General features: G+C 36.9%; 82 protein-coding genes, 1 tRNA gene and 1 pseudogene (1 of these 84 running past the window's edge). 47 read left to right on the top strand and 37 right to left on the bottom strand.

The features are described from left to right. Window positions 1–190 precede the first annotated feature (190 nt). Entirely contained in the window at window positions 191–463 is a 273-nt protein-coding gene (locus ACFINM_RS03055; protein ID WP_375640341.1) for a type II toxin-antitoxin system YafQ family toxin, read from the bottom strand. Between the two features lie 9 nt (window positions 464–472). Continuing rightward, window positions 473–753: pseudogene (locus ACFINM_RS03050) on the bottom strand (type II toxin-antitoxin system RelB/DinJ family antitoxin). Window positions 754–1,030: 277 nt separating this feature from the next. On the opposite strand from ACFINM_RS03050, the gene ACFINM_RS03045 reads away from it, so the two are divergent. The 3 genes from ACFINM_RS03045 to ACFINM_RS03035 all read left to right on the top strand — a co-directional run bounded on the left by ACFINM_RS03045 (window position 1,031) and on the right by ACFINM_RS03035 (window position 4,077). Further along, complete coding sequence (locus ACFINM_RS03045; RefSeq protein WP_375629538.1) at window positions 1,031–1,993, top strand: L-threonylcarbamoyladenylate synthase; 963 nt, start codon at window positions 1,031–1,033, stop codon at window positions 1,991–1,993. 2 nt (window positions 1,994–1,995) lie between these two features. Further along, on the top strand, window positions 1,996–3,405 hold the full coding sequence (locus tag ACFINM_RS03040; RefSeq protein WP_375629535.1) for an FAD-binding oxidoreductase: 1,410 nt from the start codon (window positions 1,996–1,998) through the stop codon (window positions 3,403–3,405). Window positions 3,406–3,549: 144 nt separating this feature from the next. After that, entirely contained in the window at window positions 3,550–4,077 is a 528-nt protein-coding gene (locus tag ACFINM_RS03035; RefSeq protein WP_375628324.1) for a DUF6101 family protein, read from the top strand. Between the two features lie 1,084 nt (window positions 4,078–5,161). Here ACFINM_RS03035 and purD read toward each other — a convergent pair. Then, a complete protein-coding gene (gene purD, locus ACFINM_RS03030; RefSeq protein ID WP_375640326.1) occupies window positions 5,162–6,436 on the bottom strand; it encodes a phosphoribosylamine--glycine ligase in 1,275 nt (424 codons plus the stop codon). A gap of 90 nt (window positions 6,437–6,526) precedes the next feature. On the opposite strand from purD, the gene ubiA reads away from it, so the two are divergent. Next, on the top strand, window positions 6,527–7,531 hold the full coding sequence (ubiA, locus tag ACFINM_RS03025) for a 4-hydroxybenzoate octaprenyltransferase (RefSeq protein ID WP_375620644.1): 1,005 nt from the start codon (window positions 6,527–6,529) through the stop codon (window positions 7,529–7,531). Between the two features lie 238 nt (window positions 7,532–7,769). On the opposite strand, the gene pdxH is transcribed toward ubiA, so the two are convergent. Beyond that, window positions 7,770–8,393: a pyridoxamine 5'-phosphate oxidase gene (gene pdxH / locus ACFINM_RS03020; RefSeq protein ID WP_375640321.1), complete on the bottom strand. Its 624-nt coding sequence runs from the start codon at window positions 8,391–8,393 to the stop codon at window positions 7,770–7,772. Between the two features lie 325 nt (window positions 8,394–8,718). On the opposite strand from pdxH, the gene ACFINM_RS03015 reads away from it, so the two are divergent. The 8 genes from ACFINM_RS03015 to ACFINM_RS02980 all read left to right on the top strand — a co-directional run bounded on the left by ACFINM_RS03015 (window position 8,719) and on the right by ACFINM_RS02980 (window position 17,347). After that, on the top strand, window positions 8,719–9,624 hold the full coding sequence (locus ACFINM_RS03015; RefSeq protein ID WP_375620646.1) for a DnaJ C-terminal domain-containing protein: 906 nt from the start codon (window positions 8,719–8,721) through the stop codon (window positions 9,622–9,624). 127 nt (window positions 9,625–9,751) lie between these two features. Beyond that, complete coding sequence (gene fabI / locus ACFINM_RS03010) at window positions 9,752–10,570, top strand: enoyl-ACP reductase FabI (protein ID WP_375620647.1); 819 nt, start codon at window positions 9,752–9,754, stop codon at window positions 10,568–10,570. Between the two features lie 148 nt (window positions 10,571–10,718). Continuing rightward, the gene (gene aroC / locus ACFINM_RS03005) at window positions 10,719–11,807 is read left to right on the top strand and encodes a chorismate synthase (RefSeq protein ID WP_375620648.1); all 1,089 of its coding nucleotides are present in this window, start codon (window positions 10,719–10,721) and stop codon (window positions 11,805–11,807) included. 15 nt (window positions 11,808–11,822) lie between these two features. Next, the gene (gene ribB / locus ACFINM_RS03000; protein WP_375620649.1) at window positions 11,823–12,926 is read left to right on the top strand and encodes a 3,4-dihydroxy-2-butanone-4-phosphate synthase; all 1,104 of its coding nucleotides are present in this window, start codon (window positions 11,823–11,825) and stop codon (window positions 12,924–12,926) included. 7 nt (window positions 12,927–12,933) lie between these two features. Beyond that, the gene (locus ACFINM_RS02995) at window positions 12,934–13,188 is read left to right on the top strand and encodes an exodeoxyribonuclease VII small subunit (protein ID WP_375611123.1); all 255 of its coding nucleotides are present in this window, start codon (window positions 12,934–12,936) and stop codon (window positions 13,186–13,188) included. 241 nt (window positions 13,189–13,429) lie between these two features. After that, on the top strand, window positions 13,430–15,337 hold the full coding sequence (gene dxs, locus ACFINM_RS02990) for a 1-deoxy-D-xylulose-5-phosphate synthase (protein WP_375620650.1): 1,908 nt from the start codon (window positions 13,430–13,432) through the stop codon (window positions 15,335–15,337). A 16-nt stretch (window positions 15,338–15,353) separates the two neighbouring features. After that, a complete protein-coding gene (locus tag ACFINM_RS02985) occupies window positions 15,354–16,097 on the top strand; it encodes a TlyA family RNA methyltransferase (RefSeq protein ID WP_375620651.1) in 744 nt (247 codons plus the stop codon). Beyond that, the gene (locus ACFINM_RS02980) at window positions 16,094–17,347 is read left to right on the top strand and encodes a class I SAM-dependent RNA methyltransferase (RefSeq protein WP_375620652.1); all 1,254 of its coding nucleotides are present in this window, start codon (window positions 16,094–16,096) and stop codon (window positions 17,345–17,347) included. Before ACFINM_RS02985 ends, ACFINM_RS02980 begins: the two co-directional genes overlap by 4 nt. A gap of 507 nt (window positions 17,348–17,854) precedes the next feature. Here ACFINM_RS02980 and tldD read toward each other — a convergent pair. Both tldD and ACFINM_RS02970 read right to left on the bottom strand, forming a co-directional pair. Next, the gene (tldD, locus tag ACFINM_RS02975; RefSeq protein ID WP_375611127.1) at window positions 17,855–19,279 is read right to left on the bottom strand and encodes a metalloprotease TldD; all 1,425 of its coding nucleotides are present in this window, start codon (window positions 19,277–19,279) and stop codon (window positions 17,855–17,857) included. A 110-nt stretch (window positions 19,280–19,389) separates the two neighbouring features. Further along, window positions 19,390–19,929 (bottom strand): invasion associated locus B family protein, encoded by a 540-nt coding sequence (locus ACFINM_RS02970; protein ID WP_375640316.1) that lies wholly within the window; start codon window positions 19,927–19,929, stop codon window positions 19,390–19,392. 343 nt (window positions 19,930–20,272) lie between these two features. Here ACFINM_RS02970 and cyoE point away from each other — a divergent pair, with 343 nt between their 5' ends. From cyoE to rnhA, 4 genes are all read left to right on the top strand, one after another. Beyond that, the gene (gene cyoE / locus ACFINM_RS02965; protein ID WP_375640311.1) at window positions 20,273–21,208 is read left to right on the top strand and encodes a heme o synthase; all 936 of its coding nucleotides are present in this window, start codon (window positions 20,273–20,275) and stop codon (window positions 21,206–21,208) included. Between the two features lie 182 nt (window positions 21,209–21,390). Next, window positions 21,391–22,446, top strand: a complete 1,056-nt coding sequence (ispH, locus tag ACFINM_RS02960; RefSeq protein WP_375640306.1) for a 4-hydroxy-3-methylbut-2-enyl diphosphate reductase — start codon at window positions 21,391–21,393, stop codon at window positions 22,444–22,446. Then, window positions 22,446–23,405, top strand: a complete 960-nt coding sequence (locus ACFINM_RS02955; RefSeq protein ID WP_375640301.1) for a homoserine kinase — start codon at window positions 22,446–22,448, stop codon at window positions 23,403–23,405. The genes ispH and ACFINM_RS02955 overlap by 1 nt, the downstream gene beginning before the upstream one ends. A gap of 5 nt (window positions 23,406–23,410) precedes the next feature. Beyond that, the gene (rnhA, locus tag ACFINM_RS02950) at window positions 23,411–23,878 is read left to right on the top strand and encodes a ribonuclease HI (RefSeq protein WP_375620656.1); all 468 of its coding nucleotides are present in this window, start codon (window positions 23,411–23,413) and stop codon (window positions 23,876–23,878) included. Window positions 23,879–23,904: 26 nt separating this feature from the next. Here rnhA and ACFINM_RS02945 read toward each other — a convergent pair whose 3' ends face one another. Then, window positions 23,905–24,783 carry a protein-disulfide reductase DsbD domain-containing protein gene (locus ACFINM_RS02945; protein WP_375640296.1) on the bottom strand — a complete coding sequence of 293 codons (879 nt, stop codon included), beginning with the start codon at window positions 24,781–24,783 and terminating at the stop codon, window positions 23,905–23,907. Between the two features lie 71 nt (window positions 24,784–24,854). Between ACFINM_RS02945 and ACFINM_RS02940 the strand changes: the two genes are divergently transcribed. Continuing rightward, window positions 24,855–25,439, top strand: coding sequence for a YqgE/AlgH family protein (locus tag ACFINM_RS02940; protein WP_375620658.1), 585 nt, complete (start codon window positions 24,855–24,857; stop codon window positions 25,437–25,439). Window positions 25,440–25,481: 42 nt separating this feature from the next. Here the strand turns inward: ACFINM_RS02940 and ACFINM_RS02935 are convergent, their stop codons facing one another. The 7 genes from ACFINM_RS02935 to ACFINM_RS02905 form a co-directional block, all read right to left on the bottom strand. Next, window positions 25,482–28,367 carry an EAL domain-containing protein gene (locus tag ACFINM_RS02935; RefSeq protein WP_375620659.1) on the bottom strand — a complete coding sequence of 962 codons (2,886 nt, stop codon included), beginning with the start codon at window positions 28,365–28,367 and terminating at the stop codon, window positions 25,482–25,484. Between the two features lie 398 nt (window positions 28,368–28,765). Next, on the bottom strand, window positions 28,766–30,040 hold the full coding sequence (locus ACFINM_RS02930) for a M16 family metallopeptidase (RefSeq protein ID WP_375640293.1): 1,275 nt from the start codon (window positions 30,038–30,040) through the stop codon (window positions 28,766–28,768). 83 nt (window positions 30,041–30,123) lie between these two features. Then, window positions 30,124–31,521: a threonine synthase gene (gene thrC / locus ACFINM_RS02925; protein ID WP_375611136.1), complete on the bottom strand. Its 1,398-nt coding sequence runs from the start codon at window positions 31,519–31,521 to the stop codon at window positions 30,124–30,126. Between the two features lie 636 nt (window positions 31,522–32,157). Further along, entirely contained in the window at window positions 32,158–32,520 is a 363-nt protein-coding gene (locus ACFINM_RS02920) for a hypothetical protein (RefSeq protein WP_375629499.1), read from the bottom strand. 208 nt (window positions 32,521–32,728) lie between these two features. Then, a complete protein-coding gene (locus ACFINM_RS02915) occupies window positions 32,729–33,091 on the bottom strand; it encodes a hypothetical protein (RefSeq protein WP_375640290.1) in 363 nt (120 codons plus the stop codon). A 195-nt stretch (window positions 33,092–33,286) separates the two neighbouring features. Continuing rightward, a complete protein-coding gene (locus tag ACFINM_RS02910; RefSeq protein ID WP_375620662.1) occupies window positions 33,287–33,643 on the bottom strand; it encodes a hypothetical protein in 357 nt (118 codons plus the stop codon). 1,998 nt (window positions 33,644–35,641) lie between these two features. After that, complete coding sequence (locus tag ACFINM_RS02905; RefSeq protein ID WP_375620663.1) at window positions 35,642–36,337, bottom strand: HAD family hydrolase; 696 nt, start codon at window positions 36,335–36,337, stop codon at window positions 35,642–35,644. 370 nt (window positions 36,338–36,707) lie between these two features. Here ACFINM_RS02905 and ACFINM_RS02900 point away from each other — a divergent pair, with 370 nt between their 5' ends. After that, window positions 36,708–37,796 carry a site-specific DNA-methyltransferase gene (locus ACFINM_RS02900; RefSeq protein ID WP_375613050.1) on the top strand — a complete coding sequence of 363 codons (1,089 nt, stop codon included), beginning with the start codon at window positions 36,708–36,710 and terminating at the stop codon, window positions 37,794–37,796. 757 nt (window positions 37,797–38,553) lie between these two features. Here the strand turns inward: ACFINM_RS02900 and mutY are convergent. After that, window positions 38,554–39,612 (bottom strand): A/G-specific adenine glycosylase, encoded by a 1,059-nt coding sequence (gene mutY / locus ACFINM_RS02895; protein ID WP_375640285.1) that lies wholly within the window; start codon window positions 39,610–39,612, stop codon window positions 38,554–38,556. Between the two features lie 203 nt (window positions 39,613–39,815). Here mutY and ACFINM_RS02890 point away from each other — a divergent pair, with 203 nt between their 5' ends. The 5 genes from ACFINM_RS02890 (at window position 39,816) to ACFINM_RS02870 (ending at window position 45,549) form a co-directional block, all read left to right on the top strand. After that, complete coding sequence (locus ACFINM_RS02890; RefSeq protein WP_375611142.1) at window positions 39,816–40,316, top strand: DUF721 domain-containing protein; 501 nt, start codon at window positions 39,816–39,818, stop codon at window positions 40,314–40,316. Between the two features lie 82 nt (window positions 40,317–40,398). Continuing rightward, window positions 40,399–41,055: a DsbA family protein gene (locus tag ACFINM_RS02885; RefSeq protein ID WP_375620665.1), complete on the top strand. Its 657-nt coding sequence runs from the start codon at window positions 40,399–40,401 to the stop codon at window positions 41,053–41,055. Between the two features lie 174 nt (window positions 41,056–41,229). Next, window positions 41,230–43,896 (top strand): pyruvate, phosphate dikinase, encoded by a 2,667-nt coding sequence (gene ppdK, locus ACFINM_RS02880; RefSeq protein WP_375629487.1) that lies wholly within the window; start codon window positions 41,230–41,232, stop codon window positions 43,894–43,896. 704 nt (window positions 43,897–44,600) lie between these two features. After that, the gene (locus ACFINM_RS02875) at window positions 44,601–44,798 is read left to right on the top strand and encodes a hypothetical protein (RefSeq protein ID WP_375640281.1); all 198 of its coding nucleotides are present in this window, start codon (window positions 44,601–44,603) and stop codon (window positions 44,796–44,798) included. Window positions 44,799–45,378: 580 nt separating this feature from the next. Continuing rightward, window positions 45,379–45,549, top strand: coding sequence for a hypothetical protein (locus tag ACFINM_RS02870; protein ID WP_375640278.1), 171 nt, complete (start codon window positions 45,379–45,381; stop codon window positions 45,547–45,549). A gap of 97 nt (window positions 45,550–45,646) precedes the next feature. Here the strand turns inward: ACFINM_RS02870 and ACFINM_RS02865 are convergent, their stop codons facing one another. Then, window positions 45,647–46,480, bottom strand: coding sequence for a peptidoglycan-binding domain-containing protein (locus tag ACFINM_RS02865; RefSeq protein ID WP_375640276.1), 834 nt, complete (start codon window positions 46,478–46,480; stop codon window positions 45,647–45,649). A 1,049-nt stretch (window positions 46,481–47,529) separates the two neighbouring features. On the opposite strand from ACFINM_RS02865, the gene ACFINM_RS02860 reads away from it, so the two are divergent. Beyond that, window positions 47,530–47,904 carry a DUF5330 domain-containing protein gene (locus ACFINM_RS02860; RefSeq protein WP_375620668.1) on the top strand — a complete coding sequence of 125 codons (375 nt, stop codon included), beginning with the start codon at window positions 47,530–47,532 and terminating at the stop codon, window positions 47,902–47,904. 108 nt (window positions 47,905–48,012) lie between these two features. Next, entirely contained in the window at window positions 48,013–48,423 is a 411-nt protein-coding gene (locus tag ACFINM_RS02855; RefSeq protein WP_375611146.1) for a SufE family protein, read from the top strand. A 98-nt stretch (window positions 48,424–48,521) separates the two neighbouring features. Here the strand turns inward: ACFINM_RS02855 and ACFINM_RS02850 are convergent, their stop codons facing one another. Next, entirely contained in the window at window positions 48,522–48,959 is a 438-nt protein-coding gene (locus ACFINM_RS02850) for a MucR family transcriptional regulator (RefSeq protein WP_012754848.1), read from the bottom strand. Between the two features lie 854 nt (window positions 48,960–49,813). Here ACFINM_RS02850 and ACFINM_RS02845 point away from each other — a divergent pair. Then, a complete protein-coding gene (locus ACFINM_RS02845) occupies window positions 49,814–51,907 on the top strand; it encodes a S9 family peptidase (protein ID WP_375620669.1) in 2,094 nt (697 codons plus the stop codon). A gap of 82 nt (window positions 51,908–51,989) precedes the next feature. Here ACFINM_RS02845 and ACFINM_RS02840 read toward each other — a convergent pair whose 3' ends face one another. Beyond that, on the bottom strand, window positions 51,990–52,592 hold the full coding sequence (locus tag ACFINM_RS02840; RefSeq protein ID WP_375620670.1) for a superoxide dismutase: 603 nt from the start codon (window positions 52,590–52,592) through the stop codon (window positions 51,990–51,992). 881 nt (window positions 52,593–53,473) lie between these two features. On the opposite strand from ACFINM_RS02840, the gene ACFINM_RS02835 reads away from it, so the two are divergent. Further along, window positions 53,474–53,548, top strand: a tRNA-Gln gene (locus tag ACFINM_RS02835). Window positions 53,549–53,779: 231 nt separating this feature from the next. Here the strand turns inward: ACFINM_RS02835 and ACFINM_RS02830 are convergent. The 3 genes from ACFINM_RS02830 to ACFINM_RS02820 are packed head-to-tail and all read right to left on the bottom strand — an operon-like array spanning window position 53,780 to window position 57,226. Further along, entirely contained in the window at window positions 53,780–54,244 is a 465-nt protein-coding gene (locus ACFINM_RS02830; RefSeq protein WP_375620671.1) for a toxin-activating lysine-acyltransferase, read from the bottom strand. After that, the gene (locus tag ACFINM_RS02825; RefSeq protein WP_375620672.1) at window positions 54,244–55,569 is read right to left on the bottom strand and encodes an HlyD family type I secretion periplasmic adaptor subunit; all 1,326 of its coding nucleotides are present in this window, start codon (window positions 55,567–55,569) and stop codon (window positions 54,244–54,246) included. Before ACFINM_RS02825 ends, ACFINM_RS02830 begins: the two co-directional genes overlap by 1 nt. Then, window positions 55,559–57,226 (bottom strand): peptidase domain-containing ABC transporter, encoded by a 1,668-nt coding sequence (locus ACFINM_RS02820; protein ID WP_375640274.1) that lies wholly within the window; start codon window positions 57,224–57,226, stop codon window positions 55,559–55,561. The genes ACFINM_RS02825 and ACFINM_RS02820 overlap by 11 nt, the downstream gene beginning before the upstream one ends. 254 nt (window positions 57,227–57,480) lie before the next feature. Here ACFINM_RS02820 and ACFINM_RS02815 point away from each other — a divergent pair, with 254 nt between their 5' ends. Further along, window positions 57,481–58,290 (top strand): hypothetical protein, encoded by an 810-nt coding sequence (locus ACFINM_RS02815; protein WP_375640269.1) that lies wholly within the window; start codon window positions 57,481–57,483, stop codon window positions 58,288–58,290. A 1,918-nt stretch (window positions 58,291–60,208) separates the two neighbouring features. Here ACFINM_RS02815 and ACFINM_RS02810 read toward each other — a convergent pair. From ACFINM_RS02810 to ACFINM_RS02795, 4 genes are all read right to left on the bottom strand, one after another. Continuing rightward, entirely contained in the window at window positions 60,209–60,994 is a 786-nt protein-coding gene (locus ACFINM_RS02810) for a DUF1499 domain-containing protein (RefSeq protein WP_375620675.1), read from the bottom strand. A gap of 531 nt (window positions 60,995–61,525) precedes the next feature. Continuing rightward, entirely contained in the window at window positions 61,526–62,065 is a 540-nt protein-coding gene (locus ACFINM_RS02805) for a hypothetical protein (protein ID WP_375620676.1), read from the bottom strand. After that, window positions 62,058–62,654, bottom strand: coding sequence for a DUF1214 domain-containing protein (locus tag ACFINM_RS02800; RefSeq protein WP_375620677.1), 597 nt, complete (start codon window positions 62,652–62,654; stop codon window positions 62,058–62,060). The genes ACFINM_RS02805 and ACFINM_RS02800 overlap by 8 nt, the downstream gene beginning before the upstream one ends. Window positions 62,655–62,671: 17 nt before the next feature. Continuing rightward, window positions 62,672–64,822: a transglycosylase domain-containing protein gene (locus ACFINM_RS02795; RefSeq protein WP_375640266.1), complete on the bottom strand. Its 2,151-nt coding sequence runs from the start codon at window positions 64,820–64,822 to the stop codon at window positions 62,672–62,674. A gap of 347 nt (window positions 64,823–65,169) precedes the next feature. Here ACFINM_RS02795 and ACFINM_RS02790 point away from each other — a divergent pair, with 347 nt between their 5' ends. The 12 genes from ACFINM_RS02790 to ACFINM_RS02735 all read left to right on the top strand — a co-directional run bounded on the left by ACFINM_RS02790 (window position 65,170) and on the right by ACFINM_RS02735 (window position 79,631). Further along, window positions 65,170–65,406 carry a hypothetical protein gene (locus ACFINM_RS02790; protein ID WP_375622279.1) on the top strand — a complete coding sequence of 79 codons (237 nt, stop codon included), beginning with the start codon at window positions 65,170–65,172 and terminating at the stop codon, window positions 65,404–65,406. 21 nt (window positions 65,407–65,427) lie between these two features. Continuing rightward, window positions 65,428–66,093, top strand: coding sequence for a response regulator transcription factor (locus ACFINM_RS02785; RefSeq protein ID WP_375612999.1), 666 nt, complete (start codon window positions 65,428–65,430; stop codon window positions 66,091–66,093). Beyond that, window positions 66,093–67,511, top strand: coding sequence for an ATP-binding protein (locus tag ACFINM_RS02780; RefSeq protein WP_375612998.1), 1,419 nt, complete (start codon window positions 66,093–66,095; stop codon window positions 67,509–67,511). The genes ACFINM_RS02785 and ACFINM_RS02780 overlap by 1 nt, the downstream gene beginning before the upstream one ends. Window positions 67,512–67,745: 234 nt before the next feature. Then, window positions 67,746–68,516, top strand: coding sequence for a tetratricopeptide repeat protein (locus tag ACFINM_RS02775; RefSeq protein WP_375640259.1), 771 nt, complete (start codon window positions 67,746–67,748; stop codon window positions 68,514–68,516). Window positions 68,517–68,593: 77 nt separating this feature from the next. After that, a complete protein-coding gene (gene ccmE / locus ACFINM_RS02770; RefSeq protein WP_375611160.1) occupies window positions 68,594–69,073 on the top strand; it encodes a cytochrome c maturation protein CcmE in 480 nt (159 codons plus the stop codon). A 7-nt stretch (window positions 69,074–69,080) separates the two neighbouring features. Continuing rightward, a complete protein-coding gene (locus tag ACFINM_RS02765; RefSeq protein WP_375640254.1) occupies window positions 69,081–71,060 on the top strand; it encodes a heme lyase CcmF/NrfE family subunit in 1,980 nt (659 codons plus the stop codon). Window position 71,061: 1 nt separating this feature from the next. Beyond that, window positions 71,062–71,472 (top strand): cytochrome c-type biogenesis protein CcmH, encoded by a 411-nt coding sequence (locus tag ACFINM_RS02760; protein WP_375628209.1) that lies wholly within the window; start codon window positions 71,062–71,064, stop codon window positions 71,470–71,472. A 218-nt stretch (window positions 71,473–71,690) separates the two neighbouring features. Next, a complete protein-coding gene (locus tag ACFINM_RS02755; RefSeq protein WP_375611163.1) occupies window positions 71,691–73,202 on the top strand; it encodes a Do family serine endopeptidase in 1,512 nt (503 codons plus the stop codon). A gap of 72 nt (window positions 73,203–73,274) precedes the next feature. Next, window positions 73,275–73,961: a response regulator transcription factor gene (locus ACFINM_RS02750; RefSeq protein ID WP_273791552.1), complete on the top strand. Its 687-nt coding sequence runs from the start codon at window positions 73,275–73,277 to the stop codon at window positions 73,959–73,961. Then, window positions 73,958–75,340: an ATP-binding protein gene (locus ACFINM_RS02745; RefSeq protein ID WP_375610111.1), complete on the top strand. Its 1,383-nt coding sequence runs from the start codon at window positions 73,958–73,960 to the stop codon at window positions 75,338–75,340. Before ACFINM_RS02750 ends, ACFINM_RS02745 begins: the two co-directional genes overlap by 4 nt. A 90-nt stretch (window positions 75,341–75,430) precedes the next feature. Then, window positions 75,431–78,355 carry a bifunctional [glutamine synthetase] adenylyltransferase/[glutamine synthetase]-adenylyl-L-tyrosine phosphorylase gene (locus tag ACFINM_RS02740; protein WP_375640251.1) on the top strand — a complete coding sequence of 975 codons (2,925 nt, stop codon included), beginning with the start codon at window positions 75,431–75,433 and terminating at the stop codon, window positions 78,353–78,355. Window positions 78,356–78,806: 451 nt separating this feature from the next. Then, the gene (locus ACFINM_RS02735; RefSeq protein ID WP_375620684.1) at window positions 78,807–79,631 is read left to right on the top strand and encodes an outer membrane protein; all 825 of its coding nucleotides are present in this window, start codon (window positions 78,807–78,809) and stop codon (window positions 79,629–79,631) included. Between the two features lie 1,375 nt (window positions 79,632–81,006). Here the strand turns inward: ACFINM_RS02735 and ACFINM_RS02730 are convergent. The 5 genes from ACFINM_RS02730 to ACFINM_RS02710 all read right to left on the bottom strand — a co-directional run bounded on the left by ACFINM_RS02730 (window position 81,007) and on the right by ACFINM_RS02710 (window position 89,319). Next, a complete protein-coding gene (locus ACFINM_RS02730) occupies window positions 81,007–81,891 on the bottom strand; it encodes a metallophosphoesterase family protein (protein ID WP_375640248.1) in 885 nt (294 codons plus the stop codon). 596 nt (window positions 81,892–82,487) lie between these two features. Next, window positions 82,488–84,584 carry a glutamine amidotransferase gene (locus ACFINM_RS02725; protein ID WP_375640244.1) on the bottom strand — a complete coding sequence of 699 codons (2,097 nt, stop codon included), beginning with the start codon at window positions 84,582–84,584 and terminating at the stop codon, window positions 82,488–82,490. Continuing rightward, on the bottom strand, window positions 84,581–87,379 hold the full coding sequence (locus tag ACFINM_RS02720; protein ID WP_375640240.1) for a DUF4159 domain-containing protein: 2,799 nt from the start codon (window positions 87,377–87,379) through the stop codon (window positions 84,581–84,583). Before ACFINM_RS02720 ends, ACFINM_RS02725 begins: the two co-directional genes overlap by 4 nt. Beyond that, on the bottom strand, window positions 87,376–88,287 hold the full coding sequence (locus ACFINM_RS02715) for a DUF58 domain-containing protein (protein ID WP_375629434.1): 912 nt from the start codon (window positions 88,285–88,287) through the stop codon (window positions 87,376–87,378). The genes ACFINM_RS02720 and ACFINM_RS02715 overlap by 4 nt, the downstream gene beginning before the upstream one ends. Next, window positions 88,288–89,319 (bottom strand): AAA family ATPase, encoded by a 1,032-nt coding sequence (locus ACFINM_RS02710; RefSeq protein ID WP_375612988.1) that lies wholly within the window; start codon window positions 89,317–89,319, stop codon window positions 88,288–88,290. It lies immediately after the preceding gene. Window positions 89,320–89,564: 245 nt separating this feature from the next. On the opposite strand from ACFINM_RS02710, the gene ACFINM_RS02705 reads away from it, so the two are divergent. Further along, on the top strand, window positions 89,565–90,818 hold the full coding sequence (locus tag ACFINM_RS02705; protein ID WP_375629431.1) for a CCA tRNA nucleotidyltransferase: 1,254 nt from the start codon (window positions 89,565–89,567) through the stop codon (window positions 90,816–90,818). A 452-nt stretch (window positions 90,819–91,270) separates the two neighbouring features. Here the strand turns inward: ACFINM_RS02705 and ACFINM_RS02700 are convergent, their stop codons facing one another. Beyond that, window positions 91,271–91,747: a tRNA (cytidine(34)-2'-O)-methyltransferase gene (locus ACFINM_RS02700; RefSeq protein ID WP_375620690.1), complete on the bottom strand. Its 477-nt coding sequence runs from the start codon at window positions 91,745–91,747 to the stop codon at window positions 91,271–91,273. Between the two features lie 726 nt (window positions 91,748–92,473). On the opposite strand from ACFINM_RS02700, the gene petA reads away from it, so the two are divergent. The 4 genes from petA (at window position 92,474) to ACFINM_RS02680 (ending at window position 95,724) form a co-directional block, all read left to right on the top strand. Next, complete coding sequence (petA, locus tag ACFINM_RS02695; protein WP_375620691.1) at window positions 92,474–93,022, top strand: ubiquinol-cytochrome c reductase iron-sulfur subunit; 549 nt, start codon at window positions 92,474–92,476, stop codon at window positions 93,020–93,022. 4 nt (window positions 93,023–93,026) lie between these two features. After that, the gene (locus tag ACFINM_RS02690) at window positions 93,027–94,283 is read left to right on the top strand and encodes a cytochrome bc complex cytochrome b subunit (protein WP_375620692.1); all 1,257 of its coding nucleotides are present in this window, start codon (window positions 93,027–93,029) and stop codon (window positions 94,281–94,283) included. Further along, window positions 94,277–95,173 carry a cytochrome c1 gene (locus tag ACFINM_RS02685; RefSeq protein WP_375640234.1) on the top strand — a complete coding sequence of 299 codons (897 nt, stop codon included), beginning with the start codon at window positions 94,277–94,279 and terminating at the stop codon, window positions 95,171–95,173. Before ACFINM_RS02690 ends, ACFINM_RS02685 begins: the two co-directional genes overlap by 7 nt. A 110-nt stretch (window positions 95,174–95,283) precedes the next feature. Further along, window positions 95,284–95,724 (top strand): PRC-barrel domain-containing protein, encoded by a 441-nt coding sequence (locus tag ACFINM_RS02680; RefSeq protein WP_375611176.1) that lies wholly within the window; start codon window positions 95,284–95,286, stop codon window positions 95,722–95,724. 158 nt (window positions 95,725–95,882) lie between these two features. On the opposite strand, the gene ychF is transcribed toward ACFINM_RS02680, so the two are convergent. Further along, window positions 95,883–96,986, bottom strand: coding sequence for a redox-regulated ATPase YchF (gene ychF / locus ACFINM_RS02675; protein WP_375636229.1), 1,104 nt, complete (start codon window positions 96,984–96,986; stop codon window positions 95,883–95,885). A gap of 265 nt (window positions 96,987–97,251) precedes the next feature. Between ychF and ACFINM_RS02670 the strand changes: the two genes are divergently transcribed. Continuing rightward, a complete protein-coding gene (locus tag ACFINM_RS02670) occupies window positions 97,252–97,995 on the top strand; it encodes a L,D-transpeptidase (RefSeq protein ID WP_375611178.1) in 744 nt (247 codons plus the stop codon). A 221-nt stretch (window positions 97,996–98,216) separates the two neighbouring features. On the opposite strand, the gene pth is transcribed toward ACFINM_RS02670, so the two are convergent. Together pth and ACFINM_RS02660 are read right to left on the bottom strand one after the other, a co-directional pair. Continuing rightward, complete coding sequence (pth, locus tag ACFINM_RS02665; protein ID WP_375640229.1) at window positions 98,217–98,798, bottom strand: aminoacyl-tRNA hydrolase; 582 nt, start codon at window positions 98,796–98,798, stop codon at window positions 98,217–98,219. A 76-nt stretch (window positions 98,799–98,874) separates the two neighbouring features. Next, window positions 98,875–99,504: a 50S ribosomal protein L25/general stress protein Ctc gene (locus tag ACFINM_RS02660; protein ID WP_375640224.1), complete on the bottom strand. Its 630-nt coding sequence runs from the start codon at window positions 99,502–99,504 to the stop codon at window positions 98,875–98,877. A gap of 286 nt (window positions 99,505–99,790) precedes the next feature. Here ACFINM_RS02660 and ACFINM_RS02655 point away from each other — a divergent pair, with 286 nt between their 5' ends. Then, entirely contained in the window at window positions 99,791–101,290 is a 1,500-nt protein-coding gene (locus tag ACFINM_RS02655; protein WP_375640221.1) for a helicase HerA domain-containing protein, read from the top strand. On the opposite strand, the gene ACFINM_RS02650 is transcribed toward ACFINM_RS02655, so the two are convergent. From ACFINM_RS02650 to ACFINM_RS02640, 3 genes are all read right to left on the bottom strand, one after another. After that, complete coding sequence (locus tag ACFINM_RS02650; RefSeq protein WP_375640217.1) at window positions 101,287–102,219, bottom strand: ribose-phosphate pyrophosphokinase; 933 nt, start codon at window positions 102,217–102,219, stop codon at window positions 101,287–101,289. The two genes, ACFINM_RS02655 and ACFINM_RS02650, sit on opposite strands and share 4 nt — an antisense overlap. 473 nt (window positions 102,220–102,692) lie before the next feature. Then, window positions 102,693–103,484: a peptidoglycan editing factor PgeF gene (gene pgeF, locus ACFINM_RS02645; protein WP_375640214.1), complete on the bottom strand. Its 792-nt coding sequence runs from the start codon at window positions 103,482–103,484 to the stop codon at window positions 102,693–102,695. Window positions 103,485–103,586: 102 nt separating this feature from the next. Continuing rightward, window positions 103,587–104,171 carry the 3' portion of a class I SAM-dependent methyltransferase gene (locus tag ACFINM_RS02640; protein ID WP_375640209.1) on the bottom strand. The gene runs 495 nt beyond the window's last position, so only the last 585 of its 1,080 coding nucleotides appear in the window; its start codon lies off the right edge, out of view — the gene reads right to left on this strand; the stop codon is at window positions 103,587–103,589.

The following is a 104,171-nucleotide window of genomic DNA, read 5'->3' as shown; positions in this document are numbered from 1 at the left end:
AAAATGATGTCTCGCTTGATGAAGTGGATAGCATTTTTTCTTTTTTTGCTTATTCTTGATTTTGCACGCCTCATGGATGCGATAGACAACATCTTCGCTCATTTGAAGCAGTGGTTCTCAAAGAATTAGAAAAACTGTCATACAAGCAAAAACTTCGAAAAATTCTTTTTACTATGAATTGGAGATCCAATCATAAGCGTAGTTCAGAATGCAAACCAAGTCGTAAGAGCCCTAGTGTTTTGGTATTCGGCTTTCGATAGATCAAAACTAAATCTGGCTTGATATGACAATCACGACAATTGCGCCATTGACCTGTTAGCGCATGATCTCTCCAATGCGCTTTTAGCGGTTCATTCTCCGCTAACGCTTTGACCACAAGCAGCAAATCCTTCTCTAGTGTATTAGCATACCTACCTTTGCTTTCACGTTTAAGGTCAGACCGGAATGAACGCGTATAGACAATATAGCAAGCTTAGGTTTTCTTTTCAGATTTACGCATTTCGGTTCTATCTTCGCGTATCATGGTCCTTAAGCTGTCTAATGATGTACGTTCGACGCATCCCATTTCGGCATCCTCGATAGCTCGTAATGTTTCCGGATTTGGTTGAAAGATCCAAGCGGTAATGTTCGATCTCTAGCAATGCGGGTCATAAACATGCGTACTGCATCCGATACAGTTAAACCCGTAGACTTAATAACTGCACTTGCAATTTCTTGAACTTGATCAGGTATGCGGGCTTGAATTTTTCCCATTTCTAAATCCCCTATTTAATTGTAGTACAATGTACTGCACGTTAAGTCTATGTCAAGAGTTTCAACAATAGCTTTTCACAAGAGAACTTAGCAAAATTCAAAAAATTATTAGAGAAAGTTAGAAGAATAAGATATGTTCTGTAGAAGAATATTGGAAAATCCTATTCCCTAACCTTTATTTATGAACCACATACTTAAAAAAACATATAAATCAATGTGATATATGAATAAAAAAGAGCATAATATCACTAAAAGAGTGTTATAGAAATGATGTGTCATGACGATTCTACCACTCAATAGTGCTTCGATAAGAGAGGCAATAGCGCTTCTTGAACAAGGGAAGTTAGTAGCGTTACCAACAGAAACTGTTTATGGATTAGCGGGCGATGCAACCAATGGGAGGGCAATTTCTTCTATTTATTCTACAAAGGGTCGTCCACAAATTAATCCTCTTATTGCGCATGTTAGCGGCATCGAAATGGCGGAACGTTATGTTAAAATTGACTTTCTTTCACGCCAATTAATAGAGGAATTTTGGCCAGGGCCTTTGACATTGGTTTTGCCTTTAAAGGAACAGCATAATATCCATCCTTTAACAACCTCTGGTTTGAATACCTTGGCTGTTCGTTTTCCAGACAGTCGTTTTGCGGAAGTGGTACAACATTTTGGCCGTCCACTTGCTGCTCCTAGTGCGAATCAATCGGGGCGTCTTAGCCCTACTTCAGCTGAGGCTGTTTTTGCATCTTTGGGGGAATCTGTTCCTTTGATATTGGACGGAGGACCTGCTAAAATAGGGCTGGAATCAACGATTATTAAAATTTGTGGTGAAAATATTTATCTTTTGCGTCCAGGGGGGCTTGCGGCTGATGAAATTGAAGAGGTTGTGGGGAAGCCTTTAAAACGGATAGATCAAAGGGCGGCGATTGAAGCTCCTGGGATGTTAAAATCACATTATGCTCCCAATGCTACGGTTCGTTTGAATGTAGAAAAGGTGGAAAATGGTGAAGCGCTTTTAGCATTTGGTTCAAAGCGTGTTATGGGGGCTGAAAATGCCGTTTCTATTTTAAACCTTAGCGAAGATGGAAAGTTGGAAGAGGCAGCCTCTCATTTATTTCAATATATGAAGGAATTAGATTCATTTAAAGTGAGATGTATCGCAGTAGAACCTATTCCATCATACGGATTAGGAGAGGCTATCAATGATCGTCTTATACGGGCTGCGGCTCCAAAGGAGAAATGAACATGGAGCAGGAATTAATTGAAGGGTTTAGGGAAATTGTTGGTGCTAAGCATGCTATAACGGATCAAGCTTTGATTGCACCGTATTTGCTTGAAGAGCGTGGGCTTTTTCATGGAAAAACACCTTTACTTTTACGTCCATCTTCTTGCGCAGAGGTCTCATCGATTATGCAGTTAGCGAGCAAAACGCGCACACCGATTGTGCCACAGGGTGGAAATACAGGGCTTGTGGGGGGACAACAACCAGATGAAGGAGGAGGGAGCGTTCTTTTATCCATGGAGCGATTAAATAAGATTAGAGCTATAAATCTTGAGGGAAATTTTGTTGTTGTAGAGGCTGGTGTTATTTTACAGGATTTACAGAAAAAAGTGGATGAATCAGGTCGTTTTTTCCCTCTTTCTTTGGCATCTGAAGGTTCTTGCCAAGTAGGAGGCAATCTTTCGTCGAATGCTGGAGGGACAGCTGTTTTAGCTTATGGCAATATGCGTGATCTTTGTCTTGGTTTAGAAGTTGTTTTACCGGATGGGCGTATTTTAGATGATTTGCGTTTTGTTAAAAAAGACAATAGCGGTTACGATTTAAAAGATCTTTTTATTGGTGCAGAAGGCACATTGGGAGTTATAACCGCAGCCGTTTTGAAGATGTTTCCAAAAATAAAAGGAAAAGCTGTTGCTTTGGTGGGATTATATAGTCCGGCGAAGGCTTTAGAGTTTTTATCTCTGGCTCAAGAATATGGAGGAGGGATGTTGACAGGTTTTGAGCTCATGGGAAATCTCAGTTTGCAAATGGCTTTAGATTATAAGATGTGTGAGAAGCCTCCTCTTCAGCGGAAACATGAATGGTATGTATTAATGAACATTTCATCGTTGCAAGGCAATGATGAGGCGTTATCGGTATTGAGTACTATTTTAGAAGAAGCTTTAAAGAATGCGGTGATAGAAGATGCAGTTGTTGCGCAATCTTTAAAACAGCAAGATTTTTTTTGGCAATTACGAGAAAGTATATCATCAGCACAAAAGTTAGCAGGAGGGTCCATTAAGCATGATATTGCAATCCCACTTGCTTCTATTCCTGATTTTATTGCTGAGGCAGCGCTTATTGTTGAAGATATTGCTCCAGGAGCACGGGTGATTTGTTTTGGACACATGGGCGATGGAAATTTACATTATAATATTACACAACCTGTAGGAGCTGATACGACAGTGTTTTTGCAGTTATGGTCAACAATGAATCATCGCATTCATAGTTTAGTGGTGGACTATAGAGGTGCATTTTCTGCTGAGCATGGAATTGGTCAGCTTAAGCGCGAAGAACTTCGTTCTTTTAAATCGCCTGTCGCATTGGATATTATGCAAGGGATTAAAAAAACACTCGATCCTTTAGGGATAATGAATCCTGGAAAAGTATTATAATTCAAGAATGGTGATCATGCATTTTTGTTTAGATTTTAATAACCAAAAAAGAAACCAGTTGTTTTTTATTCAAACTTTTAATAATCCAATGAGAAAAAGCTGCTAAAGGGTGTATGTTATTTAAGATAAATTGGGATAATGTATATGGCTAATCAATGCTTTAATCAGGCAAAAGCGGTGCTTGAATTTCGGTTAGATCCGTGCCATTTGCCACAAACGACGACATATTTTTCATCCAAAACGGGTAATCAGGTTATTTGTTCGTTAAATGAGCGTGGTGTTTCTTTTAAAACGGATATGCCTTCAAGCTTATCGCATTTAATACCCCCTTATCATTTTCAAGGAATTGCAGCACGTACCGTAAAAACGCGTTCAGGAGAAAGAGCTGTTGCATTAGAATTACTTCATGCCGATGAGGAAGCTTGTATACCGCTTTTGGTTTCCAGAGATTTGAATAATGTTCTTCTGGATTGGCGGTTATGGGCGGATACTTATGGCCTTCCCATGCTTATGATCAATGAAGATAATCGCATTCTGGTTGTAAAAGATCGTTCTGATTTACATCGATTTTTTGGTACAACAGCACATTCTAAACAAAAGCATTTTTTACTTCGTTATAGCAATCCGTTAGGCTTGCGTTTGGTGATTGCGAATCGAATTGCACTCCAGTAAATTAATATGCATTCATTTTTGTACGACCGTCAGCATTTATCTTGTTGTGCTGTAAAACATCGTTGTTTGGGGAGGTAACATAAGGCATGTAAACTTCACACATGAAGTGTTTTTAGAAGATATGGCGAATATTCTAAGTTTGCTTGTAGGTCTTTGTGTAAGTGCAGCATATGAGTGGGAAGCAAGAGGAACCCGCTTAATGAGAATTCAGACCTTTACAGACGGGATTTGGTGTGACTTTTGGTTCTTGAAAACAAAGAGAAAGTCAATGATTGTAAATGAGAGTTTTTTGACACCATACATTGGCAGCAGGAATCGATGATGTAGAACGCTTTTTTCAGAGAGGTAAAAACGGTTTTCATAACAATAGAAACTGTTTTTTTGCGGTATAATTTTGGGTGTTTGCCACATTATTAAAAACACCAGAAGATTACTGGAAGTGTTTTTGAATTTTTTTTATAAATCATTTCTCCATGTTGAATGAAAGCTTTGAATATTTCAGAATATTCTTATTTCATCTCTCTTTTATAATCAAAATCATTTAGATAGAAAGGGTTATCGTAATATTGAGAATTGGAAAATACAATGATGGTATAGGTTTTTATTTTTATTCCAGAAAGCTGGCAGAATGGATTTATACTATTTGCAGGTAGTGTCGTAAAATGGGAATGATAAGCATGAGAGATATTGTTTAAGAATTTGTATGTGAATAACATAACTATCTTTTTTGGGCATTTTATTTTTCGTAAAAGCGGAATTTCACTAAAAACGCGATAAATAAAAGAAATGATAGTATATACGTTTTTCCTCAGGATTTTATAAGAAAGAAAGTGTTTATAAAAATGATGAGAAAATGCGTTTAAAGTAAAGACAACAGTAAAATGATTATTTTATATTACATCTTCAGATTCAGAAAATTTTCCTATTTTATCATGAGTAGATATCCTATTTACAATATTTGATTGTTCAAAGGAAAGCACACTTATTTTTTCAAAATTATGGCCAACGTAAAACAGTGAGAAAATTTGTGTGTCATGCTCTTATATAAAATAAGAAAATCGTAAAAAAAGAATATTCAAAGGATTTAATTTTCTCGCGCAACGGCTCTCCATCCGATATCTCGACGAACAAAACCTTCTGGCCAATCAATACAATCAACAGCTTCATAGGCACGTTTTTGTGCATGCGTAATCGTTTTTCCTGTTGCAGTTATATTGAGAACACGTCCACCATTTGCAATGAGTTCTCCATCACGCAACACTGTACCAGCTTGAAAAACTCTCACATCGGGAAGAGAGTTTACTTGATCAACGTTACGGATAACAGTACCTTTTTGGGGAGAGTCTGGATAACCATTAGCAGCCATAACAACGGTGAGAGCAGCTTTTTCAGACCACTGAAGAGGCTTATTTTCAAGTTTTCCTTGAGCAGCAGCAAGAAAAATTGGCAAAATGTCATCTTTGAGGCGCATCATTAAAACTTGACATTCAGGATCACCGAATCGTACGTTAAATTCAATTAATTCGGGTCCTTTTTGCGTTATCATTAATCCGACGAAGAGAATACCTTTAAAGGGGGCGCCCATTTCTTTCATGCTTATTAAAGCTGGTTCAACAATTTCTTTGAGAGTACGATTCACTATTTCTTGGGTCATGATGGGCGCTGGTGAATAAGCACCCATACCACCGGTGTTTGCTCCAGTATCCCCATCACCTACACGTTTATGATCTTGAGCAGATCCAAAAGGAAGAGCAACTTTACCATCACAAAGGCAGAAGAAGCTTGCTTCTTCACCTTCAAGAAAAGATTCTACAACAATTTTGTTTCCTGCATCTCCAAATGTACTTTTGAAGCAGGCATCAACTGCGTTAAACGCTTCTTCCATAGTTGTTGCAACCACGACACCTTTGCCAGCTGCTAAGCCATCAGCTTTAATAACAATGGGAACACCTTGTTGCTGAATGTAAGCTTTAGCTTTAGAGGCATCATTAAAGCATTGGTAACTTCCTGTAGGAATGTTATTCTTCCGACATAAATCTTTTGTAAAGGCTTTTGAACCTTCTAGTTGAGCAGCTTTTTGAGTAGGACCAAATACACAGATGTTAGCGCTATTAAGAGAGTCTGTTATACCCGCCACCAAGGGTGCTTCTGGTCCTACAATTACAAGATCAATAGAATGTGCTTTACAAAAATCAATAACAAGGGGATGGTCATCAATGTTCAAATTAATATTTTCACCAAATTCTGTTGTTGCAGGATTTCCAGGAGCACAATATAACTTTGTTAGCAGTGGTGATGCTGCTATTTTCCATGCTAAAGCATGTTCTCGTCCACCTGAGCCAATAAGAAGAATATTCATTGCTTGCTCCTCTCATAAAAGATAATTAATCTCATCCCCTTCTCATAAGAATGAAATGTCTCTATCGCAAGACCAAAGGTAAATCATTTGATGAAAAAAAATAAAAATATCGCGCATGTTCAGTCCTATGATAGCCAAGGACGGGTTATGGATGCATCTTCCAAACAATGGGTCTACAGCTTCCTTCCCCGTTCTTTATGGTTTTATGCGCAATTGGCGCGTTGGGATCGGCCTATCGGTTGGCAATTGTTGATGTGGCCTTGTTTTTGGTCAACAACAATGGCTTTTTTCTCTTATAACATGCATTACGATACTCTTTTATCAATGTTTCTTCATTGGGTTTGGTATCTTTTTCTTTTTTTTCTGGGGTCTATTGCTATGCGAGGGGCAGGATGTACTTGGAATGATCTTATTGACCATAAAATTGATGCTCAGGTAGAAAGGACACGTTCTCGCCCATTGCCGACAGGTCATGTGAGTCGGTTGCAAGCAAGAGTTTTTATACTTGTGCAATGTTTAGTTGGTTTAGTTGTTTTATCACAATTTAATAGGTTTAGTTTTTTTCTAGGTATTTCGTCATTGATAGCTGTTGCATTTTATCCTTTTATGAAACGCGTAACATATTGGCCGCAGTTTTTTTTAGGCGTTGCATTTAATTGGGGGGCATTAATGGGGTGGGCTGTTGTCTTTGGAAGTTTAAGCTGGGCACCAATCTTGCTTTATGTGGGATCAATTTTGTGGACCATAGGATACGACACAATCTACGCACATCAAGATAAAGAAGATGACATTACTGTTGGTGTCCGTTCTACGGCTCTTCTTTTTGGTAAAGCAACCAAGCGTGCTTTAGTATTTTTGTATGGTGGTTTTGTGATGTTCGTTAGTCTAGCATTTTATTTAGCTGGAGTTCCTGTTCTTAGTTTTTTTGGGATTTTTGTGGCAAGCATCCATATGTTTATTCAAATTAAAGTCATTGATATAGATGATAGTTCACAATGCCTCAGGCTTTTCAAATCTAATTCGCTTATTGGTTTTGTGATTTTTGCTGGTTTAGTATGTGGGGGTATATGGATGATATTTTATTCTGCGGTCTAAAAATAAGTTAGCTAAAATCATAGTTTCTACTGAATACAGTATGTTTTTTTTTAATAAGCTTGTTGCTAATCTATTTTTAAGCAATACAGTAGAAAATATCACCAATTAACCTTTACAGTGAAAATAAAATTCTTCTATTTAAATAAAATAAATCAGCTTCTTTTAGAATTTTTCGAATAAAAAATATTTGTTTAATTGTTGCGAAGAAAAAATCTTCATAACGATGAAGTTTGAAGGATTAGGGATAAAGTTTTTGTCTTTTCCAATCGCTGTGTTCAACACAATCCCGTGTAAAAAGCAGACGATCATGTAAACGAAATGGGCGATCGCACCAGAACTCTATAGTAAGGGGTTTAACACGAAACCCAGACCAATAAGGTGGTCGTGGAATATTGCCTAGAGCATAACGCGCAGTATATTGAGCAATTGCTTTTTCGAGCACAAAACGATTGTCTAAAGGTTGAGATTGTTTAGAGGCCCATGCACCAATTCGACTACCACGTGGTCGCGATTGGAAATAGGCATCGGCTTCCTGTTGACTTACTTTTTCAACGATTCCTCTAATTCTGACTTGACGACGGAGTGATTTCCAATGAAAACCTAAGGATGCTTTCATTGATTTTAAAATTTCTTGTCCTTTACAGCTTTCATAATTGGTATAGAAGACAAAGCCTTGGGGACTGTAGTCTTTGAGGAGAACCATACGAACATTAGGGAGTCCTGTTTCGTCAACTGTTGCTAATGCCATAGCATTCGGATCATTTATTTCACTTATCGTTGCCTCTTCAAGCCACTTTGCGAAAAGTTCAAAAGGTTTTTGCATTTGCATAAAATGATCATCTGTTGGTATTTTTTTGCTCATAGTTTCTCCAAATATCAGTGAGCATGGGTGAGGCATTTTCTCATTTACTTTATCATCAAGAAGTCACAGTACCATTTTTTCTTATTTTCAAAAAGCCAATGCTATCGTGTATTTCTATGGTAGTTTAATTATTTTTACTTTAGCATAGACTACAAGGAGCTATATTAAATAAATATCTCATTTTATCTGGTATTTTAGTTTATTGATAGACATATAAAGAGAAAAGAAGAAATTATTCTTTAGAATAGACTGATGAAGCTATAAGGGATATTGAACAACGTATCAGTTGATATTTTGAAAACGAAGAAATTGAAAAGAGGGCAATATGCGTGATCCCTACACGATTCTGGGTGTGGCACGTACCGCAAAATCGCAAGAGATTAAATCGGCATTTAGAAGATTAGCGAAGAAATATCATCCAGACCATAATAAAGATGATACAAAGGCTAAAGAGAAATTTGCTGAAATTAATCAAGCCTATGAAATTATAGGTGATAAAGATAAAAAGGCACAATTTGACCGCGGTGAAATTGATATGGAAGGAAAACCGCTTTATCAAGCCTATGGTGCTGGTGAAAATTTTAGCAATAAACAAAATCCCTTTTCAGGAAGAGCAAAGGGATTTGATTTTTCCTCTTCAGGTGGTGCAAGTTTTGATGCGAGTGATATTTTTCGGGATCTGTTTGGAGGAGGAGGTAGCTTTTCGAATTCTACACACTATAACCGTCCCCAACAAGGAGCACATGTTCGTGCTAATCTTGCCATAACATTAGAGCAGATGGTTGGCGCAGAAAAGGTGGAAGCTGTTTTTCCAAATGGAAAAAAGTTAAAAATTAAACTGCCAGATTATATTGAAGACGGACAGACTATTCGTTTAAAAGGTCAGGGAGAAGAGGTACCTCACGGGCAAGCAGGAGATGCGTTAATAACCATTCAGATTCAAAAACATCCTCGTTTTCGGGTTGAAGGAAGAGCACTCCATCTTGATTTACCAGTTTCTCTCAAACATGCTGTTTTGGGAGCAAAAGAAGAAGTTGAGACGTTGGAGGGGCGTGTGGTTTTAACGATTCCTGCGTGGTCAAGTTCTGATCGCGTTTTACGGTTGAAAGGGAAAGGGCTTCGTTTAAAAAATGGTACAAGAGATGATCTTTATGTGCATGTTCGCATTATGTTGCCGGGAGATGAAAATGCCGCCGCACTAGAACAGTTTTTGCAAATGCAACAAGATTAATTTTAAAAATTTTATATATAAAAGCGTAGTTTTTGTTTGATTTTAAACCAATTGCTTGAAGAAAAAGTTGACCTGTGTCATAGGCAGGTGAATAATACTAATTTTAAGTAACAATGGGGCAGTGCTGATGGCTAAGGGTAATGGTTTATTGTACGGTAAGCGTGGTTTAATTTTGGGGTTGGCCAATAATCGCTCCATCGCTTGGGGAATCGCTAAAGCGGCAAGTAGCGCAGGGGCAGAGCTTGCTTTTACCTATCAGGGTGAAGCAATGAAAAAGCGTGTCGAGCCTTTGGCTGAAGAATTAAATGGATTTGTTTGTGGACATTGTGATGTTTCTGACAGTGTCTCTATTGATACGGTCTTTAGAGAAATAGAGAAGAAATGGGGAAAACTTGATTTTTTAGTTCATGCTATTGGTTTTTCTGATAAAGATGAATTAAGTGGTCGTTATATTGATATCAGCGAATCAAATTTTATGATGACCATGAATATTTCCGTTTATTCGCTAACAGCTCTAACGAAGCGTGCAGAAAAATTGATGCCAGATGGTGGTTCAATCTTGACACTAACCTATTATGGTGCAGAAAAGGTTGTTCCCAATTATAATGTAATGGGGGTTGCCAAAGCCGCTCTTGAAGCGAGCGTGAAATATTTAGCGGTAGATTTAGGTCCCCAAAATATTCGTGTTAATGCTATATCTGCTGGACCAATTAAAACGTTAGCGGCTTCTGGTATTGGTGATTTTCGTTATATTTTAAAATGGAATGAATATAATGCTCCATTACGTCGTACGGTAACAATTGAAGAGGTTGGTGATTCTGCGCTTTATTTTCTTTCAGATTTGTCTCGTTCTGTTACCGGTGAAGTCCATCATGTCGATTCGGGTTATAATATCATAGGTATGAAAGCAGTTGATGCCCCAGACATTTCTGTCGTTAAAGAATAAAGTTTGGTTTATAAGATTTTATTAGACAGCAGTAATTTGACCAAATTTAAGGTGTCCAAGAGTATTTGGGAGAAAAGAGCTGTTTTGTGTATAGCACACAACATACGTTATCGTTGTATATATTTGACAGAGAAATGGATCTTTTTTCATGTCGCATAATACATTTGGTCATTTGTTTCGTGTAACAACATGGGGTGAAAGTCATGGTGCTGCTCTTGGTTGTGTCATTGATGGTTGTCCACCTGGAATTATTTTTACTCTTGCAGAAGTTCAAGCTTATCTTGATAAACGCAAGCCAGGACAATCAAAATACACAACGCAGCGCCGAGAACCAGATGAAGTAGAGGTCCTTTCAGGAGTTGTTGTTCAAGACGATGGAACGACATTGGTGACAACAGGTACACCAATTTCTCTGTTGATTCGAAACACAGATCAACGCTCTCAAGATTATGGAGCAATTGCTCATCAGTATCGTCCAGGACATGCGGATTATACTTATGATATTAAATATGGCATTCGTGATTTTCGAGGCGGGGGACGTGCTTCGGCACGGGAGACGGCAGCACGTGTTGCAGCAGGTGCATTTGCTCGTAAAATCGTTCCTGGTTTGAGTGTACGAGGAGCAGTGATAGCAATTGGTCCTCATAATATTAATCGTGATCGTTGGGATTGGTCAGAGGTTGATAATAATCCTTTTTTTACAGCTGATGCAGAGATGGTTCACATTTTTAGTGACTATATCAGTAAACTCCGTAAAGAGGGGACATCTGTTGGTGCGGTTGTTGAGATCGTTGCAGAAAATGTTCCGGCAGGTTTAGGAGCCCCTATTTACGCAAAGCTTGATCAAGATATTGCCTCGTTACTTATGTCGATTAATGCGGTAAAAGGTGTGGAAATTGGTGATGGTTTTGCGGCAGCCCGCTTGAGGGGAGAAGAAAATGCCGATGAAATGCGAATGGGAAATGATGGAAAACCGCTTTTTTTATCCAATCATGCTGGTGGTATTTTAGGGGGAATATCGAGTGGACAGCCAATTGTTGCGCGTTTTGCTGTAAAGCCTACTTCATCAATTTTAACACCTCGTCGTTCCATTGATGTTGATGGTCATGATATAGACGTTATAACAAAGGGACGTCATGATCCATGTGTTGGGATTCGTGCCGTTCCTGTTGGTGAAGCGATGGTTGCTTGTGCTATTGCTGACCATTATCTAAGACATCGCGGTCAAGTTGGGTGATTGAAAAGGTGAACAATGGCGTATGATGAAAAAAAAATTGTTTCTGCACTTAAAGCTTTTGAACGCGGTGAAATTGTTGTGGTGACAGATGATGATGACCGTGAAAATGAGGGTGATTTAACTGTTGCTGCAGCGCATTGTACAGAAGAAAAGATGGCGTTTATTCTTCGTCACACAACAGGTATTGTGTGCACACCTATGCCAAAAAAAGAAGCAAAACGGTTTAATCTTTCTCCTATGGTACCAGATAATAACTCTGCACATGGGACGCAATTTACGGTTACTGTTGATTTTAAACACGGCATAACAACAGGGATCTCAGCACATGACCGTACATTAGCTGTACGTAATCTTGCGAATTCAAATGCAAGTGCGGATGATTTTGTTCGTCCAGGGCATGTTTTTCCTTTAATTGCGCATGAAGGGGGAGTGCTTATGCGTTCAGGTCACACGGAGGCCGCTGTTGATTTATGTAAATTAGCTAATTTGCCGCCGGTTGGTGTTATCGGTGAGTTAGTTAATGATGATGGAAGCGTTAAACATGGCGATCAGATTATGAAATTTGCGCAAGAACATCGGTTGCATATTATAACGGTTGCAGATTTAATCGCTTACCGCCAACGTAAGGAAATATTGATCAAGCATGTTGGAGAAATGCCTATTGAAACATTCGTAGGTCCCGCTATTGTTCAAAGTTATCAACTCCCTTGGGAAGTCGTTCAGCATATTGCAATTGTTTTTGGTGATGTCCGTGAGGGTGAGAATATTCCTGTGCATTTACATCATGAAAACATTATAAGTGACGTTTTTTGTCAAACTTCAGATATTATGGTGATGATGCGGCGTATGATGGAAAAAGAAAAACGTGGCGTATTTATTTATTTGCGTGAAGGATCTGTTATACAATCAACTGTTGGTATTCAAAACATGACAAGAAACAATTCAGAAAACCATGTGCAGGCGATTGAACGCGAAGAAGAATGGCGCAAAATTGGTTTAGGGTCACAAATTTTAAAATATTTAGGAATAGGCTCTGTTATTATTTATGCTTCTAAAGAGCATCATTATGTAGGTTTGGAAGGTTTTGGAGTTCGTATATCCAGAACAGATATTTTTTGAGGTTCATATGAAAAAAGAGATACAAGAGGGGGATATTACGACCTTAAGCTTTGAGCAAGCGCTTAAGCAACTTGAAGTTATTGTCGAAAATTTGGAACGTGGCGATGTGCCTTTGGAACAATCCATTGATATTTATGAACGCGGTGAAGCGCTTAAAAAGCATTGTGAAAAACTCTTAAGAGTTGCTGAAGCTAAAGTTGAAAAAATCCAGCTTTCAGAAGAAGGTTTTCCAGAAGGAGTGGAACCACTTGATGCTAAATAATTTAAATCTTTTTGGATATTTATTGTGGGACTTAAGAGAAGCAATAACCTTAGTTTATAAACAGAAAGTTTTATTGATTTCTTTTTTATAAAATAAGTTAAAAATGAGGAAATTATAGCTCATCTCAAATAGAAAAGAGCATTTTTCAGTAAAAAAGATGCAAAACTGTAAATAAAAGAGTAGAGAAGATATATTTTTATCATTGTGTTTTCTTGAGTTAAGATAATAGGAAGGATTTTTTTTGTCTCAGGTCTTAACACCATTGCTTGACCGTGTTTGTTTTCCGCAAGATTTGCGGGCATTGCCTGAGTCTGATTTGGTACAGTTGGCTGATGAGTTGCGGACCGCAACAATTGATGCGGTTTCTGTAACAGGTGGTCATCTTGGGGCGGGACTTGGTGTTGTTGAGCTCACTGTTGCATTACATTATATTTTTAATACACCAGAGGATAGGATTATTTGGGATGTTGGTCATCAAACCTATCCACACAAGATTTTAACGGGGCGTAGAGAAAAAATTCGCACATTACGTCAGGAGGGCGGATTATCTGGTTTTACAAAACGTTCAGAAAGTGTGTATGATCCATTTGGAGCGGGGCATTCGTCTACTTCTATTTCAGCGGGGCTTGGTATGGCAGTGGCAAGTGCTTTGAAAGCAGAGACAAGACGCAATATCATAACTGTCATTGGTGATGGTGCAATGTCTGCGGGCATGGCTTATGAAGCCATGAACAACGCTGGTGCTTTGAATGCACGCTTGATTGTTGTTCTTAATGATAACGATATGTCTATAGCACCACCTACAGGTGCTATGAGTGCACATCTTGCACGATTAGTGTCTCGTCCTTCTTATCGTCATTTGCGTGAACGCGTAAAGATGTTGAGCGAAAAATTGCCAAAGTTTTTTTTGGATAAAGCTCGTCGTTCAGAGGAATTTGCGCGTGGACTTTTGGTTGGGGGAACTTTATTTGATGAGCTTGGCTTTTATTATGTTGGACCCATAGATGGGCACAATTTGGGGCATTTATTGCCTGTTTTTAAAAATGTTCGTGAATATCCTAATGGTCCTGTTTTGGTGCATGTTGTAACCCATAAGGGAAAGGGATATCCACCTGCAGAGGCCTCGTCTGATAAATATCATGGTGTTAATCGTTTTGATGTCACGACAGGAAAACAGGTAAAAGCATCAAGTAATATTCTACCCTATACCAAGGTATTTTCTAAAGCTTTAATAGAAGAAGCTCGCAATGATGATAAGATTGTTGGCATAACAGCAGCGATGCCAACAGGGACAGGCCTTGATTCTTTTGCGAAAAAATTTCCTGAAAAAATGTTTGATGTTGGTATTGCTGAGCAACATGCCGTAACTTTTGCGGCAGGACTTGCTTGTGAAGGGTATAAGCCTTTTGTTGCAATTTATTCTACTTTTTTACAGCGTGCTTATGATCAAATTATTCATGATGTATCAATTCAAAAATTACCGGTACGTTTTGCTATTGACCGAGCAGGTTTTGTGGGGGCAGATGGTGCAACACATGCTGGAAGTTTTGATATTGTTTTTTTGGCCACTCTTCCTGACTTTGTTGTTATGGCACCTTCTGATGAGCTTGAACTGATGCATATGGTGCGTACAGCTGCAGCTTATGATCAGGGACCAATTTCTTTTCGTTATCCGCGTGGTGAGGGGATTGGTATAGATTTACCGCAACGTGGTGAGTTATTAGAAATTGGAAAAGGGCGCGTTCTGCGTGAAGGAAATAGAATCGCTTTGGTTTGTTTTGGAACGCGGATGTCAGAAGTGTTGCAAGCTGCTGATGCGTTGGAGGTTGAAGGATTGTCTACAACGGTTGCAGATGCACGGTTTGCAAAACCTTTAGATAAAGATTTGATGCGTCGTTTGGCACGTGAGCATGAGGTATTGGTGACAATTGAAGAAGGGGCAATCGGTGGATTTGGAGCGCACATATTACAATTTTTAGCGCAAGAAGGGCTCTTAGAGCATGGTTTGAAAGTTCGTACACTAAAATTTCCTGATGAATATTTGAATCATGGTTCACCAGAAAAAGTTCTTTCACGTGTCGGACTTGACGCTATGGGTATTTTAAACACGGTTTTTGCTGTTTTGGGACGCGAGATTCGAACAGGATAGAAAATTCGAGTATGAGATGGCTTCCAGAAAAAGACTCGATATTCTTTTAGTTGAAAAAAACTTTTTTACGACACGTTCACGCGCACGTGATGCAATTATGCGCCAAACTGTTAAAGTTAACGGAGAAATCGTTTTTAAAGCTGGGCAAATCGTTTTTGATGATGCAGAGATTACCGTTTGTGATCCAGCGCAGAATTATGTTTCTCGGGCAGCGTTAAAATTGATTGCTGCACTTGATGCATTTCCAATTATAACAGATAAAGTGACAGCCATTGATGTTGGTGCATCAACAGGTGGTTTTACGCAAGTTCTCTTAGAGCGTGGAGCAGATCATGTCATTGCCGTTGATGTTGGGCATCATCAATTTGATAAACGTTTATTGGGCAACAGTGCTATAACGTTATTAGAAGGCTTGAATGTCAGAGATTTTAAACAGGAACATTTAGGTGGGCGAGAAATTGATCTTATCGTTTCAGATGTTAGCTTTATTTCGCTCAAACTTGCATTGCCTCCCGTGTTGTCTTTAGCCAAGAAGGGTGCCCAAGCTGTTTTACTGGTAAAGCCTCAGTTTGAGGTTGGTCGTAAACACTTTAGTAAGGGAGGAATATTAAGTCCATCAAGTGCTAAAGAAACTGCTGAGGCGCTTTTTGTTTGGTTAAATATACAAACAGGGTGGAGTGCAAAAGGTTTAATTTCTTCCCCTATTACAGGTGGTGATGGCAACGTGGAATATTTACTATTCGGAGAAAAACAAGAGTGAATGACAATGTCATAATCGATCATATCGGAGCAAATGGTTATGGTATTGCTAAGACGTCTCACGGCTTCGTTTCTGTTCCTTTTACTTTACCAGGAGAGTGTGCTGAAATTACTGTTCATGGAAAATATGCAACATATATAACATTAAAAGAAAAATCATCAGAACGCATTGATACTCTTTGTCAGCATTTTGGAGAATGTGGAGGGTGTACTCTTCAGCATTGGCATATGGATGCTTATCGCGTATGGAAACAACAATTGGTTGTTGAGGCGCTTAAAAAGTATGGACTTAATAATGTTGTTGCGCCTTTAATAGAATGTAAACCTTATAGCCGACGGCGGATTACTCTAACAGCATCCATGACCCCACAGGGGCAAAAAGTTGGTTTTAACCGTTATCTCTCTCATGAGATTGTAGCTCTTGAGGAATGCCCAGTAAGCCGTCCAGAGCTTATTTCTCAGTTGCATAATATCAGAGAGCTCTGTGCTTTTCTAAAGAGCTCTGCCAAACGGTTTCATGTTACGATAACATGTGTTGAAAATGGTTTAGATGTTGCTTTAAGCGGTTGCATTATACACCATGAATCACTTCGTCAGAGAATGATCAGTGCTGCTCTTTCATATGGGATTATACGTTTATCTGTTGACGGTGAAGTTTTGGTTGAACGAGAAAAACCAGAGATTTACTTTGGAGATGTCCGTGTTGAATTTCCTTCTGGTGGTTTTCTGCAAGCAACTTGTGAAGCTGAAAATATAATGGGCAATATTATTTTGACTCATTTAAAAAAAGCAAAGAATGCTGTTGATTTGTTTTCAGGGGTAGGAACATTTACCTTGCGTATGGCAAAAAAGATGAATGTTCATGCAGTAGAAAATAATGAAGATGCATTAAGAAATCTAAATACAGCAGCACGTTTTGCGACTGGTTTAAAAACGGTCACTTGTGAAAAACGTGATCTTTTCCGACATCCCCTTTCTGTAAAGGAACTTGAATGTTTTGAGAGTGTTGTTTTTGATCCTCCCCGTGCTGGTGCAGAGCAACAAGTACGTGAATTAGCGAAGACTATAGTATCACGTGTTGTGGCAATTTCTTGTAATCCTACTACATTTGCTCGTGATTTATCTCTTCTTGTTGCAGGGGGGTATACAGTAGAAAAAATCATACCGATTGATCAATTTTTATGGTCACCACATGTCGAAATTGTTGCTGTTTTGAGCAAAAAGAAAAAAAAGAAAGGTTGGAAACTTTAGCCTAATTTTTTTAAAAGTTTACCTGAGTATTATTATAAAATCTCTCCAAAATTTATCTATAATAATAACCTTTTTCTCGTTGATTTAAGAGCACTAAATGTAGAAAGTCTTTTTTATTATGAATATAAAAGACAAGTTACCCCACACAAAAGACTAATATCTTACGAAAAAGATGTGTCTGAATAAGCCTGTGCCGTCGTTATATTTGCCATCCCCTAATGTTTCTTAAAACTCTTGGCACTTGAGACGCCCCATAAGAGGAATCTTTAGTCTTTTCTTGTACAGTTTTTATCCATATAACTCTCCCCGCCTGTAACGTATAAACGAATGATTTTGATTGATCCAACAGACACAGATTTAAAATGAGAGAATCTTGCGGTATTCAAGGTTCTAATACAATATGAATAACGCTAGATTATCTTTATAAATCAATTCATTGTAATCTCCCCCTCACAAAATGGTCGTAATAGACGAGAAGGAGGCAATACTGGGAAGGAATGAGCAAGCTTATTCCTCTATAAGCGCAGTCCCACCGATTGTCATATTATTGATTCGAAGATGAGGTTGACCAACACCAACAGGGACATTTTGCCCTGCTTTTCCGCACATACCAATACCATTGTCTAGTTTACTATCATTACCAATCATTGTGATACGTTTCATAGCATCCGGTCCATTTCCAATAAGAGTTGCACCTTTGATTGGTGCACAAATTTTGCCATTTTCTACTCGGTATGCTTCAGTACATTCAAAGACGAATTTTCCGGAAGTAATATCAACTTGTCCTCCACCAAATGAAACAGCATAGATACCACTTTTAAGTGAAGAAAGGATTTCTTCAGGTGTTTTATCTCCTCCTAGCATGATTGTATTGGTCATTCGTGGCATTGGTGCATAAGCATAAGATTCACGCCGTCCATTTCCAGTTGATTTACCTCCCATAAGCCGTGCATTAAGCCTGTCTTGCATAAAACCAACGAGTTTTCCATCTTCAATGAGAACGTTATATCCTGAAGGGGTCCCCTCATCATCGACAGTGAGAGAGCCACGGCATTGTGGAATTGTTCCATCATCAACAACTGTAACACCTTTTGCTGCAACTTGTTGTCCTAAAAGTCCAGCAAAAGCCGATGTTTTTTTACGGTTAAAGTCACCTTCTAAACCATGACCTACGGCTTCATGGAGCATAACACCAGGCCATCCGTTAGCTAAGACAACATCAAAAGATCCAGCAGGTGCTGCTTCTGCTTCTAAATTTGTTAAAGCCATACGTAAGGCTTCATCCGCGGCTTTTTTCCAATTGTCTTCATGAATAAATTGGTTAAATGCTTGTCTCCCTCCACATCCATAAAAACCATTTTCACGACGATTGCCTTCAGCTGCGACCACAGATATAGAAAGTCGCACAAGGGGACGAATATCACGAACCAAATAACCATCTGCACGTAAAATTTCAACATGTTGTAGCGAGCCGGAAAGAGAAACAGTCACCTGATGCAATTTATCATTTTTAGCACGTAAATAGGCATCAATTTTTTGCAAAAGAGCACTTTTTTCTTCAAATGATGGAGCATCAAGGGGATTATGCGGTTGATAAAGCCTTTTGTTTGTTTGTTGAGGTGCTATGCTATAAGTCCCTGCATGATTATTATAGGTAACAGCTTTAGCAGCTTCACTGGCACGTTTGAGTGCAGCAGCTGATAACTCACTAGAGTGAGCATATCCAGTAGCCTCTCCAGCAACAACGCGTAGTCCAAATCCCATATCTTGATGAAATGAGCCGTTTTTAAGCTGTCCATTATCAAATAAAAGAGCTTCGCTTTCTGTATACTCAAGGTAAAGCTCACCATCATCAGCATGATGAAGTGTTTCCTGTATAAGTGATTGCACTTTAGAGGAAGCAATATCAAAATGATCAATCAGCGATTTCATAAGAATTATCCTATTTGTATGGGGGCTTCGAAGATTTTTATCAATCTAATTTTAAGAATCTTTCAAAATATACGATGAGATTTTGATTGTTTAAAATGTATTGATTTCATTCATGTCGGTAAGGTTGCATAGGCGTCGCCAAGACCATGAAGGTCAACAAAACCTCCAATCCCTTGTTCAGGAGTTGTAAAGATAAAATAGGTTGCCATTTTTCCTTTTAAAAAGAGCTGCAATATGTCTTCTTTAAGAAAGGCTTCAGCAACACAATTATCACCAAGACAACGACGATATTCCATTCTGCCCATATTTTTATCGTCAATTTTAATTCCAACGCCAGGACGTAATTCAACGCGAATCGGAACAAAAACACGCATCAAAGCACCTTGCTTTTGAGGAAGTTTATAAAATGTAACGCGCAAGGTAATATCTTGACGCCCTTGTGTGTGAACGTTTTGTACAATTTCACACTGCATGTTAGGTGTACCTGGTGGTAGAGAACACACTTTTGTCCATGCACCATAGGTTTGCGGAGCAGGAACATCTTGTGCATAGGGTGTTTGTGCAAATGCATGACTGATAAAACTACTATAAAGTGTGTAAAGAACAGCACCAATAAAAAAAGTTTTTTTGAGTAATTTATAAAGTATCACAGAAAATCCTATCCGACTCAACACCCACAACCGTGCATAGATTTACATAAAAAATGAATTCCCTATAAAAAACTATAACACAAAATCAGTATTTACCCAAATATATTAATTCATATGATATATTTTTATGATACATTTGTAATGTGGAGAGAACGTTGATTGAAAAAATGTATTTTTATTGCCAATATTTCCATTTACTTTTAGGGGATACGTGCGAAAGAGATATTTTATATTTTCTCAAAAATACGATTGGTCTTAATGGGTTATTTCCATACGCTAGATAATATTTGTCAGATAATATTGGGTTTGTGAATGACAGAAATGGAAAAGGGCTTTGAGTGGAATGTCAGTTTCAGAAGAGTTATCGGTTGTGAATGATAAATCAACGCCACCAAAATCCGGTATTGGTGATTACATCACATTATTAAAGCCACGTGTTATGTCTCTTGTGGTCTTTACGGCTCTGGTTGGTTTGCTTGTATCGCCTGTTCCTATCAATCCGTGGTATGGTTTTTTAGCAATTTTATGTATTGCTGCTGGTGGCGGTGGTGCGGGAGCACTGAACATGTGGTATGATGCTGACATTGATGCTGTGATGGAACGGACTAAAAAGCGTCCTATTCCCATGGGTAAAATCAGCTCCCAAAAGGCATTTATTTTTGGCATGGTTCTTTCTATGCTCTCGGTATTGGTTATGGGGAGCTTCATTAATTGGTTTGCGGCATTTTTTCTTGCGTTTACGATTTTCTTTTATGTCGTTATCTATACAATTTGGTTAAAGCGTATCACACCACAAAATATTGTTATTGGTGGTGCTTCTGGGGCTTTTCCACCAATGATTGGATGGGCCGTGACAACAGGGACAGTGAGTATTGATAGCTTTTTATTATTTTTAATCATTTTTATGTGGACCCCCCCTCACTTTTGGGCTCTTTCTTTATTTTCATCTCTTGATTATGAGGCTGCAGGTATCCCTATGATGCCTAATGTACGAGGTGAACATTCAACAAAAAAACAGATTTTATTTTATACTATTTTGATGGCATTGTGTGCTGCTGCTCCTTGCTTTACTGGTCTTGGCGGAATTTTTTATGGTATTTTTTCAACAATTTTAAGCATTATCTTTATTTATTTTGCCTATCGTTTATGGAAAGCTGATACACATAATGAAACTATTTTGATGGCCAAAAAAACGTTTTTCTTTTCGTTACTGTATTTGGCAGCTATCTTTGGAATTCTTTTGATTGAATCTCTTGTTTGGTATTTTATCGCTCTTTAGTTGCGTAAAATGAAAGAGCAAATTTTAAAAGAGCTTTTCTTCAAGAAAATGCTGTAAGAAAACACGATAGAGTGTGTTCTTATGTAAAAGATGATATTGCACGTTTTTTTACATTGCTTATTCATGTATAATAATAGGTTGTTTGAATATATAGCTAAAACTATAGAGATTAAGGATGATTTATGTCTGGACTTCCCCCTTTAACGATACGTCTTTGTGGTCCACGTGGATTTTGTGCAGGGGTTGATCGTGCTATCCAGATTGTTCTGCTTGCATTAAAAAAATATGGTGTTCCAGTATATGTCCGTCATGAAATTGTACACAACCGCTACGTGGTTGAGGGATTACAGCAACGGGGTGCTGTTTTTGTCGAAGAACTTAATGAGATTCCAGAAGAACATCGCAATCAACCAGTTGTTTTTTCTGCTCATGGTGTACCAAAATCTGTTTCAGAAGAAGCACGATACTATAATTTGTTTTATCTTGACGCAACATGTCCGTTGGTCTCGAAAGTTCATAAACAAGCGATACGACATCAACGTCATGGTCGTCATGTTATATTGATTGGTCATGCTGGTCATCCTGAGGTGATAGGGACAATGGGACAGCTTGAAGAAGGAGTTGTGACGCTTATTGAAACGATAGAAGATGCTTTGCATTATCAACCCAATGATCCAGATAAATTAGGATTTGTGACACAAACAACGCTTTCTGTTGAAGATACTGCAGGAATTATCGATATATTACAACAACGTTTTCCTACATTAGCAGCCCCAGCGGCTGAGTCAATTTGCTATGCTACAACGAATCGACAAGATGCGGTTAAAGCAGCTGCAAAGGGGAGCGATTTGTTTTTGATTGTTGGAGCACCAAATTCTTCTAATTCACGACGTTTAGTAGAGGTTGCCGAAAAGTCTGGTGCGCGGCAAGCTATTTTAGTTCAGCGCGCTGATGAAATTAATTTTGAAAACCTAAAATCTCTTTCTATTGTCAGTCTTTCAGCAGGGGCTTCGGCTCCTGAAATTATTATTGATGAAATTATTTCAGCATTTCGTGAGCGTTATGATGTCACAATAGAATTAGCTGAAACAGCGGTAGAAACGGAAAAATTTTTAGTGAGTCGCGAATTACGTGACGTCATTTTAACGTCTCAAGATATGGCTTTCGTCAATGGTCAAGCAAATAGTGCAAAAAATGAAAATCAGAATACAAACATATCTACAACGAAAGCAGAATAATGGCCGTTTATACAGATATTCACCCAAATGATTTAAAAGTGTTTTTAACACGTTATGCAATAGGATCACTTTTGTCTTATCAAGGTATAGAGGAGGGGACTGAAAATTCTAATTTTATGTTAGAGACAACACAAGGGCGATTTATTTTAACACTTTATGAAAAGCGTATTTCAAAAGATGATTTACCTTTTTTTTGTCGCTTGATGCAGCATTTAGGACAGCGTGGAATTCCTTGTCCTCAACCTGTTATTCAAAATGATGGAATGATGATCTGTGAATTAGCAGGACGTCCTGCCGCTATTATTACTTTTCTGGAAGGAGAGTGGATCCGCCAGCCCAATATAGATCATTGTGGCGAAGTGGGGACGGGGTTAGCACAATTGCATTTAGCAGGACAGGATTTTACACTTAGTCGTAAAAATACTCTTTCTGTTATGGATTGGAAGGTCTTGTGGCAACGTTGTCAAACCAAAGAAGATGCATTGTTAAAAGAATTTGGACAAAAAATTGAGTTGGAATTGGCTTTTTTACAGAAAAATTGGCCGTTCAATTTACCAATAGGCATTATTCATGCAGATCTATTTAATGATAACGTCTTTTTTGTGAATCATCGTCTTTCTGGGATGATAGATTTCTATTTTGCTTGTAATGACTTTTTTGCTTATGATTTAGCGATCTGTTTAAATGCTTGGTGCTTTGAGCCTGATCATTCCTATAATCTTACCAAAGCACGTAAGTTATTGGAAAGTTATCAAAAAATAAGACCATTGATCCCTTTAGAATTGGACAAGATGGTTTTATTAGCTCGTGGTGCGTCTCTACGTTTCTTACTCACACGTCTATATGATTGGTTTAATACACCGCCTAATAGCTTTGTTATTAAGAAAGATCCATGGGAGTATTGGCACAAGCTTTGTTTTTTCAGTAATGTAAATTCGCTAAGTGAATTAGGTTTTTAAATTTTATGGCAACTCCACAAAAAGTCGTTGAAATTTATACAGATGGTGCTTGCTCAGGGAACCCTGGAATTGGAGGATGGGGGGCAATTTTACGCTGGAATGGTCATGAACGGGAGCTTTATGGCGGTAAGGTCCATACGACAAACAATCAAATGGAACTCATGGCGGCAATTTGTGCATTAAAGGCGCTTAAAGAGCCCTGTTTGGTCGATCTTTATACAGACTCAGTTTATGTACGTAACGGTATATCTAAGTGGATTGAAGATTGGAAAAAGAATAATTGGCGCACTGCATCAAAAAATCCTGTTAAAAATATGGAGCTATGGCAAGCTCTTGAGGATGCTAGTTCTTGTCATACAGTTAGATGGCACTGGGTAAAAGGGCATGCGGGACATCCAGAAAATGAACGCGCAGATGCCCTTGCTCGCAAAGCAATTACTCAATATCGTGAAAATGGACGTTTTCCAGCATAATTGCTTTTTGAGAGCTTTTTCTTTTATCATGGAGACGCAAGAGGGGTTGGCTGCGTATGGAATATGAATGTTCCACTTAAGGCGTGATCTTTAAAAGAAATTGTATAAAAAATTTTTTGGTTTATTTCTTCTGGTGTGAAATAGAGTGGAGCACTGAAGAGTGTATATTCTGCGTTATCACTGACTTTTCTTGCTGCTCCAATTTGCATTTCTCCTCCATCTAAAAAGAGAGAGGAAGGAGTGGTTTTGTTGTTATTTTGTATTTTTATAAGAAGGGTACTGTTATTTTTTTCGGCACTTATTTTTAGTGCATTCTGCATCATGCGGGGCAAAGAATCTTGCGCCTTTTTTAAGAAGGAAGCAGGAAGCTGTTTATTTTTAAGAACAGATGGCGAAAAATCAAAGTTAATAGTAAATGGAAGACAGATTTTATTACATAATCCAAGAGTGAAAGCACCACTTAAATTTTTGCTTGAACCAGAAAGATTGAAGGGCAATATTACTTTATCTTTATAACCTAATGACCAATCATTTTCTGTTTCAAAAAGCTGTGGAGTAGGATAAAAGATTTCATAAGAAATCTGTTGGTTGAAATTAAAAAATGGTGCCATGCCAGAATTACCTGGATTACGCCAGTAAGTTTTCCATCCTGGTTTAAGCTCAATTTCAATAATGCCTTCTCTTATTCCAGAAAGAGAAGGTTCAGTGATCGCTAATCGGATACGACCACCATCTGATTCATACCAAGATGTTGCGAAAAGCTGGAGTTTTTGTTCTGTTTGAGCATTTACAGGAATGTTAAGTAATTCTAAAACTATGAATGTTAAGCTTAAAGTAACTAAAAGCTTTTTATAAAAGAAAGTTGCGATATTTTGTAAATTTGTAAATATACGACTTTTTTTCATTGGAGTTTTATTTTCCTAGTGTGCTAAATGAACAAACTTTTATCATGTAAATTATGGAGAATAACAGATTAATGAAGCGGTGTAATGGCTTTTTAGGTGGACAATTACTCATAGCAATGCCTGGGATGAATGACAAACGCTTTATTCGTTCTGTTATTTATATTTGTGCGCATTCTGATGCCGGTGCGATGGGCATCATTCTTAATCAATTGCATCATATTGATTTTCCAGAGCTTTTGCTTCATTTGGGAGTCATAGACAGTGGCCAAAAAAAAAGTCTTTCTGAACCAATAAAACAGTTTCCTGTTCGCTATGGTGGTCCTGTTGATCCTTCGCGTGGTTTTGTCCTTCATTCAGATGATTATACTTGTGAAGAAACTGTTTTTATTGCAGATAAGATCTGTTTTACTGCGACAATTGATATATTAAAAGCGATCAGTTGCGAACAAGGTCCGCAACATGCACTGGTCGCATTAGGCTATGCTGGATGGAAAGCGGGGCAACTTGAGGCAGAAATTTCTACAAATGGTTGGCTAATCAGTTCTACATCACCTAGTTTTCTTTTTGAAAGCGATTTAAGCTGCAAGTATGATAAAAGTTTAACACGCATGGGTATCGATCCAACTTATCTTGCTTCTGAAATGGGACACGCGTAGAGTTTTTTCTAAGCTTTTTAACTTTACACGTTATTTTATCCCTTATGTTTTTATTTTATAAGGGAAATGGCTCTGAACGAGCGTAATTAATTCTTCTATGGCAATCGGTTTCGTCACAAGTGTACTTTGAACATATTTACAGCCTTCTTGACGGAGGAAGATTGCTTCTTTTTCATTTTCAACACCTTCTGCGATAATTTGCAAATTAAGATCTGTTGCCATATTAATGATAGACTTTAGAACAATTTTCTTCTTAAGAGAGTCGATTGAGATAAGTGAACGATCAAGTTTAACCATATCAAATGGATAACGTACGAGATAGGTCAGAGACGAATAACCTGTTCCAAAATTATCGAGTGCGAGATTCATTCCAAGTGTTTTAATTTGTTCAAGAAAGTGCGCTGATTGTTCAGGATTATTTCTTAAGACAAATTCAGATATTTCAATCATCAGACGCCCTTTGTGGAGCGGATGGCGAAGCAAAGCGGCACGCAATTGACTGATAAAACGAGGATGAATCATTTCTGCGCTTGGTAAATTAATTGAAATAAAGAAAGATTGTTGGGAAAACTTTTCTTGTACATTTATAAGATCAATAATGGCATTATCAATGATAAATTGTGACAAATCCATAACAATTTGTTCATTTTCTACGATTTTTATGAAATCAGAGACATTTAAATTTCCATAAGTGGGGTGATGCCATTCTACAATTGTTTCAAAACCAATAATATGTCCGTCTGATAAATTAAGAATAGGATGGTAGAGGATTTTCATCTCATTACGTTTTATGGCATAATGAACATCTTTCTCCAGAGTATTATGTTCGAGACCCAAAGTGCGAAAATTAGGACGAAAAGGTTCAATATGGTTCCCACCCATTTGTTTTGCGCGAATCATCGCTAACTCACTATCATTAAAAATATCTTTAGCCGTCGATCGGCTTTCACTCCATGTAACCAATCCGATAGAGGTTGAAAGGATTATTTTATTTTCTGAAAGTGAAATAGGTGCTGAAATTGTTTTGTGCAAATGATCTGCAAATGCTGCAATTTTTTGTGGTTCGGTTTCACTGAGTAAAATAATTGCAAAGCGGTCTGCTGAAAGACGCGATAAGGTGTCTTGAAAGTTAATGAGACGATTTAAACGACGTGCGATTATAAGCAGTACAGTATCCCCAACTGCTATGCCTAATTTGCGATTAATTTGGCGAAAATTGTCAAAATCAATCATAAAGACAGTCGGTCTAATTTTGATATTTGCTTTCGCTAAAGAGGTATAATTTTGTAGTCTATCAAAGAAAATTTGTTGGTTAGGAAGTCCAGTTAAGCTGTCGTGGATTGCATCATGCAATAAGCGTTCTTCGGATTTTTTATGGTTAGTAATATTGACAATGGTTCCAATGACACGTGTGATTTTTCCATCTTTTTGCATAGCCGGACGTGCACGAAGAGAAAACCAATGATAATAACCACCACCGGAAGAAAGCCGAAAAATTTGATCAATGCGCCCTTTTTTATTTTTAAGAATGATATCCAATACGGCTTGAAAGCGTTCACGATCATCATGGTGCAAGGCTGAAATCCAGTTGCGCATAGGTCCATTGAGGTTATGAATTTCAGTACCAAAAAGGGTTGCCATGTTTGGATGTACAACAATACGATCACGCTCAATATTCCAATCCCAAATAATATTTCCAGCTCCCTTTGCTGCGAGTACTTGTTGTTCAAGGTCGGAAAATATTCCTTCATGGAAAGCGTCATTAGAAAAAGTTTGTTGCAGGACAGTAAAGCTTATGAGAAGAACAATGAGCACTAATCCCCCTGCTAATGCTGGCTGGATAATATCATTGTTTAAATGTCCAGCTATGCAGGTATAGGCTCCAACACACCAAAAGCTAATGAGCAACCATGTTGGAATAAGCATAATGGCGCGGTCATAGCTTCTGATTGAGAAATAGATGATTAATATTATACCAAGCACAGCGGTAAGGCCAAAAGACAAACGCGCAATTCCAGCTGCTCTGATGGGATCGTAAATAGCAAAGGCTCCTAGACTGCAAAACGCAATGGTCCAAGCGATAGCACCGTAACTAAAATGATAATGCCAGCGGTTAAGGCTGAGATAGGTAAAAAGAAAAATGAAGAGTGTAGCAGTAAGTGCTACTTCTGTACCAGCACGCCAGATTGGTTGGGTTGTGAGTGTAACTGCAAAGAATTTATTTAAAAAGTTGAAGTCAATACCAATATAAAAAAGCACTGCCCAAGCAACTGCCGCTGTTGCAGGAAACAGCCCCGTTCCACGGACGACGAAGAGAACAGTTAACAAAAGCGCTAAGAGACCTGATATCCCAAGAAGAATACCATGATAAAGCGTATAAGAATTAATTGCATCTTTATAAGCTTCAGGTTGCCATAAATAGATTTGCGGTAGATTTGCAGAGTTAAGTTCGGCCACAAATGTAATAACAGCACCAGGGTTAAGGGTAATACGAAAGATATCAGAGTTTGCACTAAGTTGACGATCGAGGGAAAAACCTTCGCTTGGCGTTATGGATTGAATCCTTGATGATCCAAGGTCTGGCCAAAAAAATCCAGAACGTGCCATGCGGTAATGGGGGGCAACGATGAGACGATCAACTTGTTCATCTGTTGGATTTGCAAGAGAAAAAACTGCCCAATTTCCGGAAAATTTTTCATTTTTTGCCTGCACTTCAATACGCCATACAATACCATCTGGTCCTGGTGCTGTACTTGTTTGAAAAATAGAGTTGTTTGTATGGTGAATTTCAATTGCTTTTGAGAGATCAAGAGCAGCATCTTGAGAAGAAATTTTAACTGGTTCAATTGCTTGTGCTGATGTAAGATGGACAAAAGAACTAACGACTACAATGAAAATGATGTCAATTATTTTACGCAAACTCTTCACAATGTCCCACTCTCAATATTTTAGGATGTTTAATTTTCATTTCGACTTTTGAGAAAAAACGTCCACCTTTTATAATTTATTTACATAATAAATTGTTATCACTTTTTCTTAAGTTATGTGATTTTATATACAAATAGACCACACACCCATTTGCTTCAATGGAACCTGAAGCGAATGAAGTTTTATATTTTAAAAGTGCAAAGTTAAACCATGAATTTTCAGATTTCACGGATATACCTTCACTTATTAGAATCTTTATCACATGAAGTATGAATTGGGTAGTTTTGTACGCCTATTTGCCCAATATTTCCAAAACTTATTTAATGAGGAGAGCTTTTGTGGTAAATTTTATGATAAAATATGTGACGTTATTGTGATGTTGCATTGAAAAGAAGTTTTTACTTTAGCTTGTATGAAAGAGTTGACGTTAAATCATCAAAATTTATAAGGGGTCCTACAGGTCCGACAGCAGTTAGTGTTGGAGTGGAGTTTGTAAAAAGACGATGTGCTAAATCAGTTAATCTTTTAGGAGTGATGAGATTGAGGCGTTCAATTGTTTCCGATATTGGAATTGGTCGACCATAAAGGAGTATTTGGCGAGCAATGAGATGTGCTTGACTAGAGGGATTTTCCTGTGACATTGTCAGATTTGCACGATATTGCGTTTGTGCTCGTTGCAGTTCGTTGGCGTGAATATTTTTGCTGACCTTGGAAAGTTCATCAAGAATCACAGGAATAAGTTCTTTGAGCCCTTCTTGTCCGGTAGCTGCGTGAACACCAAAAAGCCCAGTATCTGAAAATCCCCAATGAAAAGCATAAATAGAATAGCATAATCCACGTTTCTCTCTTACCTCTTGAAAAAGACGTGAAGACATACCACCACCAAGAATGATTGAAAGAATTTGGGCTGCATAAAAATCACGCGCGTGATAAGCACGCCCTTCAAACCCTAGAACAACTTGTGTATCCATTAAATCGCGATATTCACGAAAGTCGCCACCGACATAATTTGCAAGATTAGTAAGAGGTGCGGTTGAATGGGAGCGAAAAGTACCAAGACGACTTTCAACTTCTCGCAAGAAACTTTCGTGCTTTACAGCTCCTGCAGCAACGACAATCATACGATCTGCACTATATTGTTTATTGATGAAATCATGGAGATCATTAGATGTAAATGATTGAATAGTTTTAGCTGTTCCTAAAATAGAGCGTCCAAGGGATTGATGACGAAAGGCTGTTTCTGTAAAGTGATCAAAAACAATATCATCAGGAGTGTCATGGGCAGCACCAATTTCCTGAAAGATTACTTGTTTTTCTCGTTCTAGTTCATCGTCGTCAAATTTTGAATGCATTAAAATATCGGCTAAAATGTCTATAGCAAGTGGGATATCGCTTTTAAGTACACGTGCAAAGTAAGCTGTTGTTTCAATACTGGTTGTAGCATTGATTTCACCGCCAACATCTTCAATATCGGTTGCAATTTGAAAAGCAGTACGGTTTTCGGTTCCTTTAAAAGCCATATGCTCAAGAAGATGAGCAATACCATGCTGTGTGGAGGTTTCATTGCGTGAGCCCACTTTAACCCATATTCCGAGAGCAACACTATCAATTTGTTGCATTGTATGTGTGGCGATAGTCAAACCATTACTAAGGCGACATATATCTACATCCATGTATCTACAACTCCATTAAATAAGCTAAACACCTCATTGTAAGGGTATCAGAATATTCTTGATTTAAATTAATGCAGCTAACTTTAATAAGATGCACGCGATTTTAAAGAAATATAATCTTTTACTATTTTTTCATCATTAGCAAGATTTATAAAATGTTCTTCGTGTTTCATTACATCATTGAGATGAGATGGCCATGGAGCATGAAGGCCACAAGCGCTTTTAATAGTATCAGGAAATTTAGCTGGATGAGCCGTGGCAAGAACGATCATTGGAATATGCGGTTTTTTGTTTTCACGCGCTACTTGAAGAGCGACCGCTGTATGTGGATCAACAAGATAGCCACTTTCCTTATAGACACTATCAATTGTTTGAGCTGTTGCAGCCATGTTGCTTTTTCCAGCGGAAAATAGGGAACGAATATTTTTGAGTTGCTTTTCATCAAGAGTAAAGAGCCCCGTTTTTTTCAAGTTTTCCATTGCATTGCGAATCCACATTGGATCACGATTGCCACTTTCAAAGAGCAAACGTTCAAAATTAGAAGAGACCTGAATATCCATAGAAGGTGATGTTGTATGGACTATTGGTTGTGTTTCGTAAGTACCACTGGTCAATGTACGTACAAGGATGTCGTTATCATTCGTTGCGATGACCAGTTGAGCAATGGGTAATCCCATACGGGCTGCGACATAACCTGCAAAAATATCACCAAAATTTCCAGTAGGAACAGTAAATGAAACAGCTCTATCAGGTGCTCCTAAAGAAAGTGCAGATGAAAAATAGTAAACAATTTGCGCCATGATACGCGCCCAATTTATAGAATTAACACCTGAAAGTGCTCTTTTTTTACGAAAATTGTGGTCATTAAACATTGCTTTGACAAGAGCTTGGCAATCATCAAAATTTCCTTCAATGGCAATGGCATGAACATTGGAACAATGATTGGTTGTCATTTGCCGTTGTTGAACAGGCGATACACGTCCTTTAGGAAATAAAATAAAAATATCTGAGTGTTCTTTTCCAGCAAAAGCTTGTATCGCAGCTCCTCCTGTATCACCTGATGTTGCAGCAATAATCGTTGCACATCTATTTTTTTCAGTCAAAACATAATCCATCAGTCGAGAAAGAAACTGCATTGCTACATCTTTAAAAGCTAAAGTAGGACCATGAAAGAGTTCAAGGATAAATTCATCTGCTCCAGTTTGTCGTAACGGACAGATTGCTGGATGGTGAAAGGTTGCATAAGATTCAGCGATCATATTTTCAAAAGCTGTATATTCGATTTCGTTATTCACAAAGGGCCACAGAATAGTTTTAGCAATTGTTGTATAGGACTGACCACGAAGTGCTCGTAACGCATCAAATGATAGCTGAGGAAATTTATCTGGCAAATAAAGTCCCCCATCACTTGCCAACCCTGTCATGATTGTTTCCGTAAAGCTTAAAGCAGGAGCTTCACCTCTCGTGCTGATATATTCCATAAATCTTATCCTTTTTTTATTTCTGGCAAATTGGTGAAGTTATTTATTTCACGTTTTTCATAATATTTAAATTATTAAATGGATAGAGCTTCTTTTCTTCTTTTTAACTCAATAATGAAAGGAAATAGCCTTAAGCATTTTTATTTTTGAGATATAAACGCCAAATGTTCACAGAAAATCTGTTACAGTCAAAAATTTTCTCTCTATTATTCATTCACTTAGATTTTACAACGTATCTTCAGTTGTACACCTTCTTAAATAATAAAATTAAATAGATAGAATAGTATTTACTGAAGAACTTTGTATAAAAATCAATCATTCATAGTTATTTTATACTCTTAATACTCTGTAACAATTAAATCTGCTAAACGAAATGTTAAAATGATACATCCCAAGACTCACATTGGAAGATTTATAAGGTAATTTTATGGCATTTCGTGCGCAAATCTATACTTTGAATAATCTTTTTTAGCTTAATTTATTACTTTGTATAATAATAGATATTATATTTGTGCTATACAGTATGGTAGCCTAAAGGTTATCCATAGAAAACATACAACAGCCTGCTAAATGATGGGAAGCAGGCTGTAAAGTATTTTCATTTTAAATAGAAAAAAATAACTAAGTATCTTTGAATTATTTGCCTTTAATTTTTCCTATTGCCCATCCGATTATCCCACTAAATATGGCCATAACAGATCCAGTCAAGAATCCAAAACCCAAAGCTCCTACTGTAGAAAAAACTCCTAGCGTAATTGGTTCAAACACTTTCTCAAATTTTCCTTCAAAGGCAGATTCACTTTTTGCTCTATGAGTGAAACTTGGGACATAAAGAGCAGCTATATCGATAGCTTTTTTCTTTCCTTGTTCTATTAGAGAGACAGTTTCCCATTGAGTATCATTTTTCAAATGATTGGCATGAACATTTATAATTTGTGAAAGCAAAAAAGCAACTGCTATAAAAATATTTAATACGTAAGTTTTCAATACTTTAATCATAGTTTACCACCAATACTTTTATTTTAATCTGAATTGAATAGATGCATCGGCAGAATTAGTGCACATTGAGAGAAACAGAAGCATTTAAAGCTTTTTTCACTCTTAGTGTGATAATTCATTAGTTTTATCATCAACAATGGATAAACACAGAATATGTTCATAGTTTATATTTCATATGAGAAGGTCTTATTCTGATGAAATTTCAATTTTAACGAGATTTAAAATACAATATTATTTTACTTATTATCCATCCTAAAAACATGCCTATCGTACTTGATGCATATCCAAGTGCCATCCCCATACCAAAAGCCCCGAGTGTAAGAGGTTCAACAACCTTTTCAAATTTTCCTTCGACGGTAATTTCATTTTCCATACGACGATTTAGATTTTGTGTATAGAGAGCAATCGTACTGATTGCATCCTTTCTGTTCTGTTCTGTTACAGAAATAAAAATATTCTCACGATGAATATTGTTTTGCAAATAGTTGGCATGTACATTTACAGTCTGTGAAATGTAAAAAACAGATATCATAGAAATAATTAACATATTATTGTTAAAAAAATTAATCATCATTTACCTCAAATACTTTATAGTATTCAATATATATATATGTATGTATATAAATTATACTTTGGATTTTTGGATGTAATTTACAGAATTTATAGTTATAGTAAGAGAAGTAGAAGCTTCATTATGTAATAAATTTATAATAATTAATAATAACATAATGAAGCTATGTATTCTATATTTCTACAATAGATTGAATTACTTGAACATCAATACTATGTCATTTATCCAATTTATTATCGATCCTATAAAACTTATTGCATATCCAGCGTACAATAGTCCCCCTCTTACAGTCATAGGCTCAAAGACCTTTTCTAATTTTCCTTCACCTATTGTTCCATGTTCTGTTTGATAATTTACAGACGGAGCATAGAAAGCAGTCGTAGAAACTACATCGGATTTCGCATATTTTACTTGTTCCATTGGGAAAACAGAAAGTTCCTCTTTTGGAGTATCGTTTTTCAAATAGTTTGCATTAACATTTACAGTTTGTGAAATAAAAAAAGTGCTCGCTATAAAAATGCTTAAAATATAATTTTTAAATATTTTTACCATAACTTTACCTCAAATATTTTTAATTTATATATGTAAGAAATATACATAATGTTTATGTATCTCACACTATATACAAGTCATATAGTTCAATATGTATTTTTAGTCAATAATAAAAATACATATAAAAATATACCTATAATTTTTTTACAAACATTATTGTAAAAAAGTAACAGTAATAATTACAAATTATATTTTTAAAAACTTTATAGAATATTTTATTATGTGTTATATATAAAACAGCATATGGTTATCGTATAATTTTTATAAAACGATATTAATATATTTTTTAAATACATTAATAGATAATAAAATTGATCAAAATTTTTACATATTTAATATATAAAAATTTATTTATTATCGATAGTATAATAGAAAACATGAAAATTATGATTTAGTTATAAAAATATTATTAACAATTAAAATATGAATGGATACGATAAAATTTTATTATTTATAGTATTTATTATAGATAGTCATTATTGTATAATGTGTGTTATATAGATATTATTTAAGTTATTATTCAATGGTTATTTAATTGCATTGTGATAGCAGAATAATACTTCTTAATTTACTATTAAATATATACATTTATCTTATAGATAATAATATGTTATAGATACTAAAAAATGTACAATTTTCTCATAGTGTAAAGTAGAGCTCGAATTGGATAGAGATAAATGATATTATCTTTTTATCGCTAATGTGAACGGCATATTACTATGATGCAAGGCAGTGTATAGAAGAATATAATTTAGACATATTTATGAGTGCCGAAAGATCAGCATTAGATAATATTTTCAACACTTTCTTTTTTCCAAACTGAAAAGCCGCTTTTATTTTTAGAAAGTGGATTACTTTTGAAAAGATCTGATTTCATTGCTTATTTAAAAAGTATATTAAATGCTTTCGGAAAATTTTAAGCAACTATTGGTATCTCTGTCGCTTGTTTAACATGATTATATGTTTCATATTTATGTGCTTTTTTAAAGAAACCGTTTTCAAGGTACTCAAGCCTATTTTGCAATGATAGATATGATGATAAAGCCCCCATAATATAAAATTCTTAGGGCATCAGAATTTTTGACGTTTATAAAGAAGAAAGATGGTATTGGCATACACTTTTCTCGCTCCTAATGTTGCTACAATTTTTGCCTTTTAAGATGATTCATTAAAAGGCATTTTTATTTCTTTATTTATTTAATTCAACATATCCAGATTTGAAATGAGAGAATTTTACAATATTCGGTTTTTTTGCTTAATTTGAATAATGATAAATTATGATTATAAATCAATATATTGTCTGTAAATTACTTGGTATGAAATGTTTTTGATAAAAGGTACATCTTCATAAGAGTGTATTCTTTTTGTTTTTTGTAATCTTAGGGAGGTTGTACCAATTGATGCTGTTAAAATACTATTTAAGCAGCAAAGTAAATAAGCCTTCAACAAGTTTATGAGATTTGGATTGAGTAAATATAAGCCTTTGTAACTCAACAAGGACGCATTTGTCATTTTCAATAAAGTCTTGTATTCTATAGAATACGTGAATTTTAATATTGTTTTCCATGATCAATATGCGCATCCCCTACAATTTTACCATAGTGTGTGATTTTTTTGATCAGATGAAAGAGGTTATCAATTTTCACATCTTATCGAGCAAGGCATCGTAATATTCCTTTGTTTGACAAATATAATAATTTATCAGGATAGGCTGCTGTGGTTGGGAGTGGGATATCGGATTTGAGATAGATAAGCAGGGTTTAATTTTTATGAGTTTGTACCCCTGTTTTTTGCTTTTTTAAAAGCACGTACAATGGTTAACTGACTTATGATCTCAATGAGGTGCTATATTTTTCCTTCACATTGAGATGCAATTCACCCGTGTCGTGAATTACGCATTTATTGAAGTTATTATAAAAGGAGCAGCGAGAAGAGAAGGACATTTGAATAAAAATACTTCTTACAATAGTTTACAAATTGATATATTCAAGAGATTTTTTATAATAGATCTCGCCATACTGCCATTGCTTCTAAGACTTCTCCTAAATGAGCATGTTTTGCAATAACTGTTTCTGCACCAGCTTCTGCAAGTGCATTAGAGTGGCCAAGATAGCTATGTGATCCTCCCGTAAAGCCGATGACACGCATGCCTGCTGCTATGGCTGCGTGTACACCATGAAGTGAATCTTCTATAACGATAGTGTTTTGGGGCTCTGCCTGTAATTGTTGTGCGGCAAAAAGAAAAACATCAGGGGCCGGTTTCGTTCTTTTTGTTCCAACTTCAGGTGCTGAAAATATTTTACCTTCAAAAAGGTCATAGAGGTCAACCGTGGTGAGCATCTCTTTTATATCTACGCTTTTTGCATTAGAGCAGATACAGTAGGGATAGCGTGTTTGGATAATTTCTACAGCTTCTCTTACATCATCAATAGCCCGTAATTTAGTTTTTATTTGTGTACGAAAAATATTAGTCATTTGATCTATGAGATGAGCAGAAATAGGTTTTTCTGTTTCCTGTTCAACGTGTTTAAGAATATCGCGAAAGATAAGCCCTGCAAAACGCTCACTCAATTCTTCGGGTGATATTTCATATCCTGTTTGTTTGAGCAATTGAGATCCAATTTTTGCTGCAAGATATTCAGAATCGACGAGAACTCCGTCACAATCAAAAATAATAAGATCTATCTGAGGCATAAGATATTCCTTTACATGTTACGAGATGGACAACTTTCATGAAAACGATATTGAGAAGATCTTATTTCATAAAAATACGCTTTGAAAATGATTCTTAATTCTTTTACGAAATAAAAGATATGGGAACAGTACATTGAAAAAAAGAAAATTAAGGTTTCATTCATATGAAAGTTTTTTTACTAAAAAAACAAAAACAATTATCAATTTTGTAGAACTTTAACGATACGTTTACGCTATTTTGTAAATATAGATTGGTAATGCGGGCCTATAAACTATTTTGGTTGATTATAGGGCAAATTCAGTTAATTTTGTTGGGTTTTTCATGACAGTTATTCAGCTTCAAAAAGATTTCCTTCGTACTCCCTCACAAATGCCATGGCGCAATAAAATTTTTAAAGGAGATTGTGTTTCCGTTTTAGAAAAACTTCCAAAACATTCTGTTGATATGATTTTTGCGGATCCACCCTATAATTTGCAATTGGATGGAGCTTTATACCGTCCAGATCATTCGCTTGTTGATGCGGTTGATGATGCATGGGATCAGTTTGAGAGTTTTGCTGCTTATGATGCTTTTACTCGTGCATGGTTGCTTGCTTGTCGTCGTGTATTAAAACCCAACGGAACACTTTGGGTTATCGGATCTTACCATAATATTTTTCGGGTTGGGACGGCATTACAAGATTTAGGTTTTTGGATGCTTAATGATATTATTTGGCGCAAGAATAATCCGATGCCTAATTTTCGAGGGCGCCGTTTTCAAAATGCTCATGAGACGCTTATTTGGGCCGTGCGAGATCAAAAAGATAAAAAGTACACATTTAATTATGATGCCTTAAAAGCGGCAAATGAAGATCTACAAATGCGTTCAGATTGGCTTTTCCCTCTCTGCACTGGAGCTGAACGTTTAAAGGATGATTCGGGGCGTAAATTACATCCAACACAAAAACCGCAAGCGTTATTAGCGCGTATTATTATGGCTTCTAGTAAACCTGGTGATGTTATTCTCGATCCGTTTTTTGGTTCGGGAACAACAGGTGCTGTTGCCAAGCTTTTAGGGCGTGATTTTGTTGGAATTGAACGCGAGCAAGATTACATCGATGCAGCATGTGAGAGAATCGCGGCGGTTCAACCTTTAGCGCAACCAGAACTAGCGATTTTGGATAGAAAAAAAGCAGAACCGCGCGTAGCATTCAACAGTTTGCTTGAAGCAGGTTTACTCTATCCTGGAGAAGTTCTGTATGATCGTAAGAAGCAAGTATCTGCTATTGTAAGAGCTGATGGTACGATTATGCATGGTGGTGAAGCGGGCTCAATTCACGCAATGGGAAGAAAGGCTCAAGATTCGCAGAGTTGTAATGGTTGGACCTTTTGGTATTATGAGGAAAATGGACGGTTGAAGTCCATAGATCATTTAAGAATGATCATACGTTCACAAATGTTAAAAACGGGTGTTTTATGAACTAAGCTGATCGCTTCATTCTATTGATCACCAATGTACCTGATCTTGATTGAGATGGACGTAAGGGCGTTTTATGCCTTTATTAGATGTTTTTTATTGACACACTAATCTCGCTTGTAAGCGACAAGCGAGTATTTTTATGCTTCTTTTAGAAGAAATTAAAATGAGAAATTTTCACTCTATGTTCTCGTTTTAGTTGCAAAACAGTAAAATTTCAATATAAGCTTATAAAAATGAAATATCAGAATTAAAAGGTTCATTCAGAAGTTCAAAATTAAGTGCTTTTTTGAATACGTACATCTGTAAAGTGCAATATAATATATTGATTATAAATATAATTTAGCGCAACTCATATCGAATTGCCCTCGGAATATCGTCAAGTTTTCTTATTTCAAATTTGTTCCATATTGAATCGATGAAAATTACTTTCTTGCATGTCATAAACGGGGTTGGCGTGTGAATAAAAATTGTTAACGAAAGAACTAAAAGTACCTCTTATAATCCGTTTCACGTACCAAGGGATGTTGAGGGGGCTGGTAAATATAACGATGGTGCTAACTTGCTCCGTCATAAGCGAAAAAAGGATAGATCCTGAAATTTAAATCTAAAGCTTCTAAGCGTTTCTATCCCTCCTTAATTTTTGTCTGTAGAAAAAATTGGTTATTTCATTTTTTAAAATTTTTCTTTTACAGATTAGTAAATGATCGCTAGAGATACAAAAGTCTCCATTAGAAAACATTTTTATGAATAGGGAAGGTTATTTAAATCTAAAAGAATTGGGAAGTGCTACGGAAATGGCTTTTTTCATAACAGTAGGTAATGCTTCTTCGGCAAGATGTTGAATGTTACACCACCAACCATTTTCACAATTCATTTCATGAACATCTTCGGTATAGTAAACATCAAGTTTTAGAGAAAAGTGAGTAAAAACATGCGTAATTTGTCCTTTGAATTGCCAATTGGCAGTAAAGGGTGCGTTTTGTAGCCCATTTTCGTTGTTTATGCCAATATTGTTAGGAATTTGGGTCATTCCACCAAGGAGCTTTTGCGTCTGTCGTTTTTCCAAATAAATTTGTTTCTTTTTATTAAGGACCACAAAAGCAATACCTGTTTTTGAAGGGCGTTCTTTTTTAGGGGCTTTAACTGGAAAAGACTCCGGTTGTTGCATCTTTTCTGCTTTGCATAAACATTGAAGAGGGCAGGTATAACAAGATGGTTTGCGTGGAGTACAAATTGTTGCTCCCAAATCCATCATTGCTTGAGCAAAGTCACCAGGACGATTTAAAGCAGTAATTTTTTGTGTTTTTTCTTTAATTTCAACTTTTGCTTTTTGCAGTATTGAAGTGATAGCAAAAAGTCGCGCTACCACACGTTCGACATTACCATCAACCACTGCTACAGGGTGGTTAAAAGCAATCGCAGCAATGGCTGCGGCAGTATAATCTCCAATACCGGCTAGAGTTCGCAATTCTTTTACAGATTGTGGAAATAGTCCCGCGTAGTTTTCAACAAGCTGTCGCGCACATTTTTTAAGATTACGTGCGCGTGAATAATAACCAAGTCCAGCCCATGCTTTCATGATATCATCTTGGGAGGCTTTTGCTAAAGAGGAAAGATCAGGCCATAGTTTTAGAAACTTTTTAAAATAAGGCTTAACTGTTTCAACGGTTGTTTGTTGAAGCATGATTTCAGAAAGCCAAACTTGATAAGGATCAGGACGGATACCTTGTTTTTGCTTTTCGGGGGTAATCCGCCATGGAAGATGTCTGTGATTTTGATCGTACCAAGCAAGGAGGTGCGAAGAAATTTCATACATGATTGCTTTCAAGCATAGGGAGATATAAAATGCAAAAGAAAAAATTATTTATTTTGTAATTCATGTTTTTTGCTCTTTTATTGTCAAGGCTCTGGTGAGAAAAGGCTTTTTATTTTGTTGATATTTCATAAATTGAGGAGGCAACAATTTTTAGATGAAACAAATGATTTTAATTTAGTAAGCGCTTGAACAATGATCTAAAAATGAGAAAACAACTTAAAAAACGTATCTTTTATTCTCTTTCTGAGGCGGTATACAAAATACTTGATCCAGTTTTACGCAAACGGACAGGGCTTAATGTAGCGCTTATAGAACATTGGCCACAGATTGCAGGCTATGATATCAGTGAACATACAATGCCGCTTAAAATTATTTGGAAACGTCGTGCAGATCAAGATGAAGTTTTTCAGCCAGCAACACTTGTTGTCGCATGTGAAGGATTTGCTGCGTTAAAATTGATGCATGAAACAGAGGAATTACTTCATAGAATTAACGGATTTTTTGGCTATATTGCTATTGATCGCATCAAGATTGAGCAAAGGAGTATGTCGGTTTTTATGAATCACTTGCCTCTAAAACCGCCTTTGAGTGAACAAGACAAAAAATACGTGGAAAAAATGCTTGAAGGAATTGAAGATAAAAGTTTGCACCAAGCACTTTACCAACTTGGCTGTTGCATTTTTTTGGAAAAAAATAATAAATAGAAAGATATTTTATATATTTTTCTTTAATATATGAGAAAGCATTGGATTCCTATTCGTTAATAACAACAGAAAAGTATTATTTATGGTAAAATATCGTTCTTTTTTATCTTTCGGGATAATTTTTCTCTTCATAACGATTGTACAAAACAGTGTAACAGTTGCTTTAGCGCGTGATCCCAAATCAGTGGCAACTGTTGATATGGCAGAGCTTCTCCAATCGGGTAAAGTAAAGGATCGCTTTGAGGGAGAGGCGGATGCACCAGTCGTCATTGTTGAGTATGCTTCGTTGACATGTACCCATTGTGCGCATTTTTATAATGATATACTTCCCCAAATTCGTAAAAAATATATCAAAACAGGAAAAGTAAAACTTATTTTCCGAGAATATGCTTTTGATCCTCGGGCAACAGCAGGTTTTATGTTGGCACGGTGTGCACCGGAAGATCGCTATTTTCCTTTGATAGAAGTTTTATTTCAAAAACAAAATGAATGGGCTTTCGGAAAAAATGCTCTAACACCATTGAAGAAAATTGGCTTAATGGCTGGTTTTACAGATGAAAGTTTTACTGCGTGTTTGAAAAATCAGTCCATTTTAGATGAAGTAAATGCATCTTTTGAACGCGGTAAAGAGCTTGGTGTCACAGCAACACCTACTTTCTTTATTAATGGTAGTAAATATGAAGGTGCCATGAAAGTAGAAGAATTTTTTGCGGTGATTGATAGTTTTCTAAAAAACTGAATCTTAATCTTCCAGAAGATGGATAGTGATACTTTTGGTCATTATCTCTTTTGGAAGGATTAATATTATGCATTTATGAAGCGATATCGTTGAGCCAAATTTGAATCAAATCATTGCTTTTAAGTGAGCCTGGGTTGAATGATGTTTTGAAGCTGATATGGGAGGATTTGTACAGTGAAAAAATGGGTTTATAGTTTTGGAGATGGAAAGGCAGAAGGAAGTGCAAGTGAGCGTAACCTTCTCGGAGGTAAAGGGGCTAATTTGGCAGAAATGAGTAATCTTGGTTTGCCCGTACCACCCGGATTTACGCTGACAACAGAAGTTTGTAATTTTTATTATGCCCATGACAAATCATATCCAGAAGAGCTACAGGAATCTGTTAAGCAAGCACTAAGATACGTTGCTGAACAAACAGGACGTGAATTTGGGAATGAACAAAGACCACTTTTGCTGTCTGTTCGTTCAGGGGCTAGGGCTTCTATGCCAGGGATGATGGATACAGTGCTGAACCTTGGCATGAATGATAAAACTGTAAAAGCAATTGCTTTACAAGCCAATAATGAACGTTTTGCTTATGATAGTTATCGGCGTTTTATCCAAATGTATTCTAACGTTGTTTTGGGGCTAGACCATTCGTATTTTGAAGAGATTCTTGATGAAGTAAAAGCATGCAATGGTTACACTATTGATACAGAAATGACAGCAGATGATTGGAAGAATGTTATTATTTCTTATAAAGCCTATGTTGAAGAAAAATTAGGAACCCCTTTTCCACAAGATCCTGAACAACAGTTATGGGGGGCGATTGGAGCCGTTTTTTCAAGTTGGATGACAGCACGTGCAGTTACTTATCGCCGTTTACATAGCATTCCTGAAAGTTGGGGAACGGCAGTTAATGTGCAAGCTATGGTTTTTGGTAACATGGGAGAAGATTCGGCAACGGGCGTTGCTTTTACACGCAATCCATCGACAGGGAAAAAAGAACTTTATGGTGAGTTTTTAGTTAATGCGCAAGGGGAAGATGTTGTGGCGGGCATTCGAACACCTCAAAATATTACAGAAAATGCGCGTATTGTTGCTGGTTCAAATAGACCGTCGTTAGAAAAAATTATGCCTGAGGCTTTTTTGAAATTATGTCAGATTGCGCAGAATCTTGAGCAGCATTATCGGGATATGCAAGATCTCGAATTTACCATTGAAAAAGGTAAATTATGGATGCTTCAGACTCGTTCAGGAAAACGCACGGCTCGTGCGGCTCTCAAGATGGCAATTGAAATGGTTGAGGAGGGGTTAATAAACCGTAAAGAGGCTGTGATGCGTATTGATGCAAAGTCGCTTGACCAACTTTTGCATCCAACACTTGATCCCAAAGCAGAACGTTTTGTTATAGGACGTGGTTTACCTGCTTCTCCTGGAGCCGCAACTGGTGAAATTGTTTTTACTTCAGAAGAGGCAGAAACTGTGTCGGCGGAAGGTCGCAAAGTTATTTTGGTCCGGGTAGAAACAAGCCCAGAAGATATTCATGGTATGCATGCTGCAGAAGGAATTTTAACAACGCGTGGCGGTATGACAAGTCACGCTGCTGTTGTTGCGCGGGGGATGGGAAAACCATGTATTTCTGGTGCTGGCAGTGTGCGGATTGATTATAACACAAATACGTTGTTTGCCTCAGGAGAAAGCCTAAAAAAAGGTGATGTTATCACAATTGATGGTGGAAGTGGAGAAATTTTCAAAGGGAAAGTTGCAATGTTGCAGCCTCAGCTTTGCGGAGACTTTGCAAAATTAATGGAATGGGCTGATGGGATGCGACGTATAAGAGTTCGCGCTAATGCTGATACACCATCTGATGCCCGTATGGGGCGCTCTTTTGGGGCTGAAGGTATAGGTCTTTGCCGTACGGAGCATATGTTTTTTTCTGATGAACGTATCGTTGCCATGCGTGAAATGATTTTAAGTCATGATGAAAGTGGTCGTCGTAAAGCACTAGATAAGCTTTTGCCAATGCAGCGTTCAGATTTTAGTGAATTATTTGAAATTATGTGTGGTTTACCTGTTACTATCCGCTTGCTAGATCCACCATTACATGAATTTTTGCCTAAAACGAAAGCAGAAATTCTTGATGTTGCAACAGCTATGGGGGTTTCTGCTGAAGTGCTTGCTGAACGCACTCAGCAGTTGCACGAATTTAATCCTATGCTTGGATTACGAGGATGCCGTTTAGCTATTACTTATCCTGAAATTGCAGAAATGCAAGCGCGGGCGATTTTTGAAGCAGCAGCAGAAGCTGCCCAAAAATCTGGATCTCCTGTTATGCTTGAAATTATGGTGCCACTGGTTGCGCTTAAATCTGAACTCGATTTTGTGAAAGCGCGTATTGATCAGGTTGCTGAGGAAGTGATGAAAGAAAAGGGAAGCACTATTCAATATATGGTTGGGACGATGATTGAACTTCCAAGAGCGGCGCTTCGAGCAGATGAAATTGCTGAAACTGCTGAATTTTTTTCATTTGGAACAAACGATTTGACACAAACTACTTTTGGGATTTCCCGTGATGATGCAGCTCCTTTTTTGGCAACCTATTTTCAAAAAGGTCTTTTAGAGCAAGATCCTTTTGTGTCTATTGACCGTGATGGAGTAGGGGAACTTATTACCATTGCTGCACAGCGTGGACGCTCAAAGCGTGCAAAAATAAAATTGGGAATTTGCGGTGAACATGGAGGCGATCCTGCCTCTATTGCTTTATGCGAAGAAAATAACCTAGATTATGTTTCGTGTTCTCCTTTTCGAGTGCCAATTGCTCGTTTAGCAGCAGCTCAGGCCGCAATAGCAAAAAGGATGTAATGGGTTAATATTTTTTGTTGTATCGTTATTACTGAAATAAATTTTTATATATTCTTTTATTTTCTTTAATAAAGGGAATAAAAATGCTTCTAAAATGCACGATAAGTTGTGTTACGCGTTAGAGGTTTATGAGAGAAAATATAAAGCACAGGATAGACAAAGATGTATTATTAATACACTTTTTATTGGCGAACCTCTTGATAGAGAGAAACGTGTTATTGTGCAGTCAATTTACGCGTTTGCTTTTTTATAGGGGAATGAGCTCCTCACGCAAAGTAGAATGCTGCAAACAAATGCATTTTTTTGTGCATCATGCTGTTTGAGATAGACATTTCTCAGTGATGCCCCATTTCACATTGATATTCGTGGAATGGGGATTATGTAAAACTCCCCATAAGTTTATAAAAATCTTCCCAAAATTTATAAACTCCATTATGCACTCCCATCTTTACATTTATAAAGGAATATCAAAGTTACACAATCTATTGATTTATAAAGATAATTTTTTATTTCTCATATTGAAGGAAAGCTGTAAATATCATAAGATCTTCTTATTTCGACTTCTTTTATAATGAATCAATCAAAACCATGTTTTTTGTATGTTACAGGCGGGATGAGCGTCTGTAGGTAAAAAAAATAAAGCAAGGATATGCCTCTTATGAAACGTCTCAAGTGAGAGCTATCACAAATTGAAGGTAGGTACAGTGTGTAATGGTGCCGGCTTGCTTCTTCACAAGCGTAAAGATGATGTGCGCTGTCGCGCAGTTGTTGTGGGGGGGCCTGCTATTATTATTCACGGGCGTTGTTGCAAAGTGGTTTTGGGTGCTTTAGAGATGTTTTTTAAGAAAGCCCGTGAATGGCAATCCAAGTATATTCCGTTTGGGACATTTTGTTTTAGGTGAGGGGGAGTGAGACCAAAAAGACATGTGATAAAGTAAGAGCATGAGGCAATAGGTAATTTCCGTTATTTTAAAGATATTGCTTTAGATGTCTTTGAAAGGCGTAAAGCTGAATTAAAAGGAAATGGCAAAGATGAAAAATGGTGTTTACCTTAAAATTTCATATTCTTCCCAAATTAGGCTGTTTTCCTGTTTTAAGAGATTATACAAACAGAGATGCGCAATATTCTTGCCTCCATTTGGCATATAAAAGCTATAACAGCTGAGAGAAGTACTAAACTGTCTTAACATTTTTTTCAAACATACTGCTGCGGTAAGTTTGGATGTTGATTTATAGACAATACTAAACGCACACGCTCTCTTAAGAAGACAATGTCATAAAACACATAACTTTCCAGCAATAGATTAGAGAGAAGTGCCGGTTTTTTATCAGACACTTTGCAAAACAACAACCATAACACAATTAGCTTTACGTCTACTTATCCTTACAGGTGTTTGCACAAATTCTTTGCATCATATTTATAAAGATCAAATTGACGATAATATATGGACAATTCGTGGTTCGATAATATGAAAGGTTTACGTGATACTACAAAAATTTCGTGTCCTTTTATCATCAGAGGCAATAAAAATGCTAGAACAAGCGCGTTTGCTATTTTGCAATATTCTTTTTTCTGCAATCGGTTGTGGTTTTTTTGAAGCAAATTATACGGCTCAATATGTAATGTGTAAGAAAACCATTCTGATTGATTGAAAATAAGAGGGCTTGAGATGAAGGAATGTTTGAGGGGAGCATTAAACAAACGAAAGATGAATTATCATTATAAATTAAGAGATTATTATGATTAGCTTCAATTTAATAAACCAATTTCACGCATTTTCATTAAAATTGTGTGATTAATTTTACCTGTTACAGGAAGATCAAATATTTTTTGAAACTGTTTTAAGGCTTCTATCGTCTTTTGATCTTCTATTCCTGTGACAATAACCTCCTCATTCCCAAAAATATGTAAAGCTTTTTGCACTTGTATAATATCTTCAACAGAAGGCTCTAAAATAGCTTCTTTTAAGTGTGTCATATTTTTTGTATTGTTTGTTTCTATTTCGCTTTGCTTAATTAATATCGCGATTTCATCTGCTGCGGGATTAAATAGAACATTCTTTTGCATTCTCTGAGCAGTTTGCTGTTTCCATAAAGTGATGGCTCGGCGTGTTTTAGGTCCTTCCAGTCCATCTAATGGTCCATCATAAAGTCCTAATTTTGCTAGTTCTTTTTGCTTTTCCAGCATGCTTGCTGATTGAGAGGGTAAAGGTGAATTTGTGTACTTATGACTTTGAGAATGTACAGAAGTTACACGGGAGAGTTTTTGTGATTTTTCTTCTTTTTCCGATAAAGTAGAGCTCTTACCTATACTTTGAACAGAGGAAAATTTCATTTGAGTTAAAATATTTTGATGCGTTGTCATTTGCGAAAATAAAGCATTAAATGAAATAAATAAAAAACTAATGCTAAAAAGAAAAGATCCAACAAAAAATAAAGTATTTTTTCGTGTATAGAAATAAATAGTTTTTGCACTCCAAAAAATAAAATGAAAAATTATAAGAAGAAGTGTTATAACAATACTACTATAGTATTTACGGTGTTTTACAGTTTTTTTTCGGTAGGTCTTTCGTTTTGTTGCCATTACTTTTATTTTCAGTTGCGTTTATTTTTTACAAAGAAACAAATATAAATTAGGAAACGAATATGAATCAGTTTTTACTTCCAGCCAGAGAGAAGTGCATTGACATTATTGATTTTTCCTTTCAAACTCCTAGAATGAGCAGCTTCATTATATCAATTTATAAGTTGATAAATCAACAAGAGTTCTTATCAACGTTTATTCATTTTATTTTATACAAATCTTTAATGTGTATAAAGAGAACACCAAATGATTAGCATTCAAGATCATTTTGGTGTTTGCAAACTACATTATCACATATAATTATCTAAACAATAATGCCACGTTATTCTTCATTTTGGGGCATATGTTTGCCTATTATTTAAAATAAAATTGAAAATATTTGCCTATAACGCTAAAAAGATGACAATCATTATCTATTCTTTATAATTTACATATAGATGGTTACTTATCCATAAACGGTTTGATAATAATAATTATCTCTTAATATTATTATATTTTGGTATAAATTCCTTCTATTAAATAATTTTCATAAGTATTAATTAAATTGATGTTTACAATGTTATAGAAAAAACTGGCTTGAGATGTAATCATAAGAGATGCAATTGTTTTTTGATGTTTTTATCGACAGGTTGACCATTTTCATAACATTTCAGTAAAAATTTTATAGATAATATAAATATTTTATCGACACTAGAGTCAGAATAACAGAGTTTACTCTTTTTAGCCTTTTCAACTAAGCTAAGATGGTGGACTATTATTTAAAATAATTATGTACACAACATGATTATCTTTCTCATTTTTTATCATAGTATGTTCATTAACATGATCAGCTTGTAAGTGTATAATTTTGATGTTATTTTTTACTGAATAGACAATGTATCCCATTTTATACAGCGGAATTGTGCCATATTTATAAAAAAGCCAATGATATAGATCCAATACATGAATACTCAATTTTATAAAAAACACATTTTATAAATTGTTTATAAAGCAACAGTGTATAAAATGCTCCTTTTATTGTATTTACCACTGCGGTACATTGATTGTCCATGATACGTTTTTTAATCAAATTATCATTTTTTTTATTTTTTATTTTTGTCATTATTTCATTTTTTGTAGCAGATCCAAGCAGTAACCATTCTTCTAGCCCCCAAAATAATGAGACAACAACGAGCGATGTGATTATTGCTTTTAAGGAAGCCTTAAATGACTTAGGCGCATTTTGTGACCGTAATATAAAAACCTGCAAATTAGGAAAATCCTTTTTAAGTTCACTTGGCGAGCGCGCATATTACGGTGCAAGAGCTGCTTATGAATATTTAGGGAACATATTAGGAAAAAAAATGATATCAGAGACTTCCCCTAATGTTTCTTACAAAATCGAAATACAAGAGTTCTTACAAAACCATGCAATGTTATCTTGAAATAAGGATTTTTAACGTTCTTCGTGTTATTTATGTTAGGAAGAATAAATATTTATTTTTTATAAGTGTATTCAAGAATGATTATTCAAACGAAACAGGACTAAAATAATGGCGGAAACAATCGGTAATATTATAGAGAACTTTTCGCTTTTGGATAATTGGGAAGATCGTTATCGTTATGTCATCGAGCTTGGCTATGAATTGCCACCTTTTCCAGAAAGCGCTCGAAATGATGCTCACAAAGTTCCTGGTTGTGTTAGCCAAGTGTGGCTTTTATCTTCACGTAATAACTCAAAAGATCCAATATTGACGTTTCAAGGTGATTCCGATGCTCATATTGTGCGTGGACTCATTTACATACTTCTTGCTTTTTATTCAGGCAAAAAAGCTTCTGAAATTCGCAATTCTGATGCTCAAGAGCTCTTTGAAAAACTTGGTTTAAATGAAAATCTTACACCACAACGATCAAATGGTTTGAAATCAATGATTAAACGGATTCGTAACGAAAGCTATATGTAATCCCCTTGGTAGAAATTGCTATATATACAAAAGCTTCACACAAAACATGTATACTAAAATCAACTTTATACACGAAACCATTTTTTCGCAAAATAAGATTATTTAGTTTTTTTCCGTTTGCTTTTGCGTCCAAGCCCCATTTCTTTGGCCAAAGCCGATCGTGTTTTTGCATAATTAGGCGCCACCATAGGATAAGAACTATCTAACTGCCATTTTTCACGATATTCTTCTGGCAACATTCCATAATGTGTCATGAGATGACGCTTTAGAGATTTAAACTTCTTTCCATCTTCAAGGCAAATGAGATAATCAGGAAATACTGAACGCTTCGGATTAACGGCAGGCCTTTGTTTTTCAACTTCGACTTCTGTTAACTCTAGATTCCCTGCTTTACGAAAAGCAGCATGGACATCAGCAATTAAACTTGGCACTTCAGTCGGTCGAATAGAATTATTACTCACGTAGGCAGCAACAATATCAGCAACCAATGTAATAACTAAATTGCTTTCAGTCTCTAAGACTGCACGATGTTCCATTCTTGTTTCCTTTAATTTAAAATTGAGTAATTCAAAATCGAGATATAGTGCATATACTCATGATATAAAGATCTCATGCACATGAGTTTCATATTGTACAAAAATCTTTTTTGTCAATTCAATTATTCTATAAAATTGCCAAAACACAAAAAAATCAAATAAATACCCATTTTTTGTCATAATATATAATAAGAAAAACGAAATTATTACATGCTAAAATATATTTTTATCCTATAACATATCATACATAATATATAATACATCACAAATATAAAAAAATATATGATAAAATTTATTTATTTTTTTGAGAACGTAAAAATAAAATTACTAATTATAAAAATATAATATATAAATTATTATATTTTATTTTGAATAATTATATTTTAGTAAGTTTATTTTTAATAAGTTTTAAATTTGTTTTTATTGTTTATATTTATAAAATTTAATAATAAAAAACATGATATATTATAAAAATGACATAATAGTATTATTTTTAATATAAAACTACTCATTAAAAGGAGATAGGATATTTTTATTTTTTATACAGTAATAATAATATTTTAGATATATTTATTCCTCTCTGTAAAATTATGCGATTATACTGTTTCAAAAAAAATCAATTCTTTTTCTAATAGTTTAATTGTTTTACCAGTCACTTTCATTATAAAAGTGGTGTTATATCCCTAGAAAACAATAGCTGTGATATGTAATGAACAGAAAGGTATTAGTTTTAAAAATTATCATGGTGCTATTTTTGCAAGTGAATAGAACTTATAGATTTTTACACTTGCATCAATCATTGTGATTCTAACATATAAACGAAGCTATTAACATATTTTAATATAGGATTGTGTATGACTCGCACTTTTGCAATTCCTCCCAAAGCATCTAGAATCACTCATAAGGAAATATATCATGGTATTTTTCGTGATGATCCCTATCATTGGCTACGTGCGTCTAACTGGCAAGATGTTTTTAAAGATCCTAACTGTCTTGATCCCAATATTCGACATTATCTTGAAAAAGAAAATGCTTATCAATCAGCTCAAATGGCTGATACAAAACCATTACGAGATTTGCTTTTTACCGAAATGAAAAACAGGATCCAAGAGAATGATAGTTCTGTTCCTATAAAACATGGTCCTTTTGCTTACGGATTCTCTTATGTTACCGGAGGCCAACAACCACATTATTTTCGGACACCAAGGAATGGCGGAGAAAAAAACGTGTACCTTAATGGTGATGTCTTGGCAGAAGGCAAAGAATATTTTAAATTTGGTTCAGTTCAAGAATCTCCTGACCATACACATGTGGTATGGACCTATGATGACAAAGGATCAGAGTTCTATACAGCTAAAATTCGTAATTTTGAGACATTGTCTGACTGTACGGACACAATTACTGATACATCTGGTCAAATTGTATGGGATGCTAGGTCTGAAGGTTTTTTCTATACTAAGATGGATAAAAACCACCGACCTTCAGAGCTCTATTATCACCAATTAAACACAGATCAATCACAAGATAAGCTTATTTTTCGTGAAGACAATCCAGGTTTTTTCTTAGATGTAAGCGGTTCTAAGCTTAATGATGTTATTTATATTAATATTCATGATCATGAAACATCCGAGATCTGGTTAATTCCTGCTGAGGCGCCTTTTACTGTTCCCCAATGTGTACGGAAACGACAAAAAGGTATTGAATATTCACTTACAGAGGGTGGTGATGTCTTTTATATTCTAACCAATTTAGATAATGCAAAAGATTTCAAAATTATGGTAGCGCCATATACATCTCCACAATCAGAAAATTGGTCTGAGTTTATCCCACATCAGCTTGGGTGCCTAATATTATCCCACGATGCTTATCAAGATTTTCTTGTCTGGATCGAACGTTTTGAGGGGCTTCCACGTATAAAAGTAATGGAACGTACCACTAAACAAGTTAATTCCATCGCTTTTACTGAAGAGGCTTATTCTTTAGGTCTGCAAGGAGTTGCTGAATATAACAGTCCAACTATTCGTTTTTCCTATTCGTCTATGACAACACCTGATCAAGTGTTTGATTATGAGATGAAAAATTGTAAACGAATGCTTTTAAAAACGCAAATAATTCCCTCTGGGCATAATAAAGATGCATATGTAACACGACGTATTACAGCAATAGCAGACGATGGTGAGAAGATTCCTATTTCACTTTTTTACCACAAAAACACTCCCCTTGATGGTGGTGCGCCTTGTCTGCTTTACGGCTATGGTGCTTATGGGATTTCTATTCCTGCCAGTTTCAATAGTAATGTACTTTCTCTAGTGAACAGAGGTTTTATTTATGCCATTGCTCATATTCGCGGAGGAAAAGAAAAGGGAGTAGAATGGTATGAGAAAGGAAAACATCTCTTTAAGCACAATACATTTACAGATTTTATTGCTTGTGGGCGTTATCTTGTAAACAATAAATTTACTTCTCACGACCGGCTGATTGCTCATGGTGGTTCAGCAGGGGGGATGTTGATGGGAGCTATTGCCAATATAGCTCCACAGGATTTTGCTGGGATCGTAGCGAATGTGCCTTTTGTTGATGTTTTAGCGACAATGTTAGATGCTTCATTGCCACTCACACCTCCAGAATGGGCCGAATGGGGGAATCCTCTTGAATCAGAAGAAGATTATAAGCTTATTGCTTCCTATTCCCCTTACGATAATGTCAAAGCTCAAAACTATCCCCCTATACTTGTGATGGCAGGATTAACAGATCCTCGTGTAACTTACTGGGAGCCTGCAAAATGGGTGGCAAAATTACGAGACCTAAAAACAGACGATAATGCAGTTTTATTACGTATTAATATGGATTCAGGGCACGCTGGTGCAGCTGGACGTTTTTCAAAGCTAGAAGAAGTTGCCTATATCTATGCATATATTCTAAAGATAGCAGGAAAAGACTTTTGCTAATCCATAATATCTCTGTATGAAAGTCTCCGATAATTTATTGGATTATAGAGACTTTCATACACTAAAAAATTATTGAGACAGTTTAAAATTCACATTCTTCATAAAGTTTCAAAACATAGTCCCAATTAATTAAATGGTCTACAAAGGATTCGAGGTACTTCGGTCGAGCATTGCGGTAATCAATGTAATAGGAATGTTCCCACACATCAACACCCAAAATAGGGCAAGCGTTGTGCACTAAGGGATTTTCACCATTAGGCGTTTTCATAATTTCAAGCTTGCCATCTTTAACAGCAACCCACGCCCATCCAGAACCAAATTGGGCACTAGCAGCAGCAATAAAATCAGCGCGGAATTTGTCGTAACCACCTAGATCAGCGTCAATAGCTTTTGCTAACTTTTCAGGAAGTTTTTGGCCACCACCATTTTTTTTCATCCAAAGCCAAAAGTGGTTATGATTGTAATACTGCGCTGCATTATTAAACAAACCAATATTTTTTCCAAAACTTTTTTTAACAATATCTTCAAGGCTTTCATTTTCTAAGCCTAACTCTTTCACAAAATTATTGGTGTTGGTAAGATAAGCGAGGTGATGCTTATCATGATGATATTCAAGCGTTTCGCGTGACATATAAGGCGAAAGGGCATCGTAATCATAAGGCAATGGGGGCAATTCAAAAGCCATTTAAAAATCTCCTCGATTCTAATTGTTAAGCTTATTTCATAAGCCTAATTTGCCATTTACCGCATTTAAAAGCAAATGTTGAATACCTAGTTTGTATGAAATTAGTTTTAATGTCTGTCTTTTTGTAAAAGAAGCTTTTAGGAAGTGTATATTCATCAATCAAAAAGGGTATTGGTCTACATAAAGATTGCTTCTGAAGATTTTTTTACATCTATGAGTGGGTAATAAATATCATTATCTTTTGAATAAAAAGTAAATGGAAATAGCGATTATTCCTTGTTTTGGTATCTCTATTTTTTCAAATACCATATAAAATTAAAATGTTTTTAATTTTTGCAAAACTTTTCCAGTTTATTGGTGTATCATAATGTTTTCAACAGAATATTAAGTGTTATTTTTAGGAAATATTTTTCAATGTGCTTGATTTCATTTTATGGTGCTACCCATGAATAATATAATGTAAAAATTAGTGGACATTACCATCTTTATGCTTAATGCAAGAGCACAGCAGCACTATCACACACTTACCGGTTGCCAATGTGGTGACAGCTTTTTTCTTAAATTGAGCAAGATGAGATTTTAATATATCAAGAAAAGTAAATCATATGCAAATTTATTAGATACATGAGTAAACTGCAAGATTTTCATTTTCTGTTCCTAGAAAATCAATACAAAGAGTAAAATAATTGATGGATAAATGGTTCCTACTTATATTAAAATCACAACTGTATATCAGTTTCTGCTACGAATTTGTATCGATGGCAATGCCATACAAAACTCAGAAATTTATGATAAAAAAGTAAAGTCTTTGATTTTCAGATATTGCGTCCAATCACAGGAATCGCTATAAGGTGCAAGAGTCGCTATAAAGCGTGTTTTTTTGGGGTATAGCCAAGCGGTAAGGCACCGGTTTTTGGTACCGGCATTCCCTGGTTCGAATCCAGGTACCCCAGCCAATTCTAGTGAAATTAGTTAATCAAATTTCAGCTTGAGAGTGGATCAATCCCCTTAACCGTCTGTTGCTATTCATAGCAAGTTTTGTAAGCTGAAAAACACCTATTTGTAGCGGGTTAGCTCTAAATATGGTAAGGTTCTCTTGCTATAGCTATCGCTTAAAGAGCTCTTTTAAAAGATTCTTTTCTATAAGACGAGGGGTAAATGATTGATGCGCACTTGCTTTAGAAAAACTATTTGGCTGGATTTTGCGCTCTACAGCAACACCAGCGTGCAATTTTTCGCATTCCACCATCTTCATTACGTCGTACAGCATAACAATAACGCTGATCAGGAAATATATTTCGTTGCATATCGCGTACAATATGAGCAGTATGGCCATAGGGTGCTACACAATCAATAAACCATACGTATTTTCCATTCTGCCAATTGGCATCAGGTAAAAATTCTCCCTTATCAAGCATAGATTGATGATTTTTCTCATCTAAAAAAGCCCAAGTGATAAAGGCACAAAATTCTCCACGTTCATTTTTATAGAGCTTGTATTGCCCAGTCTGTAAAGCTGGTCCTAAATTTCGTTCGATATCCCAGATTCGCCAGCGGCGGTATAAGGGAGATGTAAGCATTAAAACAACCATAGCTCCTAACGCTGTAAGAGGGTCTATGAATGATGGTGATGAATTTTCATTTACAGACATTATCTTTCCTTTAGAGATTGTTCTAAAACTTTGGTGATAGGTTCAAAGAAATAAGAAATGAGACGCCGTTTTGAGGTAATGACATCCGTTGCCACAGTCATGCCAGGGATAAATTTAAGATGTTTGTTATTCAAAGTGATGTGATCTTGGTCAATTTTTATTAAAACAGCATAGACACCATTAATTTCTTTATTATAGCGCGCTGTAGCGCCTACATTAACGACTGTACCGTGGATAACACCGAAACGTTCAGGTGGAAAGGCAGAAAACTTGATGTAAGCACGTTGACCCTTTTCTAAAAAACCAATATCTCGATTATCAAAAAACGCTTCAACAATGAGACCACCTGCATCAGGGACAATACGCATAAGCGTTTTACCAGCTTCTACAAAGCCGCCCAAAGTATGGATACTTAAATCATCGATACGTCCATCAACAGGCGCATAGAGTGATAAGTGGTCAAGATGGTATTGAGTGCTATCAAGCTTTGCTTTTAATCCTTGAAGATTCAGTTCTGTTTCACGCGAAAGTTGGCGATAGCGGGCGATTTCATCGGAAATGAGACTTTTCCGTTGTTGGCGAAGGGTATTGATTTCGGCGGCATTTTCTTCCAAACGTCTTTGATTGGTTAAAATTTCATGCTCGACATTTTTAAAATCATGTAAACGCTCTAAATAAACCGCTTGGCTGATGACTTTTGTTTCCATTAGGCTTTTTGCAGCCTTTAATTTTCCTTGGCTTAATTGACGATCATCTTCCAACCTATCTAATTGCGCATGTTGTGTTGCACCGCTGCGCTCGACGCGGTCCGCTTGTGCTTTTAGCGCTCTTAATTTATCTTGGAGAGATTGAAGGGCAGCGCTAATGAGTTTTTCCCCTTCTATTCTTGCAGTCGTGTTGCCAGAAGGAGGAACTGGCAGATAGGCAAGTCCTTTGGTCACAAAATCTTTATCCAAAGGATCACTTTCATGCAAAGCTGTTAAAATAGCTGTTGCGATTTGTGCTTGAAGGGTTTGTTGCGCGATATCTGCTTGAACACGTGCGCACTCATTGAGGGCTTCACGGGGATCTAATTGAATAAGGAGATCCCCTTGATGAACAAATTGCCCTTCTTTTACAAGGATTTTCTCAATGCGTCCTGTATTTTGCGCTTGGACCAGCTGAACGTAAGCGGTGGGAATAACACTTCCTTGCCCCCGTGCAACAATCTCTGTTTTTGCGATAAAGCTGCCGATCACAATAAAGAGAAATAAGGTGACCAAAACAGCAACAACCATATGAAGCGTTGGTGACAAAGGGCGCAAATAGGGAGCTTTATCTGCCATTTTTTGCCTCCAAATCAGTAAAGTTTAAGACGTTTGCATGCTGAGGAAAGAGGTCACTTTTGTGGGTAATAACAAGAACAATACGATCTTGTGAAAGTTTATATAAATGCTCAACAATTTGTGCACTGACAGTGTCATCCAATGCGGAAGTAGGTTCATCTAAAATAAGCAGGCTTGGGTTTATCAGAAAGAAACAAGCCAAAGCCAAGCGTTGGCGCTGACCACCCGATAAAAAACCACCTTGCTCTCCTACTTGAGTATGGAGTCCTAGAGGCAACTGAGCAATCAAATCATGGCAAGCACTAACATATAGTGCAGCGTCAATTTCATCTTTAGTGGCATCTGGTTTAGCAAGAAGCATATTCTCAAGAATGGTTCCGGAAAAAAGGCAAGGATTTTGAGGAAAGTACGCGATTGTTTCACGCACGCTACGGACATCAAAATTCTGTAAAGGTTGGGCGTTAATCAATATCTTCCCGCTTGTTGGGGGGTAGAGTCCACAAAGGAGCTTCGCCAAGGTTGTTTTTCCGCACCCTGAAGGACCAAGTAACATAATTGGTTGCCCAGGTTGTAAACAGACATCAAGATGATTGATAATGGATTTATCTCCATAAGAAAAACAGAGATCGTTGGCTTCAAGATGAGGAGGAGCGCTGAGTTGAAGAGGCGGCTTTTCTTCTTCCCATTCTGAAGGGGAGTTAAGAATATCGCCCAAACGAAGACGAGAGATTTTCAAATGCTGCCATTCTTCCCATAGGGATGCAAGGCTTAAGATAGGACCAGAAACATTTCCAGCGAGGAGATGAAAGGCAATAAGTTGCCCTAGCGTAATCTGGTTTTGAAGAACTGCCTGAGCACCAAAAAAGATAATAAAAATAGTGAAAAGATCACCAAAAATATGGCTCATGGCTCCATTGAGAAGATGCAATTTACTGGTTGTAAGGCTTTGATCTAAACTACGAGCTAAAGTTTCTTGCATGCGTATCGTATGAGCAGATTCTTTTACATGTGCTTTAATGGCTTCAAGATTGGTAAAACTTTCAATAAGGCGCGATTTATGGACAGCTTGCAGAGTGAAAGAACGGCGTAATTGGCGGCGCAAGAAGGGACCGACCAACGCTAAAGAACCCATTTGTAAAGGTAAAATGATAAGGACAATGAAGGTCAGTTTCGGACTAATGGAAAAGAGTGCAACAATATAAATAATGGCAAAGAGAACATTTAGCACAGTTGTGGCGATGGTTCCTGTTAAAAAACCGCGAATTGTATCAACTTCTCCAATACGTGAAAACAATTCTCCTACTTGCCAACGGCGTAAAGTGGGCAAGGAAAGACTTAACAGATGGCTGTAAATGCGCCGCCCAAATTCTAATGTAAGCCGATTGGCTAAATAAGCACCTAAGTAGCCTGATAGACTGCTAAGAGCCGTGCTAAACAGCATAATAGCAACCATCAAGACAACGATAGCATAGAGACTTTCAATACGTTGAAAAGGGAGAATACGGTCGATAATCGCTTGAAAAATAAAAGGATTCACCAAGCCAAGTAAGCGCAAAACAACAGCAACGCAACTGAGTTCGATGACATAATAAATATATTTCTTTGTTGTTCTTGTAAACCAAGAGAATGATACAGGTTTTTCTTGTGAATGACTCATTTGAATTTATGATTTTGTTTAAGAGAAAGAGCGATGGATGTCGCATATTTAAACAGTATTGTAAATAGTATTATATTTATACAAAATATACATTTTGTATGTATGCAATACAAACAAAATGTATATTTTATTTATACAGTATTTTTATTGTTATTTATACAAATTATATTTTACATTTGCTAAAATGAACAATAATGAAATTCCCACTGTATCGTTGTGATACAGTTATTTTTAATAATAAAAGGAGGATTTAAATGGGTAGTTCAAGCTCATCAAATGATTCAAGTAGTAACTCACATCCAAAAAGTTGGCTTTTTCCAGAAGATGATTATAGTACAGACGCTTATGCCCAAGCAGCAGGTACAGGTGGCATTGTAGGAGCAATATTAGGAGGTGGTGCTGGTGCAGCTGGAGGTTCTATTGCTGGACCAGGAGGTGCAGTTGCTGGCTTACTCGGTGGAGCAGTAAGCGGCGGAATAGGAGGAGCTGGTGATTCAAGTAGTAACTCACATCCAAAAAGTTGGCTTTTTCCAGAAGAAGATGATTGTAGCGCAGGCGCTCATGCCCAAGCAGCAGGTGCAGGTGGCATCGTAGGAGAATTAATAGGAGGTATTGCTGGTGCCGTTGGAGGTCTTTTTTCTGGACCGGGAGGTGTCGGTTCTGGCTTTGTCAATGGAGCAATAGGAGGTGGACTAGCAGGAGCTGGTGACGCTGTGGTAGATAAATACAATGCATGCTATACGGCACCAAGTTGTGAAACAAGCGATTATGTTGAAGCAGCTGCCATACACGGAGGCATAGGACTAGCATCTGGTGCATTATTTGGTCCGGAAGGAGCAGCAATAGGCGGATTAGGAGGAGCGGCTGACGGTTTTATAGATAAGTACAATGAATGCCATCCGAATCCAAGTTGTGAAGTAAGCGATTATGTCGAAACAGCGGCCATAAAGGGAGGCGCAGGAGCATTAATTGGTTTATTAGGTGGTCCGGAAACAGCAGTAGCAGGCGGATTAGGAGGAGCTATTAGTGGTTTTATAGATAAGTACAATCAATGTCATCCGTAAAGTGGAGGGACACTGTTTCTAATTTATTTAGAAAATAGCTAGTAAGATATTTCTGAGATCAGTGATATTGTAAACATACTTTAAAGCTACGGCTAAACTGATTTCAGGGATATTTTTGTGTGTAATAATAGATATTTTATTTTGGATTTTTTGTTATGAATACTTTTACTGGCTCCTTAGTAACAGCAATTGGATTTGGATTTTGCATGTTTTTTTACAATAGATTTAAAGGTAAGAACTGGAGTATAAAAAGGACAATATTATCAACAATTATGTTTTTTATATTATATTATGCTGGAAATTCATTAGTTAAATATATGGGAATTTTATAAAGATTGCTTATATATAAAATTATAATTATTTGAATTATAATCTATTGCTCTCTCTTAAATCATTCATAAAGTAGTTGAAATTTCAGTCTGGATTTTTTTTATGCATACTTTTACTGGCTCTTTATTGGCAACGTTTATATATGGATTTTTAATGTTTTCTTACAATAGATTTAAAGGTAAGAACTGGAGTATAAAAATGGAAATATTATCAACAATTAGGTTTTTTATACTATATTATGCTGCAAATTTATTAATTGAATATACGGGAATTTTAAAATAATATAGAATTACGTTATTATCAGCATTTTATTATTTATCATAATTTATACATTTTACAAATTATATTTGATTTTTTTGCTAAATAGCATGCATCATCAGATGATTAAAGTAGTAACTCACATCCCAAAAGTTGGCTTTTTCCAGAATAAGATGGTTGTAGCGCAGGCTCTTATGCTCAAACAGTAGGCACAGGCGGTCTCGTGGGAGCCCTTTATTAGGAGGAGGGGCTGGGTGCAGTAGCTGGTCTACCTAGAGTAGTAGGAGGCGGATTATTAGGAGCTGCCTATCGGTTTGATAGATAAGTACAATCAATGCCATCCGTAAAGTGGAAGAACACTGTTTCTAATTTATTTAGAAAATAACGATAAAGATATTTCTGAGATCAGTGATATCGTAAACATACTTTAAAGCTATGGCTAAACTGATTTCAGGGATATTTTTGTTTAAGACAATAGATATTTTATTTTGGATTTTTTTGTTATGAATAATTTTACTGGCGCCTTATTGGTAACGTTTATATATGGATTTTCAATTTTTTTTTACAATAGATCTAAAGGTAAGAACTGGAGTATAAAAAGGAAAATATTATCAACAATTATGTTTTTTATATTATATTATTTTGGAATTTTATTAGTTAAATATATGGGAATTTTATAAAGATTGTTTATATATAAAATTATATTTAATTAAGTTAAGTTTATTATTTGAATTATACTCTATTGCTCTCTCTCTTAAATCATTCATAAAGTAGATGAAATTTCAGTCTGGATTTTTTGTTATGCATACTTTTACTAGCTCCTTAATGACAGCAATTGGATTTGGACTTTGCATGTTTTTTTACAATAGATTTAAAGGTAAGAACTGGAGTATAAAAAGGACAATATTAACAACAATTAGGTTTTTTATATTATATTATGCTGCAAATTTATTAATTGAATATATGGGAATTTTAAAATAATATAAAATCAAGTTGTTATATTATTTTAAAAATATAATTATAAGGTGTTATTTGTAGAGTTATTTATAAAAAATAAGTTATTATTTTTATATAATATTAAACTTTAAAAAATATTTACTGATTACAGTTAGACAGAGACTTTAATATTATTATCAATATTTCTGTTTTTTATTTCCTATTTTTTTAATCTTTTTCATTATTTCAAGCATGGGTTGTTTTGAGATTATTATCTTTTGTATAAGGATTATCAATTTATAGTTTTTGAAAAGTGATTGTTTGCTTATGTATCATGATTTATTGAAAAATAGGCAACTTTTATGAAATAAAATGCCTTATTTCTCTTAGATTGTTATTCATCGTCTTGTGAGAGAGGAAGTGAGGCGATTTCTGTATCAAGGGCATCCATAAAATCGATAATAAAAGCAGCATTCGTTCCCAAATCTCTTAGCAAATAACGAGAAGCAGAACGCATATCAACAAAAGTTGTATCCCCTTCATTGGTTAAGCGTATCACAATGTCTGAAATAAAACCAAGGTAAAAAGTTTTTGCCATTGTTTCAATATAAAGCGCATTTTCTTCACCTTTAAACTCTCGTTGAGCCACAACAGGCCAATCATAGGCTGCTAAAACATTAAGAACGGATTCGCGAATACGGTCAGGTGAGCCATCATAACGGCGCCCCGATATTTCTGGCCATTGTGACATCTGTATTGCTGCTTGTTCAGTCAAAACACTTTTGAGTGGTAAAGCATCGCTGGGACGTATTGTGCGAAAAAAAGCCGGTGGTCTTTGTGTATCGGTAGAAACGTCGTAAAGAGCCGGTAAGGTAAACCAAAGTCCAAAAAAGAGCATCAATGGTGTGGCTGTTATCAACGAATAAATGATCCCTTTTAAAGCTTTCATTCCCCCTAGAGCACCATAGACCCACAAACTATGAAGTGCTTTAATAGCCAGAAAAAGAGAAATAATTACACAGCCAGTAGAGATTCCGATCAAAATTATGAAGTCAGTTACGTTAATGACGGAAAAACGTTGTAAAATGACTGAAAATAATAAAATAAAGAACGACAATCCACCAAATCGAGGGGACCATACTGCTGCTCTTGAAACGAACCGAACATATCTCTTCTTCATGAAGTTTTTCCCCTCGATTGTAAACTATAAGCCAAGTTTTTTCAGAGTGCTATCTTACAAAAAGCTTCTGCTCATAAACCAAAAATAAAGCACTTATTTTTGAGGTCAAGGATGTGTAATGTCTTATAAGTTTCCAGCGGTTATTTTAGCACTTCATTGAAAGTGATCAGTATTTCTTCTATAATTTATCATGTCATTGATGCGAATTTTATGGGAATGTTTGTAAATAAAAAGAAATAAACTCAAATAACAAGTTCTACGGTTGTTAGCAGCATATATTTTTAGAACTTTACTCTTGATTTTTCTCTTCTAATGGCGGGGAGTTTTTTCTGTCAGATAATGCGTCTCAAATAGGATATGATGATGTGCAATAGAGATTTCATTCTACCTCAATAAAAAATTTAGGGATCTACAATCAGATAAATCTGAATTCGAATATTTGATTAATAGAGAAAAAAGATAACCATTTTGATAGGCTTTATGTATTTTATAGAAAGGAAGGTGTTGTACAAATGAGAGGTTAGTCCGTTTTTATTCATAAAATATGCGGCAGGTTGCAGATGAAAGAAAAGCTTCACTTTCTTTTTTTGCAAGGGAAGAAGGGACAAAAATACGTAAAATAACAAACCCTTCATTCAAATTTTTAGCAACCAAAACTGAATTGGCATTTTTTTTAGGTTTTGATTTTTTGAGTTCTATGATTTGTATTGGTTTTCCAATGATAAGATCAAGTGTCGCATCAGGGGCTGTTCGGTCATTAAGGCTATAGAAAATAATTCCGTCGTGTGTGTAGGCTGCTAGTGACCAAAATTGTTGTGTTTTCAAAGCTTTTAAATGAACAGGTCCATTTTCAAGATTAAATCTGCAGACTTTAAGAAGAAAGAGTGGATCAGCAGATTGCTGAATAGGATTATTGGGCGTAAAATCGACAAATTGATAAGAGGTTCCAGATTTTTTTAGTGCTGTCCATATATTATCTTGTGCCCAATAGGGGATCAGAAAGAGAACGCAAATATGAACGATAATAGCGCCAATGATTGCAAGAAGTGCGGTATGAATAAATCTAGTCACAATTTATTTGTCCTGATGGAATTTGTTCTATTGATGGCATTGTAAGCTTTTGTAATGCCGTTGCAGAGATGATTGAGGTATCGTATAAGGTAAGAATAAGCCCGAATTCTTTTTGACTAACTGTTGCAAGCCAATTGCCGGTTTGCGGTGTGGGTGAAATATTAATGCGCAATGAGCCATCATGCTCATAAATAATAGCGTTCGTGTGGAGTTCAAAAGGTATTTCTTTGGATGAAGTATAGGGTTTTAGGGATTTGTCAGCTGTATAAAGGGTAAAAAGACGGGTTTCAGGGATGGTGCCTTTGAGTAAATAATGACAGTGATGATGAAGTGGACGCCCTTGGTTATCTTGCCAAATCTGGAATTGAATACCTTCAGTTCGTCCGAGTGAAACAATGCCTTGTTTAGCGGTGCGGGCGCGGGTATAAGGATCCATATTGGCGGTTCCCATTTGGGGATAAGCACTCCATTTTCCAATTCTAAAGAGTCCAAAATGAGGAAAGGAATTGAGCACATAATCGACACTCAGTGTTCCACATAAAATGGAAAAAGCGAAGATAAAAAAGAAAATGGTGATATTAAAAAACATCAGTGAATATCTTGAATTCAAAATGTTGAATCTCCAGTTGTTTTCATCTTCAAAGAAATTGCAGATGGTTTTTTCAGATCTTTGTTAATCAATCGCACGATATTTAATGTTTCAGGAGAAAGCGTAGAGGGTATTGGGGAAGGAACTTCAGAATCTACACGGGAAGAAAGTACTGGAGGCTGATAAGGAAGGAGAGAATCTTTAACACCATAGAGCTGTTTGAGCATAATATTTTGATGCGCAGCAAGCATGATACGATGCCATATCATGGCAGGAACGCCACCCCCAAAAGCACGATTCATCGGTGAAAAATTATCATTTCCCATCCATACCGCTCCCGTATAATTTCCCGTAAAGCCAACAAACCAAGCATCACGATAAGATTGTGATGTTCCAGTTTTCCCAGCGACAAGAGTCATGGGCAACGCAGCACGCTTACCAGATCCTCGTGTTGTGACACCCACCATCATTTGATTCATATAAGCTGCTGATTGTTCACTCAGAACTCGGTGTAGTTTTTTTCCGTTATGTTCGAAATCCCACACAACACGACCATCAATTGTTTTGATTTGCGTAAACCCATGACGATTACCCGCTATTCCTCCATTGGCAAAGACATTAAAGCCTGTAGCTTGATCCATGGGGGTCATGTTGGAAGTGCCAAGAACCATCGTTTTGTGTGATAAAATATGCGCGTTAATCCCCATATTTTTAATGAGATCTATGATAGGTTGGGTATCGCGGTTAAGATATTGGTAGGTGAGATAAACAGGGACTGTATTAATGGAAAAGGCTAAAGCTGTTGCTAAGTCAATTTTTCCCAGATAACGACCAGAATTATTTTTGGGTGTCCAACCTCCCCAATTGATGGGAGCATCTAGAACGATTGTTGAGGGTGATAATCCATGTTCCATTGCGGCTGCATAAACATAAGGTTTGAATGAAGAACCAGGTTGTCGACCGCCCTGTGTTGCTCTGTTAAATTGGCTCTTTTTGTAATCTAGTCCTCCAACAATTGCACATACCGCACCGTTATTATCGAGTATAACGGTGGCTGCTTGTGTTACACGATATTGTTGACCATATTGATGTAAATGATATGCAATTGATTCTTCTACTGCTTTTTGAATATTCGGATCAAGGGTCGTTTGAATAATTAAACTATGGCTTGGAAGTTGATTACGCATTTTTTTGACTTCCTCGAATGCCCAATCAAGAAAATAATCTGGCTGATTATTTTCTCTTTGGGGAAGTGCCTTAGCAGGGTGGCGATGCGCATTGATAATTTGGCTCTTCGTCATAAAGCCACTATTAACAAGATTAGAAAGGACGATATTGGCACGTGTTTGAGCTGCAAAGAGATGACTATGAGGAGCATATTTTGTTGGAGCTTTAAAGAGTCCTGCTAACATAGCAGATTCACTTAAAGAGACATGACGTATGTTTTTTCCAAAATAAAATTTTGCCGCTGCGGCAATACCAAAATTGTTTCCTCCCATATAGGCTCGGTCAAGGTAAAGTTGTAAAATCTGCTTTTTGCTAAAATTTGCTTCTAGCCAAAGAGCAAGATAAGCTTCTTTGATTTTACGTGTTATGGTTCTTTCGTTTGTTAAAAATAAATTTTTAGCCAATTGTTGTGTGAGAGTTGAACCACCTTGCACCACACCTTTAGCTTGCATATTTTGTGAAATTGCCCGTGTAAGTCCTTGAAAATCAATGCCCCAATGATCAAAAAAACGACGGTCTTCTGTAGCGAGAACCGCTTTAATGACAGTGTCAGGCATTTCTTCAACGGGGACAGAGATTGCCGGCAGTGCACCACGGTGCCCAATGGAATTTCCATAGCGATCTAGAAAAAGAATGGAAAAGTTTTTAGGAGAAGACCAATCTGTTTTGGTCAGTTCAAAAACAGAAATGCCCAAAATAGTGAAAAGAGTAAATCCCATCAACCCTAATGTCAGTATTTCATCGAGAACTTCAACGATAAAACGTTTCCATCCTTGAAGATGAAAATTTTGTGAGACGATTTTTGCCTTTTTCCAGAAAAAACTGTTAGCAGAACGAATGTGATAAAGCGCTGTGTCTAATCGTGCGTCTAATTCAATGAGAGCAGGACTATGGAATGGCTTACGGTGTTGCCCTTTCTTTTTTTTAAAAAAATCAAACATTTAAAGAGAGCCTATGGCAAAGCAATACAACCAAACAAATCTACAATAATTATATGGAGTAGAAGTATTTTTTTTCTATAGTTCTAACAGAGAAAGAATTTGTTTTAGAATTATTCATTTTTTGTAAGATAGTATATTAATATTTTATTATTTTATTGAATAAATTTTATTCTCATTATTAAAAATATTTTTTTGATTTTTTAAAAATTTGGAGTAATGTTAATATGTTATTCTGTAAGATAGAGGATAAATTATTTCCATTTGTGATTTTTTAATCGACCAAAAAAAAACCATTATTTCTTTTACCCTTTATCAAGGAAGAGAAGAGATGGGTTATTGAAATATTTATGATGAAAAAAAAATTCTTATTCGTAATAATAGCAGCTTTTTTAGAAGCAGATTCTGTTCTAGCTTCTGGGTGTGCTGAAGTAGGTAAGAAGGCTGCCGCGCAAGAGAGCGGGGTTCTCGTCCGTTCAAAACCGGTTGTTCAGGATGGAAAGGACATGTGTGCAATTGTAGTTGTTGTACCAGCCCGTAATGGTGAAAAGTTACGTCGTGTTGAGTTTTTTGTTCCTGCTGATTAGTCTTTAGCAGATGGTGTTGTGATGCGTATCTTAATCGTTGAAGATGATCGGAATCTTCACCATCAATTAGCAGAAGCTGTAAGACGTGCAGGATATGTTTCCGATAGTGCTTTCGATGGTGAAGAGGCTTATTTTTTAGGGAGCACAGAGTCTTACGACGCGGTGATACTTGATATAGGTTTACCGCAGATTGATGGTATTAGTGTTGTTGAAAAGTGGCGTCAAGAAGGGCTCTCCATGCCTGTTTTAATGCTAACGGCGCGAGACCGTTGGTCTGATAAGGTGCAAGGTATTGATGCTGGAGCTGACGATTATGTTGTGAAGCCATTTCATTTGGAGGAAGTGATGGCGCGCTTGCGAGCATTAATTCGTCGCACTACGGGACATGCGACAAGTGCATTATGTTGCGGAAATGTTTTGTTGGATACAAAGACGTCTCGTGTTTTTGTAGATGGTCAATTGATTAAACTAACATCTTATGAATTCAGACTGCTTTCGTATCTCATGCATCATTGTGACAGGGTCATTTCAAGAACAGAGCTTACAGAACATCTTTATGATCAGGATTTTGATAAGGACTCGAATACGGTGGAAGTCTTTGTAGGTCGGTTACGGAAAAAGCTTGGAGTGGATTTGATTGAAACTATTCGAGGAATGGGGTATCGCGTGAGAATGCTAGGTGATTAATGAATGTTTTTGAAGAGAATAATTGGTGTAGGAGGTTCTTTTTTGTAATTACTCGATCTCTCAGTTTACGTGTTATGATCTTATCAACATTATGGGTTGTTATTTCTCTTTTATCGATTTCTGCAGTAAGTATTTTATTTTATAAGCGTTCAACTGAACAAAGCCTAGAGCGTATCCTTTCTGCTCAACTCTACAGTCTTATTGCAACAGTGACGGTGTCATCGGAAGGTACTTTGATAGGAGGGGCTGGGATTGATGATATTCGTTATTCTGATCCAACAACAGGATGGTATTGGGAAGTTGTTGCGATATCCCATAATTTAAAAGGAAGATTGACATCTCCCTCATTGGGAACAGGCGAGATATTTACACCAAGTGATGTTGATATACCTTTTGACAATAAATTCTTTCGCTCTTATCGGATAACGGGGAACAATGGTCAAAAGCTACAAGTGATTGAGAGTGATGTTGTTCTTGATAATAAAAATCATATTGCACGTTTTCGGCTTGTTGGGAATATCGATGAAGCTCATGCCCAGGTAAAGGAATTTAAGCGAACTTTGCAAATTTTTCTTTGGAGTTTCGGTATCGGGAGTGTTCTTATTAATATTGCTATTATTTTCTTTAGTTTTCAACCGTTGAAGCTTATTCGATGTGCATTGAATGATATTCGCGAAGGAAGAGTTCATTATGTGAATACGGATTTAGTAAGCGAAGTGATGCCGCTTGTACAAGAGATGAATGCTCTCATTAATAATAATCAGCGTATTATCGAGCGATTTCGCACACAGGTTGGTAATCTCGCGCATTCATTGAAGACGCCTCTATCCGTGATTATGAATGAGACAGATAAGATGCGCGGAGAAAAGGCTAGTTTGTTGAGAGAGCAAACGCAAATAATGCAAGCTCAAATCAATCATTATCTTCAGCGTGCGCGGATTGCAGCACAATGCGATAGTGTTGTCTATCATACGTCTGTTCGCAGTGTGCTTGAACGCTTGGTGCGGGTTATGAAAAAGCTTAATCCTGAAAAACAAATTCAATTTATTATGGATGTTGATGATATTGTTTTTTCTGGAGAGAAGGAAGATTTAGAAGAAATTATAGGGAATTTGATTGAAAATGCTACTCAGTGGTCTCGCGCAAAGGTTTTGATCTCTTGTTGTTTAGAAGAAAATGCTGAAGAAACAGAATATTTTAGTATCTTTGTAGAAGATGATGGTCCTGGTTTAACAGAAGACAAAATTGATGAAGCATTAAAAAGAGGGCGGCGGTTTAATGAAAGTAAACTAGGGTCAGGCTTAGGGTTAGCAATTGTTTCAGATATGGTCAGTGAATATGGTGGCAATCTCTTTTTATCACGTTCTGATTTGGGTGGGTTGTATGCAAAAGTTTTATTACCTAAGATGGGAGAATAACATATTTTCTCCTTAAGCAAGAAATGTCTATAAAGTTTGTAAAGCAGTATTTTCAGATAATACATCAAAGAGTAGGGAAACATTGTTTTTAGTTTCTTTGTTTAATTGATATATATAATAGATTTTATAATATTCTCCATGAAAAAATGAATTTTTATTAATTCACATCACTTTTCTCATGAAGAGGATAAAATGTAAGCGAGTTATTCTCTGTTCGTATTGGAAAAAAACGATATGCTCTTATTGATTTTTGCAGCATTTTTTCTGATTTTTCTGGCAAGTGTTCTTTTTCTTTCACTACGTTTTGACGATGAGATAAAAAAAGAATGGAAAGTTCAAACCGTGGGTGGTTATAGAAGCCATAAGCGTATGATTGAGTTTAACAAGCTTTATATGCATTATAAAAAAAGAAATATTCTTAAGGCTTTAAGTATCTTGTTTGTTCTCCTTATGACATGGAATATTTATGGGCTGACAGGCAATCCAGAAGTGAAAAGTTATTTTTTTAGCGAATTAATGGATAAGGATCCTCAAACTCTTAGTAAGCAAGAAAAGCTTATTCGTTTACAAGTGCTTTTTTTCCGTGCACCTCATGATGGCAAGCTAGCAGATGCGTTAGCGGTAGGGTATCTCGAAGAAAGCCTTTTTCAAGAAGCAGTGAATACTTATTTAGATGCACTTCGTTTGAATGGAGAAACAGCTCCAAGGCTTGTAGGATACGGTTTAGCATTGGTTGGTTATGAAGGGGGAGTGATAACGCAAGAAGCGCAAAATGCTTTTCAAAAAGCAGCAGATTTAGCGCCAACAGATTTTTATCCACGTTTATTGTTAGCCGATGCATTGCATCAAGCAGGAAAAACTGCACAGGCAGTGCAATTTTTACAAAGCTTTCTTGATACAATGCCTGAAAATTTTTCAGGACAATCACGTGTTAAAAAAATGATGATTCAGTTACGTGATTTATCGAGTAAGCATACAAAGAAAAGAAATCTTGCACCTATGTAGAAGATGTGCAAAGCTCTTAAAAAATAAAATATTGATACTTAATTATAACGTATTTAAAATTTTTTCGCAGAGTGTCTATGAACAGTCAATCTTTAAAGAATTCTGCCTCATGGAAGGTTATTTTAGAGCAGCGAAAAAAAAAGCGCTTACTGATCATATTATTATGTTGTTTGGTTATGACAATTGCAGCAAGTCTCATAGTGTATGCAATGCGTCATGCGGTCAGTTTTTTTAGAATGCCCTCTGAAATTACAAGAGAAGATATTTTAACGGAGCGCCCTTTGCGTTTGGGTGGCTTTGTTGAAAAGGGAACTGTTCAATATGTTGGAGAGAGAGGCGTTGTTTTTTTTGTAACGGATAACAAAAAACATGAAAAAGTAGTTTTCAATGGTGCCTTACCGGATCTTTTTCGTGAAGGTCAGGGGGTGATCGTAGAAGGGCATTTCGATAAACAGGGCTTTTTTATAGGGATGCGTATTTTAGCAAAACATGATGAAACTTATATGCCTAAAGAAACAGCTGATCGTTTGAAAAAACATTACATTATGGAGAAATAATTCGATTGTGCTTGTCGAACTGGGTCATATTTTTTTAGCTGCAGCATTTTCAGTAAGCTTATTAGGGGCATTTTTACCTGCTTTAGGTTTTTGGTGGAGAGAGCGTTTGTTAATGCAAACAGTTGTTCCTCTAACATATATCACTTTTACATTACTGCTTTTATCTTTTTTAGTGATAATTTATGCTTATGTCGTATCTGATTTTTCTGTTTTGAACGTTGTTGAGAATTCTCATTCAGAAAAACCGATGCTCTATAAAATTACAGGTGTTTGGGGCAACCACGAAGGCTCTATGTTGTTATGGGTTTTAAGTCTTGCTTTTTTTAGCGCATTGATGGCTTTTTTTAGCCAACATTTGCCAGAAGATTTTAAGACGCTTGTTTTAATTTGCCAAAGTTGGATTACAACTGCTTTTCTTTTATTTATTCTTTTTGTATCCAATCCATTTTTACGCGTGAATCCACCAGCATTGCAGGGAAATGGTCTCAATCCTCTTTTACAAGATATCGCATTAGCAATTCATCCACCGCTACTTTATTTAGGTTATGTCGGTTTTTCACTTTGTTTTTCTTTTGCCGTTGCGGCATTGATTATGGGACAGGTTGATAGAATTTGGGCGCGTGGGATTCGTCCGTGGCTTTTACTTGCTTGGTGTTTTTTGACATTGGGTATTATGGTTGGCTCTTATTGGGCTTATTATGAGCTAGGATGGGGGGGGTATTGGTTTTGGGATCCTGTTGAAAATGTTTCGTTTATGCCGTGGCTTTCAGGAACGGCTCTTTTACATTCTGCTCTTGTTCTCGAAAAACGAGAAATATTGAAAAGTTGGACTCTGTTTTTAGCGCTGCTTACTTTTTCCCTTTCTCTGATGGGAACTTTTCTTGTGCGTTCTGGGCTTTTAGTTTCTGTTCATAGTTTTGCTGTTGATCCAGCACGCGGGCAAGCAATTCTTGCTCTTTTATTTTTTTTTACGGGAGCTGCTTTTCTTCTTTTTGCTTTGCGTACCCCTATTTTAAAAACAGAAAGATTTTTTCAACCAATTTCACGTGAAGGGTTTATTGTTTTAAATAACTTGTTACTGACAACAATAACAGCAACAGTATTGATTGGTACGCTTTATCCTTATTTTATTGAGATATTAACAGGGCAAAAAATTTCTGTAGGGGCTGCTTTTTTTAATCTTACCTGTGGACCGCTAATGGTTTTGCTGTTGTTGTTTGTTCCATTTGGGACAATGATGGCATGGAAACGCGGTGATTTTCTTGCAGTTTTTGAACGCTTGTGGTTTGTTTTTGTATTGGTTGGTATCGTCTGTTTTATAATATTCTATGCGACATCTGTGCGTGATATTTTTGCAGTTTTAGGGATTGGGCTTTCAGCGTTTGTTTTTTTAGGCAGTTTAGCGGATCTATGGGGAAAGAGTGGATATGGCAAGAGAGCTTTTTCAGTACGCGTTAAGAGATTTCTTGGATTGCCATGGTCTACTTTTGGTGCAGCAATAGCACATATGGGATTAGGCGTTACATTATTTGGTATTGTTTGCGTAGCAAGTTTTGGGCAAGAACGTATTTTAATCATGAACGTAGGGGATAGGGTGACGATAGCGGATAAAACGCTTCATTTTGATGCAGTGTATGATGGTGTTGGTTCGAATTATTCGACAATGGAGTTTTATTTTAAAATATATGAAAATAAAAACATTGTAGGTCATGTAACAGCCTCAAAGCGATTTTATTCAAGCCAAAATACATCAATAACAGAAGTTGGTCTTAAAAATCATGGCTTATCACAGCTATATATTGTACCGGGACATATTGATAATCGGGGTCTCGTTGTGCACGTATGGTGGAAGCCTTATGTAATATGTATTTGGTTAGGGGCATTCATGATGGCTATGGGGGGATGTCTTTCTCTTCTGGGGTATTGGTTTCGCATTGGCATGTACAATAGGGTAGTGCTTGCTTTAAATTTTTGGAAAAGACATTGAGATGAAAAAAATTCTTTGGATTGTATTTTTTTTAATTGCAACGTTTCCTTTTCGATTAGCAATAGCAGTAGAGCCGGATGAGATTTTAAAGAATAAGATTCTTGAAGCGCGAGCACGCCATATTTCATCGCATTTACGTTGTCCTGTTTGTCAAAATCAATCAATTGATGATTCAGATTCTGCTTTAGCACGTGATTTACGGCTTTTAATTCGGGAAAGGCTAAAAATGGGCTATAGTAATCAGCAAGTCACTGACTTTCTTGTTGAGCGATATGGTGAATTTATTCTCTTGAAACCACCATTGAATAAGATAACTTGGTTTTTATGGTTCTCGCCTTTGATCATTATTATCATTGGCGTAAGTATCATATTTTTCCACTTCAAACGAAATAATCATGAGTTATGTGAATGAAAAAGAACAGTCAAAAATGTCATTGCATTAAAAAAAATGTTACATAAAAGAAAAAAATCAGATCATCTGCAATGAGCAGACAATCTTATTGTAATTATATTAGGGAATACTGAAACCTTACAAAACTTTAATAATTTAGACAGAAAACGGTAAGGTCTGGTATTTTATAAGTGATCGGAATTGAAATAAAGGTATGATTGAATAGGAGCATAGAATAAATGGTTAAAAAGGCTTTCTTTAAAACATTTGTCGCAGTGAGTTTTTCTGCGATATTGGAAAGTGCACTGTTTTTTAGTGGATGTACATCAAGCTTGTGGATGACAAAGGCTCATGCAAGTTCTGTATTTACTTCGTTAATGCAACAACAGGGATTTGCCGATATTGTTGCTCAAGTGAAACCAGCCGTTGTAGCAGTACAAGTAAAGAGCAATAAAAAGAAAGAAGATAGGTTCTTTAGCAACTTTTTTAGTGGTCCAGGACTTGATCAATTACCAGATCAGCATCCTTTAAAAAGATTTTTTAAAGAGTTTTATGATTTTGATAAACCTAAAAATAAATTTCCGCACCAATCGCAGAGACTCCGTCCTGTTGCTTTTGGATCGGGTTTTTTTATTTCGTCTGATGGTTACATTGTGACCAATGATCATGTGATTTCTGACGGAACAAGTTATACTGTTGTTCTTGATGATGGTACAGAATTGAACGCAAAGCTCATTGGGAAAGACCCCAAAACCGACCTTGCCGTATTAAAAGTGAATGATAAAAGAAAATTTTCTTATGTTGATTTTGGTGATGATTCAAAGCTTCGTGTTGGGGATTGGGTTGTTGCCATTGGGAATCCATTTGGTCTTGGTGGAACTGTGACAGCAGGTATTGTTTCTGCACGTGGACGTGATATTGGCACTGGTGTGTACGATGATTTTATTCAGATTGATGCTGCTGTTAATAGAGGAAACTCTGGTGGTCCAACGTTTGATCTTAATGGAAAGGTTGTTGGGGTTAATACAGCAATTTTTTCTCCTTCTGGAGGAAATGTTGGGATTGCTTTTGCTATTCCAGCAGCGACTGTAAAACAGGTTGTACAACAACTTATTGAAAAAGGTTCAGTTCAACGTGGTTGGTTAGGTGTTCAGATTCAGCCGGTAACAAAGGAGATTTCCGATTCAATAGGATTGAAAGAAGCCAAAGGTGCTTTGGTTACTGATCCGTTAAAAGGACCGGCAGAAAAGGCTGGTATTAAAGCGGGTGATGTAATTATTTCAGTGAATAATGAAAAAGTTGCTGATGCGCGTGAGCTGGCGAAACGTATTGCAAATATTAAACCAGGAGAAATGGTAACCATAGGGATTTGGAGATCAGGTAAGGAGGAGAGTATAAAGGTTAAACTCGCTTCAATGTCTGAAGATGAAAGTAAGAAAGAGACTTCAAAATATTCAAATGGACAGAGTGATTTAGATGAAACATTGGAAGATTATGGTTTGATTGTTATGCCTTCTGATGATGGTGTAGGGGTTGTCGTAACGGATGTCGATACCGATTCAGATGCTGCAGATAAAGGGATACGCCCTGGTGATATCATTGTGACAGTAAATAATAAACCAGTTAAACGAGTCTCTGATATTATTAACACAATCAAAAATGCTCAGCAGTTAGGACGAAAGGCTATACTCTTACAAGTGCGAACAAATGATCAAAATCGTTTTGTTGCTCTTCCAATTTTCAAAAAATAAAGCTTTAGTTGTAGGACAAATATTTATTAAACATTTGTCCTACAACATAATAAAATAATGGAGATACGTTTTATGAAGATACTCGTTATTGAAGATGATCATGAGACGGGGCATTATCTCGAAAAAGCATTTTTGGAAGTAGGGCATTCTGTTGATGTTGCTTATGATGGAGATACGGGATACGCTTTAGCAACCACGGAAAATTATGACGTTATGGTTGTTGACCGAATGCTTTTGCATCGTGATGGTCTTTCTATTATTGCTGAATTGCGCGCTAAAGGCAATGAAACACCGGTTCTTATTCTGTCTGCTTTAGGGCAAGTTAATGATCGTGTAACGGGGCTGCGTGCAGGGGGAGATGATTATTTGACAAAGCCTTATGCTTTTTCTGAACTTCTTGCGCGTGTTGAAGTTTTACAACGGCGGAAAAATCCTAAAGAAGCAGAAACTGTTTACTGTGTAGGTAATCTTGAGCTTGATCGGTTAGCACATACGGTAAAACGAGGTGATAGAAACATTCTATTGCAACCACGAGAGTTTCGTTTACTTGAATATTTGATGCGTTATGCGGGGCAGGTTGTTACACGCACTATGCTTTTGGAAAACGTTTGGAATTACCATTTTGATCCACAAACGAATGTCATTGATGTCCATATCTCTCGTTTGAGAGCCAAAATTGAAAAAGATTTTGATGTTCCCCTTCTCCATACAGTGCGTGGAGCTGGATATATGCTGAAAGTACCAGATAACAAAGCATGAATCGTTTGATTAATATAATGCGCACGACGGCGCTAAGGCTTTCAGCACTTTACATTTTATTGTTTGGATTGGTGGCAACAGGACTTTCTATTTATATGACGGCATTTTCTGCTTCATTGTTAACAGAGCAAACTGAACAGGCTTTACATGAAGAATTAAAGTATATTGAAAATGCTTATAATTATGGGGGATTATCCTTATTAATGCGCACTATTGATTATCGTTCAAGACAACCAGGAGCATTTCTTTATCTTGTTACAGATTCTATGGGGCGTATTTTAGCAGGAAATGTAGCACGTATTGAATTAGGTCTTTTGAATCAGAGTGGTTTTATTTCTACCTCTTTTTTGTATTCCCGTTTTGGAGAACATGGCAAAACAAGTGAACATCGCGCTTTGGCGGTTATTGTTGATTTACCTAATGCTATGAAGATTCTTATAGGACGTGATTTGGATGAGCCAGAACGTTTTGCTGTTGTTATTCGCAAAGCTGTGATCATTGCACTTGCTGCAATGGTTGGAGGCGCTTTACTCATATGGTTTTTTGTTGGCAGGAGAGCTTTACAAAGGATTGATCATGTAACGGCTGCATCACAGCGCTTGATGGATGGTGATTTCAGTGGGCGTTTACCTGTTTCTGGAGTAGGGGATGAGTTTGATCGATTGTCAACCAATCTTAATGTTATGTTAGACCGCATTGAAGAGTTAAATATTGGTTTACGTCAAGTATCAGATAATATTGCTCATGATCTGAAAACGCCGTTAACGCGTCTTAGAAATCGCGCTGAAGAAGCGCTTTCAGGAAATAAGACAAAGCTTGAATATCGTCAGGTCCTTGATAGGGTTATTGCAGAATCAGATCAACTTATTTGTACGTTCAATGCGATTTTAATGATTTCACGTATTGAGGCCAGCAGTGCAATTGAACATCTTGAAATGATGAATATGAAACTGATTATTGAGGATGCTGTTGAGCTTTACGAACCTTTTGCTGAAGAGTCAGGTGTTTTACTTCAGTTGGGAGATATATTTGATAAAGAGCTAAAATTGAATCGTGAGCTTGTTGCACAATCAATTTTTAATCTTATAGATAATGCAATTAAATATGCGCCTAAAGGTGGAAGGCAAGCGAAGGTTTGCTTATCAATGGAATATCGTGATGAACATTTATTAGTTGTTGTGAGCGATAATGGACCAGGAATAGCAGAGGATAAACGTGAAAAAGTGACAGAACGATTTGTTCGTCTTGAAGAAAGCCGCACACAACCTGGGTTTGGGATTGGTTTAAGTATAGCAAAAGCGGTTATGAAGCTTCACGGGGGTGAATTGTTACTTGAAAATGCAAATCCAGGGCTTAGGGCTGTTTTGTTATTTCCTTAAAGATATTTTTCTTCACTTTCATACGTAACAACTATTTTAAAAGTATAAAGCAATAGAAAGGAAAGCAAAATGCTTTTCAAGGGAGCACAGATGAAACAAGCTTTTTTAAAAACACAGCTTCTCCCTTTATGTCCTCTCGATAAAAGTGGTTCCCAATGGTTAAAAGACATGGAAGAACAAGCAAGGAAAGAAGGTTTAGAATCGCTTGTTTCCATCATTTCAGAGAGTGGAACGCAGATTGATTTTATCAGTTCGGTTATGACCTTATCTCCTTTTTTGCGTGAGGTTTTAATTGCCAACCCATCATATCTTAGTGCTTTATTAAATGTTGATATAGAAACAAGGCTGAGCGAAATTATAGATGATATTACAGCTATTGATAAAGATGAAGCTATAAATGAAACTTCATTGATGGCTGCTTTAAGGCGCAAAAAACGAGAAGCGCATGTTCTTATTGCTTTAGCTGATTTGGGTGGTGTTTTTACTTACGAAGTTTCATGTGCTTGGTTGACACGTTTGGGCGAAGCAGCATTAAGTGTAGCACTACGTTTTCTATTAAGAGAAGCGCATGATCATGGTAAGATCAATTTATTAAGCCGTGAGAATCCAGAAAAAGACTGTGGTTTAATTATTTTAGGGATGGGAAAGTTAGGAGCAGGGGAACTTAATTATTCTTCTGATATTGATCTTATTGTTTTCATTGATGAAACATCATCTCATATTGGTAATCTTTCTGAAAGTGTTAACGTATTTTCTAAAATGGTACGCCGATTAATCCGTATCATTCAAGAACGCACTGCGGAAGGATATGTTTTTCGTCTTGATTTTCGTCTTCGTCCAGATCCAGGTTCAACCCCTTTGGCCTTACCAGTAAGGACTGCATTGCGTTATTACGAAGGGCGTGGGCAAAATTGGGAACGAGCAGCCATGATTAAAGCACGTCCAGTTGCTGGTGATAAGAGGGCAGGTTTTAACTTTCTCAAAGAGCTTTTTCCCTATGTGTGGCGGAAATATTTAGATTATGCTGCTATTGCTGATATTCATTCGATCAAACGTCAAATTCATGCGCATAAAAATTACGGTCAAATTGCAGCTTATGGGCATAATATAAAGTTAGGTCGTGGTGGTATTCGTGAGATTGAGTTTTTTGTTCAGACACAGCAGCTCATTGCTGGTGGACGTTTTCCTCAATTACGTGGACGTCAGACAGTTGCAATGTTAGCAGAACTTCACACGCTTGGTTGGATCAGTGAGAAAACGAGAAATAGCCTTATAAAAAGTTATGCTTTTCTTCGAAATGTGGAACATCGTATTCAAATGCTTTTCGATGAACAAACACATCTTCTTCCAAATGATACTGCTCAATTCACAAGTGTTGCCTATTTAATGGGTTATCAAGACAGTAGCAATTTTATCCGTGATTTATTAAAAACACTTCAGGTTGTTGAAAAACATTATGCAGCACTGTTTGAGAATGAGCAAGAACTTGGTTTAGAAATTGGTAATTTAGTTTTTACCGGTGAAGAAGATGATCCGGAGACATTAATAACGTTAAGCCGTTTAGGCTTCGAAAGAGCAAGTGATATTTGTCGTATTATGCGCACGCTCCATTTTGGTCGTTATAAAGCAACGCAATCAGCCGAAGCACGCGAGAGATTAACGGAATTAACACCAGCTCTTTTGAAAGCTTTTGGTGGGACAAAACGAGCTGATGAGGCGATGTTGCGTTTTGATGGTTTTTTACAGGGCTTACCTTCAGGAATTCAGCTTTTTAGTCTTTTGCAGTCTAATCCCTCTCTTTTGGATATGCTTGTCCTTATTATGGGTGCTGCTCCACGTCTTGCAGAAATTATTACACGCAGATCCCATGTTTTTGATGGAATGTTAGATCCGAATATTCTTTCAGAATTACCGACCAAAACGTACTTAGAAAAACGGCTTGAATATTTTCTTGAAAATGTTCTTTCTTATGAGGAAATTCTTGACCATTTAAGGATTTTTGCAGATGAACAACGTTTTTTGATTGGTATTCGAATTTTAAACGGTACAATTACAGGAGAAAGAGCGGGTTTTGCTTTTACTGCGCTTGCTGATCTTATGATTACAAAAACATTTGCTACCGTTCAAGAGGAATTTTCTCGTCGTCATGGTCGTATTAAAGGGGGGCGTGTTGGCATATTGGGTATGGGGAAGCTTGGAAGTCGCGAATTAACAGCAGATTCCGATGTTGACCTCGTTTTGCTTTATGAACACGATGATGATGCAGAAATATCTGATGGAGAAAAGCCTCTTTATATCTCTCAATATTATACGCGTTTAGCACAACGCCTCGTTTCTGCTTTATCCACTCTTACAAGCCAAGGTATTCTTTATGTCGTTGATTTAAGGTTACGGCCATTAGGCAATAAAGGACCTATTGCTGTTTCTTTTCCATTTTTTAAAAAGTATTATCGCCAAGAAGCATGGATATGGGAATATCTTGCTTTAACAAGGGCTCGAGGCATTGCAGGAGACCCTGATTTTTTACAAAAGCTAGAAAATGAAGTGTATGCAATTATTGCTATTTCTCGTGATAAGAAGGAAGTTGCAAAAGAAGTATGTGAAATGCGTGCCTTGATTGCAAAAGAAAAGCCGCCAAAAAATCAATGGGATTTAAAAACGATGTCTGGTGGCATTATGGATTTGGAGTTTATTGCTCAATTTTCTCTTATTACGCATGTCATGGAGTTTCAAATTGGAGCGACGACAGCGGATATTTTAGATCACTTACCAAACAGTTTTCTTAATCAGTCATGTATTGCTGATTTACATTATGCCTATCGTCTTTATACAAATTTGAGTCAAATTATACGGCTTTGCTTAAATGATTCTCTTGATCCCAATGACATGCCACCTAGATTAAGTGATCTTTTGTTGAATAGTGTTGGGGAACCTGATTTGCTTCGTGTGGAAAAATTAATTGCAGAAACTGGGCAATTGGTCTGTTCAGTTTTTACAAAAATCATGAAATATTAAAATAATTCTATAAGAATAAATAAAAATTATTAATTCCATTTTTATATATTAATTTTTGTCTTTCATTTCATAGACGCTTGAGAGGGTTAGAGTGAAGTTCTCTACTGTTTTTTCAAGTGTGATGAAAAAATTCTCCATTCTAGGTATCATTCTTTATACAAAAAGCGATGAGTGATTAATTTAGTGAATCATATTTTTTATGAGCGTTATCTCATTTTTTCAAAAAATTGACATTATAATTATTTATATAATTTCAGATAATAATGATCAATATGAAGCTATAAAAGATGCTATAGATTAATAGCTTCTGGAAATTATAAATAATATTTAAGCTTTATTTAAAACTAATTTTAATTTTTTAACTGTGTCATTTTTGCTATAGATTTTTTCAAAAAATTGTGAAACGATTTACCATTATTTATGTATCACATTAGCTTTTAGGGGAGCAATTATGATTACAAAGTATTTAGCCTCAACATCTATATTTTCTTTAATTTCAATTTCTGTAGTACAGGCGTCGGATATCGTTATTCCTGAACAACCTGTTCCTGTTATTCCAGCACCTGCTTTGTCTTGGACAGGATTTTATCTTGGAGGACAGATTGGTAACTTTTCAGGTAAAACAACTGCAAGTTATTTAAAACATGAGACAGGGATATGGAATCCAATTGGAAAGGAGAATTTACCTAAACTTTCTGGTTTTATCGGGGGAGTTTATGCAGGTTCCAATATTGATATCGATAATAGTTTTATTATAGGTATTGATACAGATATTATGTGGTTTGGTAAAAAGGATTCTAAAGATGTCAATCTACCGAAAAAAAGTCCAACTGAAGAAACACCAAAACTTGTAGAAAAAACAAGTCTAACAAGAGATTTGCATGAGGAGGATTCGACAACACCTATTAAAGCTGTACGTCATACTTTAAAACAAAAATGGGCTGGTGCTACACGGGTGAGAGTTGGTTTTGCGATTGAGCGTATGATGCCTTATATTTCTGGAGGGATTGCTTATACGCAGCTTCAGAATATTTTTGCGGCAGTAGCTGATAGCAAAAGTGGAGAAGTTGATTTTTCTGATTGGTTGCATGATGAAAAAAAGACCATGATTGGTTATACCCTTGGAGGTGGTATTGATTTTGCAATGACTGATAATATTATTGTACGTGCAGAATATCGTTATTCAGATTTTGGCAAAAAGAAGTTCATACAGGATAAATTTGAAATGGGCTACAAGACAAATGATTTTCGTGTGGGTGTAGCTTATAAATTTTAATTTTTTGCAGAATTAAACACTTCAAAAGTCTCATTTTCGAATGAGGCTTTTATTTTTCAGATATGTTCTAGTAAATATCCTTTACTCAAAAGAGCTACTATTTTATTCGAACAATACTTTGATTTGTAAACATAAATTACTTTTTGTCATGTTGAGTGAGAGACCCAAGTGTCATAAGATTTTCTCATTTTAAACCTATACCATATTGAACCGATCAAAACCATGTCTTTTGCACGTCAAAAAGAGGGGGCGTCGTGAGATAAAAACATTAAAGAAAGAATAAAAATGCTTCTTATGAACCATTTTAAGTGCTAAAGGCTGTCGCTACATTAGGGGGTGGCAAAGTGTGAGATTTTGATACTAGCTTGCTTTTCCATAAACGTGAAGATGGTGTTGCTAAATGGACTTAACATTACATCATTCATAGGTACCGTCGGGAAATGGGTTTGGGTGCTTTAAAAGATGCTTTTTAAACCAACATGTGAATTGGCAAGCTAATGGCATTTTATTTTATTTGAAAGATCTTTCATACAATCAACTTTTCTGTTTTGCGGTATCGTAAAATATTTTATTTAATAACAAAAAGCTCGCAAAAAATTCTAAAGAACGTAAAATTACATCCGCAATATAACTCAATAATAAAATAATTATAAAGAGTATTATAAAGTGATTTATAGGAAAAAATAGAGAGAAAATTAGGAATTTATTGAGACATAAAAAACATTATTACCTATGTCTGTTATCGAAATATAATCTATTATTCTCCTAATTTTTTAAATGTATGATAATAAATTTTGAGTGAAATAGTAATGGATCATTTCAAATCTATTTACGATAAATCAATCAACATCATTTGTTTATGAATCACAAGTAGGTTGGGTTATTTAAATTATATACTTTAGTTATTATTTGGCTTTTTTAGCCATTGATTTTCAGGTATAGAAGCTGAATGAGCGTCTCTATTATTCTATAAAATATCATCATTGTAATAATATAAGGATTTTACGCATTAGATGCTTTTGGAGGAGTGGATGATGAAATTCAAAGCAGGGTTTATGTGTAGAGCTTTGTGAAGTAAATCACATGCGCAATTAGCGGCTGGAACCCGTGAGACAAGAATCCGAATTATTTATAAATCAGATGTGGTAGAATTTTCGTCCTTTAGAGCGGGAAGGAAGAAAACCGATAAGTTTGTAAAAAGCTAGTCACATAAGTGGGGCAGCAGATGGAACTGTCTGAGAAAAATTGATCTATTGACAGAGAAGGTGAAACTTTATCTTTTAAGGAGAAAAAGGGAAATAAGAATTATGATTTCCAAAGGGATATGAAATAAAAATATTTTTATTTTTTGTTGTTTGGGCAACTATGAAGGTGTTTAAAGATTAATTGTTTCAGTACATGCAATCTCGTTTTTGGGGTTGATAATGCTATAACGTTTTAATTGGCAATGCCATTGATTTTGTAAGCGTTCAATGGAAAATAAATTAAAGCCTGCGGGGGGGTTTTTATCACCAAAAGCTTGTGATGCGGAAGGAACACCAACAATAGGAATTTTTTTAATTGGTCCTTCAATGTAATTCAATGTGGGTAAATGAGTATGTCCGTGAAGAATAAGCTCACAACCGTGGTATTTGATAACGTCTAGAAAACGTTTTATATCCCGTAGTTTTTTATGCCAAGACGTGGCCTTTGGAAAGGGGGGGTGGTGAATCATGACGACACGAAAAAGGTTGCGCTGTGCTGCTTCCTTTAAAAAGAGCGGTAAAGTTTGCGCTTGCATTTTACCAAAATAGCCAGAAGCTTGAAAAGGCAATGTCGCAATGGCTGAAGAAGCTGCTATGATGGCAACATCTTTGCGAATGCGCATATAAGGAAAGGCACTTTTTTGAGGGATGTCACCTGTAATCCAAGGTTTAAAGAGAGTGCATGCTTTTTGTAAAGCGCCGCGGACATAGGCATCGTGATTTCCAAATGTCAAAGAAATATCTTGAGGTTTTCCTAGGTTAAGTAGCCAACGATGAGCTTGTACAAATTCTTTATCGAGAGCAAGATTTACAAGATCACCAGAGATCACAAGGTGATCAGGTTTTGTTTTGTTCAAGGCATCTATTAAAGTTTCTAGGACATCTGTTGCCATCTGACTCTTACGTTTTTTTTGCCAGTTCAGATAACCGGTAAGACGTTTCCCAGAAAGTTCAAAAAGGGAAGGTTGCGGGAGAGGGGAAAGATGTACATCCGATATATGGGCAAGATAAAACATAAAAGCTCGTAGAGTATTAAAAACGATTTAAAGAATAAACATAAGATAAGTTAGTGCTTAAAGGCAAGAAAGATTGTAAATGAAAATTAGCTTGCAAAAAAGAATGTCTCAAGCGGGATGTTCTAAATAGAATATCCCTAATAAAATATCATTGTGTTATACATTCACATATTTGTAAAAAAAACATTTCTCAATGTGTTTGAGCTAATTTCACGACCGGTATTTGATGCTATAATAGAAAGCTTCTGTGAACTATATAGGGCTTACTGTACACTACCATCTCTACGCTTATACAAGGTGCAAATAAAAAACATCATACTATTTTCCCCCAATTTTATGAAAATCCTTGCTTTGTTTTAAGAGGATTCATAAGAGGTATTTCACTCTTTTCTTCGATGTTTTCTATCCATACAGCATCTCTTCTAATAATACGCAAGAGAATGTTTTTTATTGTTTTAATATGAGGATATTGGAAATAAGGAGAATTCCACTGTATTTTGAGTTATAAATCAATACGTTATCTAATTACAAAAGACAAGTAAATACGTAAAAAGATAAGCTGAATTTTAAAACTATTAGACGAAATCTCAGACTTTTTAACGGCCTTCATAATACCACATGCTGCTCAACAGTAAAAGGCAAGCAAGCAGTGCAAAAAAACCAGAAAATATCGAAAAATAAAAGGTATTGATTAAACGGGTTTCTGTTGCTTCTTTCAGAACAATTGAATGTGCTGGGGAAGAGGACGGACTTGTTTTTGATTGAATCAGCTTAAATGGAGGAAGATGAAAGTTTTCTTTTCCTTCAGGGTGTAAACGTCCGATGTAGCCACCAGTGTGCTTAATAATGGGGGCTAGTTTTTCTTGTGTTGAAATCAAGTCAAACAACTCAAGATTATCGAGCATCCCTACAGAAGAAAGTATTGTTAAACCGCCATTTTTAATGTTAAAAATTCCTGTCTCATCAGTGGTCACAGTTGCAGTAAAAAGGCCTTCTTTCTCTTTGGTCAGAGTAATATTTTCTTTTTTTCCAGAGGGAAAGATTATTTCAGCGGGCTCTGGATGCTCTTTAAGGGTTTGGCGGCGAATTGTTAAATGATGATGGCTGCTGGTCGCACTTAATTTTTCTTCCTCAAGTTCTGGTTCTTTCATGAGCCAATGGGCAATACGACGATAAAGAGCAGCATAAGGACCACCGCCTTCGAAACCTCGTGCCCAAAGCCAACTTTCATCAGAGAGCAACATGCCTACACGTCCTTTATCAACATGCGAGAGAAGTAAAAGTGGTTGTTCATCCGCTCCTTTCATGAGGGCGATTCCGTTATTTATGTTTTGAATAGCAATTTGTCGCAACCATTGCCCCCATTGAGAAGCGGGAAGGTTAAGTGTTGCAAGCCCCCTTGTGACAGGATGGCGCTCACCTTCTTTGGTTAATGTGGGGCGAAAAGGTTTTTCAATAATAGTTCCATTGGGCAATGCCGGTAGAATGCTTATTAAAGGTGTTTTCGCAAGTGAGTTTTTTTGGGTAAACTCAGGTCCTGTTACCATCAACAATGCACCCCCCTTTTGTACATATTGGGCGATATAATCATAATAGATTAAGGGGAGAACAGTAGAGTGCTGGTAGCCATCAAGGATGATGAGATCAAAGTTATTAATTTCTTCAACAAAGAGTTTTCTTGTGGGAAAGACCACTAGGGATAATTGGCTTGAGGGCGTATTATCTGCTTTGGTGGGGGGACGCAAAATAGTAAAGTGAACAAGATCAATATTGGAGTCACCTTTCAAAAGGTCTCGCCATGTCCGTTCTCCATTATAAGGAGCACCTGAAATAAGAAGAACGCGTAAATTTTCTCTGATTCCTTCAATAATTGTTATGGCGCGGTTGTTTTCAAAGCTTAGTTCACCTTTGTGTGGATCAGTTATAACTTGGATAATATTTTTTTCAGCATGAGGAAGGGTAATTTCAGTTTGAAAAATCACGCCAGGAGTTACAGAATAATGGCCAATGTCTTGTCCATTGACGCTTAGTGTAATATTTGCTTTCTGTGATATTATTTTTTTGGCGGGGCCTTTATCTTCTACCAAAATGGAGAGCGTTTGTGGTTTGTTGACAAGGGCAAAGCGTGGAGGAGAAATAAACTTGATTTGGCGATCAAATTCATCTGAGTATCCTGTAATCAGGGCATTGAGAGGTGCTTCATGATGAAGGTCTGATAGGTCAGGGATGTCATGCACTTGTCCATCGGTGATAAAAATGGTTCCTGCATAACGAGAGAGCGGTACATCAGATACTGCTTGTGTTAAAGTCTCAAACAAATTCGTTGAGGGCGCATATTGATTATCAGCAAGTTTCCCAGCTTCAATAAAACGTGGTTCAAATTGTGGATAATGCGCCAGTGTTTCGACTAATTGCCTGCGCGCTTCATCACTATCATTTGTACGTGTTCCAAATGATTGGCTTTTGCTGCGGTCAATGACAATGCCTACTGTGCTTTTCAGTGGTTCGCGCTGTTCTTTTATGATCATTGGATTGAGCAAAGCAAGGATAAGGGCGCTTAATGCCATCAGACGAAATAAAGAACCTTGCCGTTGCGTAACAAGACTAACAACGACAAAAAGAATCGATATTCCGCTTAAGAGCAGAATCCAAAAGAGTGGTAAAAAAGGCTGAAAAGTGAAAAATGATATCATTGCCTTCTTTCTCTTTTAAAGCGTTCCAAGAGTGCTGGAACATGCACTTGATCCGCTTTATAGTTTCCTGTAAGCACATAAAGGACAATATTTAAACCTGCACGAAATGCCCATAGACGTTGCATTGGATCATTGGGAACAAGGGGATATTTCCATGCCCCTTTTTCATCAAGTGCCCAAGCCCCAGCAAAGTTATTTGCGGTGATGAGAAGGGAGCTTACGTTATCGCCGTTGGCAAGAGAGTTTTTATTTTTTTTGTTTGTTGATGAGGATTCAACCCATAAAGGTGAACCACGGTAGAGACCAGGAAAATCTGGCATAATATAAAAAGAACGTGCAACAACATGATCTGTTGATGCTGGCTCAATGGATGGAATATTTAACTCTTTTAAGATATCTCGTAATCTTTGCGTTTCTGGAGTAGCGTCTCCTTCAAGATTAAGATTGCTCTTTATCTGATCGCGCGTGTCAAATAAAATTGTTCCCCCATGTTTCATAAAGTTATTTATTTTTTCAAGGCTTTGGGGGGGTGGTATAGGACTCTTAACATCAATTGGCCAGTAAATAAGAGGATAAAAAGAGAGTTCATCTTTATCGAGATCAAGTGCTGTAACAGAGCCAAGGGTAAGCATTGTGCGCTCTGCGATAAATTGACTTAACGCTTCTAGACCACTTTTACTCGTTGTATCAATTTCATGATTATTGGTTATAACATAGGCAAGATGTGTTGCGCCAGCAGCTTGTACACTATCATGATGATTTTCTTTCGTTTGTGCATGAAGAGTTGGATCATATGAAAACAAGGCAATAAGACTTATAAAGGGGACGAGAAACATATTACGCCGTTTCATGAAAGAAAAAATATCTCCCATCCATAAAATGAGAAAATTGTCAAAGGCGAATAATAAGATGGCTAATCCTAAAAGTGGACCGATAAGATTTTTTTCTTTTGTATCGTAAGATAAAGGGCTTTTATTAAGAGAAGTTGGCAATGATGATTGTTTCATCAAGTGCGACGAATGAGTTAAGAGATTGAGTGCATAAAAATTGTTTTTGGCACCATAAAGTCCTGGGGGAGTATGGTAGGAAGGATGGGGTGGATTTTGAGAGTCAAAGATCAAAGGAACAACATCAGAGGGTGGTACTTGTAATTGTCCGTCAACGGCTATAGTTCGCCAAGGGTTTTGTATCACTGTTCTTTTTTCTCTGTGTGTTAGGTTTGTGTTTTCGTTAGAACCTAATGTGATTAATTTTTGCAGCATTTGTGCAAAAAAGCCAGAAAGAGGAAGGTTAGACCATGTTGGGTCAGGAGCAACATGAATGAGAATGAGGGTTCCTTTACCACGTTTTGCTGCGGTAACAAGAGGAGTTCCATCCGAAAGGCTAAGCCACGTTTTTTCAAAAAGATCTGGGGTTGGTTCTGCGAGGATTTGGCGCGAGACAGTAACATCTCCTGGAAAGGGAAGACCAAAGAAAAAGCTATTTTTTGCAAAAGGGGCAAGCTTTTGTGGTTTTGTCCAAGACATAATACTTCCAAGGGAACGTTGACCTGGGCGCAGTGGTATCGGAAGAAGGTTATCGTAATGTTCTGCGCTACTGAGTTTTTCTCCTGCAAAGCGGATGAGTGTTCCCCCTTTATTCACAAAATCAGAAAGTTTTTTTTCTGCTTTTGGGGGTATGTTAACAATGTCACCCGTAATCAAAACAGATGGATTTTGTTTAAGCAAATGATCAATATCCGTTGAAAGTTCTCTTCCACCGGCTGTTATAAGCTGTGTATGACCTTGTAAGGCTTTGATAATGTAATAAAATGGAGCAAGTAAAGGCTGTGCCATTTCATTGGTATCGGGTGAGAGAAGAGCAACACGGCTTATCCTGTTATGGCTATCTACCAAGAAGGTTGCAGCAGCATGGTTTTGATTGTTTATTTTTATCCAAGCGATATCATTGCGTAGTTCAAGTGGTACATTAAAAGGAACAAGTGCTGTTGTTTCTCCTTCAGAGAAATTGTTCGTAAATTGACCGAGAAGTTGATTATTTGAATCGTAAAGGCTGAGTATAGCGGGAGTATTACTGTGTGTTGTTGAGCGGATAATACGCGCGCCCATGTTTCCATTGTTATTTTCTATGGATGTTATGCCGGTTAAATCGGAAATATCAGTCAAATACCACAAGAAGTTTCTAGGTTTTAATTCTTCAAGAAGAGCAAAAGCTTGCTCATCTTCATTTGTTTGTAATCCATCACTTAAATAAGCAATATCAAGAGGTTTTCCTTTGGTTCTTTCGCTGAGTTTTTTGAAGGCATGCACACGGTTGACAGGCCAAGGACGCGGTTGCAAATGCATTAAATGCTGTTTTATAATCTTGGCTGGTTGGGGCTCTATATTGGAGATATTATTTTCAGCTGTTGCAACAAGATAAATATTTTTTTGCTGTTTTTCTGCCTGTGCAAGGAGCATTTCAGCGATAGAGATGCGCTGTTTCCATTCTTTTACAGAAACCCAACCATTATCAATAACGAGTGCAAGGGGTTGAGATCCGGAAAAGCTTATTGGTTTTTGATTCCAAGTGGGGCGTGCTAGAGCTATGATAACAAGTGCCGCTATGGTTAAACGCAACAAGAGCAACCACCAAGGTGTATGTTTTGCTGTTTCTTGTTGATGAGTTGGTTTGGGTAAGAAGCGAAAAGGGGGAAAAAGCTCTTTACGCGGAGATGGAGGAGTTATCCGTAACAGCCACCAAATGACCGGTAGGAACAAAAGCCCTAGTAACAGAAAGGGAGCAGCAAAACTCAAAGTGCCCTCCTTTTTTGCAATGGAGAGTCGCTCATTGTATTTGCAAGATGAAAAATGGTCTCTGTTAAAGGTTGATCTGTTGTACTAACGTGATAAGACCATCCTTGGCGTGCGCAAAAATTTACCAATTCTTGTCGCCTTGCGTGATATAGTTTACAATAGCTCTTACGAAGATCTTCTGCTTTAGTGGAAACATGTTTCTCTTTCGTTTCAGGATCCAAAAATTCTGTGTGACCTGTGTAGGGAAAGCTTTCTTCTGCGGGATCAGAAATTTCAATTAAATGCGCTGTCACTTGTTTTGTAGTTAAAACGGTTAAATATTGGATGATTTTTTCAGGATAGTCGAGAAAATCACTCATTATAATGACATGTGAAAAGCGTGTAATCGTTGAAAAATCCGGAAATAAATTTTCATCTGAATGATTTTCTAAAGCAAAGGCTATTCGTTCTACGACATTGGATGTCATTGTGGGGGACATTAAGTTAGGAATAGCAATATGTTCGCCACTGCGTGCAAGAAGGGATGCCAAGGTAAGGGTAAGAATAATGGCATGATTACCTTTAGAGATTTTAGAAAAGCGGGAACAGTAATGCATTGATGCGCTCTGATCAGGACAAAGCCAAACGGTTTGTGTCATTTGCCATTCGTGTTCACGGAGATACGTATTTTCATCACGCGCTGAGCGACGCCAATCAATGCGGGTAATGGATTCTCCTTCCATATAGGGACGAAATTGCCAAAAGTTTTCCCCATTACCGCTTTTACGTTGTCTATGCCACCCAGTTATCAATGTATTAGCGATATGACGCGCTTGTAAAAGGAAATATGGCATTTTGCCAGTATCCTTATGCAGTTCATTTGCCAGCGACAATGGAGGCTTTTGTAAAACTTTTTTGCCAAGTGCCATTCAAAGAGCATCTTTCACAAGGTTATTGATAATATCTTTTACGGTTATATCTTCAGCACGGGCAGAAAAATTAAGAGCCATGCGGTGTTGTAATACAGGATAGGCCAATGCTTCAACATCATCAAGTGAAGGGGCTAAGCGTCCATAATAAAGAGCACGGGCGCGAACACAAAGTGAAAGGGCTTGTGATGCCCGTGGACCAGGTCCCCAAGAAACATAAGTATTAGCAAGGCTATTGTCTTTATGAGGGCGAGATGAGCGGACAATTTTTAAAATAGCTTCGATCACACTTTCTGAAAGAGGCATTTTGCGAACGATATTTTGAATTTTTTGCAATTTTTTGCCGGATAAAATTGGTTTTGCATTTGATTTTTTTTCTTTTGTTGTTTCTAAAATAATCCGTCGCTCTGTTGTGAGGTCAGGATAGTCAATATCGATTTGCATCAAAAAGCGATCCAGTTGTGCTTCAGGAAGTGGATAGGTCCCTTCTTGTTCAAGAGGATTTTGCGTTGCAAGAACATGAAAAGGTTGTGGCAAATCATAACGGTTACCTGCAACAGTAACATGATATTCTTGCATAGCTTGTAAAAGGGCTGACTGTGTCCGTGGGGAAGCACGATTGATTTCATCGGCCATGAGAAGTTGCGTAAAAATAGGACCTTGAATGTACCGAAAAGAACGTTTACCGTCTTTATCGGAATCCATAATTTCAGAACCAATAATATCCGATGGCATTAAATCAGGAGTGAATTGGATGCGTTTTTCATCAAGCCCTAAGACTGTTCCCAATGTTTCAACAAGACGTGTTTTTGCAAGTCCTGGAGCACCGACAAGAAGGGCGTGACCACCAGCAAAAATAGCGATTAAAGCATATTCGATTACCTGATTTTGCCCAAAAATAACTTTGTCAATTTCTTTTTGTAAAATATCCAATTCTTTGTGTGCCGTATCAATATCATCAATAATGACTTGAGCTTCATGATTGATATTGACCTTTTTTATAGAATTGGATGATGGATCATGTTGACTCATATTTCTTCCTTAAGGCGTTTGTCGCAAAAATGGTAATTTTCTCTGCATGATAATGGATATCTTATTGTTTGTAACAGAAAATGAGAAGAAATGAAGTATCATATGCCGTTTTTTTTCATATTCATATAGAAGAGAAAAGTTTCTTTGGAAGAATAGACGTGCTTTATAAGGGATGTCTTAAAAAATTTGTTTTATGAAGAGAGTTTTTTAAAGCAATGAAGACAACTTTTTTGAAAGGTTAAAGGGTGAATATAAGACAGAACTTCAAACAGGTTGCGTGGTTACAACAAAGTGATATCCAAACACTTCTTCGTGTTTTGTCTGTGGAGGGGGAAGAGGCGCGTATTGTAGGGGGAGCAGTGCGCAATCAACTGCTAGGGCAGCCTATTAGTGATATTGATATTGCAACAACCTGTTTGCCGCAACAGGTTATTGCACGTGTAGAAGAAGCAGGATTTAAAGCTATTCCTACAGGGATTGCTTTTGGTACAATAACAGTAGTTGCTCATTCATGTTCTTATGAGGTTACAACGCTTCGCTGCGATATTGAAACAGATGGTCGTCATGCAAAAGTGGCATTTGGTCGTGATTGGAAAAAAGATGCTGAACGGCGAGATTTTACGATAAATGCGCTTTATTGTGATGCTGCTGGCAACCTTTATGATGATGTGGGAGGTTTGAGTGATATTGTTAGCCGAACAGTTCGTTTTATTGGGGTTGCAGAAGATCGTATTTGCGAAGATTATTTGCGTATTTTACGGTTTTTTCGCTTTTTTGCGTGGTATGGAGCAGGGCGACCTGATGTGCAAGGATTGAAGGCATGTGTTCGTTTAAAACATGGTTTAAAAAAACTTTCTTCTGAACGTATTTGGGCAGAAATGAAAAAGCTTCTTGCGGCGTTTGATCCAACGCGTGCTCTTTTATGGATGCGACAAAGCAGAATTTTGGCACTCATTTTTCCTGAAACAGAACGATGGGGCATTGATGCAATTCACGCATTGGTGAAGACAGAACAGGCTCTTGGTTGGAAAGTTGATCCATTGTTACGGCTAGAAAGCCTTCTTCCTCCTGATCCCATGCGTCTTCATGAAATGGCACAGCGCTTGCGTTTTTCTCTTAAGGAAACAACGCGATTAAAAGAATGGGCGGAGTTAGAAATAATAAACCAAAACTGTTCTGATCATTTTGTGCAAAAACTGATTTATTTTCATGGACGACAGCCAGTTTTAGATCAATTATCGTTGTCTGTCGCTGCATCACATCTTGATCATCTGGAAAAAAGTGATGCTTTGCAAAAAGCAGAGGGTTATGTCAAGCTTTATCAATTTGCCAAAAAATGGCAAATTCCAACTTTTCCCATTAATGGTAACGATTTAATAAAGAAAGGTTTTACGAAAGGTGTACTTTTAGGAAAAAAGCTTAAAGAGCTAGAAATGATATGGATTGAAAGCGGATTTTTAATGGATCGTCATGCACTATTAGAAAAAATTGATTTATAATATTTCTGTTTATAAACTCACTGTTGTTTATATTTTTTAAGTCAACATATTAATTTATAATAATCATTATTCATGTAAAATAAGAGTTCACAATATTGTAAGGTTATTTCAAACCTGTTCATATTACATCAATCAAAGTTATTGCCTTACACGTCACAAGTGAGGCAAAATGATTACAGAGAGGAAAAATGTCTCTTATGAATCATCTCAAAGATAAGGATTCTCGAAAATGAGAACGAATAAAGAGAATAGTGGTAGCGGTTTGCACCTTGTATGACCATAAAGAGGGGGATGTTCACTGGATTTTTACTATGAGGTGATATGAAATGGATGTGATGGGCACTAAGAAATGTTTATTTTAACAGCACTTAATGGTTGGAAAATGATAGGCATTATACGCTCTAACTGTTCTTTATATGTTGTATTATTGTTTTTCGTGATAATTTATGTTTTTATAGATTACAGTTTTTTTCATGATAACCAATTTGGCGTAATGCTTCTCCTGTTGTTATGGCTACGCTCATGGCGAGATTTAGAGAGCGTGCCTGTGGTTGCATGGGAATTTTCAATGTGTAATCGGCCGCTTCATGAACATAATTGGGAACGCCAGCTGTTTCACGACCAAAAAGTAAAACATCATTTCTTTGATAGCATATCTGCGTATAGCATGTTTTTGCTTTTGTACTTAAAAGCAATAGGCGGCGGTTAAAGTGTTTCATGGAGCTTATAAAATGTTGCCAATCAATGTGTCGTTCTAAGGAAGCATATTCGAGATAATCCAATCCTGCGCGTTTGAGATTACGATCCGACAGATTAAAGCCTGCAGGTTCAATAATGTGCACATGTAAACCAAAGCAAGCGCTAAGACGTAAAATCGTTCCAGTATTACCAGCAATATCAGGTTGGAAAAGAGCTATATGAAGTGTCATGTTCTCTGTAATATGATTTTTCTTTCGACTTTGTAAAGAAGCACCACAATTTATTCGAAAAATATGCTTTGAGAAATACATGTTTTTTATGGTTCATTTTTATTCCCTTTAAATTTCAGGGAAAAAGTTATGTATACAGGTCTGTTTGGGATCAGAGAGAAGCTCCCTATTAGGGACTTCCTTTTATTGAGCAATCCATGAAATGAATTGGCTCATTATGTTGAAAAGTGGGATATTTAATGAGGTTAGATCATCAATTTTAATTAAAATCAACAAAATATGCTTTTTATGCAAAAACAGAAGCGAAAAAAATACTCATGCAACCAGTTGGAATTGAGGGAGGGAGAGATGCTGTAAATGTGTTAAAGAAATAACCGATAAGCTCAACTTGTTTACTGAGATATGGTCATAACAAGACTATGTTTCTTTCTTTAGAAGTGTTTATTTACATGCTATCTCTGATTTTCACGGGCGGGGGAGTAATTTTGATTGATTAATATGAATAGGTTTGAAATGAAAAAACCTTACGGTGTTTAGGGATTTCATTCACTCTGTAAAACGATGAATTATCATTATAAAACAGTTTTTTGTATAAACCATACAAATGGCAGGAGTTTTTTACGGGGATGTTTTTATGGTTGAGGTAACGGAGTGATCAAGCATTGTACAATGGGAGAGGGTATGGTAAAAGAATATTTTAGCAAAGTGTCTCTTTAAGTTAAGTCCATGGGTGAGCAAACGAGGCGGGATTTTCTGTTTTTGGTAACAGCTGTTGCAGGAGCAGTTGGAATGGGAGCGGTTGTGTGGCCTTTTATCCGTCAGTTGCGTCCAGATGAAGCTGTTTTGGCATCTTCCTCTGTTGAGGTTGATCTTTCTGGTATTGAAGAGGGGATGTCAGTAACGGTAAAGTGGCGAGGACAGCCTGTTGTTATTCGAAATCGTACGGCAAAAGAAATTGCTGATGCGCGCGCTACTGAATTGAGACTTCTAAAAGATCGTCAAGCGCGCAATCCTAATCTTGAAGGTGAAAAGGAAGCAACAGATTTTGCGCGTTCAGCAGGTAAAGGACGTGAAAATTGGCTTATTGTTATTAATCTTTGTACGCATCTAGGCTGTGTAACACTTGGGCAATCGGGTAAATTTGGAGGATGGTTGTGCCCCTGTCATGGGTCTGTTTATGATACTGCTGGAAGAGTGCGGTCAGGTCCAGCTAACTATAATTTGACTATTCCACCTTACCAATTTCTTTCTGATACTTTGCTCAAAATAGGATAAAGTCATGATAAGGTTTCCTCCTTATTGTCCTAAAAGTGCTCTTGCCCGTTGGTTTGATAAGCGTTTTCCTCTTCCTCGTTTTTTTTATAATGCATTTGTGATTTTTCCTGTTCCGCGTAATCTTAATTACTTTTACACATTTGGCGGTATTTTAACCATTATGCTTTTATCACAGCTCTTGACTGGTATTGTCTTGGCTATGCATTATGTTCCGGATATTCATTTGGCTTTTGAAACTAGTGAACGATTTCGGCGTGAAGGGCAGTTTGGTTGGCTTTTTCGTCCATGGCATTGTGTAGGCTCTTCGTTTTTTTTTATTGCTGTTTATATCCATTTAGCACGTGGACTTTATTATGGTTCTTATAAAAATATGCGAGAAATGGTATGGGTTACAGGTATTTTTATTTATATCATCATGATGGCAATAGCATTTTTGGGTTATGTGCTTGTTTGGGGGATGATGTCTATTTCAGCGGCTTCAGTGATTGCAGGGCTTTTAAAAACGATACCTTTGGTGGGGACATGGTTGCATGAGACACTTCTGGGTGGTTATGTCGTAGGACAACCAACGTTGAATCGTTTTTATGTTTTCCATTATGTTTTATCATTTGTTTTGCTTCTTTTTGTGGGGCTGCATATTTGGGCAATTCATTGTGTTGGGCAAGGCAATCCAACAGGTCTTGCTATACAATCAGATAAGGAAACGGTTCCATTTTCGCCTTATGCGCTTATCAAAGATATTCTTGCTATTACTGTTTTTCTCATCTTCTTTGCCTGGTTTTTGTTTTATATGCCCGATTATATGGGGCAGGCTGAAAATTATAGTGTAGCAGATCCTTTAAAGGCACCTCTTCGTGTGGTTCCAGAATGGTATTTTTTGCCTTTTTATGCGATGCTTCGTGCTATAACTTTTGATATCGGTATTTTCTCTTCAAACTTTGTTGGCTTTGTTTTATTCGTCAGTTCGATTTGCGTTTTAATTTTTGTGCCATGGTTAGACCGCTCTAAAATATGTTCAGCAAGATATCGACCTATTTATAAAATTTTCTTTTGGGCGTTGGTTATTGATGTCGTTTTTCTTGGTTGGTTGGGGTCAAGAGAAATAAGTGACAAAATTCTTTTATGGACACAATTGGCTACGGTTTATTATTTTATATTTTTTTTGGTTATTTTGCCGATTTTGCCAGCGTTTGAAAAAAATTGTTCTCTTCCTTCTTCAATTATGCAAGATTTAAAACAGAAAAAAAAGAGACTATGGTAAATGTTTTTGTTGGGTTGGTTGTTATTGTTGCTATGAGTTTTTCTGCTCAGAGTTTAGCGAGTGATGCCTCTGATCAGGAAGAGGGATTTATTTCCTTTCCTTTACAGGTTCCTAAAAAACAAGAATGGAGTTTTTCAGGTCCATTTGGGCTTTATGATAAGGCGCAATTGAGGCGTGGATTAAAGGTTTATAAACAAGTTTGTTCCAGCTGCCATGGGCTAAAATATGTGGCTTTTCGTAATTTAAAAGATCTTGGGTATGATCAAGAACAGATAAAAGCTTTGGCGGGGCAATATGAAGTGTGCGATGGTCCTAATCGAGAAGGAAAATTTTTTAAACGTGCTGGGGTTGCAACGGATTATTTTCCTTCTCCCTTTTCACATGAAGAAGAAGCAAGATTTATTTTGAATAGTGCTTATCCTCCAGATTTGACATTGATGGCACGTGCACGTGGGGTATCTTTGCCGTTTCCTGCTTTAATTACTGATGCATTGACTCATTATGATACAGCTGGTCCAGATTATATTACAGCTCTTTTAACAGGATATCAGAAGGCACCGAAGGAGATAAAAATTTTGAATGGTTATTGGTATAATCCTTATTTTATTGCCGGTAATTCTTTAACTATGGCTCCTCCTTTGAGTGATGGTATGGTTACTTATGAAGATGGAACCCCAGAAATCATTGAACATTATGCGCGCGATGTTTCTGCTTTTTTGATGTGGGCTGCCGATCCTCATATGGAAATTCGTAAAAAAACCGGTTTTCGTGTTATTTTATTTTTAATCATTTTTGCAGGGTTTGTTTATATTTTAAAAAATCGTATTTGGTGTCGTTTAGAAGAAGAATTAGAGAAAGAAATAAAAGACGAAATAAAGAGAAAAGGGTAAAGTGATAAGGCTCAAAAGAGTATAGAGTATAAAGAGCATAAGGAACAAATCTTTTTATGATGCATTGAGGTTTTATAAAGTAAAAGCAAAGTAAAAATGGAGATGTTAAAATGAAAAAAATTGCATGTACTACTCTTATGTCAATTTTGATGGTTTCTAGTACTTATGCTCAGTCTTTTGAAGTGCCTTCAAAACCTGAAATGATCTCTTCGACGGGTATTGTACAGGTGGGGATAGATAAGTCTGTGCGTTATGTGACACCTTTAGCAACGGATTTTGTTGCTTCCAGTCTTATAGGCGCCAATGTATATAATATAGAAGATGAAAATATTGGTGAAGTAAAAGATATTATTTTACGTGAAAATAATATTGCAGGATTTGTTATTGCTGTTGGTGGTTTTCTTGGCATAGGCGAGAGTTATGTGGTCGTTTCTCCAGAAACAATCCAGATGACAAATGATTATGGTAAATGGAAACTTATTACAAATGCGACAAAAGATTCTTTAAAGAACGCTCCAACATTTAAATACGAAGGGCGTTGGACACGCTAATTTTATATTTCTATTCTTTAATGGACCAAGCTGTTGCTATCACAATCATATGCTAGCAACAGTTTTTTTGTTCTAAAACTCTTGAGAATTTTTGCGACAAGATTCCAAGGAGCTATTACCAAAGTTTTCAAGATAAACTATTAAGACAGAGTGAAGATTTAAGTATTATGTTTAAATAACATGATATCGCCATCTTGCACAATGTATTCCTTTCCTTCATCGCGGGCTTTTCCTGCTTCCTTTGCACCGCTTTCTCCACCCAGAGCAATATAGTCATTATAGCTGATGGTTTGGGCACGAATGAAACCGCGCTCAAAATCTGAATGAATAACACCAGCTGCTTGGGGAGCTTTTGTACCACGCGTAATTGTCCATGCTCGTGTTTCCTTAGGCCCACAGGTGAAGTAAGTAATGAGATCAAGTAAATGGTAACCAGCGCGAATGAGGCGATTGAGACTCGGTTCAAAGAGTCCTAGCGCATTGAGATATTCTGATGCTTCAGCATCACTCAGTTGTGTAATTTCCGCTTCGATAGAAGCAGAAATGATAATGCTTTGCGCATTTTGCTCTGTTGCCATTTTTTCAACTGTTTGGGTAAAGCTATTTCCACGAGCGGCGTCATTTTCGCTTACATTACAAACATAAAGTACAGGCTTGGAGGTTAAAAGATTCAAACTCTTAAGAATGTGGTGTTCATCGGAAGAAATATCTTTGAGTAATAACCGGACAGGGTTTCCCTGTTGCAGTATGTTTAATGCTTTTTCCATAATAGGTAAAATTGTGAGAGCTTCTTTGTCTTTTCCGGTTGCTCGTTTACGGATTTGTATGATTCGTCTCTCAAGACTTTCAAGATCCGCAAGCATGAGTTCGGTTTCAACCGTTGTCGCATCACAAAAAGGATCAATACGTCCCTCTACATGGGTAATATCTTCATTTTGAAAACAGCGTAAAACGTGGACAATGGCATCGACTTCGCGAATATTGGCTAAAAACTTGTTTCCTAAACCTTCGCCTTTTGAAGCTCCTCGCACAAGCCCCGCAATATCGACGAAGTTAATGCGTGTAGGAATCATTTCTTTTGAACCAGCGATTGATGCAATTTTTTCCATTCGTAAATCTGGAACAGCAACTTCTCCGGTATTGGGTTCAATGGTACAAAAAGGATAATTGGCAGCCTGTGCAGTGGCTGTTTTTGTTAATGCATTAAAAAGAGTTGATTTCCCGACATTAGGTAATCCGACAATACCGCATTTAAAGCCCATGAGAGTCTTTCTTTTCTATTAATTTTATGGTCAAGATAAAGCTTCCTTTTTATAGCATATTTTCAGAAGAGTTATAGTCCTGGTCTTGCGATAAGTGAGAAAAAAGTCTAAAGCAATAGGTATCTACTTTTTTACCTTAGTTCTTCTTACCTTATTGTTCTCCTTAGTTACAAGGATAAGAAAACTTCGAATTAATGTTAATATTGTGCTAAGTTTTTCATGGTATGCAAATCTGCATAAATAATTAATCGGAGAAAATAGAAGAGTGTTATCTCGTTGTGCCTTTTTAATTGCAGCACTTTTGGCTTTGGCTGGATGTGCTACACGTCAGTCAGATATGTCATCGGTACCTTTTCAACAAGTTCGATACATTCCACCAGAAATACAGGCTTTGTATGGTCCTGTAACGAATGAGACCTATTCGTTACCTGCTGTTGATCTTGCGACAATTGATCCAAAATATTGGCGACAAGAGGTGATTTATTATACATCTTATGCGCCTGGAACATTGGTTATAGATACGCAAGAGTGTTTTCTTTACCTTATTGGTGAAAATGGAAAAGCTTTGCGTTATGGGATTGGTGTCGGTAAAGAAGGCCTAGCATTTGAAGGTGAGGGGGTTATACAGCGCAAGCGTCGGTGGCCAAATTGGGCTCCTACTGCAGCTATGATGGCTCGAGAACCAGAACGTTATGGTCATCTTGGGAAAGGAATGCCACCAGGGCCCGATAATCCATTAGGTGCGCGGGCACTTTATTTGTTCAAAAATGGGAAAGATACACTTTTCCGTATTCATGGCTCACACGAATCGTGGTCAATTGGGCGTGCTATTTCAAGTGGGTGTATCCGTTTGCTTAATCAAGATATTATCGATCTTTATGATCGTGTTCCTATTGGTTCGCGTGTTGTGGTATTGCAAAACAATAGGAGTATTCCTACAGTTTATAGTCAACAATCAAATGGTTACGATCCGCTACAGTCGACCATTCAGCCAAATGATTTTTTTTAATTTAGGGGAGAAGATTGGAGAGAGCTGTGTTTGCTGTTCAATCTTCTCTTTCTCTCAAAAGAGAATATAAGCCTTTCTTTTTCAAAGGTGTATACAAGCTTGTATTCTGTTCTATTTTCTAGCTTCTCACGTTGCCAACAGATTTTGCCTTTGAGAAAGTTTATAAGAGGATTTTTTTAAGAGTTCTTATTCATATTCTTCACGCGACAGGGGCACGCAAGCTAATGGTTCTGATTGTGTTTTATCGTTTGTAAAACTTCATTCATAAAGAGGGATTTATCATCTTTTATAAGGAGAGCGATATTTTTTGCGATTGTCTCTAAGAGAGGGGATAACCATTCTTGATCAGATTTGGTAAAATTTCCCAGGACATGCTGATGAACAAGTTCTTTGCTTCCAGGATGACCAATTCCTATGCGTATACGACAATAGTCAGTACCACAATGGGCATCAATAGACTTAATGCCATTATGCCCATTATTTCCTCCACCAATTTTTATACGAACTTTCCCCGGTGACAGGTCTAGCTCATCATAAATGATGATCAAATTCTTTAAATCTAATTTATAAAATCGCAAAGCTTCACCGATAGCTTGACCAGAAAGATTCATGAAAGTTTGTGGTTTTATAAGAGAAATTTTCTCATTATTTATGAAACCATTGGAGATTTCTGCTTGAAACTTCTTTGACCATGGAGAAAAAGAGAAGGACTGATAAATGGCATCAACAGCCATAAAACCGATATTATGGCGGTTATTTTGATATTGTAAACCAGGATTGCCAAGACCAGCAATAAGCCACATGTGTATCTTCAGTCAAAGTATGAGTAAGGGTAGTGTCTCATAAATTAAGGCGGAAAAAATTCCCGCCTTTTGAGTTTTATGAAGTTTCCGTGTCTTCTTCATCATTTTCTTGTTCAGAAGTTTTATCGCTGACATCCATGCCAGCAGGAGCTGCAATGGTTGCAATGGTAAAGTCTCGATCTTGGATGATGGGAGTCACATCTTTTGGCAGTTGCACTGCTGAAATGTGAATAGAATCACCAATAGAGTAGCTGGAGAGATCAATTTCAATAGCTTCAGGAATAGCACTTGCTGGAGCTGTACATTCAATTTCGTGCCGAACAATATTGAGGACACCACCCTTTTTAAGTCCAGGTGCCGTATCTTCATTGAGGAAGTGGACAGGAATATTCACTTCTACAACGGATTTTGCTGAAATGCGCAAAAAGTCTACATGGAGGGGAAAGTCACGCACGGGATCTAATTGATAATCTTTTGGCAAAACCATAATTTTTTGCTTGTCAAGAATAATCGTTGCAATGGTGGTGCGAAAGCCACCAGCGTGAATTTTGTAGAAAATTTCTTTATAGGGAACTGTTATTGCCAAAGGAGGTTGTTTTTCACCATAAATGACAGCAGGAATAAGACCGTTGCGGCGAAGTTCACGGGAGGACCCCTTACCAACCCGCTCGCGTTTTTCGGCCTTAAGAGTGTAGCTTTTGCTCATAATTTAAGTCCTTTTTACATGATTGGAGATCCTTCAAAAACAGTAATAGTTTTTGCATGGATATGAAGATATGCGCTAACCAACAGCGATCACTCCATTCTGCGTTGCCTCCAAGGGTGTCTACGCAGAAGTTTGTTCTATAGTTCAAACTATTCACAGATGCAAGAGTTGTGGGAAAATTCGATGATTTCTACCGTTAAAAAAGAGGAAATGTTACAAACTGCGGTGCGGATGGAGAATCAACCAATAGACGCTGATATATTTAAAATCAAACACTGGAGATGTTATGAAGGTTGAAATTGCCTTGGGTGAGATGTCAGAAAGTCGTGCTTTGCATAAAGCGATGCCGGCACTTCTTGATTTGGAAGAATTATTGGCGACACGTCTTCTTGTACAAGGTAATTCCGGTTCCGGAAAATCACATCTTTTACGCCGTCTTTTGGAACAAAGTGCTAAGTGGGTGCAGCACTGTGTGATTGATCCAGAAGGCGATTTTATAACTTTGGCCGATAAATTTGGTCATGTTATTGTAGAGGCTCAACGAAGCGAATTGGAGTTAACGCGTATTGCCCATCGCATTCGGCAACATCGGGTTTCGGTGGTATTTAATCTTGAAGGGTTGGAGATTGAACAACAGATGCGTGCTGTGGGGGCTTTTCTTGGGGCCTTGTTTGATGTGGAGCGTGATTATTGGTATCCTATGCTTATCGTTGTCGATGAAGCACAATTATTTGCTCCAACTGCGGCAGGAGAAGTTTCCGATGAAGCGCGTAAAATTTCTTTGAGCGCTATGACCAATCTTATGTGTCGAGGACGTAAACGTGGTCTTGCCGGTGTTATTGCAACACAACGTTTGGCTAAGCTTGCCAAAAATGTTGCTGCTGAAGCTTCAAATTTTTTAATAGGGCGGACTTTTTTAGATATTGACATGGTGCGTGCGGCTGATCTTTTGGGAATGGAGCGTCGTCAAGCGGAAATGTTTAGAGATCTTGAGCGGGGACATTTTATTGCTTTAGGCCCTGCTTTGTCACGACGCCCTTTACCAATTATCATTGGTTCTGTTGAAACTTTAGCACGCTCTTCTAGCCCTAAATTAATGCCTCTTCCAACAGAACGGGATGATGTACAAGAACTCGTTTTTACGGCATCACCAGAGGAGATTTTAACGCCATTTAAACAAATACGAGAGCCAGTGAGAGAAAAATCAATGCATGAAATGTTAGAGGAGGTGGTGCATAAAAAACAAGAGGCGTTGGAAGAACCCCTAAGTTTATTTCCTGAACTTTCTAATGTTGAGCTTGATCATCAAGCAGAACATATTATTCGGGAAATTCTTGAAGATCCTGAGGCTTTTTATCGTTCAACAGCGGTGCTTTATCAAGATTTTTCGGTTCGTTGCCGTATCCATGGTATGTCACAGGTTCCTTTTAATCTTTCACAGTTTCGGCGTAAGCTGGCGATTGCTCAAGCTTTTGTTGATGAACAAACAGCTGTGAGTGAACACTGGAAACATATTTTGCAGATATCAGAAAGTTTAGAAGATGATGTTCAAGGAGTCTTCTTGAATGTGGCACAGGCCGCATTGAGCGGAAAACCATGCCCATCCGATGCATTTTTAGCCCGTCTTTATGGAACGCATTCTTTAAGCCGTGCCCGCCGGCTTTTAACCTATTTTGAAGAGCGCGGACTTATTGTTATTCATTCGCATTTTAATGGTCAACGCATTGTTGCATTTCCTGATCTTGGTGTCGAAACGGCACCAGGAGATCCCAAAGAACCACTTTAACCAAATAAGCTTGAGACAGATTGTTCTGCCGCTGTTCTGGCGATGGCTTCTCCAATGAGATCAGCAATGGGCAAAACACGGATATTATGGGCTTTCTCAATAGTTTCTGTTGGCATAATTGAATCTGTAATAACCAATTCTTTCATTTCTGAATTGGTTATGCGTTCAATCGCATTACCAGAAAGAACACCGTGCGTGATATAAGCTGTGACACTATTGGCACCGTGTTTCAGCAGAGCACTGGCTGCATTGCACAAAGTTCCACCGGAATCAACAATATCATCCAGCAAAAGACAATCTTTTCCAGAGACATCACCAATAATATTCATAACTTCTGATTCACCGGGACGTTCACGACGTTTATCTACAATAGCAAGCAAACTATTCAAACGCTTGGCGAGCGAGCGAGCGCGAACCACCCCACCCACATCTGGTGAAACAACAATAACATTTTCAAGAGAATAATGCACTTTGACATCGCGAGAAATGACGGGAACAGCATAGAGATTATCCGTAGGGATATCAAAAAAACCCTGAATTTGTCCGGCATGAAGATCCAACGTTAAAACGCGATGGGCGCCTGCTTCAGTAATCAGATTGGCAACAAGTTTTGCAGAAATGGGGGTCCGTGGTCCAGGTTTTCTATCTTGGCGGGCATAGCCAAAATAGGGTATTACTGCTGTAATACGACGCGCAGAAGAACGACGAAGGGCATCAATCATGATGAGCAATTCCATCAAATGATCATTGGCGGGATAAGATGTAGATTGCAAAACAAAAACATCTTGTCCCCGTACATTCTCATGCAATTCTACGAAAATTTCTTGATCAGCAAAGCGCTTTACAGTTGCCTTGCCTAAGGGTATGTTCAAATAATTTGTAACATCTTCAGCTAGGCGTGGATTGGAATTTCCGCAGAAAAGTTTCATAGTAGAACCTCTGAATCATCATGGTGGGAATGCGACACGGTTTTTAATTTCTTTTTATTAAATTGCAAGAGAACAATTACAAAAGCCTTACAATTTTATTGATTATTATTAAAGAGCTATGCAGTATGTTTTCTCTTTTTCCAAAAGTTTGTTACTTTTAGAGCAAAGTTTTTTCTCCATGCGGCAAAGAAATACATATTGATTAAGCTTTTTGGTTATTACTTTATAAAAATACTTTCAATATGGGGAATGCTTCATATTTAAGATGAATGAAGGGGAGTAATAAAAAGAAGTATCATCTTGCCTTCAATCATTATAACCAAACATTGAAAATGATCATAGCGAAGGCTATCATATTTTATGGGCTGGTAGATAATTTCGTGAAAAAAGCAAAGTACAATGGGATTTATTTTTACATTTGGGTAAAAAGCTTAGTTTTGCAGTTTTGGTATTGTTCTCAAGCATAAAGAGGCTCATCTTTTGTTTTTCAGCATAACAGCAGAAATCTGCCGTCCGTAATCGGGTTCGTTGCGGTGTATTGCACGGCGATAGGAGAAAAAACGCTGTTCATCTTGATAGGTACAAAGCTCTACACAAGAAGCATTAACACCTGCTTCTTTGAGTTGGTTTATAATAAATGCCCATAGATTAAAATAAAAGCGATTTATTTTGTCTGTTTTTAAAAAATATTTTTGGTATTTGCTGTGGTAATCAATAAATTGGTCGTAAAATTCATTTGTTACTTCATAGTGATAAGGGCCAATACAAGGTCCAAGGACTGCTGTTATTGATTGTCTTTTGGCTCCTTGTTTTTCCATAACAGCAATTGTTTTCTCGATAATTCCATTTAAGCTTCCACGCCAGCCAGCATGAGTTGCAGCGATGACTCCAGCTTGTGGATCAGCAAACAGAATGGGTCCGCAATCTGCTGTAAGAACCCCAATAACGAGTTCTGGGGTGGTCGTAACCAGAGCATCAGCTTGAGGAGGTGCACCGATAATTGCTTGATGAGCTACGACAACGTTACAGGAGTGTATTTGATTAACTGTGACTAAATTTTGCGCTTCAATAGAAAAATAATTGGCAATCAAAAGACGATTCTGTACAATATATTCAAGTTGATCATTTGAACCTTTCCCAACATTAAGACTATGATAAAGATTTTTTGAAACACCACCTTGACGTGTAAAAAATCCATGTTTTATTCCATGGGAGTGTAAAGTAGAAAGATTTTTTGCAAGAATGGGATGAGGGATAGATTTCATAAAAGTTCCTTATGGAGATTATTTAAAGTGAGGATGGAGATGTTCATATTTGTCAATGAATATTTCAGATAATGATGTGCTTATTGACAAAAGCGCCGATCATTAAAATTGGGGAGGTATGGAGATATTTTTATCACTGAAATGTAAAACTTTAAATAATTTTCCCATCTGATCTGGACTAGCGAGCCGTTCGATGTCTTGGCGGATTTTGTCTTGCAAAGGAGCACTTTTGCCAACTCCAAGCTGGTTTGCGCGCTCCAGTAGCCCCATTTTAAAAAGAAAATCTCCTTGCTCGAAGATTTCAGCAAAACAGCCCTGTTCAAGAGCTATGTTTTTTAAAAAAGAAAAATCAACATGGGATGTTAAATCATGTTCACCAGGGGCATCAAAAACATCACGAAATCTATGTTTTGAGAGTGCTTGCAAGGTATCGCCAAAGGCAAGCTCACAAGCACCATAGTCGATAAGTAAAGCAGAACCTGTCACTTGCACTAAATGGTGGCTGATTTGTTGCATGAATTGATGCCGTAAGGGGGCATGTTCAAAAATTGTTCCGTCAGGCACTTTAGAACAACAGGTTTGTAGACAAGAAGAGGGAAGTTTATGCGGAGCAGCAATAAAGATGAAATCTCCATTTTGATTGACTGTAATGCGGCGCTCTTTCCATTCTCCATTGACTTTAATATA

The sequence above is a fragment of the Bartonella sp. AA168HLJHH genome (assembly GCF_042197365.1).
In the GTDB taxonomy this organism is placed as follows: Bacteria; Pseudomonadota; Alphaproteobacteria; order Rhizobiales; family Rhizobiaceae; genus Bartonella.
The sequence above is the reverse complement of the archived record's forward strand: the minus strand, read 5'-3'. Positions and strand labels throughout refer to the sequence as shown.

Coding starts and splice junctions, on each gene's coding strand:
- rnhA (WP_375620656.1), top strand. CDS start 23,411: ATGGCAACTCCACAAAAAGTCGTTGAAATTTATACAGATGGTGCTTGC.
- ACFINM_RS03040 (WP_375629535.1), top strand. CDS start 1,996: ATGGAGCAGGAATTAATTGAAGGGTTTAGGGAAATTGTTGGTGCTAAG.
- ACFINM_RS02785 (WP_375612999.1), top strand. CDS start 65,428: ATGCGTATCTTAATCGTTGAAGATGATCGGAATCTTCACCATCAATTA.
- ACFINM_RS02905 (WP_375620663.1), bottom strand. CDS start 36,337: ATGCCTCAGATAGATCTTATTATTTTTGATTGTGACGGAGTTCTCGTC.
- mutY (WP_375640285.1), bottom strand. CDS start 39,612: ATGTATGAAATTTCTTCGCACCTCCTTGCTTGGTACGATCAAAATCAC.
- ACFINM_RS02655 (WP_375640221.1), top strand. CDS start 99,791: ATGAAGGTTGAAATTGCCTTGGGTGAGATGTCAGAAAGTCGTGCTTTG.
- ACFINM_RS02680 (WP_375611176.1), top strand. CDS start 95,284: ATGAAAAAAATTGCATGTACTACTCTTATGTCAATTTTGATGGTTTCT.
- ACFINM_RS02775 (WP_375640259.1), top strand. CDS start 67,746: ATGCTCTTATTGATTTTTGCAGCATTTTTTCTGATTTTTCTGGCAAGT.
- ACFINM_RS02685 (WP_375640234.1), top strand. CDS start 94,277: ATGGTAAATGTTTTTGTTGGGTTGGTTGTTATTGTTGCTATGAGTTTT.
- ccmE (WP_375611160.1), top strand. CDS start 68,594: ATGAACAGTCAATCTTTAAAGAATTCTGCCTCATGGAAGGTTATTTTA.
- ACFINM_RS02825 (WP_375620672.1), bottom strand. CDS start 55,569: ATGGCAGATAAAGCTCCCTATTTGCGCCCTTTGTCACCAACGCTTCAT.
- ACFINM_RS02900 (WP_375613050.1), top strand. CDS start 36,708: ATGCCATGGCGCAATAAAATTTTTAAAGGAGATTGTGTTTCCGTTTTA.
- ACFINM_RS02995 (WP_375611123.1), top strand. CDS start 12,934: ATGAAAAAAGAGATACAAGAGGGGGATATTACGACCTTAAGCTTTGAG.
- ACFINM_RS02730 (WP_375640248.1), bottom strand. CDS start 81,891: ATGTTTTATCTTGCCCATATATCGGATGTACATCTTTCCCCTCTCCCG.
- ACFINM_RS02850 (WP_012754848.1), bottom strand. CDS start 48,959: ATGGAACATCGTGCAGTCTTAGAGACTGAAAGCAATTTAGTTATTACA.
- ACFINM_RS02915 (WP_375640290.1), bottom strand. CDS start 33,091: ATGATTAATTTTTTTAACAATAATATGTTAATTATTTCTATGATATCT.
- ACFINM_RS02790 (WP_375622279.1), top strand. CDS start 65,170: ATGATGAAAAAAAAATTCTTATTCGTAATAATAGCAGCTTTTTTAGAA.
- fabI (WP_375620647.1), top strand. CDS start 9,752: ATGGCTAAGGGTAATGGTTTATTGTACGGTAAGCGTGGTTTAATTTTG.
- ubiA (WP_375620644.1), top strand. CDS start 6,527: ATGAAAAAAAATAAAAATATCGCGCATGTTCAGTCCTATGATAGCCAA.
- ACFINM_RS02910 (WP_375620662.1), bottom strand. CDS start 33,643: ATGGTAAAAATATTTAAAAATTATATTTTAAGCATTTTTATAGCGAGC.
- purD (WP_375640326.1), bottom strand. CDS start 6,436: ATGAATATTCTTCTTATTGGCTCAGGTGGACGAGAACATGCTTTAGCA.
- petA (WP_375620691.1), top strand. CDS start 92,474: ATGGGTGAGCAAACGAGGCGGGATTTTCTGTTTTTGGTAACAGCTGTT.
- ACFINM_RS02920 (WP_375629499.1), bottom strand. CDS start 32,520: ATGATTAAAGTATTGAAAACTTACGTATTAAATATTTTTATAGCAGTT.
- ACFINM_RS03045 (WP_375629538.1), top strand. CDS start 1,031: ATGACGATTCTACCACTCAATAGTGCTTCGATAAGAGAGGCAATAGCG.
- ACFINM_RS02890 (WP_375611142.1), top strand. CDS start 39,816: ATGAGAAAACAACTTAAAAAACGTATCTTTTATTCTCTTTCTGAGGCG.
- ACFINM_RS02795 (WP_375640266.1), bottom strand. CDS start 64,822: ATGTTTGATTTTTTTAAAAAAAAGAAAGGGCAACACCGTAAGCCATTC.
- ACFINM_RS02700 (WP_375620690.1), bottom strand. CDS start 91,747: ATGACACTTCATATAGCTCTTTTCCAACCTGATATTGCTGGTAATACT.
- ribB (WP_375620649.1), top strand. CDS start 11,823: ATGGCGTATGATGAAAAAAAAATTGTTTCTGCACTTAAAGCTTTTGAA.
- ACFINM_RS02985 (WP_375620651.1), top strand. CDS start 15,354: ATGGCTTCCAGAAAAAGACTCGATATTCTTTTAGTTGAAAAAAACTTT.
- ACFINM_RS02820 (WP_375640274.1), bottom strand. CDS start 57,226: ATGAGTCATTCACAAGAAAAACCTGTATCATTCTCTTGGTTTACAAGA.
- ACFINM_RS02750 (WP_273791552.1), top strand. CDS start 73,275: ATGAAGATACTCGTTATTGAAGATGATCATGAGACGGGGCATTATCTC.
- ACFINM_RS02710 (WP_375612988.1), bottom strand. CDS start 89,319: ATGAGTCAACATGATCCATCATCCAATTCTATAAAAAAGGTCAATATC.
- ACFINM_RS02715 (WP_375629434.1), bottom strand. CDS start 88,287: ATGGCACTTGGCAAAAAAGTTTTACAAAAGCCTCCATTGTCGCTGGCA.
- ACFINM_RS02840 (WP_375620670.1), bottom strand. CDS start 52,592: ATGGCTTTTGAATTGCCCCCATTGCCTTATGATTACGATGCCCTTTCG.
- ACFINM_RS02945 (WP_375640296.1), bottom strand. CDS start 24,783: ATGAAAAAAAGTCGTATATTTACAAATTTACAAAATATCGCAACTTTC.
- ACFINM_RS02780 (WP_375612998.1), top strand. CDS start 66,093: ATGAATGTTTTTGAAGAGAATAATTGGTGTAGGAGGTTCTTTTTTGTA.
- ACFINM_RS02760 (WP_375628209.1), top strand. CDS start 71,062: ATGAAAAAAATTCTTTGGATTGTATTTTTTTTAATTGCAACGTTTCCT.
- ACFINM_RS03035 (WP_375628324.1), top strand. CDS start 3,550: ATGGCTAATCAATGCTTTAATCAGGCAAAAGCGGTGCTTGAATTTCGG.
- ACFINM_RS02855 (WP_375611146.1), top strand. CDS start 48,013: ATGGCGGAAACAATCGGTAATATTATAGAGAACTTTTCGCTTTTGGAT.
- ACFINM_RS02940 (WP_375620658.1), top strand. CDS start 24,855: ATGAAGCGGTGTAATGGCTTTTTAGGTGGACAATTACTCATAGCAATG.
- ACFINM_RS02755 (WP_375611163.1), top strand. CDS start 71,691: ATGGTTAAAAAGGCTTTCTTTAAAACATTTGTCGCAGTGAGTTTTTCT.
- cyoE (WP_375640311.1), top strand. CDS start 20,273: ATGTCAGTTTCAGAAGAGTTATCGGTTGTGAATGATAAATCAACGCCA.
- ACFINM_RS02725 (WP_375640244.1), bottom strand. CDS start 84,584: ATGATATCATTTTTCACTTTTCAGCCTTTTTTACCACTCTTTTGGATT.
- pth (WP_375640229.1), bottom strand. CDS start 98,798: ATGTGGCTTATTGCTGGTCTTGGCAATCCTGGTTTACAATATCAAAAT.
- pdxH (WP_375640321.1), bottom strand. CDS start 8,393: ATGAGCAAAAAAATACCAACAGATGATCATTTTATGCAAATGCAAAAA.
- ychF (WP_375636229.1), bottom strand. CDS start 96,986: ATGGGCTTTAAATGCGGTATTGTCGGATTACCTAATGTCGGGAAATCA.
- ACFINM_RS02955 (WP_375640301.1), top strand. CDS start 22,446: ATGGCCGTTTATACAGATATTCACCCAAATGATTTAAAAGTGTTTTTA.
- ACFINM_RS02885 (WP_375620665.1), top strand. CDS start 40,399: ATGGTAAAATATCGTTCTTTTTTATCTTTCGGGATAATTTTTCTCTTC.
- ACFINM_RS02860 (WP_375620668.1), top strand. CDS start 47,530: ATGATACGTTTTTTAATCAAATTATCATTTTTTTTATTTTTTATTTTT.
- ACFINM_RS03015 (WP_375620646.1), top strand. CDS start 8,719: ATGCGTGATCCCTACACGATTCTGGGTGTGGCACGTACCGCAAAATCG.
- pgeF (WP_375640214.1), bottom strand. CDS start 103,484: ATGAAATCTATCCCTCATCCCATTCTTGCAAAAAATCTTTCTACTTTA.
- ACFINM_RS02815 (WP_375640269.1), top strand. CDS start 57,481: ATGGGTAGTTCAAGCTCATCAAATGATTCAAGTAGTAACTCACATCCA.
- thrC (WP_375611136.1), bottom strand. CDS start 31,521: ATGGAATATATCAGCACGAGAGGTGAAGCTCCTGCTTTAAGCTTTACG.
- ispH (WP_375640306.1), top strand. CDS start 21,391: ATGTCTGGACTTCCCCCTTTAACGATACGTCTTTGTGGTCCACGTGGA.
- ACFINM_RS02845 (WP_375620669.1), top strand. CDS start 49,814: ATGACTCGCACTTTTGCAATTCCTCCCAAAGCATCTAGAATCACTCAT.
- ACFINM_RS02865 (WP_375640276.1), bottom strand. CDS start 46,480: ATGGCAACAAAACGAAAGACCTACCGAAAAAAAACTGTAAAACACCGT.
- ACFINM_RS02690 (WP_375620692.1), top strand. CDS start 93,027: ATGATAAGGTTTCCTCCTTATTGTCCTAAAAGTGCTCTTGCCCGTTGG.
- ACFINM_RS02800 (WP_375620677.1), bottom strand. CDS start 62,654: ATGTTTTTTAATATCACCATTTTCTTTTTTATCTTCGCTTTTTCCATT.
- aroC (WP_375620648.1), top strand. CDS start 10,719: ATGTCGCATAATACATTTGGTCATTTGTTTCGTGTAACAACATGGGGT.
- ACFINM_RS02650 (WP_375640217.1), bottom strand. CDS start 102,219: ATGAAACTTTTCTGCGGAAATTCCAATCCACGCCTAGCTGAAGATGTT.
- ACFINM_RS02810 (WP_375620675.1), bottom strand. CDS start 60,994: ATGAAGAAGAGATATGTTCGGTTCGTTTCAAGAGCAGCAGTATGGTCC.
- ACFINM_RS02930 (WP_375640293.1), bottom strand. CDS start 30,040: ATGGATGTAGATATATGTCGCCTTAGTAATGGTTTGACTATCGCCACA.
- ACFINM_RS02745 (WP_375610111.1), top strand. CDS start 73,958: ATGAATCGTTTGATTAATATAATGCGCACGACGGCGCTAAGGCTTTCA.
- ACFINM_RS02740 (WP_375640251.1), top strand. CDS start 75,431: ATGAAACAAGCTTTTTTAAAAACACAGCTTCTCCCTTTATGTCCTCTC.
- ACFINM_RS02830 (WP_375620671.1), bottom strand. CDS start 54,244: ATGTCTGTAAATGAAAATTCATCACCATCATTCATAGACCCTCTTACA.
- ACFINM_RS02660 (WP_375640224.1), bottom strand. CDS start 99,504: ATGAGCAAAAGCTACACTCTTAAGGCCGAAAAACGCGAGCGGGTTGGT.
- tldD (WP_375611127.1), bottom strand. CDS start 19,279: ATGAAATCGCTGATTGATCATTTTGATATTGCTTCCTCTAAAGTGCAA.
- ACFINM_RS02735 (WP_375620684.1), top strand. CDS start 78,807: ATGATTACAAAGTATTTAGCCTCAACATCTATATTTTCTTTAATTTCA.